Annotated in this window: 105 protein-coding genes, 6 tRNA genes and 5 pseudogenes (1 of these 116 running past the window's edge); 65 read left to right on the top strand and 51 right to left on the bottom strand. The window is 71.5% G+C overall.

Going from position 1 to position 110070, the window contains the following annotated elements; genetic code table 11:
- Positions 1-619: the beginning of a DHA2 family efflux MFS transporter permease subunit gene (locus ACZ4TR_RS12650; RefSeq protein WP_465287137.1), read on the bottom strand. Its footprint begins 827 nt before the window's first position; the window shows 619 of its 1446 coding nt (coding positions 1-619); it begins with the start codon at positions 617-619; its stop codon lies beyond the left edge, outside the window.
- A 194-nt stretch (positions 620-813) separates the two neighbouring features.
- Between ACZ4TR_RS12650 and ACZ4TR_RS12645 the strand changes: the two genes are divergently transcribed.
- Both ACZ4TR_RS12645 and ACZ4TR_RS12640 read left to right on the top strand, forming a co-directional pair.
- A tRNA-Val gene (locus ACZ4TR_RS12645) sits at positions 814-888 on the top strand.
- A gap of 38 nt (positions 889-926) precedes the next feature.
- Positions 927-998: transfer RNA gene (locus tag ACZ4TR_RS12640), tRNA-Val, on the top strand.
- A 160-nt stretch (positions 999-1158) separates the two neighbouring features.
- On the opposite strand, the gene ACZ4TR_RS12635 is transcribed toward ACZ4TR_RS12640, so the two are convergent.
- Positions 1159-1758 (bottom strand): TetR/AcrR family transcriptional regulator, encoded by a 600-nt coding sequence (locus ACZ4TR_RS12635; protein WP_465287136.1) that lies wholly within the window; start codon positions 1756-1758, stop codon positions 1159-1161.
- Between the two features lie 77 nt (positions 1759-1835).
- Here ACZ4TR_RS12635 and ACZ4TR_RS12630 point away from each other — a divergent pair, with 77 nt between their 5' ends.
- Positions 1836-2618 (top strand): class I SAM-dependent methyltransferase, encoded by a 783-nt coding sequence (locus ACZ4TR_RS12630; RefSeq protein WP_465287135.1) that lies wholly within the window; start codon positions 1836-1838, stop codon positions 2616-2618.
- Between the two features lie 76 nt (positions 2619-2694).
- A complete protein-coding gene (locus ACZ4TR_RS12625) occupies positions 2695-2946 on the top strand; it encodes a DUF4287 domain-containing protein (protein ID WP_465287134.1) in 252 nt (83 codons plus the stop codon).
- 379 nt (positions 2947-3325) lie between these two features.
- Here the strand turns inward: ACZ4TR_RS12625 and ACZ4TR_RS12620 are convergent, their stop codons facing one another.
- Positions 3326-4771, bottom strand: coding sequence for an MFS transporter (locus ACZ4TR_RS12620; protein WP_465287133.1), 1446 nt, complete (start codon positions 4769-4771; stop codon positions 3326-3328).
- Between the two features lie 99 nt (positions 4772-4870).
- Between ACZ4TR_RS12620 and ACZ4TR_RS12615 the strand changes: the two genes are divergently transcribed.
- Positions 4871-6076: a cytochrome P450 gene (locus ACZ4TR_RS12615; protein ID WP_465287132.1), complete on the top strand. Its 1206-nt coding sequence runs from the start codon at positions 4871-4873 to the stop codon at positions 6074-6076.
- Positions 6077-6082: 6 nt separating this feature from the next.
- On the opposite strand, the gene lexA is transcribed toward ACZ4TR_RS12615, so the two are convergent.
- Positions 6083-6736: a transcriptional repressor LexA gene (lexA, locus tag ACZ4TR_RS12610; RefSeq protein WP_465287131.1), complete on the bottom strand. Its 654-nt coding sequence runs from the start codon at positions 6734-6736 to the stop codon at positions 6083-6085.
- A gap of 259 nt (positions 6737-6995) precedes the next feature.
- On the opposite strand from lexA, the gene ACZ4TR_RS12605 reads away from it, so the two are divergent.
- Positions 6996-7508 (top strand): lytic polysaccharide monooxygenase auxiliary activity family 9 protein, encoded by a 513-nt coding sequence (locus ACZ4TR_RS12605; protein WP_465287130.1) that lies wholly within the window; start codon positions 6996-6998, stop codon positions 7506-7508.
- Positions 7509-7550: 42 nt separating this feature from the next.
- On the opposite strand, the gene ACZ4TR_RS12600 is transcribed toward ACZ4TR_RS12605, so the two are convergent.
- The 3 genes from ACZ4TR_RS12600 to ACZ4TR_RS12590 form a co-directional block, all read right to left on the bottom strand.
- Positions 7551-8225 carry a response regulator gene (locus ACZ4TR_RS12600; protein WP_465287129.1) on the bottom strand — a complete coding sequence of 225 codons (675 nt, stop codon included), beginning with the start codon at positions 8223-8225 and terminating at the stop codon, positions 7551-7553.
- On the bottom strand, positions 8222-9367 hold the full coding sequence (locus ACZ4TR_RS12595; RefSeq protein WP_465287128.1) for a sensor histidine kinase: 1146 nt from the start codon (positions 9365-9367) through the stop codon (positions 8222-8224). Before ACZ4TR_RS12595 ends, ACZ4TR_RS12600 begins: the two co-directional genes overlap by 4 nt.
- 197 nt (positions 9368-9564) lie before the next feature.
- Complete coding sequence (locus tag ACZ4TR_RS12590) at positions 9565-11103, bottom strand: alpha/beta fold hydrolase (protein ID WP_465287127.1); 1539 nt, start codon at positions 11101-11103, stop codon at positions 9565-9567.
- Between the two features lie 249 nt (positions 11104-11352).
- Between ACZ4TR_RS12590 and ACZ4TR_RS12585 the strand changes: the two genes are divergently transcribed.
- Together ACZ4TR_RS12585 and ACZ4TR_RS12580 are read left to right on the top strand one after the other, a co-directional pair.
- Entirely contained in the window at positions 11353-14370 is a 3018-nt protein-coding gene (locus tag ACZ4TR_RS12585) for a DEAD/DEAH box helicase (protein ID WP_465287126.1), read from the top strand.
- Complete coding sequence (locus ACZ4TR_RS12580) at positions 14363-15094, top strand: SWIM zinc finger family protein (protein ID WP_465287125.1); 732 nt, start codon at positions 14363-14365, stop codon at positions 15092-15094. The genes ACZ4TR_RS12585 and ACZ4TR_RS12580 overlap by 8 nt, the downstream gene beginning before the upstream one ends.
- A gap of 22 nt (positions 15095-15116) precedes the next feature.
- Here ACZ4TR_RS12580 and ACZ4TR_RS12575 read toward each other — a convergent pair whose 3' ends face one another.
- Positions 15117-16340 carry an MFS transporter gene (locus tag ACZ4TR_RS12575; protein WP_465287124.1) on the bottom strand — a complete coding sequence of 408 codons (1224 nt, stop codon included), beginning with the start codon at positions 16338-16340 and terminating at the stop codon, positions 15117-15119.
- An 85-nt stretch (positions 16341-16425) separates the two neighbouring features.
- Complete coding sequence (locus ACZ4TR_RS12570) at positions 16426-17370, bottom strand: LysR family transcriptional regulator (protein WP_465287123.1); 945 nt, start codon at positions 17368-17370, stop codon at positions 16426-16428.
- Between the two features lie 85 nt (positions 17371-17455).
- On the opposite strand from ACZ4TR_RS12570, the gene ACZ4TR_RS12565 reads away from it, so the two are divergent.
- From ACZ4TR_RS12565 to ACZ4TR_RS12540, 6 genes are all read left to right on the top strand, one after another.
- On the top strand, positions 17456-18415 hold the full coding sequence (locus ACZ4TR_RS12565) for a cyclase family protein (RefSeq protein WP_465287122.1): 960 nt from the start codon (positions 17456-17458) through the stop codon (positions 18413-18415).
- Between the two features lie 8 nt (positions 18416-18423).
- On the top strand, positions 18424-19554 hold the full coding sequence (locus tag ACZ4TR_RS12560) for an FAD-dependent oxidoreductase (RefSeq protein ID WP_465287121.1): 1131 nt from the start codon (positions 18424-18426) through the stop codon (positions 19552-19554).
- An 18-nt stretch (positions 19555-19572) separates the two neighbouring features.
- A complete protein-coding gene (locus ACZ4TR_RS12555) occupies positions 19573-20511 on the top strand; it encodes a VOC family protein (RefSeq protein ID WP_465287120.1) in 939 nt (312 codons plus the stop codon).
- Positions 20511-21440: a fumarylacetoacetate hydrolase family protein gene (locus tag ACZ4TR_RS12550; protein ID WP_465287119.1), complete on the top strand. Its 930-nt coding sequence runs from the start codon at positions 20511-20513 to the stop codon at positions 21438-21440. Before ACZ4TR_RS12555 ends, ACZ4TR_RS12550 begins: the two co-directional genes overlap by 1 nt.
- Positions 21441-21442: 2 nt before the next feature.
- The gene (locus ACZ4TR_RS12545; RefSeq protein WP_465287118.1) at positions 21443-22603 is read left to right on the top strand and encodes an alpha/beta hydrolase family protein; all 1161 of its coding nucleotides are present in this window, start codon (positions 21443-21445) and stop codon (positions 22601-22603) included.
- Positions 22604-22765: 162 nt separating this feature from the next.
- Positions 22766-24913 (top strand): DUF6351 family protein, encoded by a 2148-nt coding sequence (locus ACZ4TR_RS12540; RefSeq protein ID WP_465287117.1) that lies wholly within the window; start codon positions 22766-22768, stop codon positions 24911-24913.
- 362 nt (positions 24914-25275) lie between these two features.
- Here ACZ4TR_RS12540 and ACZ4TR_RS12535 read toward each other — a convergent pair whose 3' ends face one another.
- Both ACZ4TR_RS12535 and ACZ4TR_RS12530 read right to left on the bottom strand, forming a co-directional pair.
- A complete protein-coding gene (locus tag ACZ4TR_RS12535; protein WP_465287116.1) occupies positions 25276-26715 on the bottom strand; it encodes a SpoIIE family protein phosphatase in 1440 nt (479 codons plus the stop codon).
- A gap of 4 nt (positions 26716-26719) precedes the next feature.
- Complete coding sequence (locus ACZ4TR_RS12530; RefSeq protein ID WP_465287115.1) at positions 26720-27433, bottom strand: GAF domain-containing protein; 714 nt, start codon at positions 27431-27433, stop codon at positions 26720-26722.
- Positions 27434-27574: 141 nt separating this feature from the next.
- Between ACZ4TR_RS12530 and ACZ4TR_RS12525 the strand changes: the two genes are divergently transcribed.
- The 3 genes from ACZ4TR_RS12525 (at position 27575) to ACZ4TR_RS12515 (ending at position 29056) form a co-directional block, all read left to right on the top strand.
- On the top strand, positions 27575-28174 hold the full coding sequence (locus ACZ4TR_RS12525; protein WP_465287114.1) for a DUF2231 domain-containing protein: 600 nt from the start codon (positions 27575-27577) through the stop codon (positions 28172-28174).
- The gene (locus tag ACZ4TR_RS12520) at positions 28171-28656 is read left to right on the top strand and encodes a hypothetical protein (protein WP_465287113.1); all 486 of its coding nucleotides are present in this window, start codon (positions 28171-28173) and stop codon (positions 28654-28656) included. Before ACZ4TR_RS12525 ends, ACZ4TR_RS12520 begins: the two co-directional genes overlap by 4 nt.
- A gap of 178 nt (positions 28657-28834) precedes the next feature.
- Positions 28835-29056: a DUF2188 domain-containing protein gene (locus tag ACZ4TR_RS12515; protein ID WP_364517799.1), complete on the top strand. Its 222-nt coding sequence runs from the start codon at positions 28835-28837 to the stop codon at positions 29054-29056.
- Between the two features lie 21 nt (positions 29057-29077).
- Here the strand turns inward: ACZ4TR_RS12515 and ACZ4TR_RS12510 are convergent, their stop codons facing one another.
- A complete protein-coding gene (locus ACZ4TR_RS12510) occupies positions 29078-29371 on the bottom strand; it encodes a hypothetical protein (protein ID WP_465287112.1) in 294 nt (97 codons plus the stop codon).
- 381 nt (positions 29372-29752) lie between these two features.
- On the opposite strand from ACZ4TR_RS12510, the gene ACZ4TR_RS12505 reads away from it, so the two are divergent.
- Together ACZ4TR_RS12505 and ACZ4TR_RS12500 are read left to right on the top strand one after the other, a co-directional pair.
- Positions 29753-30469 (top strand): ANTAR domain-containing protein, encoded by a 717-nt coding sequence (locus tag ACZ4TR_RS12505; RefSeq protein ID WP_465287111.1) that lies wholly within the window; start codon positions 29753-29755, stop codon positions 30467-30469.
- 20 nt (positions 30470-30489) lie between these two features.
- Positions 30490-31236 carry a GAF and ANTAR domain-containing protein gene (locus ACZ4TR_RS12500; RefSeq protein WP_465287110.1) on the top strand — a complete coding sequence of 249 codons (747 nt, stop codon included), beginning with the start codon at positions 30490-30492 and terminating at the stop codon, positions 31234-31236.
- A gap of 856 nt (positions 31237-32092) precedes the next feature.
- Here the strand turns inward: ACZ4TR_RS12500 and ACZ4TR_RS12495 are convergent.
- The 4 genes from ACZ4TR_RS12495 to ACZ4TR_RS12480 all read right to left on the bottom strand — a co-directional run bounded on the left by ACZ4TR_RS12495 (position 32093) and on the right by ACZ4TR_RS12480 (position 36773).
- Positions 32093-32869: a GAF and ANTAR domain-containing protein gene (locus ACZ4TR_RS12495; RefSeq protein WP_465287109.1), complete on the bottom strand. Its 777-nt coding sequence runs from the start codon at positions 32867-32869 to the stop codon at positions 32093-32095.
- A gap of 120 nt (positions 32870-32989) precedes the next feature.
- Positions 32990-33457 (bottom strand): hypothetical protein, encoded by a 468-nt coding sequence (locus ACZ4TR_RS12490; RefSeq protein ID WP_465287108.1) that lies wholly within the window; start codon positions 33455-33457, stop codon positions 32990-32992.
- Positions 33454-35085, bottom strand: a complete 1632-nt coding sequence (gene qcrB / locus ACZ4TR_RS12485; RefSeq protein ID WP_465287107.1) for a cytochrome bc1 complex cytochrome b subunit — start codon at positions 35083-35085, stop codon at positions 33454-33456. Before qcrB ends, ACZ4TR_RS12490 begins: the two co-directional genes overlap by 4 nt.
- A gap of 638 nt (positions 35086-35723) precedes the next feature.
- Positions 35724-36773, bottom strand: coding sequence for a cation diffusion facilitator family transporter (locus ACZ4TR_RS12480; RefSeq protein WP_465287355.1), 1050 nt, complete (start codon positions 36771-36773; stop codon positions 35724-35726).
- 108 nt (positions 36774-36881) lie between these two features.
- Here ACZ4TR_RS12480 and ACZ4TR_RS12475 point away from each other — a divergent pair, with 108 nt between their 5' ends.
- Entirely contained in the window at positions 36882-37271 is a 390-nt protein-coding gene (locus ACZ4TR_RS12475; protein ID WP_465287106.1) for an ArsR/SmtB family transcription factor, read from the top strand.
- 2 nt (positions 37272-37273) lie between these two features.
- A pseudogene (locus ACZ4TR_RS12470) lies at positions 37274-37357 on the top strand (hypothetical protein); the annotation flags it as partial.
- A 238-nt stretch (positions 37358-37595) separates the two neighbouring features.
- Here the strand turns inward: ACZ4TR_RS12470 and ACZ4TR_RS12465 are convergent.
- The 3 genes from ACZ4TR_RS12465 to ACZ4TR_RS12455 form a co-directional block, all read right to left on the bottom strand.
- Positions 37596-38576 (bottom strand): WxL protein peptidoglycan domain-containing protein, encoded by a 981-nt coding sequence (locus tag ACZ4TR_RS12465; protein WP_465287105.1) that lies wholly within the window; start codon positions 38574-38576, stop codon positions 37596-37598.
- 63 nt (positions 38577-38639) lie between these two features.
- Positions 38640-40190, bottom strand: coding sequence for a purple acid phosphatase family protein (locus tag ACZ4TR_RS12460; protein WP_465287104.1), 1551 nt, complete (start codon positions 40188-40190; stop codon positions 38640-38642).
- A gap of 116 nt (positions 40191-40306) precedes the next feature.
- The gene (locus ACZ4TR_RS12455) at positions 40307-41497 is read right to left on the bottom strand and encodes a HupE/UreJ family protein (RefSeq protein ID WP_465287103.1); all 1191 of its coding nucleotides are present in this window, start codon (positions 41495-41497) and stop codon (positions 40307-40309) included.
- A 160-nt stretch (positions 41498-41657) separates the two neighbouring features.
- Between ACZ4TR_RS12455 and ACZ4TR_RS12450 the strand changes: the two genes are divergently transcribed.
- Positions 41658-42311, top strand: a complete 654-nt coding sequence (locus ACZ4TR_RS12450) for a type 1 periplasmic-binding domain-containing protein (protein ID WP_465287102.1) — start codon at positions 41658-41660, stop codon at positions 42309-42311.
- Here ACZ4TR_RS12450 and ACZ4TR_RS12445 read toward each other — a convergent pair.
- Complete coding sequence (locus tag ACZ4TR_RS12445; protein ID WP_465287101.1) at positions 42308-42718, bottom strand: YkvA family protein; 411 nt, start codon at positions 42716-42718, stop codon at positions 42308-42310. The genes ACZ4TR_RS12450 and ACZ4TR_RS12445 overlap by 4 nt on opposite strands.
- Before the next feature lie 142 nt (positions 42719-42860).
- On the opposite strand from ACZ4TR_RS12445, the gene ACZ4TR_RS12440 reads away from it, so the two are divergent.
- The 7 genes from ACZ4TR_RS12440 to ACZ4TR_RS12410 all read left to right on the top strand — a co-directional run bounded on the left by ACZ4TR_RS12440 (position 42861) and on the right by ACZ4TR_RS12410 (position 46818).
- Complete coding sequence (locus tag ACZ4TR_RS12440; RefSeq protein WP_465287100.1) at positions 42861-43130, top strand: hypothetical protein; 270 nt, start codon at positions 42861-42863, stop codon at positions 43128-43130.
- Positions 43127-43657, top strand: a complete 531-nt coding sequence (locus tag ACZ4TR_RS12435; protein ID WP_465287099.1) for a GNAT family N-acetyltransferase — start codon at positions 43127-43129, stop codon at positions 43655-43657. The genes ACZ4TR_RS12440 and ACZ4TR_RS12435 overlap by 4 nt, the downstream gene beginning before the upstream one ends.
- Before the next feature lie 57 nt (positions 43658-43714).
- Positions 43715-43849 (top strand): hypothetical protein, encoded by a 135-nt coding sequence (locus tag ACZ4TR_RS12430; protein ID WP_465287098.1) that lies wholly within the window; start codon positions 43715-43717, stop codon positions 43847-43849.
- A gap of 86 nt (positions 43850-43935) precedes the next feature.
- Entirely contained in the window at positions 43936-44883 is a 948-nt protein-coding gene (locus tag ACZ4TR_RS12425; protein WP_465287097.1) for a hypothetical protein, read from the top strand.
- 4 nt (positions 44884-44887) lie between these two features.
- The gene (locus ACZ4TR_RS12420) at positions 44888-46534 is read left to right on the top strand and encodes a M16 family metallopeptidase (protein ID WP_465287096.1); all 1647 of its coding nucleotides are present in this window, start codon (positions 44888-44890) and stop codon (positions 46532-46534) included.
- Positions 46535-46555: 21 nt separating this feature from the next.
- Positions 46556-46696, top strand: coding sequence for a class I SAM-dependent methyltransferase (locus ACZ4TR_RS12415; protein WP_465287095.1), 141 nt, complete (start codon positions 46556-46558; stop codon positions 46694-46696).
- Positions 46693-46818 (top strand): hypothetical protein, encoded by a 126-nt coding sequence (locus tag ACZ4TR_RS12410; RefSeq protein WP_465287094.1) that lies wholly within the window; start codon positions 46693-46695, stop codon positions 46816-46818. The genes ACZ4TR_RS12415 and ACZ4TR_RS12410 overlap by 4 nt, the downstream gene beginning before the upstream one ends.
- Positions 46819-46821: 3 nt before the next feature.
- Here ACZ4TR_RS12410 and ACZ4TR_RS12405 read toward each other — a convergent pair whose 3' ends face one another.
- Positions 46822-47073 carry a hypothetical protein gene (locus ACZ4TR_RS12405; protein ID WP_465287093.1) on the bottom strand — a complete coding sequence of 84 codons (252 nt, stop codon included), beginning with the start codon at positions 47071-47073 and terminating at the stop codon, positions 46822-46824.
- Positions 47074-47132: 59 nt separating this feature from the next.
- Between ACZ4TR_RS12405 and ACZ4TR_RS12400 the strand changes: the two genes are divergently transcribed.
- A complete protein-coding gene (locus ACZ4TR_RS12400) occupies positions 47133-47972 on the top strand; it encodes a class I SAM-dependent methyltransferase (RefSeq protein ID WP_465287092.1) in 840 nt (279 codons plus the stop codon).
- Positions 47973-48030: 58 nt separating this feature from the next.
- Positions 48031-48252, top strand: coding sequence for a three-helix bundle dimerization domain-containing protein (locus ACZ4TR_RS12395; RefSeq protein ID WP_465287091.1), 222 nt, complete (start codon positions 48031-48033; stop codon positions 48250-48252).
- A gap of 45 nt (positions 48253-48297) precedes the next feature.
- Here the strand turns inward: ACZ4TR_RS12395 and ACZ4TR_RS12390 are convergent.
- Positions 48298-48595 (bottom strand): annotated as a pseudogene (locus tag ACZ4TR_RS12390) (DUF1996 domain-containing protein); the annotation flags it as partial.
- Here ACZ4TR_RS12390 and ACZ4TR_RS12385 point away from each other — a divergent pair.
- A complete protein-coding gene (locus tag ACZ4TR_RS12385; protein WP_465287090.1) occupies positions 48567-48734 on the top strand; it encodes a hypothetical protein in 168 nt (55 codons plus the stop codon). The pseudogene ACZ4TR_RS12390 and the gene ACZ4TR_RS12385 overlap by 29 nt on opposite strands.
- A 254-nt stretch (positions 48735-48988) precedes the next feature.
- Here ACZ4TR_RS12385 and ACZ4TR_RS12380 read toward each other — a convergent pair whose 3' ends face one another.
- The 9 genes and pseudogenes from ACZ4TR_RS12380 to ACZ4TR_RS12340 all read right to left on the bottom strand — a co-directional run bounded on the left by ACZ4TR_RS12380 (position 48989) and on the right by ACZ4TR_RS12340 (position 57493).
- The gene (locus ACZ4TR_RS12380; protein WP_465287089.1) at positions 48989-49447 is read right to left on the bottom strand and encodes an SRPBCC family protein; all 459 of its coding nucleotides are present in this window, start codon (positions 49445-49447) and stop codon (positions 48989-48991) included.
- Positions 49448-49708: 261 nt separating this feature from the next.
- The gene (locus ACZ4TR_RS12375; protein WP_364517766.1) at positions 49709-50140 is read right to left on the bottom strand and encodes an organic hydroperoxide resistance protein; all 432 of its coding nucleotides are present in this window, start codon (positions 50138-50140) and stop codon (positions 49709-49711) included.
- 71 nt (positions 50141-50211) lie between these two features.
- A pseudogene (locus ACZ4TR_RS12370) lies at positions 50212-50719 on the bottom strand (ATP-binding cassette domain-containing protein); the annotation flags it as partial.
- A gap of 320 nt (positions 50720-51039) precedes the next feature.
- Positions 51040-51360: a hypothetical protein gene (locus ACZ4TR_RS12365; RefSeq protein WP_465287087.1), complete on the bottom strand. Its 321-nt coding sequence runs from the start codon at positions 51358-51360 to the stop codon at positions 51040-51042.
- Positions 51361-51364: 4 nt separating this feature from the next.
- Entirely contained in the window at positions 51365-53137 is a 1773-nt protein-coding gene (locus ACZ4TR_RS12360) for a DUF2264 domain-containing protein (protein ID WP_465287354.1), read from the bottom strand.
- A 192-nt stretch (positions 53138-53329) separates the two neighbouring features.
- Positions 53330-54343, bottom strand: a complete 1014-nt coding sequence (locus ACZ4TR_RS12355; RefSeq protein ID WP_465287086.1) for a hydroxyacid dehydrogenase — start codon at positions 54341-54343, stop codon at positions 53330-53332.
- On the bottom strand, positions 54340-55149 hold the full coding sequence (locus ACZ4TR_RS12350; protein ID WP_465287085.1) for a carbohydrate ABC transporter permease: 810 nt from the start codon (positions 55147-55149) through the stop codon (positions 54340-54342). Before ACZ4TR_RS12350 ends, ACZ4TR_RS12355 begins: the two co-directional genes overlap by 4 nt.
- A 104-nt stretch (positions 55150-55253) precedes the next feature.
- Positions 55254-56180, bottom strand: a complete 927-nt coding sequence (locus ACZ4TR_RS12345) for a carbohydrate ABC transporter permease (protein WP_465287084.1) — start codon at positions 56178-56180, stop codon at positions 55254-55256.
- Positions 56180-57493: an ABC transporter substrate-binding protein gene (locus tag ACZ4TR_RS12340; RefSeq protein ID WP_465287083.1), complete on the bottom strand. Its 1314-nt coding sequence runs from the start codon at positions 57491-57493 to the stop codon at positions 56180-56182. Before ACZ4TR_RS12340 ends, ACZ4TR_RS12345 begins: the two co-directional genes overlap by 1 nt.
- Positions 57494-57599: 106 nt before the next feature.
- On the opposite strand from ACZ4TR_RS12340, the gene ACZ4TR_RS12335 reads away from it, so the two are divergent.
- Together ACZ4TR_RS12335 and ACZ4TR_RS12330 are read left to right on the top strand one after the other, a co-directional pair.
- Positions 57600-59426 carry a heparinase gene (locus tag ACZ4TR_RS12335; protein WP_465287082.1) on the top strand — a complete coding sequence of 609 codons (1827 nt, stop codon included), beginning with the start codon at positions 57600-57602 and terminating at the stop codon, positions 59424-59426.
- Complete coding sequence (locus ACZ4TR_RS12330) at positions 59426-60505, top strand: substrate-binding domain-containing protein (RefSeq protein ID WP_465287081.1); 1080 nt, start codon at positions 59426-59428, stop codon at positions 60503-60505. Before ACZ4TR_RS12335 ends, ACZ4TR_RS12330 begins: the two co-directional genes overlap by 1 nt.
- Here the strand turns inward: ACZ4TR_RS12330 and ACZ4TR_RS12325 are convergent.
- Positions 60485-63415, bottom strand: a complete 2931-nt coding sequence (locus ACZ4TR_RS12325) for a beta-galactosidase (protein ID WP_465287080.1) — start codon at positions 63413-63415, stop codon at positions 60485-60487. The genes ACZ4TR_RS12330 and ACZ4TR_RS12325 overlap by 21 nt on opposite strands.
- Before the next feature lie 218 nt (positions 63416-63633).
- Here ACZ4TR_RS12325 and ACZ4TR_RS12320 point away from each other — a divergent pair, with 218 nt between their 5' ends.
- On the top strand, positions 63634-65046 hold the full coding sequence (locus ACZ4TR_RS12320; RefSeq protein WP_465287079.1) for an RICIN domain-containing protein: 1413 nt from the start codon (positions 63634-63636) through the stop codon (positions 65044-65046).
- A gap of 30 nt (positions 65047-65076) precedes the next feature.
- Here ACZ4TR_RS12320 and ACZ4TR_RS12315 read toward each other — a convergent pair whose 3' ends face one another.
- The 5 genes from ACZ4TR_RS12315 to ACZ4TR_RS12295 all read right to left on the bottom strand — a co-directional run bounded on the left by ACZ4TR_RS12315 (position 65077) and on the right by ACZ4TR_RS12295 (position 69333).
- Positions 65077-65838 (bottom strand): sugar phosphate isomerase/epimerase family protein, encoded by a 762-nt coding sequence (locus ACZ4TR_RS12315; RefSeq protein WP_465287078.1) that lies wholly within the window; start codon positions 65836-65838, stop codon positions 65077-65079.
- Between the two features lie 267 nt (positions 65839-66105).
- Positions 66106-66291, bottom strand: coding sequence for a hypothetical protein (locus tag ACZ4TR_RS12310; RefSeq protein WP_465287077.1), 186 nt, complete (start codon positions 66289-66291; stop codon positions 66106-66108).
- Positions 66292-66534: 243 nt separating this feature from the next.
- Entirely contained in the window at positions 66535-68049 is a 1515-nt protein-coding gene (locus tag ACZ4TR_RS12305; protein ID WP_465287076.1) for a hypothetical protein, read from the bottom strand.
- A complete protein-coding gene (locus tag ACZ4TR_RS12300; RefSeq protein WP_465287075.1) occupies positions 68046-68435 on the bottom strand; it encodes a hypothetical protein in 390 nt (129 codons plus the stop codon). Before ACZ4TR_RS12300 ends, ACZ4TR_RS12305 begins: the two co-directional genes overlap by 4 nt.
- A 46-nt stretch (positions 68436-68481) precedes the next feature.
- Positions 68482-69333 (bottom strand): ESX secretion-associated protein EspG, encoded by an 852-nt coding sequence (locus tag ACZ4TR_RS12295; protein ID WP_465287074.1) that lies wholly within the window; start codon positions 69331-69333, stop codon positions 68482-68484.
- Positions 69334-69863: 530 nt separating this feature from the next.
- Between ACZ4TR_RS12295 and ACZ4TR_RS12290 the strand changes: the two genes are divergently transcribed.
- Positions 69864-70049, top strand: a complete 186-nt coding sequence (locus ACZ4TR_RS12290) for a hypothetical protein (RefSeq protein WP_465287073.1) — start codon at positions 69864-69866, stop codon at positions 70047-70049.
- A gap of 352 nt (positions 70050-70401) precedes the next feature.
- On the opposite strand, the gene ACZ4TR_RS12285 is transcribed toward ACZ4TR_RS12290, so the two are convergent.
- The 5 genes and pseudogenes from ACZ4TR_RS12285 to ACZ4TR_RS12265 form a co-directional block, all read right to left on the bottom strand.
- Positions 70402-70638, bottom strand: a complete 237-nt coding sequence (locus tag ACZ4TR_RS12285; protein ID WP_465287353.1) for an AAA family ATPase — start codon at positions 70636-70638, stop codon at positions 70402-70404.
- Positions 70612-70746 (bottom strand): annotated as a pseudogene (locus tag ACZ4TR_RS12280) (ABC transporter ATP-binding protein); the annotation flags it as partial. The pseudogene ACZ4TR_RS12280 and the gene ACZ4TR_RS12285, both read right to left, overlap by 27 nt.
- Before the next feature lie 121 nt (positions 70747-70867).
- Positions 70868-71029, bottom strand: a pseudogene (locus ACZ4TR_RS12275) (ATP-binding cassette domain-containing protein); the annotation flags it as partial.
- A gap of 109 nt (positions 71030-71138) precedes the next feature.
- Positions 71139-75062, bottom strand: coding sequence for a glycoside hydrolase family 2 TIM barrel-domain containing protein (locus tag ACZ4TR_RS12270; protein ID WP_465287072.1), 3924 nt, complete (start codon positions 75060-75062; stop codon positions 71139-71141).
- A 460-nt stretch (positions 75063-75522) separates the two neighbouring features.
- Positions 75523-76395, bottom strand: coding sequence for an SAM-dependent methyltransferase (locus ACZ4TR_RS12265; RefSeq protein ID WP_465287071.1), 873 nt, complete (start codon positions 76393-76395; stop codon positions 75523-75525).
- Between the two features lie 631 nt (positions 76396-77026).
- Here ACZ4TR_RS12265 and ACZ4TR_RS12260 point away from each other — a divergent pair.
- From ACZ4TR_RS12260 to ACZ4TR_RS12250, 3 genes are read left to right on the top strand one after another with little or no spacing between them, the layout of a single operon-like run.
- Positions 77027-78253, top strand: a complete 1227-nt coding sequence (locus ACZ4TR_RS12260; protein ID WP_465287070.1) for a cation:proton antiporter — start codon at positions 77027-77029, stop codon at positions 78251-78253.
- 39 nt (positions 78254-78292) lie between these two features.
- Positions 78293-78739 carry a CBS domain-containing protein gene (locus ACZ4TR_RS12255; protein ID WP_465287069.1) on the top strand — a complete coding sequence of 149 codons (447 nt, stop codon included), beginning with the start codon at positions 78293-78295 and terminating at the stop codon, positions 78737-78739.
- A 31-nt stretch (positions 78740-78770) separates the two neighbouring features.
- Positions 78771-80063 carry an ArsB/NhaD family transporter gene (locus ACZ4TR_RS12250; RefSeq protein WP_465287068.1) on the top strand — a complete coding sequence of 431 codons (1293 nt, stop codon included), beginning with the start codon at positions 78771-78773 and terminating at the stop codon, positions 80061-80063.
- A gap of 161 nt (positions 80064-80224) precedes the next feature.
- Here the strand turns inward: ACZ4TR_RS12250 and ACZ4TR_RS12245 are convergent, their stop codons facing one another.
- Together ACZ4TR_RS12245 and ACZ4TR_RS12240 are read right to left on the bottom strand one after the other, a co-directional pair.
- The gene (locus ACZ4TR_RS12245; protein ID WP_465287067.1) at positions 80225-81289 is read right to left on the bottom strand and encodes an SPFH domain-containing protein; all 1065 of its coding nucleotides are present in this window, start codon (positions 81287-81289) and stop codon (positions 80225-80227) included.
- A 2-nt stretch (positions 81290-81291) separates the two neighbouring features.
- The gene (locus ACZ4TR_RS12240; protein WP_465287066.1) at positions 81292-81723 is read right to left on the bottom strand and encodes an NfeD family protein; all 432 of its coding nucleotides are present in this window, start codon (positions 81721-81723) and stop codon (positions 81292-81294) included.
- 429 nt (positions 81724-82152) lie between these two features.
- Between ACZ4TR_RS12240 and nhaA the strand changes: the two genes are divergently transcribed.
- From nhaA to ACZ4TR_RS12225, 3 genes are all read left to right on the top strand, one after another.
- Positions 82153-83445 (top strand): Na+/H+ antiporter NhaA, encoded by a 1293-nt coding sequence (nhaA, locus tag ACZ4TR_RS12235; protein WP_465287065.1) that lies wholly within the window; start codon positions 82153-82155, stop codon positions 83443-83445.
- A 258-nt stretch (positions 83446-83703) separates the two neighbouring features.
- Complete coding sequence (locus ACZ4TR_RS12230) at positions 83704-84144, top strand: DUF6292 family protein (protein WP_465287064.1); 441 nt, start codon at positions 83704-83706, stop codon at positions 84142-84144.
- Between the two features lie 456 nt (positions 84145-84600).
- On the top strand, positions 84601-85770 hold the full coding sequence (locus ACZ4TR_RS12225; RefSeq protein WP_465287063.1) for a PucR family transcriptional regulator: 1170 nt from the start codon (positions 84601-84603) through the stop codon (positions 85768-85770).
- 381 nt (positions 85771-86151) lie between these two features.
- On the opposite strand, the gene ACZ4TR_RS12220 is transcribed toward ACZ4TR_RS12225, so the two are convergent.
- Positions 86152-86811, bottom strand: coding sequence for a histone-like nucleoid-structuring protein Lsr2 (locus tag ACZ4TR_RS12220; protein WP_465287352.1), 660 nt, complete (start codon positions 86809-86811; stop codon positions 86152-86154).
- Between the two features lie 88 nt (positions 86812-86899).
- Between ACZ4TR_RS12220 and ACZ4TR_RS12215 the strand changes: the two genes are divergently transcribed.
- Positions 86900-87688, top strand: coding sequence for a helix-turn-helix domain-containing protein (locus tag ACZ4TR_RS12215; RefSeq protein WP_465287062.1), 789 nt, complete (start codon positions 86900-86902; stop codon positions 87686-87688).
- Positions 87654-88400 (top strand): integrase, encoded by a 747-nt coding sequence (locus ACZ4TR_RS12210; RefSeq protein ID WP_465287061.1) that lies wholly within the window; start codon positions 87654-87656, stop codon positions 88398-88400. Before ACZ4TR_RS12215 ends, ACZ4TR_RS12210 begins: the two co-directional genes overlap by 35 nt.
- Positions 88401-88449: 49 nt before the next feature.
- Here the strand turns inward: ACZ4TR_RS12210 and ACZ4TR_RS12205 are convergent.
- The 4 genes from ACZ4TR_RS12205 to ACZ4TR_RS12190 all read right to left on the bottom strand — a co-directional run bounded on the left by ACZ4TR_RS12205 (position 88450) and on the right by ACZ4TR_RS12190 (position 89242).
- Positions 88450-88524, bottom strand: a tRNA-Val gene (locus ACZ4TR_RS12205).
- Between the two features lies 1 nt (position 88525).
- A tRNA-Cys gene (locus tag ACZ4TR_RS12200) sits at positions 88526-88596 on the bottom strand.
- Positions 88597-88619: 23 nt separating this feature from the next.
- Positions 88620-88692: transfer RNA gene (locus tag ACZ4TR_RS12195), tRNA-Gly, on the bottom strand.
- 124 nt (positions 88693-88816) lie between these two features.
- A complete protein-coding gene (locus ACZ4TR_RS12190; RefSeq protein WP_033293569.1) occupies positions 88817-89242 on the bottom strand; it encodes an SsgA family sporulation/cell division regulator in 426 nt (141 codons plus the stop codon).
- A 391-nt stretch (positions 89243-89633) separates the two neighbouring features.
- Here ACZ4TR_RS12190 and ACZ4TR_RS12185 point away from each other — a divergent pair.
- The 14 genes from ACZ4TR_RS12185 (at position 89634) to ACZ4TR_RS12120 (ending at position 100886) form a co-directional block, all read left to right on the top strand.
- Positions 89634-89705: transfer RNA gene (locus ACZ4TR_RS12185), tRNA-Val, on the top strand.
- Positions 89706-90481: 776 nt separating this feature from the next.
- Positions 90482-92011 carry a sugar transferase gene (locus ACZ4TR_RS12180; RefSeq protein ID WP_465287060.1) on the top strand — a complete coding sequence of 510 codons (1530 nt, stop codon included), beginning with the start codon at positions 90482-90484 and terminating at the stop codon, positions 92009-92011.
- Between the two features lie 251 nt (positions 92012-92262).
- Complete coding sequence (locus tag ACZ4TR_RS12175; protein WP_465287059.1) at positions 92263-92877, top strand: malonic semialdehyde reductase; 615 nt, start codon at positions 92263-92265, stop codon at positions 92875-92877.
- Between the two features lie 139 nt (positions 92878-93016).
- On the top strand, positions 93017-95053 hold the full coding sequence (gene thrS / locus ACZ4TR_RS12170; protein ID WP_465287058.1) for a threonine--tRNA ligase: 2037 nt from the start codon (positions 93017-93019) through the stop codon (positions 95051-95053).
- The gene (locus ACZ4TR_RS12165; protein WP_364527796.1) at positions 95050-95592 is read left to right on the top strand and encodes an HIT family protein; all 543 of its coding nucleotides are present in this window, start codon (positions 95050-95052) and stop codon (positions 95590-95592) included. Before thrS ends, ACZ4TR_RS12165 begins: the two co-directional genes overlap by 4 nt.
- Positions 95593-95655: 63 nt before the next feature.
- On the top strand, positions 95656-96177 hold the full coding sequence (locus tag ACZ4TR_RS12160; protein ID WP_364527799.1) for a MarR family winged helix-turn-helix transcriptional regulator: 522 nt from the start codon (positions 95656-95658) through the stop codon (positions 96175-96177).
- 89 nt (positions 96178-96266) lie between these two features.
- Positions 96267-96893, top strand: coding sequence for a phosphatidylinositol phosphate synthase (pgsA, locus tag ACZ4TR_RS12155; protein ID WP_465287057.1), 627 nt, complete (start codon positions 96267-96269; stop codon positions 96891-96893).
- Positions 96894-96966: 73 nt separating this feature from the next.
- Entirely contained in the window at positions 96967-97884 is a 918-nt protein-coding gene (locus ACZ4TR_RS12150; protein WP_465287056.1) for a phosphatidylinositol mannoside acyltransferase, read from the top strand.
- A gap of 18 nt (positions 97885-97902) precedes the next feature.
- Positions 97903-99048 (top strand): glycosyltransferase family 4 protein, encoded by a 1146-nt coding sequence (locus tag ACZ4TR_RS12145; protein ID WP_364527833.1) that lies wholly within the window; start codon positions 97903-97905, stop codon positions 99046-99048.
- On the top strand, positions 99045-99527 hold the full coding sequence (locus ACZ4TR_RS12140) for an NUDIX hydrolase (protein ID WP_465287055.1): 483 nt from the start codon (positions 99045-99047) through the stop codon (positions 99525-99527). The genes ACZ4TR_RS12145 and ACZ4TR_RS12140 overlap by 4 nt, the downstream gene beginning before the upstream one ends.
- A gap of 1 nt (position 99528) precedes the next feature.
- Positions 99529-99801, top strand: a complete 273-nt coding sequence (locus ACZ4TR_RS12135) for a hypothetical protein (protein WP_465287054.1) — start codon at positions 99529-99531, stop codon at positions 99799-99801.
- Positions 99802-99804: 3 nt separating this feature from the next.
- Entirely contained in the window at positions 99805-100062 is a 258-nt protein-coding gene (locus ACZ4TR_RS12130; protein ID WP_465287053.1) for a hypothetical protein, read from the top strand.
- Positions 100063-100094: 32 nt separating this feature from the next.
- Positions 100095-100364 (top strand): hypothetical protein, encoded by a 270-nt coding sequence (locus tag ACZ4TR_RS12125; protein ID WP_465287052.1) that lies wholly within the window; start codon positions 100095-100097, stop codon positions 100362-100364.
- A gap of 12 nt (positions 100365-100376) precedes the next feature.
- Positions 100377-100886 carry an XdhC family protein gene (locus ACZ4TR_RS12120; RefSeq protein ID WP_465287051.1) on the top strand — a complete coding sequence of 170 codons (510 nt, stop codon included), beginning with the start codon at positions 100377-100379 and terminating at the stop codon, positions 100884-100886.
- A gap of 42 nt (positions 100887-100928) precedes the next feature.
- On the opposite strand, the gene ACZ4TR_RS12115 is transcribed toward ACZ4TR_RS12120, so the two are convergent.
- Positions 100929-103037, bottom strand: coding sequence for an elongation factor G-like protein EF-G2 (locus ACZ4TR_RS12115; RefSeq protein WP_465287050.1), 2109 nt, complete (start codon positions 103035-103037; stop codon positions 100929-100931).
- Between the two features lie 128 nt (positions 103038-103165).
- Here ACZ4TR_RS12115 and ACZ4TR_RS12110 point away from each other — a divergent pair, with 128 nt between their 5' ends.
- The 3 genes from ACZ4TR_RS12110 (at position 103166) to pdxS (ending at position 106634) form a co-directional block, all read left to right on the top strand.
- Entirely contained in the window at positions 103166-104608 is a 1443-nt protein-coding gene (locus ACZ4TR_RS12110) for an FAD-binding oxidoreductase (protein WP_465287049.1), read from the top strand.
- A gap of 32 nt (positions 104609-104640) precedes the next feature.
- The gene (locus tag ACZ4TR_RS12105; protein ID WP_465287048.1) at positions 104641-105624 is read left to right on the top strand and encodes a DUF5937 family protein; all 984 of its coding nucleotides are present in this window, start codon (positions 104641-104643) and stop codon (positions 105622-105624) included.
- 89 nt (positions 105625-105713) lie between these two features.
- Positions 105714-106634 carry a pyridoxal 5'-phosphate synthase lyase subunit PdxS gene (gene pdxS, locus ACZ4TR_RS12100; RefSeq protein ID WP_465287047.1) on the top strand — a complete coding sequence of 307 codons (921 nt, stop codon included), beginning with the start codon at positions 105714-105716 and terminating at the stop codon, positions 106632-106634.
- Between the two features lie 4 nt (positions 106635-106638).
- Here pdxS and ACZ4TR_RS12095 read toward each other — a convergent pair whose 3' ends face one another.
- Entirely contained in the window at positions 106639-107202 is a 564-nt protein-coding gene (locus ACZ4TR_RS12095) for a helix-turn-helix domain-containing protein (protein WP_364527836.1), read from the bottom strand.
- 69 nt (positions 107203-107271) lie between these two features.
- On the opposite strand from ACZ4TR_RS12095, the gene ACZ4TR_RS12090 reads away from it, so the two are divergent.
- The 4 genes from ACZ4TR_RS12090 (at position 107272) to ACZ4TR_RS12075 (ending at position 109907) form a co-directional block, all read left to right on the top strand.
- The gene (locus ACZ4TR_RS12090) at positions 107272-107964 is read left to right on the top strand and encodes an AzlC family ABC transporter permease (protein WP_465287046.1); all 693 of its coding nucleotides are present in this window, start codon (positions 107272-107274) and stop codon (positions 107962-107964) included.
- Positions 107964-108284: an AzlD domain-containing protein gene (locus ACZ4TR_RS12085; protein WP_285451107.1), complete on the top strand. Its 321-nt coding sequence runs from the start codon at positions 107964-107966 to the stop codon at positions 108282-108284. The genes ACZ4TR_RS12090 and ACZ4TR_RS12085 overlap by 1 nt, the downstream gene beginning before the upstream one ends.
- Positions 108285-108489: 205 nt before the next feature.
- On the top strand, positions 108490-109110 hold the full coding sequence (pdxT, locus tag ACZ4TR_RS12080; RefSeq protein WP_364525873.1) for a pyridoxal 5'-phosphate synthase glutaminase subunit PdxT: 621 nt from the start codon (positions 108490-108492) through the stop codon (positions 109108-109110).
- Positions 109111-109151: 41 nt separating this feature from the next.
- Complete coding sequence (locus ACZ4TR_RS12075; protein WP_465287045.1) at positions 109152-109907, top strand: YebC/PmpR family DNA-binding transcriptional regulator; 756 nt, start codon at positions 109152-109154, stop codon at positions 109905-109907.
- Positions 109908-110070 lie beyond the last annotated feature (163 nt).

Here is a 110070-nt window from a genome sequence, read left to right as displayed (position 1 = left end):
GCGGCACCCGCCGCGTCTCGCTCGTCAGCCGCAGCTGCAGCGCGCCGGTCACCAGCGCCGCGACCGACAGCGGCAGCACGATCCAGAACATCCACCGCCAGCCCAGCGACGACAGCACCGCGCCGCCGATCGTCGGCCCGATCGCGGGCGCCACCGCGATGACGATCGTGATCGTCCCCATCGTCGCGCCACGCCGCTCCGGCGGCACCAGCCGCATCACCGTCGTCATCAGCAACGGCAGCATCACCGCCGTGCCGCACGCCTGCACCACCCGCCCGGCCATCAGCACCCCGAACCCGGGCGCGACCGCGCACAACAGCGTGCCGAGGCTGAACGCCGACAGCGAAAACAGGAAGACCGTCCGCGGCGAGAACCGCTCGAGCAAGAACCCGGTCGTCGGGATGACCACGGCCATCGTCAGCAGGAACCCGCTGGTCAGCCACTGCACGGTCGTCGTCGGCACCCGCAGGTCGACGGTCAGGTCGCGCAACGCGACACTCAGGATCGTCTCGTTGAGGATCATCACGAACGCCGACAGCACCAAGACCCCGATGAGGAGGCCCGGGCGCACCGGAGCGCGGTCGACGTCGGCGGGCGGGGTGGACACGGTGTCGGTCATCGAGGTGAGAGCTCTCCTGGTCGGCGCACGGACCCGGCGACAGCCGGGACGTCAAGCGTGCTGTCTTCCTGCAGTCTGCCCGTTTCGGCACCTTCGTGTCACGGCGGTTTCCGCCGTGCCCCCGGTCACACCCGACCCCCTGCTGACGCTCCGGAACCATCCGATATGCTTCAGCGAGTACGGAGTTCCGCAGCGCGCGATTAGCTCAGCGGGAGAGCGCTTCCCTGACACGGAAGAGGTCACTGGTTCAATCCCAGTATCGCGCACCACGAGCCCACCCCCGGGACCTCGTGGAAGTTCGTACGACGGGCGATTAGCTCAGGGGGAGAGCGCTTCGTTCACACCGAAGAGGTCACTGGTTCGATCCCAGTATCGCCCACGAGATTCGCGGTTGAGCCCTGCTTGCGGAAAACGCAAGCGGGGCTCTTCTCGTTGTGTCCGGTGGGGGTCGAACCCCCACACCCCCGCCGGGGGCACGCCCCCGGACCCCCAGGCTGGTTGCGTCCTGTTTGTGGCCAGGCTTTGTCCACTTCTGACTTTCACAACAGCCTGCGCTGGACTGCGTCCGCTGTGATCGTGTGCACCATCTGGGTCAGCTCGGCCGGGTTCGGGAGCGTGTGGCGGGGGCGGCCCGCGAAGATCAGGTGGCCTGCTCCGATCAGGGATACAGCCAGGGAATCCGTGTTTGCGTCTGCCGCAATGCGGCCCTGGGCGCGCTCTGCTTTCAGGTAGGCCGCGAGCATCTCCCTTGCCTCCGCCAGGAAGGGGAGGCCGCCGTTGGGGTCGCGTAGGCGGGTTCGGAGTTCGTCGCGGAAGAACAGCAAGCTGGTCAGGGCCACCGATACCGGGTCGAACAGCTCGGTCAGTGCGTCGATGATGTTGTCGGCCACACTGCGTGTTCCCGCTGATGCCTCCAGGATTGCCGACTGGTCCGTCAGGCGGGCGATGCGGTCCTTGATCAGCTCCGCCAGGAACTCGTCGAAATCGGTGAAGTGGCGGTGCAACACGCCCTTCGCCACATCGGCTTCCGCTGTTACCGCTCGGCTGGTCAGGGCGTTGGGGCCTTCGCGGAGGAGGACTCGCTCGGCTGCTTGGAACAGCTGCTGGCGTACGTCGCGTAGGTGGACCCCGGTTGGCATGGCTCCATTCTCCGTTACGCCCGGCGCGAACGCTGTCGCGGTTGTTCTAGTGGGCGAGTGCCCACTATGGTGGGCGCATGCCCACTTTGCCTCATGAAGCTCGTTCCTTCGCTGAATCCTTCGGGGTCGACGCCGAACGCTACGACCGCGCTCGGCCGGAGTATCCCGCTGAGCTCGTCGATCGTGTTGTCGCGGCGAGTTCTGGTCGTGACTTCCTCGACGTCGGGTGTGGTACCGGGATCGAGGCTCGGCAGTTCCGGGGCGCCGGGTGCTCCGTGCTCGGGGTCGACCCTGATCCTCGGATGGCCGCCTTTGCTCGCGGTACCGGCGTTGACGTCGAAGTCGCGACGTTCGAGGACTGGGACAGTGCGGGACGGACCTTCGACGCCGTCGTTGCCGGGCAGGCCTGGCATTGGGTCGATCCCGTTGCCGGTGCGGCCAAAGCGGCCGATGTCCTGCGTTCCGATGGCCTGCTTGCCGTGTTCGCGCACGTGTTCCAGCCGCCGGGGCCGGTGGCGGACGCCCTTGCCGCAGGCATTCGCCGGGTGCTGCCGGACTCGCCGTTCGCGGGGGAGTCGAGAAGTCCTGCTGAGCTGTACGACGTCATGTTCGCCAAGTTCGCCGACGGGATCCGGGAATCGGGCCGCTTCGGTGAACCCGAACGGTGGTCGTTCGCCTGGGAACGGACGTACACCCGGGACGAGTGGCTGGATTTCCTGCCCACGACCGGCGGACTGACCCGGCTCGCGCCGGACGCGCTGGCCGACGTGCTCGCCGGCGTCGGCGCGGCCATCGACGCGCTCGGTGGCGGCTTCACGCTCGCGTACACGACGCTGGCGGTGGTCGCGAAGAAGGCTTGACAAGAAAAGTTGTCGGTGAGACCTTGGTGGCAAGTCGCACCGACCGAAAAACCTTCGGCCCCAACCGGGAGTCACCATGTCTTTCCAGGCCTACCTCGACAACGCCGAAAAGCAGACCGGCATCACCCCGCGTGCCTTCCTCGCCCTCGCCGCCGAGAAGAACCTCACGAAGCACGGCGAGATCGTCGCGTGGCTGAAGACCGAACACGGCCTCGGCCACGGCCACGCGACGGCCATCGCACGGCTCGTCACCAAGGGGCCCGAGTTCGTCGCCGCGCAGCACACGGACGGCGTCCTGCACCTCGACGGCGTGGCCGCGCGGGCCTGACCCGGGCGGCCGGGGCCCGGCAAAGCCATGGTTCAGTCGCTTGGCTTCCGTCGCGGCCGCGCAACGGATCGCAGCCCGGTCGCCCGCGATCCGGACGTCGCGAATGACTCATCCGGGTCGCCAGAAGCCCCCAATGACTCATTCAAGACGCCTGCCCAGGGGCACCGCGCCCCTCGACCTGCGGCGGGGCAGCCAGGCCGGGCGACTTCGCCGGAACCCTGACCCCGGCGGCCGCCCGCCGACGGTGCGCCGCACCACGGCGCCGATGAGGTCGTGGCCACCGGGGCATCCCAGCGCTATCCGTCATGTCCGGCTCCTCCGGGTCGGCGCCGCATCAGAGGCTCGGGCGCCGCGCGCGAACCGCCTGGCGGGCCGCCGGTCAGCGACTCGCCGCGGCGGGTTCCGGGCTCGCGAGAGCCGGAACCGAGTGCCTCGGCAAGAAGGCGGCGACGGCCAGCGCGATGAGCGCCGCGGCCGATCCCATCCCCAGTACGAGCCGGAAACCGTTCTGCGAAGGCAGTTCCACCGGTCCGAACCGGACGGTCAGCCGGGCGAGGACCAGGCCGGCGGTCGCACTCGACACCGATGTCCCGATCGAACGCATCAGCGTGTTGAGGCTGTTCGCGGCCGCCGTCTCCGACACCGGCACCGCGCCCATCACGAGCGACGGCATCGCGCCGTACGCGAGCCCGATGCCGGCGCCGATAACGCTCGAGACCAGCACCAGGTGCCAGGTCGCGCTCATCAGGACGATGCCGAGCGCGTACCCGGCGGCGACGACGACCGCGCCCAGCATCAGCGTCGTCTTCGGACCGCGCGTGGCCGTGATGCGCGCCGACACCGGCGCCAGCGCCATCATGACCAGCCCCGACGGCGCCATCACCAGGCCCACCACGAGCATCGACCGGCCCAGGCCGTACCCGGTGGCGGCCGGGAGCTGCAGCAGCTGCGGCAGCACCAGCGACATCGCGAACATCGCGAAACCGAAGACCGCCGACGCGATGTTCGTCAGCAGCACCTGGCGCCGCGCGCTCGTCCTCAGGTCGACCAGCGGCCGCGGGGTGCGCAGCTCCCACCGGCCCCACCACAGCAGAACGAGCACCGCTGCGGCGAACAGGCCGAGCGTGATCGCGCTGCCCCAGCCCCAGTCGGCACCCTTCGAGATCGCCAGCAGCAGGCACACCAGCGCGATCGAGAGCCCGGCCGCGCCGAGGACGTCGAACCGGCCGCCGGTGCGCACCGGCGACTCCGGCACGAGCGCGACGACCAGCGCCGTGACCACCAGGCCGAGCCCGGCCGCGGTCCAGAACAGCACGTGCCAGTCGGCGTTTTCGGCCAGCAGCGCCGCCGCGGGCAGGCCCAGTGCGCCGCCGACACCGAGGGACGCGCTCATCAGCGCCGTGGCCGAGCCGAGCCGTTCGGCGGGCAGCTCGTCGCGCATGATGCTGATCCCGAGCGGGATGACGCCGGCGGCCAGGCCCTGCAGCGTCCGGCCCGCGACCATCGGCACGAGCCTGTCGGAGAGCGCGCCGATCGCCGAGCCCACCACGAGTGCGCCGAGGCTGACCAGCAGCATCCGCCGCTTGCCGTACATGTCGCCGAGGCGGCCCATGGTCGGCGTCGCCACCGCGCCCGCGAGCAGGGTGGCGGTGATCGCCCAGGTGGCGTCGGCGGCGGAGGCGTGCAGCAGCCCGGGCAGCGCCGGGATCAGCGGGATGACCAGCGTCTGCATCAGCGAGACGGTGATGCCCGCGAGGGCGAGGACCGCGACGACGAGGTTCGCGCGGGGCGACGCCTCTGCGGCGGGCTGGGCGGGGTCGAGCACGGGGTGGTCCTCCGGAAGTCCGAATTAAATCAGTCGCTTGACTTAGCGTAGCAGTCTTCGGTTGACTGATCACGAACCGACGGCCACCGCGGAGGACACATGACGAGCACCGCCGAGATCCCCGGGTTCCCGATGACGCGCGCCGCGGGGTGTCCGTTCGACCCGCCGCCCGCGGCCCGGGCACTGCAGGATGAAGCTCCGCTCACACGAGTCCGGCTGTGGGACGGCAGCACGCCGTGGCTGGTCACCCGCTACGCCGAACAGCGGGCGCTGCTCGCCGATCCCCGCGTCAGTGCCGACATCACCCGTCCCGGCTACCCGAGCCCGGCGCCGCTGCCGAAGGGCGGCACCGGCATCAGCTTCATCCTGATGGACAACCCGGAACACGCGCGGCTGCGGAAGATGGTGACCGCGCCCTTCACGATCCGGCGCGTCGCCGCGATGCGCCCGGCGGTGCAGAAGATCGTCGACGACCTCCTCGACGAGCTGCTGGCCGGCCCGAAGCCGGTCGACCTCGTCGAGGCGTTCGCGCTGCCGGTGCCGTCCCTGGTGATCTGCGAGCTGCTCGGCGTCCCGTACGCCGACCACGACTTCTTCCAGGAGAACAGCAAGCTCATCATCCGGCGCGACGCCAAGCCCGAGGAGCGTGCGGCGGGGCACCAGGCGCTCGTCGGGTACCTCGACCGGCTGATGGGGGAGAAGCTCGCGGCGCCCGCCGGTGACCTGCTCTCCGGGCTCGCCCGCCGCGTCGACGCCGGGGAGCTGTCGCGCACGGAGGCGGCGCAGATGGGCGTGCTGCTGCTCATCGCCGGCCACGAGACGACGGCGAACATGATCGCCCTCGGCACCCTGGCCCTCCTGGAGCACCCGGACCAGCTGGCGCTGCTGCGGGAGTCCGACGACCCGGCCCTGGTGGCGTCGGCGGTCGAAGAGTTGTTGCGGTACCTGAACATCACGCACAACGGCCGCCGCCGCCTCGCGCTGGAGGACATCGAGATCGCCGGCGAGACCATCCGGGCGGGCGAGGGCCTGATCATGGCCAACGACCTCGCCAACCGCGACCCGGCGGTGTTCCCCGGTGGCGACCGGCTCGACCTCACCCGCGACGCCCACCGGCACGTCGCCTTCGGCTTCGGCGTCCACCAGTGCCTCGGCCAGCCGCTGGCCCGGCTCGAGCTGCAGGTCGTCTACCGCACGCTGTACCGGCGGATCCCGACGCTGGCACTGGCCGCCGACGTCGGGCGGATCCCGTTCAAGCACGACGGGTCCGTGTACGGCGTGTACGAGCTGCCGGTCACCTGGTGAAGCGGGTCAGACGCTCCGCAGCACGGAGACGACCACGCCCAGGATCGCCGCCCGGTCACCGTCGATGACGTCGTAGGCCGGGTTGCGGGGCTCGAGGAACACGTGGCCGTTGCGGCGGCGGTACACCTTGACCGTCGCCTCCTCGTCGATCATCGCCGCGACGATCTGGCCCGAGTGCGCCTCGCTCTGCTGCTTGACCACGACGATGTCGCCGTCGCAGATCGCGGCGTCGATCATCGAGTCGCCGCGCACGCGCAGGCCGAAGACGGTGCCCCGCCCGGTGAGGTCACGCGGCAGCTTCAGGACGTCGTCGACGTGCTCCACGGCCGAGATCGGCGTACCGGCGGCGATGTCGCCGACGACCGGCACCGGGACGGAGTCGCCGTCTTCCCGCGTCTCGCCGCCCTGCAGGAACGCGCGCACGTCCATCGGGCGCGACACGCCGGCGCCGCGGCGCAGGAAACCCTTGTCCTCCAGGCTCGCCAGGTGCTTCGACACCGACGACGTCGACTGCAGGCCGACCGCCTCGCCGATCTCGCGCGTGCTGGGCGAGTACCCGTGGCGGACCACCCAGTCCCGGATGGCGACCAGGATCTTCTGCTGCCGTTCCGGCAGGGCCGCGGCGTCGAGGTGCTCGAACGTGTCGTCGTAGGTGGTCACCGGCGGAATCCTAGAGGCAGGCGCCGCGCGCGGCGCGCCCTGGGCGCCCCGGCGGGTCCCGCTGACCGGAACACCGGGTGAAGGTTGGCGTCTTACCAACATGAACCTCGACTTTGCCATCTGTTGACCTCGTGTCCGAATCGCCGTATGGTCTAGACCACAATTTTCCTTCGCTCGAACCCCCTTCCCGGCGCGGTGGGCACCCCCTGCCGCGAGTTCGTCGTATCCGGGAAGCGAGCCTGTCCTCGAAGGAGCTGGTATGAACCGCAAACTGGTCGCGGCCGCGGCGGGTGCTCTCCTGGCCCCCGTCCTGGTGGTGGTGAGTCCCGCCGGGATCGCGAGCGCGCACGGCTACGTCAACTCCCCGGCCAGCCGCCAGGCGCAGTGCGCACAGGGCACGGTGTCCTGCGGCAACATCAAGTACGAGCCCCAGAGCGTGGAAGGCCCGAAAGGCCTGAAGTCCTGCAACGGCGGCAATTCCCAGTTCGCCGAGCTGAACGACAACAGCAAGGGCTGGAAGGCCTCGTCGGTCGGCCGCACGGCGACGTTCACGTGGACCTTCACCGCCCGCCACCGCACGGCGAACTACGAGTACTGGATCGGCAACGACAAGGTCGCCGACATCAGCGGCAACAACCAGCAGCCGCCGCAAACCGTGTCGCACCAGGTGAACCTGGGCAACCACACGGGCCGCCAGACGGTGCTGGCGGTGTGGAACATCGCTGACACGACGAACGCGTTCTACAGCTGCATCGATCTGCAGGTGAGCTGAGCCCACCGTCCACCCGGGAGCGCGCGACTCCCGGGTGGCCGGTCAGCCCGCGGCGCTGACGAGCCCCGTCCGGTAGGCCAGTACCACGGCCTGGACCCGGTCCCGCAGGTCGAGCTTGGTGAGGATCCGCGAGACGTACGTCTTCACCGTCTCCACGCTCAGCACCATCTCGGCCGCGATCTCGGCGTTCGACAGGCCGCCGGCGATCAGTTCCAGCACCTCCAGCTCCCGCGGGGCCAGCCGGTCCAGCGGCCCGCCGGTGGGAGCCGCCGGCTGGATGCGGTCGGCGTAGCGGCCGATCAGCGTCCGGGTCACCGCCGGGGAAAGCAGCGACTCACCGCGCGCGACCGTGCGCACGCCTTCCGCGAGCTCGTTCAGGGGCGCGTCCTTGAGCAGGAACCCGCTCGCCCCGGCCCGCAGCGCGTCGTAGACGTACTGGCCGACGTTGAACGTCGTCACGATCAGCACCTTCGCCGGCATCGCCGCGCCGGGGCCGGCCACGCGGCGGGTCACCTCGATCCCGTCCAGGAACGGCATCTGGATGTCCATCACGACGACGTCCGGGCGCAGCCGCCCGACCTCGGCGAGGGCTTCGCGGCCGTTCGCGGCCTGCCCCGCCACCTCGAGGTCCGGCTGGGCGCCGAGCACGGCCACGTACCCCGCGCGGATGAGCTCCTGGTCCTCGCAGATCAGCACCCGGATCGGGCCGTCGGTCATCGGTCGCTCCGTACGGGGACCCCGGCCGTCGGGAACGCGGCGCTGACGCGGAACCCGTCCGCCGACGGTCCGGCGGTGAACCGGCCGCCGAGCGCGTCGACGCGGTCGCGCAGCCCGGTCAGCCCGCGCCCGCCGGAGCCGAGAACGCCGGCGTCGGTCGCCGGGCCCCGGGTGATCACGTCGATCTCGAGGAGGTCCGCGCCGTAGCCGACGCGCACCGTCGCCGGCCGGCCGGCGGCGTACTTGGCCGCGTTGGTCAGCGCTTCCTGCACGATCCGGTACGCGGTGAGCTCGGTTTCCGCCGGCAGTGCCCGGCGTTCGCCCGACTCGACCAGCTCGGCCTCCCGGCCCGGCTGCTCGACGAGGCCGCGCAGCGCGCCCAGGCCCGGGGTGCGCGCGCCGGTCGCTTCGAGGACGCCGAGCAGGAACCGCAGTTCGGTGAGAGCGTCGCGGCCCGAGCCGGTGATGGCGGCGAGCACTTCGGGAAAGTGGCCGGGCGGCAGGTACTGGGCGGCGTCGGCCTGGACCACCATGGCCGTCACGTGGTGGGTGACGACGTCGTGCAGCTCCCGGGCGAGGCGCGCCCGTTCGTCCGCCGCCGCGGCCGCGGCGGTGAGCCGCCGCCGGTCGGCCTCCTGCCGCCGCCGTTGCCGCACCAGGGCGCCCAGCGACCAGAAGAGGATGAGCACCGCGTAGTAGACGACATAGGTCGGCAATTCCGTCGGTGAGCCGCGCAAGGTGACCAGGACCGCGAAGACGACGTACCCGGCCGACACCGCGGCGGGCAGCGCCCGGCGGAACCGCTCCTCGCGCGCTCCGGCCGAATAAAGCGCGAAGTACAGCGCGAGACTGCCGATCGTGGGTGGATACGCGAGCACTTCGTGCGCCGCGAAACAGGGCGCGACGATGGCGAGGGTCAGCGCGGGCCACCGGCTGCGCACCGCGAGCGGGAGCGTCTGACCCAGCACCAGCACGACCGCGAGGACACCGCCGTCGTGCCTCGGCAGGTCGCCGAACTGGGCCCCGATCATGTCGAGTCCCGGCACGAACGCGGCGGCCGTGACGGCCGCGGCGAGCGCCCGGTCCCGGACGTCGGGGGGCACGCCCGCCCATCGGTTCCGGAGACGTCCCAGCGTCGGCATGGGCGGGAGCCTAGCGAGGCCGGCCGCGCCCCGGTCGGCCCGGCGGGAGGAGCGGAAGACACGGCGTGGCTCGATCGTCCACCAGGGCAGGAATCCTGGTCCGGCCGGGCATCCCGGTGCGAATCCGCTGTGTGCGCCGTGTCCTCCGACGCGAGCGGGCGGCCGTCCCCGGGGGAAGGCCGCCCGCTCGCGGGTGGTCAGTGCCGTGCGACGTCGGTGCAGTCGAGGTCCTTGTCCGGCAGCCGGCCGGTGTCGAGGAAGGCGACGGTGGCGTCGTCGGCGCAGGCCGAGCCTTCGTGGTAGACGTAGTGCCCGCCGTTGTCCACCCCGACGAAGGCGGCGCGGTCGCCCAGGGTGCGGCGCAGGCCGATGCCGGAGTCCCACGGCGTGGCGTGGTCGCGGCGGTTCTGCAGGATCAGCGTGTTGCGCGCGCCTTGCCCGGTCACGGCCACCGGCTTCTCGACCGGGTGCGGCCAGAACGCGCACGGCCAGATGTTCGCCGGCATGCCCGCGGTGAGGGGCCAGGCCTTGCGGTCGGCGGCGGTGCGCGCGGCGTAGCTGCCGACGTCGTGGGACCACTCGGCGTCACCGCAGGTGAGGGCCAGGAACATGGTCACCTGGTTGTCCGCGGGAACGCCCGGGGCGGCCGGGGTCTCGGCGAACACCTGCGTGAGCACCTTGCCGTCGGCCTCGGTGAGGTGGCCGTCGGCCAGGTCCGCTGCGGCCTTCCAGACCTGGGCGAGCACCGGCACGGTGTCGTTGTGGATCAGCAGCGCGTAGGTGACACTGCGCAGCAGCGCCCCGTTCACCGACTGCGGCGTGCCCGGCACCGGCGCCGGCTGCCGGTCGAGCCGGTCGGCGAGCGCGAGGTAGGTCCGGGTGACTTCGGCGGGGGTGGCGCCGAGCCCGAGAGCGCCGTTCTGCGCGGCGGCGACGGCGGCGGCGTCGGGGAACCGCTCGGCCATGCCCTTGCCCCAGCTCTCCGCTTCACCGGCCCAGACGTGGGCGGGATCGACGTTGCCCTCCAGGATCACGCGGTCGGCGCGGTCCGGGTAGAGCGCGTTGTAGACGCTCCCGAGGTAGGTGCCGTACGACTGGCCCCAGTACGAGATCTTGGCTTCGCCGAGGGCTTCGCGGACGCGGTCGAGGTCGCGAGCGGTGTTGGCGGTGGTGAAGTAGCGCAGGTTCTCCCCGGCCTTGGCGGCACACTTCGCGGCCGTGGCGCGCGCCGCCTGGACATTGGCTTCGATGGAGCCGTCGGCTGCGGGGTAGGGGAAGAGCGTGGCGACGCCGGCGTTCTCGAGGCCGCAGGTCTGCGGGGTGCTGGTCCCGACGCCGCGCGGGTCGAAGCCGATCAGGTCGTAGCCGTCCAGCACGGACTTCGGCAGCGTCGGTGCCATCGCGCCGGGCGTGTCGAGCCCGGGCAGCGCCGGACCACCGGGGTTCAGCAGCAGGACGCCGTGGCGCTTCGCCGGATCGGTGGCGCCCAGCCGGGAGATCTCGACGTCGATCGTCGTGCCGTCCGGACGACCGTAGTCGAGGGGGACCTTCACCTTCGCGCAGGTGAGCCGCGGATCCCGGGTGGCGCCGGGCGCCGCCGCCGGGCACGGTCCCCACGCGAGCGCCGCGGCTGGGGCGTCTTCGTCGTCCGCGCTGTCGCAGGCGGCCACGCCGAGAACGGTCAGTGTGGTGACCGCCAAGGCGGCGGCGAACCGTAACCCGCGTGTCTTCCTCATGGTGCCAGCCCTCCGATTTCGGCGGCGGCAGGCCTTGGTGGCCCCCGTCCGCTGTGACGGCGACGAAGTTATCGAGAGCGGGACGGCGAAAACGTCACCCCGGAGCGAGCAGACCGGGTAGCTCGCTCGGGGGACAAGCCGGCGGTGTCCTCTGTGGACGGATCGCCGCCGTCGGGGGTATCGCGGCGGCCTTCGCCCCTGGCGTGCGACGATCTGGGGGACCCCGATCGGACGAAGGAGCGTCAGACCTTGCCCTTCGTACACGCTCTGTGGTCTCCGGGCCGCGGTCTGCTGCTCTGGGCGGAGCACGCCCGGCGCCCGGCCGGCACGTCGAGCCGGTCGGCGCACATCGCGCTTCCGCATCCGTTCGCGGTCTCCAGCGCGCAGCTGGCCGCGCTGCATCCCGGCAAACCCACGTCGGTGACGGTGCTGCTGCCGTCGCGGGCGAACCGGCCGCTCGCCTCCTCCGAGGCGGCGGGCGGCCGGCGTGGCCCGGCGCCGTCGTTGCGGCCGTGGTCGGTGCCGGCGCTGATCGTGGACGCGGCCGAGCTGGACGACCTCGACGACTCGGCCACCTACGGCGCTTCGGTCACCTACCTGCGGGCGGTGGCCCGCCTGGCCGCGGATCTGGTGCGGCGTGGGCGGGTGCTGCCGACGCTGGTCCGCCGGGGCGACGCGGCGGAAGCCCGGTGGCGCCCGGTGCTCCAGGGCGTGGACTTCGTCGCGTTCGACGCGCTGGTCGCGGCCATGCCGCCGGTCGGGCGGGCCGAGCAGGTCGCGCCGCTCACCGGGGCCTCGCCGCGCGCGCTCGCCACCGATGCCCTCCACACCCTGGTCGACGCGACGGTCCGGGACCGGCTGGCGCGGGCGGATCCGCCCGTCGACCTGCCCGGGGGCCCGGGCGCGGCCGAGGTGTGGCTGTCCGCTTTGCAGGGCGGCGTTTCCCGCGTCGAACTGCCGCTGGAGGAGCTCGGGGTCCTGGCCGACGCCGTCGCGAAGTGGGACGCAGTCGCCGACACCGACGTCATCGACGGCCGGGCGTGTTTCCGGCTGGCCGAAGTCGGCACCCTGCGGCAGGCGGCCGTGGACGATCCCGACGACCAGACCGGCGACGGCACCAAGTGGCAGCTGCAGTTCCTCCTGCGGGCGACGGCCGATCCGAGCTTGCTGCTGTCCGCGGGCCAGATCTGGTCGGGCGAGGCGAACGGGCTGGTCCGGGACCCGAAGGGGCTGTTCGTCGCCGAACTGGGCCGGGCCGCGCTGGTGGAGCCGATGCTGGCGCCGGCGTTGCGCCGGACCCAGCCGGCCGAGTACGACCTGACCGTCGAGGAAGCCGAACAGTTCCTCACCTCGGGCGCGACCAGCCTGATCGAAGCCGGGTTCGAAGTGCAGCTCCCGGCAGCCTGGGACGGCCGGCGCCGGCTCGGGCTCCGGCTGTCGGTCCGCAGCACGCCGTCGGAGCAGGTCGTCACCCGCAGCCGGGTGGGCCGCGACGAGCTGGCCGGCTTCCGCTGGTCGCTCGCGGTGGGCGACGACGAAATCGGCGAAGAAGAACTGGCCCGGCTCGTCGCGGCGAAGACCCCGCTGGTGCGGCTGCGGGGCCGGTGGATCAGCGTCGACGCCGACCGGCTCCGCGCCGGTCTCGAGTTCCTGCGCCGCGACCCGCACCGGACGACCCAGGGACCCACCGCGGCCGAGCTCCTCGAACTGGTCCACCTCGAGCGGGAGGCGCCGCTCCCGGTCACCGACGTCCGCGCCGGCGGCTGGGTCGGGGACGTCCTGGCCGGGCGGGTCCACGAGGTGCTGCGGCCGGTCGAGCTGCCGCCGTCGTTCCGCGCGACCCTGCGCCCTTACCAGCAGCGGGGGGTCGCCTGGCTGGCTTTCATGTCGGCGCTGGGGCTCGGGGCGTGCCTGGCCGACGACATGGGCCTCGGCAAGACCGTCCAGACGCTGGCGCTCGAGGCCGTCGAGCGGGCCGGCCACGATCGCGAGCCGACGCTGGTGCTGTGCCCGATGTCGCTGGTCGGCATGTGGCAGCGGGAAGCGGCGAACTTCGCCCCCGGCCTGCGGGTCCTCGCCCACCACGGCAGCGCCCGCGCGCACGGGGACGCGCTCGCCGAGCAGGTCGCCGCGGCCGACCTCGTCGTCACGACCTACGCCACTGCCGCTCGTGACGCCGGCGAGCTCGAGAAGTTCGCCTGGCGGCGCCTGGTGCTCGACGAAGCGCACGCCATCAAGAACGCCGACACCGCGACGGCCAAGGCGGTGCGGCGGTTCACGGCCGGGCACCGGCTCGCGCTGACCGGCACCCCGGTGGAAAACCGGCTGGCGGACCTGTGGTCGGTGCTGGATCTGCTCAATCCCGGGCTGCTCGGCAGCAAGTTCGAGTTCCGCCAACGGTTCGCGGCCCCGATCGAGCGCCGGGGCGACACCGCCACGGCCGCCGCGCTGCGCCGGCTCACGCAGCCGTACCTGCTGCGCCGGGTGAAGACGGACCCGGCGATCGTCCCCGAGCTGCCGGAGAAGATCGAGATCACGCAGGAATACCGGCTCACCCGGGAACAGGGCACGCTGTACCGCGCGATCGTCGACGAGATGATGAAGAAGATCGAGAACAGCCAGGGCATCAAGCGCCGTGGGAACATCCTCGCCGCGATCACGAAGCTCAAGCAGGTCTGCAACCACCCCGCGCACCTGCTGCACGACGGCTCCCCGATCGGGCAGCGCTCCGGCAAGGTCATCCGGCTCGAAGAGATCCTGGCGGAAATCCTGGCGTCGGGCGATCGGGTGCTGTGCTTCACGCAGTACACCGAATTCGGCCACATGCTCGTGCCGCACCTGTCGGATCGGCTCGGCGCCGAAGTCGCGTTCTTGCACGGTGGCCTGGCGAAGGGGGCGCGAGACGCGATCGTCGAACGCTTCCAGGCCGCCGACGGGCCGCGGATCCTCCTGCTGTCGCTCAAGGCGGGCGGCTCCGGGCTCACGCTGACCGCCGCCAGCCAGGTCCTGCACCTGGACCGCTGGTGGAACCCGGCCGTGGAGAACCAGGCGACCGACCGGGCGTTCCGGATCGGGCAGGGGCGGACCGTCCAGGTCCGGAAGTTCGTCTGCCCGGGCACGATCGAGGAACGCATCGACACGCTGATCACCAGGAAACGCGCGCTCGCGGGAATGGTCGTCGGTGAAGGCGAAAACTGGCTGACCGAGCTGTCCACGGACGCGCTGCGCGGAGTGCTGGCTCTGGGGGAGGAGGCGATCGATGACTGAGCCGCTCGGGTGGTGGCCGACCCGGTTCGTCCGGGCGTTGACGGCGATCGGCGTCCTCCTGCCCGCTCACGGCCAGGGGCACGTGGTGTCCTTGGCGGTCGGCGCCGGGCGCGTCGACGCCGAGGTGCGGGACGGTCGTTCGCACCAGGTGCGGATCGGGTTGACGGCGTTCGGGAAGACGGACTGGGCGACGATCACGCAGGCGCTCGCCGCGAAAGCGTCGTCCACGGTCCAGCTGCTCCGCGGCGAGCTGCCCCGCGACGTCGAACAGATCTTCACAGCGGTCCGGCTGCCGTTGTTCCCGTCGTCGGCGCGGGAGGTGTCCCTGGACTGCACCTGCCCGGCCGCCGAGGTGCCGTGCGGCCACCTGAACGCGGTGTTCTCCGCGCTCGTGGCGCGGGTCGCCGACGATCCGTTCACCGTTCTCGCGCTGCGCGGCCGTGACCGTGAAGCGTTGCTCGAGGAGCTGAAGAACCGGCTGATCTCCGCCGAGCCGCTCGACCCCGACGACCGGTCCCCGGCCCTGACCGAAGTCATGGAAACGTTCTTCGACTCCGGTCAAGCCCCGGGCTTGGGTGGCACGGCGCCGTTACCAGGGCCGCGAACGCGGTTCGACGCGGTCTTGGACCAGGCCCCGCCGTTCCCGATCCCGGCGGGCGGCGAAGACGTCACCGAGCTGTTCCGGCCGGTGTACCGGGCGATCACCGGAGAGCACGGCACTTAGGTCCGGCGGTGGGGCTTCCCGGTCAGTCAGTCGTGAGGTCGAGCCGCGGGTTGTGCCGCCGAGTGGCCAAAACGCAGATCCCCGCCATCACCGCCGCAGCCAGCCCCAGCACGCCGATCGCCGGCCGCAAGCCGCCGGCACCGGTGCCGATCGCGGCGATCAGCAGCGGGCACAGGAACTCGCCGATGAACAGCGCCGCGGTCCACCCGCCGGTACCGCGGCCGCGCTGCTCGAAGTCCAGGCCGTTCACCGCCCAAGTCAGCAGCGTGGGCAGGAGCATGCCGGTGCCGAAACCGGCGATCGCCGCACCCGCGGAGATCACCGGGATCGAACCGGTCGCGAACACCAGCAGAAAACCGAGCGCGGACAGCCCGAACTCCGCCGGCAGCAGCGTGCGCGGGGTCCGGTGGGACAGCCGGGCGAACACGACGCACCCGGCGGCCGTGGCCACGGACATCAGCGCGCTGATGCCGCCGATCGCCGCTGTCGCCGCGAGTCCGGCTTCGGTGAGCACAAAGGACAGTTCCACGATCAGCGTGTAGAACACGATGCCGCCGATGAACGTGACGAGGCACGGCGTGAGCAACGTTCGCCACGGCAGCGGTGCCGGACGGCGGCCCGGGGTCGCCTGGCCGGCCGGCTGCCAGATGAGCTTCGCGGCCGGTGGGACCAGCACGAGCGCGACCGCGTACACCCAGAACGGCGTCCGCCAGCTGTGCGCCCCGAGCACCCCGCCGAGGGCCAGGAACACCGTCGCGGACAACGACGCGACGAGCGTCTGCAGGCTCAGGTAGCGGCTGCGCCGCGCCCCGGACCAGTAGTCGCCGATCAGCGTCGTCGCGCAGGTCATGATGGCCGCCTCGCACACGCCGACCAGGACGCGGCTGACCAGGATCGCCGGCAGGGACGGCAGATACAGCGGGGCGGTGCCGGTGATCGCGTAGCACACCAAGGCGACCAGCAGCAGCCGCTTGCGGTCGGCCTTGTCGACGATCAGGCCCGCGAACGGCGCGGTCAGCCCGATCAGCAGGGCGGGAACCGTCAGCACCACGGGCGCGAGGACGTCGGCGCCGGGCACTCCGGCGAAAGCGTTCTGCAGCTGGGGCAGCACCGGCGCGATGAGCACGGCGCCGAGCACGGAAAGGCAGCTGGCGGACAGCAGGATCAGCAGCTGAGCCGTTCCCGGCCGGCGGCCGCCCGCCGAAGGGGCGGCGTTCGGACGGGAACTCGCGAGGTGTTCGGACATGGCGCCTCCGGCCCACGTGCGGCCGGTCTCCGGTGATCGGCAGCGCTTGCGCAAAAGTGTCGGGAAAGCGGCGCCGGAGCGGAAATCACTTCTCCCGAAGGCCGGTATCAGCCGGGGTGATGCCGATCATCGCCGCGACCGCCCGCCGGACGACGTCGCGCAGGTACCGGTGCTCGGGATCGTCGTCGTACATCGGGTGCCACCACATCGCCTCCACGAGCGGGGTCGCGTCGAAGGGGCACGGGAGCGCCCGCACGCCGAGCTCGGCCGGGATCCCGTCGGCGAGCCGGCGTTGCACCAGCGCCACGCGGCCGGACCCGGCGACGAGCCCGGGCACGGTCAGGAACGTCTCGGTGACCACCTGGATGCGCGGTTCGATCCCGAGCATGCGCATCTGCCGCGCGGCGGGGGTGGACGCCGTCGGCCCGTGGTAGGTCACGACCCACGGCATGGTCTCCAGCTGCCGGACGGTCAGTGCGCCTTCGACGGCGGCGTTGTCCGCGGCCACCAGGCACACCCATTCGTCGCGGTAGAGGTCCTCGTGCGGCAGGTCGCCGACGAACCCGTGCGGGATCACCAGCAGGTCGGCGTGGACCAGCTCCTGCGCCGCCGCGTCGACCATCCTCGGCGTGTTCGCGGGGAACCGCAGCCGGGTGCCCGGCGCCTCCTCGGCGAGGCGGGCCGCGATCCCGGGGCCGAGCATGGCCACCCCGTAGTCGCTCATGAGCATCGAGAACTCGCGCGCCGACGACGCCGGGTCGAAGTCGGGCTCGGCGGCGAACACCCGCTCGGCTCCGGACAGGGCCACGCGCACGCGTTCCTTGAGCTGCACGGCCAGCGGGGTGAGCCGGTACTGGTTCCCGGAGCGCGTGAGCAGTTCGTCGTGGAAGTGCCGGCGCAGCCGGGCGAGCTGGGCCGACACCGCCGGCTGGCCGAGCCCCATCCGCGCCGCCGCACGCGTCACGCTGCGCTCCTGCAGCAGCGCGTCGAGCGCCACGAGCAGGTTGAGGTCCAGGCGAGCGAGGTTCACAGCGAGCCACGGTATCAACGCTGTCGATACTCCACATCATCGATCTTTTCTTCCCTGATATCCCGTCCGGCCCGACAGTGAGGGGGTGGACCGAACCGATCCCGAGGCCGCGATCGCCGAAGCCGCCCAGCGCTGCTCCAACTGGGGCCGCTGGGGCACCGACGACGTGCTGGGCACGCTGAATTTCCTGGACGACACCCAACGCCGGGAGGGCGCCGCGCTCGTCCGGCGCGGGGTCAGCTTCTCGCTGGCGCAGCGCTTCGACGCGGACGGCCCGCAGAAGGGCTGGCGACGGCGCACCAACCCGGTGCACACGATGCTCGACACCGGCCTGGACGCCGAGCGCGGCCAAGGCTTCCCGCACGGGCTCGGCGGCGCCGACGACGTCGTCTTCATGCCCTTGCAGGCCTCGACGCAGTGGGACGGCCTCGGTCACATCTTCGACCACGGCGTCGCGTGGAACGGCCGGCGCGCCGGCGACGTCGTGACCAGCGAAGGCGACCGGGTCACCGGGATCGAGACCGTGGCAGGCCGGATCGCCGGCCGCGGCGTGCTCCTCGACGTCGGCCGGGTGCTCGGCGAAGACGGCGAACTGCCGGACGGGTTCGCGATCACCACCGGCCACCTCGAGGCCACCATCGCCGCCCACGGCGAGACCGCGCGAGTCGGCCGCGGTGACCTGCTCCTGGTGCGGACCGGCCGGCTCACCCGCGCCCGGCGCGAAGGCTGGGGCGACTACGCGGGCGGCCCGGCCCCGGGCCTGTCGTTCACCACGGCGGACTGGCTGCACGGCAGGGAAATCGCCGCCATCGCCACCGACACCTGGGGCTTCGAGGTCCGGCCCAACGAGTTCGACGACGCCTTCCAGCCGCTGCACCAGGTCGCCATTCCCCACATCGGCCTGTTCCTCGGCGAGATGTGGGACCTGGACGCCCTCGCGGCCGACTGCGCCGCCGACGGAGTCCACGAGTTCTGGCTGACCGCCGACCCCCTGCCCGTGACCGGTGCCGTCGGCGCCCCGGTCGCCCCGATCGCCGTCAAGTGAGGACCGCCATGCCCGCCGTCACCACCGTCCTCGTCGTCGGCAGCGGTCTCGCCGGCACGGCCACCGCGATCCACCTCGCGAAGGCGGGAGTTACCGTCGACCTCGTCGAAACCGAACCCGGCGTCACCGCCATCGGCTCGGGAATCACCTTGCAGGGCAACGCCTTGCGGGAACTGCGCACCCTCGGCGTCTGGGAGGAAGTCCGGGCGAAGGGGTACGGGTTCGACGGCCTGGGCCTGCGCGCGCCCGATGCCGCCGGAACGCTGCTGGCCGAACTGCCGGACGCCCGCACCGGCGGCCCGGACCTGCCCGCCGCGCTGGGCATGCCGCGCCCTGACCTCGCCCGGATCCTGCACGATCGCGCGGCCGCGACCGGCGCGAAGGTCCGGTTCGGCGCCACCGTCACCGAGCTGCGGCAGGACGGCAGCCACGTCGACGTCACCTTCACCGACGGCTCGACCGGCCGCTACGACCTGGTCGTCGGCGCCGACGGAATCCGTTCGACGATCCGGCGGCTCCTGGGCATCGACCTGAAGACCCGCGCCACCGGCATGGGCATCTGGCGCGCCTTCGGCCCCCGCCCGGCGTCGGTCACGCGCACCGACCTCTTCTACGGAGGCCCCTGCTACATCGCGGGCTACTGCCCGACCGGCGAGAACTCGCTCTACGCCTACGTCGTCGAAGACGCGCAGGACCGCAGTTCCCTGAACCCTTCGGAACGGCTCGCCGTCATGCGCGGGCTCGCCTCGGCCTACCACGGACCGTGGGACGACATCCTCGCCACGCTCGACGATCCCTCCCGCGTCAACTACACCTGGTTCGAGACCCACGTGCTCCCCGCGCCGTGGCACCGCGGCCGCGTCGTGCTGATCGGCGACGCCGCCCACGCCTGCCCGCCGACCCTCGCCCAGGGCGGCGCCCAGGCGTTCGAGGACGCCACCGTCCTCAGTGAACTCCTCCTCGGCGCCGAAACCCTCGACGACGCGCTGTGGAGAGCCTTCAGCGAACGGCGTGTCGCCCGGGCGACCGCCGTCGTCGAAGCGTCGAACCAGCTCGGCCAATGGCTCCTCGACCACGAACAAGGCGACGTCCCCGCCCTGATGGGCCGGGTCGCCGCCCTCGTCGCCCAACCCGCCTGAACCTTCCGGAGCAACGCCATGACCGATGGCCTCATCACCCACCTGCGGCACGTCGACCTCGCCGTGCCCGACCTCGCCCGCCAGCAGGACTTCTACACCGGCGCGTGGGGACTGACCACCGAACACACCGACACCGGGATCGCCTTCCTCGCCGCGGAAGGCTCGCCCGAGCACTACATCGTGCGGCTGCGCCAGGCGACGGACAAGCGCATCGACCTGATCGCCTTCGGCGCGGCCACCGCGGCCGACGTCGACACCCTGGCCGCACGCCTGGCGACCGCCGGCGTCACGCTGGTCCACGAGCCCCGCGCCCTGCAGACTCCCGGTGGGGGGTACGGGTTCCGGTTCTTCGACAACGAAGGCCGCACCATCGAGGTCAGCGCCGGCGTCGCGGTCCGCGCCCACCGCAAGATCGAAGCGGGCGAGGCGATCCCGGTCCGCCTGTCCCACGCGGTGATCAACTCCGCCGACCCCGAAGGCACGCGGCGGTTCTACGAACGCCACCTCGGGTTCAAGCTGTCCGACACCCTGACGCACCCGCGCATGGGCGGGATGATGTGGTTCCTGCGCATCAACGCCTGGCACCACAGCCTGGCCATCGCCCGGGGGCCGCACCCGTCGCTGCACCACGCGTCGTTCGAGATGCGCGGGATCGACGAGTACATGCGTGGCACCGGACGGCTGCTGCAGGCCGGCGTGGAGAAGATCTGGGGCCCCGGGCGGCACCTGGCCGGCAACAACACCTTCAGCTACTTCCTCGACCCGCACGGCAACACCGTCGAGTACACCACCGAGCTCGACCTGGTCGACGAGGACACCTGGCACCCGCACCTCTACGACTTCACCCGGCCCGGGGTGTCCGACCAGTGGGGCACGGCCAACGCGATGAACGAGTTCGTCGCCGCCCGCTCGTTCAACGACCCTGACAAGGGTCTGTTCGTCGCCCCGCCTGTCTGATGCGCCTCGCCACCTACGAGCACGGCCGAACCGTGCACGCGGGCGTGGTCTCCGGCGACGCCGTCCACGCCTTCCGGGCCGGGGTCACCGTGCTCGACCTGGTCCGCGGCGGCCTCCCCGCCGCCCTCGAAGCCGGGGCGGCCGCTCTCCGCGGGCCGGCCGTGGCCTTGACGGAGGTGCGGCTGCTGCCGCCGCTCGAGCCACCGAGTGTCCGTGACTTCGTCGCCTTCGAGGAGCACGTCGAAGGCATGGTCGCGCCGGGGTCCGTGCCGCCGGAATGGTACGAGGCGCCGACGTTCTACTTCACCAACCCCGCCGCGCTGGTCGGCGCGCACGACGACGTGCCGGTCCCGCCGGGCTCGCGGTCGTTCGACTTCGAGCTGGAGGTCGCCGCCGTGCTGGGGCCGGACGCGATCTTCGGCTACACGATCCTGAACGACTGGTCGGCGCGCGATCTGCAACGCCGCGAGATGCGGGTCAACCTCGGCCCGGCCAAGGGCAAGGACTCCGCGACCACCCTGGGGCCGTGGCTCGTCACCGCCGACGAGCTGGCGCCGTACCGGGACGCGGACGGCTTCCTCGCGCTGGACATGCGGGTCGCGGTCAACGGCGTCGAGGTGGGTCAGGACCTGTTGTCCAACATGGGCTGGCCGTTCGAGGAACTGGCCGCCTACGCCGGTCGCGGCACCCGGGTGCGGGCCGGGGACGTCCTGGGTTCGGGAACGTGCGGCAACGGCGGCTGCCTGGCCGAGCTGTGGGGCCGGCGCGGCGAACAGCAGCCGCCGCCGCTGAAGCCCGGCGACGTCGTCGAAATGACCGTCGAAGGCATCGGGACGATCCGCAACACCGTCGTTCCCGGCGTCGTGCTGCCGCCGGTGCGTCCGGCGCGGCGGCGGCCCCGGAATCGGCTCCACCCTGAAAGGACCTGACCTTGTTCGAGTACTTCCCCGGAAACTACGTCTGGAACCTGGGCGTGGTCGCCGCGCTCAACTCCGGTGGCCTGATCGACGAGATCGACCGCGCCTGCCGCCCGATCCGCGAGGCCGCCGCGCGGGGCTCCGACGCCGGCACCCCGGACTTCCTGCGCGCGTGGACGGCCTTGACCGACCAGCTCGTCACCCAGGCCGAAGCCGCGGAGAAAGCCGGGCACGAACGCACCGCCGGGCAGCTGTACTTCCGCGCCACCAACTACCTCTGCCAGGCCGAGCGCATGCTCGCGCACTCGAACCCCGACCGGCTGCCGGCCTATCGCCGCGTCCTCGCCCTGGCGCAGAAGGCGTTCGACCTGCGTGACCCGCGCATCTCCCGCGTGGCGATCCCGTACGAGGGCACGACCCTGCCCGCCTACTTCAGCGCGGCGCCGGCCACGAGCGACGGCCCGGCGCCGGTGGTGGTGCTGGTCAACGGCCTGGACTCGACCAAGGAGCACATGTACGGGTCGGCGCACTGGGAGGAACTGGCCGCCCGCGGCATCTCGTGCCTCATGCTCGACCAGCCCGGCACCGGTGAAGCGTTGCGGTTGCAAGGGATCACGGCCCGGATCGACAGCGAGGTGTGGGCCGGCGCCGCCGTGGACTGGCTGGAGCAGCGCGACGACGTCGACCCGGCGCGGATCGGGATCGTGGGCTGGTCGCTCGGCGGCTACTACGCCCCGCGCGCCGCGGCCTTCGAGAAGCGGTTCGCGCTGTGCGTCGCCTGGGGTGCCAACCACAACTGGGGCGCGGTGCAGCGCCGCCGCCTCGAACGCGAGGGCGAGCGGCCGGTGCCGCACTACTGGGAGCACGTCCTGTGGGTGTGGGGCCACGACGACCTCGACACGTTCATCGCCTTCGCCGACGACGTCCACCTCGACGGGGTCGTCGAGAAGATCACCGTGCCGTTCCTCATCGCCCACGGCGAGCGGGACCGGCAGATCCCGCTCGAGTACGCACACCGTTCCTACGAGCAGGCCGTCCACTCGCCCCGCCGCGAACTGCGCGTGTTCACCCCGGAAGAGGGCGCGACCGAGCACATCGGGCTCGACCACCTCCCGCACGTGAGCACGTACATCGCCGACTGGGTGGCCGATACCTTCGCCACCATCGGCGGCTGACGGGCGGGCCGGCGATCCGAACCGGACCTTTCGCCCGCGTTTCGGTTCGTCCGCAACGGATGCGGCCCGGCACCGGATGTTGTTCCGGCCGGGCCGCAGGTGCTATACCGGCACCTGCGCGGTGTCGCGACGACGCGATGCCACAAGCGAGCGGAGTTGCTGGTGGCGAACTGTACTGTGCGCTCATCCCTCGTGGTGGCGACCCTGACCGCGCCCTTCCTGCTGCTGGGGACGGCGACCGCGGTGGCCGCCGCTCCACCCGGGCGGCAGCTGACGATCGAGACGGTGTCGAACCCGCGGCCCGCGCTGGTCAGCGGGGGACAGGTGCTGGTCAAGGTGGTTCCGCCGGAGCGAACCCGGGTCACCGTCGCCACCAACGGCCACGACGTCACCTCGAGCTTCCGCGCCCAGCCGGACGGCAGCCTGCTCGGCCTGGTGAGCGGCCTGCGCGACGGTGTCAACGACCTGAGCGCCCGGGCGAACGGCCACGGCCCGGACCAGCGGGCGAACCTGCGCGTCACCAACCACCCGATCACCGGGCCCGTCTTCTCCGGCGCGCAGCAGCGCCCGTTCTACTGCGAGACCCAGGCGTTCGGCCTGCCCGCGGCGTCGCAGCCGTTCTGCAGCGCGCCGACCCAGGTGACCTACCAGTACAAGACCACCGCCGGGGCTTTCGCGCCGCTGGCGGACCCGGCGGCCCGGCCCGCGGACCTCGCGACGGCCACGGTCGGCGGGCGCGCGGTGCCGTACGTGGTCCGCGTCGAGCGCGGCACGATCGACCGCGCCGTCTACGAGATGGCGGCGCTCTACGACGGCACGCCGTCGCCCGTCGCGCCGGACGCCGGCTGGAACGGGAAGCTGGTCTACACCTTCGGCGGCGGCTGCAACGCGGGCTACCACCAGGGCAACGCGACCGGCGGGGTCGTCAACGACCTGTTCCTGGCGCAGGGCTACGCGGTCGCGTCGTCGACCCTGAACGTGCTCGACAACAACTGCAGCCCGATCATCTCGGCGGAAGCGGCGATGATGGTCAAGGAGCACTTCGTCGAGACCTACGGCCCGGTCGCCCACACCATCGGCTGGGGTGGCTCGGGCGGGGCGATCCAGCAGTACGACATCGCCGAGAACTACCCCGGCATCGTCGACGGCATCATCCCCGGCGTCTCGTTCCCGGACCCGCTGAGCGTGGGCGGCCCGGTGTCGGACTGCCGCCTGCTGAACCGGTACTTCGCCGGGCCGGGCGGATCGTTCACCGCGGCGCAGAAGCAGGCCGTCGCGGGCTTCGCCAGCTACGACACCTGCGTCTCCTGGGAGCAGACGTTCGCCAGCCGCGCCACCGCGACCGGCAGCTGCAACGCGGCCATCCCGGTCGCGGCGCGGTGGGACCCGGTCACCAACCCGCGCGGGGTGAAGTGCAACTCCACCGAGCAGCTGGCCAACCAGATCGGGCGGGACCCGAGGACCGGTTTCGTGCGCAGCCCGCTGGACACCACCGGCGTGCAGTACGGCCTGAACGCGCTGAAGGCCGGGACGATCACCGCGGCACAGTTCGCCGACCTCAACGCCGCGATCGGTGGCCTCGACTACACCGGAAAGCCGGTGCCGCAGCGGATCGCCGCCGACCCGAAGGCACTGAACGCGGCGTACGCCGACGACATCGTGAACTCGGCGTCGCAGGGCCTGCGCGAAACGCCGACCATCGACCAGCGGACCGATCTCGACCTCGCCGGGTTCGGCAACGACATTCACACCACAGAGTGGTCTTACGTGATGCGGCAACGGCTTCTGCGCGCCAACGGCACCGCGGCGAACCAGGTCATCATCGAAAACCACGCCACCGCGGCCGAAGCGGCGGCCGCCGGCGTCTACGAGCTCACCGCGATGGACCGCTGGTTGACCGCGATCGACGCCGACCGTTCCCACCGGAGCCGTCAGCAGAAGGTGCTGGCGAACCGGCCGGCCGATCTCGGCGACGGCTGTTACCTCTCCGCCGCGTCGCGGATCACGGAGAAGCTGACGTACCCGGCGAGCGGCCGGTGCGGCGCGCAGTACCCGGTGGCGGCCAACACCCGGATGGCGGCGGGCGAGAGCCTGGCCCTCGACGTGCTGAAGTGCCGGCTGAAGCCGCTCGACTTCCGCGACTACCCGGTCGCCTTCACCGCCGCGGACCAAAAGCGCCTGCGAGCGGCGTTCCCCGGCGGAGTGTGCGACTACAGCCGTCCGGGCGTCGGGCAGCACGCCCCGATCGGGCCCTGGCTGAGCTACGGCGACGAACGGACCGGTACCACCCCGCCGACGAAACTGCGGTGATCCCACGATCGGGGGCATGGGGACGAAGCACTCCGAAATGTGTTTGTGCGCTGGTCAGCCGGGTAGCCGCCGTTCGTGATGGACTGCCCGGCCGGGCAGTCACCGGGTGTTCGCGTGGGCGACGAACGGAGGCCAGCCATGGACGTCATGCAGATCGAGTCCGTGCCGGAGGGCACACCGCAACCGGTGGGCACGACGGAGACCGTCGCCGAGGCCGAGGACCTCGAACCCACCATCGTCCTGGGACGCGAGTGAGGTAAGCGCCCGTATCCAAGCCGGCGGAGAACCGTCGGCGGCGTCGAGCCGAAGGACCACGGAAGTCCCCTTGTGGACTCGATGCCCGCCCCGGGACCGCCGGCCGGTCAAAACCACCCGGATGACCTCCGGTCGCCGAAGGGGCGCAGCAGCAGAACGCTGGCGTCGTCGGCCAGCCGGCCGTTCGCGTGGTCCAGCACCGCCCGGGTGATCCGCCGGGCTGCTTCGGGCAGCAGCCGGGTGGGCACGTCGTGTTCGAGCACCCGCGCCAGCCCGGAGAACCCGAAGGCGCGGCCGTCGTCGTCGCGAGCGCCGGTGACGCCGTCGGTGTAGAGCACCACGTCGTCGCCGCGTCGCAGCTGCTCTTCGGCGGGGACCCGGTCCGCCCGGCGGCCGAACGGCGGCGCCGGATCGCCGGTTCGGAGCTCGGTCAGCGTGCCGTCCCGCAGCAGCACCGGGCCGGGCCGGCCGGCGGTCACGTGGACGAGCCGCCCGGTGGCGGCGTCGAACCGGCCGATCACCCCGGAGACGCCACCGTGACCGCCCGAGGACCCGATCGCTTCGTCGAGGGCGTGTGCCTGCTCCGGCAGATCGCGCCCGTCGCGGCGGGCGGCGCGGTAGGCCGACAGCGCGACGGCCGCGGCCAGCGCACCCGTGCGATCGCGGGTGCCGGCGTCGAAGATCGCGAACGACACCGAGGTCTCCGACAGGGCGTAGTCGAACACGTCGCTGGTGGTGCCGTAGGCCGGTTCGGTCGCCGCGGCCACGGTCATCGTCTTCGTCGCGGCGGTCAGCGGCGGCAGCGCCGTCCAGAGCAGCTCGGTGACCGGACCGCGGTGTTCGCGGCGCCGGACGCGGTCGAGACCGTCGCCGTACTGCGTGGTGATGGTGACCAGGTGGCCGAACAGGTAGGCCAGCCACCGGCACTGGTCGCGCAGCACGGGGTCGTGCGGATCCGTGCCGTCGGTGGGGTGCGCCTCGAGCACGCCGAGCCGTTCCACCCCGTCCAGCAACGGCGCCCACAGCCGGGGGCCGCCCGGCTCGGCGGTGACCACCACGTCGCCGCGCTGGAACGCTTCGCCGGCCGGGGTGGATTCGATTTCGAGGGGCGCGCCGGCGCCGGGCACGGGCACGAGGGTGCGCTGGGCGTAGTCGGCGAGGTAGACCCCGACCCGCAGGCCGACGGCCCGCCCGGCGGCGTCCATCAGGAACGGCAGCCGCTCCGGGGCCGCGCGGTGGGCTCCTTCGAGCAGCTCGACCAGCGCGGCCAAGGGCCCGCTGACGGGGTGGGACTGGCGGACGGGCCGGCTGTAGGGGACCCGGTCGCGGCCGAGGAGTTCGTCCAGCCGTTCGTTGACCGCGTGGGCCAGCATGTCGCGCTGCACCCCGGGCAGCGGCATGGCTCCGTTGAGGTAGGCGTCGACCTCCAAAAGGTCGACTGAGCCGCCCAGCGCGAAGTAGCGCATCCAGAGCTGTTCCAGGGTGAGGTCAGCGCGCGCGAAACACCGGACAAGCCGCTGTCGCTGTTCGTCTTCGGTGGCGGTCATGGCGTCAGCTGCCCGGGTGGTGCCCGACGAGGGAGGCGGCTGCCTGGGCGACGTCCTGGTGCCGCGCCCGGGCCAAGCTCAGCAACATGCCGAACGCCGCGTCCTCGCCGACGCTTTCCCGTTCCATCAACGCCCCCTTCGCCATGTTGAGCACGTCCCGGCTGCGCAAGGTTTCCTTGAAGGCGTCACTCGCCCGGCGGGTGCCCTCGGCCTGTCGCACGAACCCGAGCAGCACGCCCGCCTGGGCGGCGAACAAGGTGAGCAGCCGTTCGTCCCGGGCGGAGAAGGCGCCGGCCTCGCGGGCGTAGACCTTCACCGCGCCCACAGCGGTGTCCTGGACCAGCAGAGGCGCGCTGAGGGCCGCGAGCATTCCCATTTCCGCGGCCGCCGGGCCCCACCGCGGCCAGCGGGAATCGGTCCGAACGTCGTCGACGCGGTGCGTAGCGCGCTCGGAGAACGCGGACAAACAGGGGCCTTCGCCGAGCGTGTACTGCAGGTCGTCGGCCCTGCGCACCACCTGGTCCGAGGCCACCGCGGTGGTCCGCCGGCCTCCCTCGAACAGGCTCACCCCGGCGCCCACCGACGCCGCGATCGCTTCCCGGGCCGAAGTGGCGATGATCTCCATGGCCGGCTCGACGCTGTCCCACGTCAGCAGCAGGCCGGACATCCGCGCCACGACGACGGCCAGTTCGTCGGCCAGTGGCAGGTCGGCAGGCACTCCTCGCCCCTCCTCTCCGAGGCTCGAAGGGTTCGTGGCGACGGGCTACCCAGGCCGCGGTCTTTTACGCCTGCCCGGCGGCGCGGTCGGCGAACAAAGCCCGCTGGGATTGACCGCGGACCGCGCGGGTAGCCGGGAGCCATGACGGACAACCCGGACAGCAACGTGGACGACGGCGGACCGGCGAACGGCGGCGCGGTGGCCGCACCCCACCGCCTGCTCGCGGCGGTGGAGCGGGCACGGAGCCTGGACGGGCCCGCCGAGGCCGTCGTCAAGCCGCTGCGGCGGCTCTTCGGCGGCCGAGCGGGCCGGTCGCTGCGCGGAGAGGAGCTCGGGCACCCGCTGCACCCACTGGCGGTCACGCTGCCGATCGGGGCGTGGCTGTGCTCGTCACTGCTGGACTTCCTGCCGGGCAACGACTCCGCCGCCCGCCGGCTCGTGGCGGTGGGCTTGCTGGCCACGCCGGTGGCGATGGTGCTGGGCGCCGCGGACTACAGCGAGCTGGACGTCCGCCAGCGCCGCGTCGGCTTGGCCCACGCCGCGGCCAACGCGCTCGCCGCCGCGGTGTTCGCCCAGTCCTACTTCGCTCGGGGCCGGGGCGCGAAGGCGGCGGGAAAGACGCTGAACCTCTTCGGCCTGCTCGTGCTCAGCGCCGGCGGCGCGCTCGGCGGCCACCTGGCCTACGCCCAGGGCGCCGGGGTCTTCCGGTGGCAGTCCGGGAGCGCGGGTGCTCCGCGATGACCGGCTACCTGGCGATCTACCTGCGTGACCAGCTCGCGCTCGGGGTCACCTGGCGGGCCCTCGCCCGCCGCGCCCGCGACCACAACCAAGGCACCGAGCTCGGTGCGGCACTGGCGCAGGTGGCGGACGGGATCGCGGAGGACGTGCGGACGTTCGAGGCGATCATGAAGACCCTCGGAGTCCGGCCCAACCGCGCGAAGGTCGCCTTGGCGGCGGCCGGGGAGCGGTTCGGGCGGCTCAAGCGCAACGGCCGGTGGGTGTCGTACTCGCCGCTGAGCCGTTTCCTGGAGCTGGAGATGCTCGCGATGGGCATCGAGGGCAAGAAGATCCTGTGGCACACGCTCGGCGAGCTGGCCGGGTTGCGGGACCGGTTGCCGGGTACGGACTTCGACGAGCTGCTCGTCCGCGCCGCCCGCCAGCGGCAGACCTTGGAGCCCTTCCGGCGCGAGGCCGGGGCTCGGGCGTTCGCCGCGAAGACGTGATTTCGCCCAGGGGAGTTTAGCGACCACCCTGCGTGGTATGCCGTCGGCGCCCGCTGCTTGTTCTGGCAGCGCGCTCCCGGTCGAAACCGCGGCCGTTTTCGAAGGCGCGCGGTCACGCCGCGCGTGTCGCGGCGGTCACCGGAAGCGGTCCGCCTGGTCAGTGCGGGGAAGGAACACCATGGCCGAGGGCGACGTCCACACCGTGCTCGAAGACGGCGTGTGGAAGAACCGGATCGAGGGTGGCTCTCGGGCGTCGAACACGTCGCCGCGCCGCGTCGATGCGGTGGTCGCGGGCCGGCAGACGGCCAAGAAGCGACGGGTGGCCCACGTGGTCCACACGCCCGACGGCGGCGTCGAAAGCGAGCGCGACTACCGGCCGCGCAGCAGCTCCGCACGCTGAGCCGGCTCGCGGCCCAGGCTCTCACGGCCGTGGTCGCCGGCGCGTCCACGGCCGGCGGTCGCGGTGCTCGCCGGCCGCGGCGGCGCACCGGTGGCACAGTGCCAGCCGTTCGTCCGTGGTGTCGGCGAGCCACCGGGCGTCCGGCCACAGCACGTGCGGGAAGCGCCGCAACCCGGCTTTGCGCAACGGGATGCCGCACAGCGTCTGGTTGGTTCCGATCCGCCAGGCGTGCACCGACCCGCGAGGTGCGCGCACGCCTTCGTCGTCGAGCCACTGGTTCGACGCGGCCACGGCGGGTTCGCGACGTCCGGCCACTCAGCGCCACCCGCGCCGCGGGGTCCGGTGGTGGACGGGCGAGGGCAGGTCGGTCATGCGGTCCTCCGGAACGTCGGCGTCGACCGCGCTTACCCGAGCCGGCCGGCGATACACCCGGTGGTACGGGTTGGTGACGCGCCGGCCCAGCCGGGCCGGGCCGAGGTCTTGAACCGCCGCGAAGCCGAGTCGCCGACCGGAACCGTGGGCCAAGCGACTTCCCGCTGGCGGACCGAAGCCACCGCCGGTAGCCCTCAAGGGTGGCCGGTGCCGCGAAGGTGACGTGCCACCGGTGGCGCCCCGCATGCCCGCCGCGGCGGTGTCTCGTAGGCTGGCGGTTCCGGGTGCCGGCCCGGTGGCGCGCGGCGTGGAGAGGGCGCAACGGTGGATGGACAGCCTCGGGAGCGGTTGTGGCGGGCGATCGCCGCGGCCGCCGAGGTACCGGGTCGCCGCGACAGCTGGGCGCAGGCGGTCTGCCTGGCCTGCGTGGAAACCCTGGAGCACGCCGACGCCGCCATCTTGGCGTTGCGAGGGGGCTCCCGCTCCGAGGAGGTGCTGGGTGCCAGTGACCCGTGGGCGGCGAGACTGGCGGAACTGCAGTACACCGTCGGCGAAGGCCCCGGCGTGGAAGCGTTCGGCACCGGCAGCCCGGTACTGGTTTCCGACCTGAGCGTCGAGCAGGTGCGCTGGCCCGGGTTCGCCGACGCGGCGCTCGCGGTGGGCGCGGCGGCGGTGTTCGCGTTCCCGCTCCGGTTCGGGGCGATCAAGTTCGGCACTCTCGAGCTGGTCCGCCGCCGTCCCGGGGGGCTGCCCAGCGCGCAGCGGCGGGATGCCGCGCTGGCGGCGGACCTGGCCACGGCGGCCCTGCTCCGGCACACCCGCGAGGCGGAGCGGGCGGGCCACGACTTCGCGCCCCGTCCCGTCGCTTCGTTCCAGGACGTCAACATCGCCACCGGCATGCTCGCCGCGCAGCTGCAGATCACCCTCGACGACGCGTTCGCCCGGCTGCGCGCCCACGCGTTCGGCCTGGACCGGTCGGTCCGGGACGTCGCCCGGGACGTGCTGGAGCGGCGCATCTCCCTGGACGAGCTGGCCGAATGATCCCCTCAGCAGGAGGCAACATGAGCAACCGCCTTGACGGGGAGTCCGGCACGGCTCCACCCGACCTGGCCAGTGCGCTGGTCACGATCACTTCGCGCCTGGTGGGCAGTCCGGACAACGCCACCGTGCTGCGCCTGGTCACCGAGGTCGGCACCGGACTGCTGCGCGCGACCGCGACCGGCGTGATGCTGACCGGTGCCGGCGGGCACCTGGAGGTGGTGGCGGCCTCGGACGAGACGGCCCGGTTCGTCGAACTGCTGCAGACCCACATCGAGCAGGGGCCGTGCGTGGACTGCATCGCGGCCGCCGCGGTGATCACCGCATCGGATCTGGCGGCCGAGCGGGAGCGGTGGCCCGAGTTCGTGCCGGCGGCCCTGGAGGCCGGCTACCGGTCGGTGGTCGCGGTTCCGCTGCGGCTGGACGGAACCGCCGTCGGCGGGTTCAACCTGCTCTACGCCACCGCGACGACCGTGCCGCGGTGGCAGCTCGACCTGGCGCAGGTGGTGTCGGACCTCGCGGTGCTCGCCCTGGTCCAGGAACGCGGCGACCGCCGCGCGGACCGGCTGCTCGAAGCCACGGTCACGGCGCTGAACGACCGGGTCCAGCTCGACCACGCCGTCGGCCTGGTCGCCGGCACCCTCGGGATCACCCCGGCGGCGGCCCGCGCTCTCGTGCTCGGCCATGCCACCCATCACGGCCTCGTCCTGCGGGAGGTGACCCGTGCGGTCACCGACGGCACCCTCGCGCCGGCCGACCTGACCGCCTGACCGGGGTCGGCTCCAGCCCCCGCAGTTCCGGTCGGCCGTTCCGTCGGCCCGGGCATCGGCGGCCGCCGTGGCGCCCGCCCCGCCGCGTCGGCCGGGATACGGTGAGCGCAGTCCGTGGGCACCTCGCACGCGGGTGGTCACACCCGCGTCGTTCCCGGACTGTCCAGTTCGGCCGGTGTCAGAGGTCGAGGACGGGAGCGCCGACATGACGTCGGGCCCGCACACGACCACCGTGACTCCTGCAGCCGCCGGAACTCTTTGGCGCAGTCCCCATCACCGAACGCCCGGCCGCGAGGTCGGTCGGTCCGTGGCGTGCCGGCCGGAAGGCGGCGACCGATCACTCTCGAAGGGACCTGCCGATCGCCACACATCGGACTGTTCGTCGCACGACCATCTCCTGCCGGGCAAAGTGAGCTGGTGCATGCCACCGACGCGGTCAGCACCGCCCTGGCGGACGTGCAGTTCGCGCTGGGCGAAGGTCCGGGTTTCGAGGCGTACGCCGGCGGCGACCCGGTGCTCGTGCCGGACTCCGCCGCCGACCTGGCCGGTCGTCGCCGGGCAGCTGACCGGCATCGCCGCGCTCGCGTTGTCGGGCCTGTCGCCGAACGCCGGTCGCCGGCTCGACGGAGACGGGTCCAGGATGTCGGGCGCGGGAATGCGGTACCGGCAGGTCTCCCAGGCCACCGGCATGGTGATGGCCGTGCTCACGCTGCGGGCGGCCCCTGCTCGACGTCGCCGCCGAGATCGTGACCAGGCAGCTCGACCCGGCCGAGGTCGCCGACCCGCAGCCGTGACGAGAGCGCCCCTGGCCGGCCCGCGGGAACGAGACCGGGGGCCTCGTCGGTGAGCAGGCGGGTCAGGCCGAGCCCGCCGCGCCGCCGCGCTGAGCCGGTTCGACGATCGCCGGCTGGGCCACGATGAACGCGGCGATGTCGCGGACCTTGCGGTTCGTCCGCTGGGAGAGCCGGGTGAGCCAGGCGAACGCCTCGTCGGCGGTGAGCTCGCGGCGAGCCATCACGATGCCCTTGGCGGTGGCGATCGTGTCGCGGGTCTCCAGTGCGGTGACCAGCTGCCGGGCTTGGACCTGGGCGTGGGCCCACCGGGCCGCGGTCAGGATGATCCCGGACATGGCGCTGGTGAACAAGGCGACCAGGGCGGCGTCCATCGGGTCGAAGGCGTCCTGCTTCCGGCTCCACACGTTCAGCGCGCCCGACAGGTCGTGGTGGCGGGCCGCTTCCCCGGTCACCGCGTCGTCGACGCCGACGAACAAGGGGCAGGACAGCATCGTTTCGACGCCGGCCCCGGCCGCGGCCTCGCCGAACACGGGCCACCTCCGGCGGGCCGTGGCCGTGTCGGTGCGGACGACCGTCTCGGTGCGCGTCGCCTCGAGGCAGGGGCCGTCGTCGAGGGAGTACTGGGCCTTGTCGAGGACGAGCACGCTCTCCTCGGTGGCCGCGATGGTGCGGGGCACGCCGCCGTCGAACAAGGTCACGCTCGCGGCGTCGGCGCCGGGCAGCAACGCCACCACCCGGGTGGCCATCCGCGCCAGGGTCTCGTCGCGGGACTCGCCGGCCCGCAGTGATTCCGTCAGCTCGAGCAGGGCCGCGGAGACGTCGTGCGTCCGGTGGTCCATCTTCACGCCCTCCTCGATTCCTCCGCGGACCCCCTTGATCCGCGCCTCGTGGATCCAACTTCCCACGTCGCCCGGCGGATCGCCAGGGGAGCGGTTCCACGGCCGGGTCAGGCCGAAGGCTCAGCCGAACGGGATGCTGGCCGCCAGGCAGGCCCGCCGTCCCCTGGCCCGGCCCAGCGCGGCGAGGTCGTCGACGATCAGGTCGTCTTCGCCGGTGCCGGGCCGGGGCGGGAGCAGGATGAACAGCACCTGTCGCTGGCGGTGTGCGGCACAGGTCCACTCCAGTGGCGGGTTCGCCGGTTCGAAACCGACGGTGAGGCTCCGGCCGCCGACGTGCACGGTCACCGCGGGCCGGTCGGTGATCTCGACGTGGCAGCCGGCGGCCCAGGGCCAGAGGCCGCGTTCCCACTCCCACCCGGCCGGGGTGGCGAAGCCGGCCTTGCTCAGCAGGCGGACCAGCTCCCGGTGGTCGTCGGGGCGGCCCGGCTGCAGGAGCAGCACGGGGTACAGGTTCTCGTCCTCGTAGACGAGAACGTCGATCTGCCAGCGGGAGGGCATCGCCGTGCCGCCGGAGCCCGGCGGGGTCATGGCCGGGCCTGCCCGTCTTGCGGTTCGCCGCCGAGGCCGTGGCGCAGCTGTCCGCGGCGGGCCGCCGCTTCCAGAGCCGCGGTCTCCTCCGGTGGGTCGGGGCGCAGCAGGCTGCCCGGCACCGCGTGCCCGGCCGCGCCGAGCTTGTTCGGCTTCTTCGGGACCGACGCGCCTTGATAGGTCAGGGCCTTGCCGTCGAGCGGCTGGTGGATCTCCAGGTAGGTGCCGTCCGGGGTGCGGGTGATGATGCCGGTTTCGATGCCGTGGTCGAGGACTTCGCGGTCGGAGCGTTGCAGGGCGAGGCAGACGCGGTAGGTGATCAGGTAGGCGACGGGTGGGGCGAGCAGCAGGCCGATGCGCCCGGCCCAGGTGGTGGCGTTGAGGGAGATGTCGAACTGCAGGGCGATGATGTCGTTGAACGACGAGAGCGTCAGCACGCCGTAGAACGCCAGCGCCATCATCCCGATGCCGGTGCGGACCGGGACGTCCCGCGGACGCTGGACCAGGTTGTGGTGGGCGGTGTCGCCGGACAAACGGCGTTCGAGCCAGGGGTAGCTGATCAGGGCGCCGAGGAGCAGGGTCATGCCGACGACCCCGGCGAAGAACGGCTGCGGCACCGTGTGGCTGCCGAGGAACAGCTCCCAGGGCGGGTAGACGCGCAGCAGGCCGTCCGCCCAGCCCATGTACCAGTCCGGCTGGGAGCCGGCGGAGACCTTCGACGGGTCGTAGGGGCCGAACTTCCACACCGGGTTGATCTGGAAGAGCCCGGACATCAGCGCGAGGATGCCGGTGACGAGCGCGAAGAAGGCGCCGCCCTTGAGCGCGAACACGGGCAGGATCCGGACGCCGACGACGTTGGTCTCTTTCCGGCGGACGCCGGGGAACTGGGTGTGCTTCTGGTACCAGACCAGCGCCAGGTGGACGCCGACGAGCGCGAGCATGATCCCGGGCAGCAGCAGGATGTGGATCGTGTAGAGCCGGGGGATGATGACGTCGCCGGGGAATTCGCCGCCGAAGAGGGCCCAGTGGATCCAGGTGCCCACCACGGGCAGCGACAGCACGATGCCGGACAGCGTGGCGCGGATGCCGGTGCCCGACAGCAGGTCGTCGGGCAGCGAGTAGCCGAAGAAGCCCTCGAACATACCCAGGATCAGCAGCAGCGCACCGATCACCCAGTTGGCTTCGCGGGGACGGCGGAACGCTCCGGTGAAGAAGATCCGGAACATGTGGATCATCATGGCGGCGACGAAGATCAGCGCGGCCCAGTGGTGCAGCTGGCGCATGAAGAGCCCGCCGCGGACTTCGAACGAGAGGTCGAGGGTGGTCGCGAACGCCCGGGACATCGGCACGCCGCGCAGGTCCGCGTAGGCGCCTTGATAGGTGACTTCCTGCATCGACGGGTCGAAGAAGAGCGTCAGGTACACGCCGCTGAGCAGCAGGACGATGAAGCTGTAGAGGGCCACCTCGCCCAGCAGGAACGACCAGTGCGTCGGGAAGACCTTATTGAACTGCCGCCGCAGGCCCCCGGCCGCGTGCAGCCGCTGGTCGGCACCGCCGGCCGCGGACGCCGCCGCGCGGGTGGCTCGGCCCGGTCCGCGGGTGGGGGCGGGAACGTGGCTGGGACTCATGGTTCCTCCGCGGGATCGGTGACCGTCAGCGGCGCTTACCCGGGCTTTTTGCCAACAACCCTTCGATCACTTGGCGCGTCGCGAACCCCATGGCGTATCCGCGGGCGAATTCTCCTGCGGATACGCCGTGCGGTCCGGGCCAGTGCGCGCAACGGCCCCGATCTCCTCGGGAGAAATCGGGGCCGCGCTCGGAGCGTGCCGCCTCGGCGGGTGACCGGAGCGTCGTGGCAGCACGGGGGCCACCGGCGACATTCCCGTACCGATCCCCGGTAAACCGGCTGGTGCGCAGGCCGCGCCCCGGAAGCGACGGACGTCACCTGCCGGGCGGCCGTGGCCCGGAAACAATCGCGCGGCGGGGACGTTGTAGAGGGTGTCGGTACGGCGGTGTCCCCGGGCCTCACCCCTTGCCTTCACGGAATACCGATCCGGTCGGAGCCGTGTCGTGCCACCCGCCGAGAGGCGACCCCCGTACCGGCCTCAGTCTCCCGTTTCCGCTCGCAGGTCGACCCCCCTCAGACCTCCGCGGGGCGGAAACGGGACCGAATCGTCCGACCGCGTTCGGCAGCTCAAGCGGCGCGACATCGCCGCCTGGCCGCCGACGCCCGGGTCGTGCCGGACCGGAGACTGCCGCAGGGAACTCACGTGGTGCGCGTGCCGGCCGTGCCGGGTTCGGCCCGTCTCCTCTCCCACCCGGCGGCGGGCTCGGTGAGGATGGCCGCGGCGGTGAGCCGTGGTACGGCGTGCCGCAGGCGGGCTTCGACGTCGTGGGTGAGCTGGTGGGCCTGCTTGACCGTGAGGTCGGCGTCCACCCGGACCGCGAGTTCCGCCCTCAGCGCGTGGCCGATCCAGCGCATCCGCAGATCGGTCACGTCCCGGACCCCGGGAATCGCGCGGGCGGTCCGCTCGGCGAGGTCGACGGTCGCCGGGTCGACGGCGTCCATCAGGCGCCGGAAGACTTCCTTCGCCGCGTCGCGCAGGACGAACAGGATCGCGACGGTGATGAGCAGGCCGATGACCGGGTCGGCGGCGGGGAAGCCGAGCCCGACTCCGGCGGCGCCGAGCACGACGGCCAGCGAGGTGAACCCGTCGGTCCGGGCGTGCAGGCCGTCCGCCACGAGCGCGGCCGACCCGATCTGGCGGCCCACCGTGATCCGGTACCGCGCGACCAGCTCGTTGCCGATGAAGCCGACCACGCCGGCCGCCGCGACGACCCACAGGTGCTGGACCGGCTGCGGGGTGATCAGCCGCAGCACCGCTTCGTAGCCGGCGAGCGCCGCGGAAGCGGCGATGAGCAGCACGACGACCACTCCGGCGAGGTCCTCGGCCCGGCCGAGGCCGTAGGTGTAGCGGCGGGTGGCGGCGCGGCGGCCGAGCAGGAACGCGATCCCGAGCGGGAGCGCGGTGAGCGCGTCGGCGAAGTTGTGGATCGTGTCGCCCAGCAGCGCGACCGAGCCGGTGATGAGCACCAGCGCCAGCTGCGCCACCGCCGTGACGAACAACGCGGTGAACGACCAGATGAGCGCCCTGATGCCGCGCTTGCTCGTCTCGAGCGCGGTGTCGACGCGGTCGGCGCTGTCGTGGCTGTGGGGCGTGATCAGGTGCCGCAGCGCGCTCAATCCGCGGCGCCGCCCCTGGCCGTGGCCGTGGGCATGCCCGTGTCCACGGTGGTCGTGGCCCTGCTTCGCCATGGCTGTCTCCGGTTCCGCGGTCGTCGGATCTTCGCTGCCCACGTTAGCAGCGTATATGCGTACACATGCAGGTACGTAGGCAGCTGGATGAGCAGGTAGGCTGGCCGGATGCACGAATCGCTGCCGGACTTCGACATGCCCACCGAGGAGCAGGTTCACCTCGCCGCCGAGTCCCTCCGGCTGCTGGCGGACCCGACGCGGATCAAGGTGCTGTGGGCGCTGCTGCAGGGCGAGTCGTCGGTGGCTTGCCTGGCGGAGCTGGCCGGCGCGGCCCCGACCGCGGTCAGCCAGCACCTGGCGAAGCTGCGGCTGGCCGGGTTGGTCAAGGGCCGCCGCGAGGGCACGTTCGTCTACTACTCGGCCGCGGACGACCACGTCCGCGGCCTGCTCGCGCAGGCACTGCACCACGCCGACCACGTCGACCGCGGCATCACGGAGGGCCAAGGCGGCGACCACGCCCAACCGCACCGGCCGCGCGCGAGGCGAGCCACTCGATAGCCGTGCTGCTCTCGGTGGACCTGCTGTTCGCCGCGGCGAACCTCACCAAGCTCGTCCACGGCGCGTGGCTGCCGCTGCTGATCGCGCTCACCGCGTTCACCGTCATGACGACGGGGCAACGCGGCCGCCGGATCGTCACGGCGAGGCGTCCTACTTCCTGTCCGAGATCGAGCTCCGCCGCGGCGACGAGCCGACCATGGCGGGCCGGCGCAAGCGCCTGTTCATCGCGACGTCGTACCTCGCCGCCGACGCCCGCTCCCTCGCGACCGGACGGTCATCATGGGCTCGCACATCGAGGTGTAGTGCCGGTTGCCCGCGGGTGGATCAGACCGCGACCTCGTCGCGCTCCGGCAGGCGCTCGTCTTCGCCGGGCGTGGCTCGCCGCCGGCGTCGGAGCACGACCAGCACGGCGATCAGCGCGACGACGCAGGCCACCAGCGTCCACGGGACGGCCCACGCGTGTGTCGTCGTCCCGGTGGCGGGCAGGGGAGCGGTCGAGCCAGCCGCGTCGGTGAGCAGCGGGACGACGGTGACGGTCCCGGTCAGGGACAGCGCCGGGGTGACCGCGTGCACCGGCACCGATACCTTCCGGGTCTCGCCGGGCAGCAGCTGCGGCGAGTCGGGAATGGCGCCGGCCTGGACGCGCAGGCTGCCGAAGGGGCCGGAGACCGATGCCGACTGCCGCGCCGCGACGACGGCGTTGCCGGTGTTGCGCAGCGTGTAGGTCAGGGTGGCGTCGCCGGTGCCGAACGGGTTCGCGGTGCCCGCGTAGCCCACTTCCGCGTCCTCGACCGACAGGCCCGGACGCAGGTCGCCGCCGACGCGCAGCCGGATCCGGATGCCGACCCGCCGCTCGACGCCGCCCTGGGTCGTCGACGTGAGGATGCCACCCAGGTGATCACCGGAGGACGCATCGGGCGGAACCGTGACCGTGAAAGGCATTTCGGCGGTCTGTCCCGGTTGGACAGTGAGGTGGTCCTGGCTCGGCCGGACCCACGCGCCGACCCCGGTCGACGGCTTGCCCTTGGCGAGGAGGTCGAGCCGGCCGCTGTCGGTGGTGAACGCGTCCGCGCTGTACACGGCCAGGTCGAGCGGGGCCGGGCCGTGGTTGGCGATCACCAGGCCGTCGTCGATGCGTTCGCCCGCGTCGGCGGTGTAGCTGTAGTTGTCCCGGTCGGTGCCGAGGTCGTTGACCGCCGTCGCCACCGTCCATGGCACGTCGTCCTGGGCACTGGCGACGCCGGGGGTGACCGCGGCGAAGCCGGCCGCGGCCAGCAGGGCCACGACAACGCGGGTGATGTGCATGGGGATCCAAGTCGGGAAAAGTGTGGTGGGGCGGGGTCTCCGCCCCACCACGCGGTCAGCGGGTCAGTTCAGCGCGGTGACGGTGCGCCCGGGGCCGGTGGCCGGCTGCTCGAGCCAGCACGGCTTGCCCGGGGGCGTGTGGTTGTGGCCGCGGTAGGGGTGGATGGTGACCTTGTCGACGACGGAGCCGACCGGCTGGGCCGGGGTGGCGCCGCTGTCCGGGCCGCACCACGAGACCTTGCCGAGCTCGACCGCCGCGTTCGGGGCGGCGCAGGTGCCGCTGCGGAGGTTCTGCACGACGAGCTTGTCGTCCCGCACCCCGACCTTGACGTAGGTGCGGACGTGCTCCTGGTTCTCGACCGAGTTGGCCCAGTGGTGGTCCGGGTTCAGCGGGTCGGGACCGTAGTTCGGGTCCTGGGTGGTGTCCGGGTCGGTCAGGTCGTAGTACTTCGAGCCCGACGCGGAGTTCGCCGTCACGTAGACGACGCCGCCGGGACCCTGGGTCACCTGGGTGGCGCCGGGCTGCTCGCCCGGGTCGGCCTTCTGCCCGTTCTTGATCACGTAGCTGCGGGAGTAGCTGTGGTCGTGGCCCTGCAGGACCAGGTCGACGCCGAGGTTCGAGAACGCGGTCGGGAAGTCCTGACGGCGCTTCTGGTTGTCGGCGTCGTTGGCGTGGTCGGCCGGCGAGTAGATCGAGTGGTGGTAGACCAGCACGGTGTACTTCGCCTTGCGGCCTTCCTTCTTCACGACGTCGGTGACGTACCCGATGTGCGCCTCGTCCGCGCCGGCGGCGTAGGCGTTGCTGTTCAGGTCGATGAACAGCACGTCCTTGTAGCGGAACCAGTAGTCGCCGCCGGACCGGGTGGCCGGGTCGCCGTTGTAGTACGCCGACGAGCGGTCGGTGTTCGGGGTCCAGAAGTGCTGCTCGTAGGCCTTGCCGCCGACGTCGTGGTTGCCGATGGTGGCGGCCCACGGGTACTGCCGCAGCTTGTCGGACGCGAGGAAGGCGTCCCACTGCGTTTCGGTGTTGGCGCTCTCGACCTGGTCGCCGCCCGAGACGAGCAGCTCGGCGTTCGGGTTGGCGCCGAGGGCGACGTTCAGGGTGTCGGCCCAGCCGGCGCCGTCCTCGGCCGTGTTGCCCGACGACCCGATCTGCGGGTCGCCGAAGAACAGGAAGTCGAAGTCGCCGCGGAAGTCCTGCGTCTTGAAGGTGTGGACCGGCGACCAGCTGCCGCCGGAGCCGACGCGGTAGGAGTAGCCGGTGCGCTGGCGCAGGCCGTCGAGCGTGGCGTGCGCGTTGAAGCCGCCGTTGACGCTGTTCGCGGTGACGGTGGCCGGGAAGGTCTGGGCGTTCTTCGGGAACTGGCCGTGCTTGATCCGGTCGCTCGGGGCGACCTGCACGACCTGGGCGGCGCCGGTGGCGGAGTACCAGCTCACGACGCGCTGGTTCTCCTGGGCGCCGACGCCGAGGACGATGCCGGACAGCTTCACCGGCTCGTCGGCGGCGGCCGCGGTGACCGGGCCGGTGCCGAACGCCACGGCCAGGCCCAGCGCCGCCGCGGTGAGGCCGCGGGCGGCGGGCCGTGCGCCCGCGATCGATCTGAGGAACTTCATCGGGGTGGGTCCATTTCGGTCGGAGAGGTTGAGCCGCTCGAAGCGTTTACGCCGCTCATGTGAGCCAGGTGAACAAGGCTCGTCGGCCCGGTTGCGCGGGCCGGAAGAACTGGCGGTCACAGCCCGGAAACGCGCTGCACGAACCAGGTCAGGCCGAGCACCGAAACCGCGGCGGCGATCGCCCCGGTCGTCCAGCGCGGCGCGGCGGGGGACCGGCGGCGCAGCACGGCGAGCAGCGGGAAGACCAGCGCGATGAGCGCCAGCTGCACGGCCTCGATGCCGAGGTTGAACACCAGCAGCGACCACAGCAGCGTCCACGACCACGCGGTGTCGATGCCCAGCGCGGAGGCGAACCCGAGGCCGTGGGCCAGCCCGAAGCAGAACACCACCCCGAGCCGGATCCAGCCGGCCCGGTCGAGGCTGAAGTGCCCGTCGCGCGCGTCGAGATCCGGCAGGCCGCGCAGGAGCCGCCACAGCGGCCAAGCCGCGACGACCGCGATCGAGAGGGCGATGAGGGGCTCGATGATCGCGGCGGGCACCCGCACGAGGCCGAGCGCGGCCAGCACGAAGGTCACCGAGTGGGCGAGGGTGAACGTCGTGGCCGCGAGCACGATCTCCCGCAGCCGCCGCGATCCCGCGATGAGCGCCAGCAGGAACAGGATGTGGTCGAGCCCGGTGAGCAGGTGCTCCGCGCCGAGCCGGAAGAAGTCCCGGAACCGTTCGGTCCAGGCCTGCCGCGTGGAGAACGACGGCTGCTGCGCGTCGAGCGCGGCGCTGCCGGAGGTCAGGTCGAGGGCGTAGGTGAGGATCGTCTTGGTGTCGCGGACGTACTGCTCGGAGTCCGGGAACAGCCCGCTGGACACCTCGTGCGCCTCGGCGTCCGGGCAGCGGTAGTCGAGGACCAGCCGTGTGTAGGGCGCGCCGTCGCGCTGCTCGATCGCGAAGCCGCCGTCTTGCCCGGGAGTGCACGCTCCGCCCTCGGTGGTGACGCGGAAGCGCTCGGTCACGTACTTCACGACCGAAGCGGTGTGGGCCTGGAGCGCGGCGGCCTGCGCGGCCGCGTCCCGGGCGTCGAAGGCCGCGGTGCCTTGCCGGAACAGCGGATCGTCGCGCTCGGCGTCGGCGGCCGAGACGACGAGCAGGTCGTACTCGAGCCCCAGCGCGGCGCGGACGTGTCCCCGCTCGGGTGCGGTGAGGTCGGCGTACACAGTGGACGAAAAGCCGTGGGCGGACGCGGGCGCGGCGCCCAGCACGGCGGCCGTGATCGCGAACGCGGCGACGGCGAAGACGGGGACGAGACGGCGCATGGATCCTCTTTCTGCTGCTGCGCCCCGCAGCCTGCTGGCCGCGGGCGAACGGACGGCGGATCCCAGGCGAACACTCGGCGACCGGAAGCCGACGGACGGCGCGCGACGCCGGCGATCGGGTAGGAAGGGCGTCGAGTGTTTTCGTGAGAGGACGATCAGCTTGCGTTTCCGGTTCGCTGTCGCGCTGGCCGTCGTCGCTGTCCTGACGGCCGGCTGCGGATCACCGGGCGACTGGTCCGCGCCGCACCCGGCGCCCAGCGCCGTCGGCGTGCTCGGTCCCGGGTTCGTCACGACGTCGCCGACGCCCGAAGCGACGATCACACCGAGCCCCGGCTCCTGGGACGGCGTCCGTCCGTCACCGGGCTACCGGGTGGTGCTGCTGAGCGCCGGGGACGACGCGCCGACCCGGACGCTCGTGGCCGCGGTGACGGGCTGGGCGGAGCAGGAACAGGTCAGCCTCAAGACCATCACCGCCGCGGACCCCGGCCGGTACACCGAGAGCATCGGCGAGGCCGTGAAGCTGGCGCCGGACCTGATCATCAGCGCGGGCCGGCACCTCGTCGACCCGCTGGCACTGGTCACGGCCAACCACCTCGATCGCCAGTTCCTGGTGCTCGGAGCCGAGCTGGCCGAGCCGACGGCGAACGTGACGGCGGCCAACTGGCCGGGCGCGTCCTTCCGCGGCGAGGGTCTCGGCACGTCGACGGGCTACGACCCGGCGTCGTTCACTCCCGCCCGCGCGTCGGCGGCGGTCCGGGCCGGCGTCGCGAGTGTCCTCAACGGACTGACGGGCATCGTGATCCGGCTCGGCTAGCGAATCCCGGTCAGGCGGGTGAGGGCGGCGAAGCCGTCGTCGCTGCCCGGCCAGTGGGCGCGGACGGCGTCGAGCCCGGCGTGGCGGACGACGCCGCGCAGGACGGCGGTGACGATGATGGCGTCGTCGGCGTAGCCGAGGATGGGGATGAAGTCGGGGATCACGTCGATCGGGAGCGCGAGGTAAGCGAGAAGCAGGCCCAGCCGGATCCGGACGCCACGGGGAAGCGTCTTGTCGGCGGCGAGGCGCCGGATCAGCCGGAGTACGTCGGGCAGGAGCCGGAGCGCCTCGCGCAGCAGGCCGCCCCGCGGCCGGACGATCACCAGCGCGACGACGAGCGCCAGCCAGGCCAGCAGCAGCGCGGCGGCGACGCCGATCAGCAGATCCCACCAGAACGAGCCGGTCATTGCTGCTCCTCTCGTCACATCGCGAAGTTACCTCCGCAACAGGGGTCACGGCCTGGCCGAAGACCTGCTCGCAGCGGGCACATGCGCTGGTCGGGTCGCCGGTCTGCTCGCTAGTATGAGGTGATCATCGGGGGGTGATCACGTGTTCGAGCGCTATCTGGCCGACTACCGTTGCTTCGCGTTGTTCGAAGACGGCCGCGGCATGTCCGATGTCGGCAACGCCATGGGCCTCTACCGCAGCCTCGGCGTTCGCGACGAGCAGAAGTACGTCGGCCACGGCGGGTGGGCGCCCGGCGATGGCGAAACGCTGCTCGGGTACACCACGCTCCCGATCTCCGAGGAGGAGTTCCAGCGGCTGGCAGCGCTCCACCCGGGCGGACCGACGACTTCAGAAGCTGAGGCTGCGTCATGACCGATCGCCTGAGACCGGCGGTACGGATCGTGCACCTGACCGGTCCGGTATTCGACGCTCTCGCCCGTGGCGACCTGGCGGCGGCGAACGCGGTCAGCCCGGTCCCTCTCTCCGCTTACTTCGCCGGCCCGGACTGGCGCAGCGTGTGGCAGATGCGCAGCAGGCAAGTGGAAGAAGACCCGGCCGGCGCGGCCTGGGTCACCGGCGTCATCTGGGACGAACCGCGGCAGCTGGCCGTGGGCCGGGCCGGCTACCACGGGCCTCCCGATCCCTCGGGAACGGTGGAAATCGGCTACGCCGTCGAACCGGTACACCGGCGCCGCGGCTACGCTCGCGCGGCGCTGGAAGCCCTGCTGCGCCGAGCCGCCGAGGAGCCACGGGTGCGCACCGTCCGGGTCACCATCAGCCCCGGCAACCTGGCTTCCCACCGGCTGGCATCGCAGTACGGCTTTCTCGAGATCGGCAAGCACTGGGACGACGAGGACGGCCTGGGGATCATTTACGAGGTGGCCGCAGGGCAGTTGTAGACAGTCCCACATTCCGCGTAGAGCTCATGCCCTGCCGAAGAGGGCAGTTTGTGGACCTTGCAGACGTCGATCTTCACCGAAGACCGCGCGAGGCTCGCGCTGCATTACGCCGCCGGCCACCGCACCATCGGCGTCCGCGAACGCGCCGCCCGGCGCGACAGCGTCCGGCCGGAACCGACCACGAGGGCGTAGCCGAGCAGATCGGGCGGGTCCCTCAGTCCGGACGGCGGGGCGAAGTAGGCTGAGGACTCTTTTTCCCTTTTGGTAAAGGAATTCCCATGACCTCCACCGGCTCTGCGCCGGCGCCGGTTTTCGATCCGGCCGCCACCTATCCGGAAGCCGGTGTGCTGCGGTCCGCGGCAGAAGCGGGCGACTGGCCGACCGTTTCGGGCTTTTTCACCCGTTTCACCGACGCGGACGAGCGCAGTTTCGGCGTGAGCACCACGATGGCGGTGCCGTCGGCCGATCCGATGCTGCGCGCGGTGATCGACCGGGAACCGGCGGCGGAGCTGGCTCGGGTGCTGCTGGCCGCCCAGCTCGTCCAGCAGGGGTGGGCGATCCGAACCTCGGCCTCGGCTGCCCGGGTCAGCCGTGAGCAGTTCGCCGCGTTCCACGAGCACCTGCGGCAGGCCGAGCAGCTGCTGATCGACGTCACCGCCCGCGAGCCGGGGAACGCACTGGCTTGGTGGCTGCGGCTGACCACGTGCCGGGGGCTGGGACTCGGCCAGAGCGAAGCCCGGCGCCGTTACGACCGGGTAGCTGCGCGGCACCCGGGTTTCCTGGCCGCGCAGCGCAACCTGCTCCAGCAGCTGTGCCCGAAATGGGGCGGTTCCTGGGAAGCGGCGCACACTTTCCTCGGCGAGTGCCTGGGGGCCGCCGGGCCCGGCGGCCCCCAGGGCGTGCTGGTCGCCGAGCTGCATCTGGAGCAGTGGCTGGAACTCGGCGCCACAGCCGGCGGTGATTACCTTCGACAGCCACGAGTCCGGGAAGAGATCACCGCCGCGGCGGCGGCTTCCGTGCTGCACCCGGCGTACCGCGCGCGGTTCGGTTGGGTCGGCGCGCACAGCACGTTCGCCATGGCGTTCAGCCTGATCGGCGATCTGCCGCGCGCCGCCGTGCACTTCCGTGCGCTCGGCGGGCGAGCCAGCGAAGCCCCCTGGCACTTCTTCCCCGACCCGGCCGCCGCGCTCGCGCAGCACCGCGACCGCGCCCTCGCGAAAGGCTGAAACCATGCTGTCCACCTTCGAGATCGACGGAATCCCCGCCGTGGTGGCGAAGAGATCCGGTCCGCTGGCCGCCGGGCTCGTCTTCCGGGTCGGCCGCGCGGACGAGACCCTCGCGACCGCCGGCATCACGCACCTGGTCGAACACCTCGCACTGCACCGGTTCGGCCTCGGAGAGCACCACTTCAACGGTGCCACGGGGCCCGACCACACGTACTTCGAAATGCAGGGCACGGAGTCCGAAGTCGTCTCGTTCCTGGCCGGCGTCTGCGCGTCGTTGGGCGACCTGCCGTTGGACAGGCTGGAGACCGAGAAGTCGATCCTCCGTACCGAGGAGGCCGGGAGAGGCGGGGCCGGCCTGCTGTTCCGTCACCGGCACGGTGCCCAGGGGTACGGCCTGATGGATTACCTCGAGCTCGGCGTCCCCCGGCTGGGACCCGCCGAGGTCGCGCACTGGGCGCGTACCTGGTTCACGCGTGAGAACGCGGCGTTGTGGGTGGCCGGCGAGGGTGTGCCGGCCGGCCTGCGGCTGCCCCTCCCCGCGGGCGTTCGACGTCCGGTGCCCGCCCGGCCGTCCACGTCGGTGACGGCACCGGCGTACTTCGCCCACGGCGACGGCGCGGTCCGGTTCAGCGCGGTGGTGCGCCAAGGCACCGCCGCCGAACTGTTCTCGAAGGTTCTCGAACGGGAGCTGTTCCGCAGCCTGCGCCAGGAGGGCGGCTACTCGTACCAGGTCACGACGTCCTACCAGCCGTTGGGCGACGGCTCGGCCGAGGTGCTCGGCTTGGCCGACGCCCTACCGGACAAGCAGGCCGCGGTGCTCGGTGCCGTCATCGACGTCCTGGCCCAGTTCAAGGTCGGCCGGATCGAGCCCCGCGACGTCGAGACGGTGCGCACGCAGGCCGAGTCCGCGCTCTACGGCGCCGACGCGGACGTGGCGCGGCTTCCTCACCACGCAGCCGAGCTGCTGGCCGGCCGGCCCGTCCGCGGTCCGGAGGACAGGATCACCGAGCTGCGCGCGGTCGGCGTCGCGGAGGTCCACGCGGTCGCCGTCGAGGCGTGCGCCTCGGTGCTGCTGCGGGTCCCGCACGGCCGTTCCGCGGGCTGGGCGGGATACGCGGAAGTCCCGAAGTTCTCGCCGGCCGCGGTGGCGGGCAACCGGTTCCCCACCCACGGCCAGGCGGGCACGCACCTGGTCGTCGGCGCCGACGGCTGCAGCCTGCAGACGCCCGGCGGGGTGGTGACGGTCCGCTTCGCCGAGTGCGCGGCGATGCTCGCTTGGCCCGATGGCGGCCGCAACCTCATCGGCCCGGACGGCCGGGCGGTCCGGATCGAGCCGACACTGGTCGCCGGGCTCACCCCGGAGGTGGTCGCGGCGATCGACGCGGCGGTGGGTCCACACCGGACACTGCCGCAGCCGCGGCGTACCCCGCAGGAGATCCCGTCCCCGGCGTCAGGACCGCCCACGGCGACGCAGAAGCGCGCGTCGAGAATCCTCTTCGTCACGGCGGCGTTGTTCGGCGCGATCGCGCTGCTGGCCACCGCGGGGATGGCGATGGACCCGCCGGACGCCACGGGCTGGGCCGGTGCGGGCATCTTCTGGCTCATCGGCGGATCGTTCGCGTTCCTGGCGGTGCGACGACGCCGGGCGTGAGAACGAGACGGGCGCCGAACGGTGCGTTCGGCTACTGCGGCCGGCGACGGCGAGTTCGACGTCGCCCTGACCAGTCCGGTGCTGCACCATCTGCCGGACGCCGATCAGCCCGCCGCGCTGACCGAGATGCACCGGGTGCTCCGGACCCGGTCGGGACGGTGAGCGGACCCCGGATGCTCGACGACCCGCACGCACGGCTCGCCGGACTCGCCGAAGGTGCCGGATTCACCGTGGCCGATCGGGGCCGGCTGGGGTTCCTGGCCTACGTGTCCGCCACGAAATGAGACTCAGAACGGGGTGAGGAGCAGGCTGAGCGGGGTCGCCAGCAGGGTCAGCACGGTGACGGTGACGAGCGCCGGCAGTACACGCGGACCGGTCGTCTGCGGACGGCGGAGCCGGTCGATCCGGTACGTCGTGGCCGCTGCCGCGCCGAGGGTGCCGGGCGGTGTGGCGGCCGCACCGTGCGCGCGGAACTTCTCCAGCGCGGTGGCGACAGTGTCGCGGCCGTGCCGGCGGGCGGCCCGGTCGTCGGCCCGCATCTCCAGCAGGAGGTGGATGTCCGCGCTGAGCCGGCGGCAGCGGGGGAACAGCCGGGCCAGTGCGGCAAACGGGGCGAGCGCGAGGGCGTGACGTTCGCGCAGGTGGGCGTGTTCGTGAGTCAGGACGGCGGCCAGTTCGTCGGCGGTCAGCAGGCTGCGGGTGCCGGTGCCAGCAGGAGACCTACGTCCCGCACCGCGAGGAACGCTTCAGCGTCCTGCTCGACGCGCTCGAAGCAGCATGTGCCCGTCCGGATCCCGTGGTGCTCGATCTCGGCTGTGGCCCGGGCTCCCTGGCAGTTCGGGTGCTCGACCGGATCCCGGCGGCGACGGTCGTCGCGGTCGACGCCGATCCGCTGCTGCTCGGCCTAGCGCGGGCTGCTCACCGCGACCGGCCGGGCCTCCGCTTCGTCGAGGCGGACCTCGGCCGCCCTGGATGGGGCGCTGACCTGGCGTTGGGCGAGCACGTTGACGCCGCGGTCAGCACGACGGCCCTGCACTGGCTACCCGAGCCGCAGCTGCACGTCGCCTACCGCGAGCTGGCCGGATTGCTGCGGCCCGGCGGGATACTCCTGAACGGTGACGACCTCAGCGTGGCGGACTCCGCACCCGGGCTCGCGGAACTCGAGCGGCAGTTGCAGCGCCGCGCCGCCGGACCACGTGGGGAAAGCCTCGACGACTGGCGAGGATGGTGGGACGGCGTCACCGAGGATCCTGCCCTTGCCGAACTCGTCGCCCGACGTGGCGCCGGCCCGGCGGCAGGACACCGCGGCGCCGAGTCGGCGCGGCTGTCCGCCCACGAGCGCACGTTGCGAGCCGTCGGGTTTGCCGAAGTGGGAACCCTTTGGCAGCGCGGCGGCAACCGCCTGGTGTGCGCGATCACCGGGGCGCCGATGGTTTGAGCAGGATGATCTCCGGGCAGTTCGTGAACGACATTCGTCAACGCACGGAGGATGTGGCATGTCGCACCACCCCGCCATGGACGAACTGACCACCAAGGGCGAAGACGACAGCTTCGAAGCGCTCGCCTCGCGCCTCATCGACGAGTACGGAACCGGACGGCGTGACGACGTCCAGGCGGCCATCGCGGCGGAACGCCGGCGGTTCGACGACGCCGGGGTCCGCAGCTTCCTGCCGGTCCTGGTCGAACGCGCGGTCCGCGACCGTCTCGAACCGGCATGACCACGGGTGGCCTGCGGTCGTGACGACCGCAGCCCACCCGGCACATCACTGCGAGCAGCGTTTGCCGCCGTTGATGCAGCGGACCACCTGGTTCATCAGGCGCTGGCCCATGACGTTGGCGAAGTCGTCGTGATCCGAGCGCGGGTTGTGCTTTTCCTGCGCGAAGGCGTCCAATGTACTGCCCGTTGACCTGCACGTCGCGAGGGATGTTGCAGGTCACCGTGATCCGCAGCTGCGGGACGTTCTCGAAGCCCTGGGGGCAGCGGCCCTGCTGGTCGGAGAACACGATGTGCGTCCGGTGGTTCGCGCTGTCGATGTTCTCGCCGTCCCAGCAGTTCGGCCTGCTGTTCATCGCGGGCATCGTCCTGCTCGCCGGTGAGCTCCGCCGCGCGGCGAAACCGATCTCGGTGTTCGTGCTCGGGCTGCTGGCCATCGCGGTCATGATCGTCCTCGGCAAGCTCGCCGCCCGTGTGGTGACGTAGTCGCGGACGCACAAGGCCGCGCACGGCGGCCTGGTCGCGGCGGCGGTGCTGAGCGTCGTCGCGGTGACGGCTGAGCCGGCCGACGCGATCAGCAGCTGCTCGGTGCGGCCGCGCACCGAGACCTATCCCGGTGGCGAGGGCGGGCATCCGGCCAGGGACTTCTACGAACCCACCGAAGCGTTCCCGGCGACGGACTTCGGGCACTGCGTTCCCCGGTTTCCACGACCTCGCCGACGCTCGCCCGATCGTCCTGATCACCCAGCCACTACGTCGTCCCCCCGGGCCTCGATGGCCTTGACCGTGTTCTTCAAGGCCTTGCGAAGCACACCTTTGCCGACCGACCCGAGCAGCGTGCCGGTCAGGCGCCCCTTGAGGTTCTTACCCTCCCGCACCACCACGACGTCCAGCGCCGTCGTGCCGTCCGGTTGCCGCGTCAGCGTGTAAGTGTGTCCCGACCGGCCACCCCAGAGGTTCGAGTCGGTCGTTTCCATGACGATCCGGCGGGGATCCGACCAGTCGTACCGCAGCCGCTCCCAGATCCCGCCCGAGCCTTCGGTGACGTCGGCCCAGCCGGGACCTTGGCCGTGGACCTTCAGGTACTCGTCGACACTGTTGCCGAACAGCAGCGCACGACCGGGCCCGAAATCGGTGAGCGCGGCGAGGACCTGCCCGGGTGTCGCGGTGGTCGTCTCGACGAAGTGCAATGTGGACATTTCATTCTCCTGGGTGTCTTGGTGGACTGCTGTGCGACTGCAGAGTGCTCGGAGCTGATCCGCGTCGACCACCGCCTTGGCGAAGTCGCGGGGTGCCTCTCGCGTGATCGCCGGGCCGGGGGATGGGCGGGGTAGCCTGCAGCTGGCTCTCCAGGGCCGGCGTGCCGCGCTCCACCGATCATCGGCTCGGGACGCGCCGGACGCCGGCGCCGGCGGTGACGGCGGTGAGCACGCCCGCCCCGACGTCCAGCGGGCGCTTCATCAGGCGACCGTCGCGTCGAGGGTGACCTCGATGTTGCCGCGCGTCGCCTTCGAGTACGGGCACACCTGGTGGGCGCCCTGGACGAGCTCGTCCGCTGTGGCCTGGTCGATGCCCGTCGCCTCCAGGTGCAGGACCGCGCTCAGCTTGAACTCACTCGCCTCCGTGTCGTGGTGCAGGGTGACTTCGGCGACGACGGCGAGGTCGTTCAGCGGCACCTTCTTCGCACCGGCGACCCGGCGCACCGCGCCGACGAAGCACGACGCCCAGCCCGCCGCGAACAGCTGCTCCGGATTCGTCCCGTCGCCCGCGCCGCCGAAGGCCTTGGGCACGGCGAGCGTGACGTCGAGCGCGCCGTCGTCGGAGGTCGCGCGGCCGCCGTTGCGGCCCTCCGCGGTGGAGGTGGCGACGGCGGTGTAGGTCACTTCGGACATGTTCTTCCTTTCAGCGGGTGACTTCACCACGCTAGGAATCCGGCACGGCCCGCGGCGACCGTCGCCCGACGTCACCCGTGTACGTCACCGTTCTCCGGCCGCAGCCACCGGCCGATCCCGATCGCGTCGAGGAAGCGTTCGTCGTGGCTCACGACGACGAACGCGAGGCCGAGGTTGTTCGTCGGCTCGTCGAGCAGCAGCAGCTGCGGTGCCGGTTCGGCGAACAGGACGCAGGCCAGCGTGGCGCGCAGCCGTTCCCCGCCCGAGAGGACACCGACCGGCAGGTGCAGCGCCGGCGGCACCGCGGGGGCGGCCGCGGCCAGGTTCTCGGCCACCGTGCGCTCGTCGTCGAGGAGGTCGAGCCGCTGGGAGAGGAACCGCGATCCGGCAGTCGGCCCGCGACACCGAACCGGCGTCCGGGGCGAGGTCGCCGTTGATCAGCCGCAGCAGTGTGGACTTCCCGGCGCCGTTGGGGCCGGTGAGCGCGATCCGCTCCGGCCCGCGGATCGCCAGGTCGACGCTGCCGGGGAACAGCCCGCGCGCCCGCAGGCCTTCGTCGTACCGGAACTCGAAGGACTCCTCGTCGTTCCCGGCGACTGCGGGGAGCGAAACGTTCAGTTCCCCTTCCCGAACTGGCCGCGAGCCTGGCCGCGAGCCGACGGGCCTCGCCGGCGGCGATCCCGACACTGGCGGCGAGCCGGTCGACGCTGACGGGGCGACGGCCGGCCCGGGTGAGCCTGAGGGCGGCTCAGGCCGGCCGGGTGCGAAGCGCGGCGAGACCGGGCTGAGCGAGGGCTCGGACCCCCGTGTGGTCGCCGAGACGATCCGGGAGGCGGTCGAGTCCGGACACCCGTTACGCGGTCGGCTGGCTCGCGGACAAGCTCCTGCAGCTCAACCGGTCACTGCCCGACCGCGAGTTCGACGCGCTGGCCACCGGGTCGACCGGGCAGGGGTGACGCCGGCGAGGGTCGTGGTGCCGGCAGCGGCGGGTCGGGAACTCTGCCGGGGAACAGCCGGCGCGGCGTGTTCGGTCCGTGGAGGGTCATCAGCGGGGTCGTCGGCCGGGAAGCGAGGTCTTGGAGCAGGGCGGCGAGGCGTGGCGGCGGCAACATCGGGTCACCGCCGACCGTTGGGTAGGTGTCGTCTCGTTTCCTCGTGAGCTGGTGCCCGGTCAGGTAGCTGACCGGGCACCGCCCGGTCCGGTCGTTCGCGGCGGGCATCAGGTCACCGGCCGGCCGGTGCAGGCAGGGTGACGGTGGTGTCGAGAGCGTCCGGCCAGGTCACCGTGATCCGGTGGCCGCCCTCGTCCGGGGTGACCGCGACCCGCACGGCGGGCGCGGCCGGTCCGCCGCGGTCGAGGACGACCAGCGCGGCGAGCACCTCGCCGGCCGGTACCCCGTCCCCTGTGGACAGCCAGGGCGTCGCGGTCCAGGCGCCGAGCGGCGACGTGCCTTGCTCGACGGCGACGCCCGCGGTGGTGCAGCCGCACAGCCCCCACAGCGCCGAACGCAGTGCCGGCGTGGAGGCGGACGCGCTGACGTCCGGGCCGGTGTCCGCGGCCGGGCGGGAGCCGGCCGCGACCGGCCAGCCGCCGAGCCGGACACTCCGGCCGGACGTGGCCGGCGTGGCGTCGACCCGGGCCAGCCGGACTTCGAACCCGTCGCGCACCACGGAAGCGACCGTGACGACCGGGCCCGGTACGACCGGGCCGCTGCGGCCCGACCCGTGGTCCGGCGAGTGGTCGCCGACGGCGTCGACCCAGCGGACCGGCCCCTGGGACGCGGCGGCGGCGACGCCTCCGGGGAGTTCGATCGCGTAGCAGGTCTCGAAGCCCGCGCGGTGGCTCGCGCGGCCGGACTCGTCGAGTACGACCACGGAGTTGTCGAGCGGATCCGGCACCGAGGCGCCGGTCAATGGCGGGACGGTGGCGGTCGAATAGCCGAGCCGCGCGTAGAGCGGCGAGTCGGTGCGCTGGTCACCGGGTTTCGCGTGGTCGGTACCGTGGTTGAGCACCACGGTGATCCCGTCGCGCCGGCGGGCGGAGACCAGCCAGCCCGGCGCGGCGAGCACGCGGACGACGTCCGCGGTTTCGACCGGCAACGGCTGTTCGACGTCCGTCCACACCGGATGGCCGGCGGGCAGGAGCAGGCCGAGCAGGCCTTTGGCGGCCCAGTACGGAGAACCCGGTCCGGAGTAGGACTGGCGCATCGCGGGCCAGGCGTGGTGCCAGCCGAGCCGCAGCAGTCCGTCCGGTTCGAACGCGTGGTGGTCGGCGAAGTGGCGCACCACGCCGCCGGCCACGCGGCGGGTGAGCCCGGGAGGCAGCCCACTCGCGCCGGTGAGCGCCCCGGCCCAGAACGGCGCGGCGGCGGCGAACCGGTAGACGAGGCTGCGGCCCTGCAGCAGCGGCGACCCGTCGGTGCCGACCAGCCGGACGGCGTCGTCGAGGTAACCCCGGAGGTCCTGCGCCCACGTTTCCCGCAGTCCGGCCGGGCACAAGGTGCCGGTGACGTCGAACAGGTGCGTCCACAGCGCCGGGTACAGGTGCAGGGCCCAGCCGGTGTAGTGGTCGTACGCGCGTTCGGCACCGTCGCTGAGCCAGCCGCCGGGGCGCCGCAGCGACGCGTGCACGGCGAGGTCCTCCTCGATGTCGGCGGCCGACCACGGACCGCCGGCCTCGCGCAGGAACGATTCGACGACGATCCGGAACCACACCCAGTTGATCGGCGGGTAGGGCTGCCCGACCACGGTCGCCAGCCAGCCGACGATCCGGTCGCGGACGGCGTCGTCGAGCCGGTCCCACAGCCACGGACGGGTCAGCTGGAGCGCCAGCGCGATCGACGCGGCCTCTACTTTGGACTGTCCTAGCCGGTCCGGTCGTGGCCACGCCTCGGCGGACCTCGGATCGGTGCCGGCGGCGAGCCCGCGCGCGTAGTGCTCGAGGAGGCCGTCCGGGTCCGCGCCGCCCTCCCCGGCGACGCGGAAGCCGGCGAGCAGGAACGTCCGGGCGAACCCTTCCAGCCCGTCGGAAACGCGGCCGTTGCGGCTGGCCGGGGCCCGGCAGGTCGATCCGGGCCCCGGCCGGGGAGCGGTACCGGCCGGCCGCCGCGAGCAGCCGGTCCGCCAGCGCCGTCCAGTGCCCGCGGGTCCAGCCGGTGTACGGCGAGAGCAGCCGGTCCTCGGCGGGGGTCACGCCTGCACGGCCAGGGTCTGCCGGGTCACCGGGGCCCGGGGCGGGAGTCCCGCGGCGTAGCGCTCGAGTTCCCCGATCGTCTCGGCGCTCATGGTGCGCGTCTCCGACCCCAGCGATCCCGCCACGTGCGGCGTCAGCACCACGTTGGGCAGGTCGTAGAGGGGGGAGCCGGCCGGCAGCGGCTCCGGCTCGGTGACGTCGAGGACGGCGTGCAGCCCGTCGGCGGCGCAGGCTTGTTCGAGGGCGGCGGTGTCGACGAGCGCGCCCCGCGCGGTGTTGACGAGCACCGCGCCGGGCCGCAGGGCGGCCAGCTCCGCGGCACCGATCATGTGTCGGGTCTCCGGCAGCGACGGCGCGTGCAGACTCAGCACGTCCGCCTGCGGAAGCGCCTCGGGCAGGGCGGCGGGCTCGGCACCGGCCGCCCGGATCTCGGCCGGGTCGGCCACCGGGTCGACGACGAGGACCCGGGCCAGCTCCAGCAGCCGCAGCAGCGCGGCGACCCGCCGGCCGACCCGGGAGAAGCCGACCAGCACGACCGTGCGATCCCGGCCGGACAGCTCACCCCTGCCGTCCCGGTAGCGCCAGTCCTCCCGGAACGTCCGGGCGTCGGCGGCCAGGAAGGGCACCTTCTTGAACGCCCACAGGATCGCGCCCAGGGTGTACTGGGCGACCGGTTCGGCGTTGGCCCCGGCGGCGGTGGTGACCAGCAGCCCCCGGTCGAAGACCGCGGCGCCGACGTGGTCGCGGACGCTGCCGGCGGCGTGGAGTACGGCCCGCAGGTTCGGGGCGGCTCGCAGGATCGTGTCGTCGAGCGGGGGGCAGCCCCACGACGTGATCAGCACCTCGACCTCGGCCAGCCGCGCCCGCACCGGCGCCGAGGCCAGTTCGCCCGCGCACACCGGCTCGCCGAGCCGGGCCGTGGCGCGCAGCCGCGCCAGTTCCGCTTCGCCGAACTGCAGGCGCATCGTGCCGGGGGCCATCACCAGCAGGGTTTCCGGGCGACGGGTCATTTGACACTGCCCGCCGCCAGCCCGGACCGCCATTGCCGGTGCAGCAGGACGAACGCGACGACCAGCGGCACCACGGCCAGCAGCGAGCCGGTGACGACGAGCGGGCTGTACTGCGGGAACTGGGGCACGCGCGTGCTCCACTGGTACAGGCCGAGGCTCATCGGGAACAGCTGTGGGTCGGTGAGCATCACGAGCGGCAGGAAGAAGTTGTTCCAGATCCCCACGAACTGGAACAGGAAGATCGTCACGAGCCCCGGTCGTAGCATCGGCAGCGCGATGGTGAAGAACGTCCGCAGTTCGCCGGCGCCGTCGGTCCGGGCGGCCTCGAGCACCTCGCCGGGCACCGCGGCGTCGGCGTAGACCCGCGCGAGGTAGACGCCGAACGGGTTGGTGAGCAGGGGGACGAACACCGCCCAGAACGTCCCCACCACGTGCAGCTGGGAGGCCAGCAGGTACAGCGGCAGGGCCAGCGCCGTGGTGGGCACGAGGACGCCGGCCAGCGTCACCGCGAACAGCGCGCGCCGGCCGGGGAAGTCCAGCTTCGCGATCGCGTACCCGCACGCCGCGCAGATCAGCGTGCCGAGCACCGCGCCGAGCCCGGCGTAGAGCAGCGAGTTGCGGATCCAGGCGAGGAAGACGCCGCCGTCCTGGGTGAACAGCGCGCCGAGGTTGGCGCCGAGGTTCCACCGGCCGAACTCGAACGCGCTGGTGGTGGAGAAGTCGCCGACGGACTTGGTGGCCGAGGTGACGAGCCAGACGAGCGGCAGGACCGCGTACAGCGACGCCAGCACCAGCAGGACGTGCACGACCGTGCGCGACGTCCACCGCGAGCCTGCTTTCCGGGGGTTCCCGGTGGCGGAGCCCCCGGCCCGAGGCGGAGCCTCGGATGTCGCAGCGGCGGGGGAGTGGGTCAACGCGACCTCCGGGCGGACAGGCGCATCACCAGCGCCGAGAGCAGGGCCGAGACGAGGGCGAGCAGCACGGACGCGGCGGCGGCCCGCCCGTAGTCGCCGGCGACGAACGCGGCTTCGTACACGTACAGGCTGGGTGACCACGAGCTCGTGACCGAACTCGTGAAACCGCGCAGCACCAGCGGTTCGGTGAACAGCTGCAGCGAGCCGATGACGGTGAACACCAGCGCGACGAAGATCGTCGGCCGCACCATCGGGACCTTGACCGACCACGCGGTCCGCAGCTGCCCGGCGCCGTCGGCGCGGGCCGCCTCGAGCACGTCCCGCGGCACCGCCTGCAGCGCGGTGTAGAAGATGATCATGTTGTAGCCGACCCACTGCCAGGTCGCGATGTTGACGATCGCGGGCAGGATCCCGTTCCTGCCCAGCGGGTCGAACGGCAGCAGCGCGGACAGGCCGGAGCCCGGGCTGTAGAGGTAGGCCCAGACGAGGCCGGTGATCACCACCGGAACGGCGTAGGGCAGGAAGATCGCCAGCGACCACACCCCCCGCAGCCGCACGACGGCGGAATCGAGCAGCAGGGCCAGGACCAGCGCCAGGCCGAGCATGATCGGGATGTGGACCAGCACGAACAGTGCCACGTTGCCGAGGCCGGTGTGGAACGCGCGGTCGGTGAGGACGTCGAGGTAGTTGCCGAGCGCGACGAACACCTGGTGCGGCCCGGAGAACCCCAGGCCCGACAAGCGGTCGGTGTAGAGGCTCAGGTACAGCGCGTAGAGGATCGGCACGAGCACGGTGCCGGCCAGCAGCAGTGCGAACGGTGCCGCCAGCGCGAGCCCGGCGTGGCCACGGCGGCGCCGCGGCCGTCCGGCGTCCGCGGGGGTCGCAGGGGCGCGCACGGCCCGTTCGGGGGTGAGAACGGTCATCACGCTTTCCCTTCCAGCACGGTCAACCCGCGTGACCGGAGGTTCGCGACGGCGTCCGCCTGCGTCTGCCGGACCGCGGCCGTCAGGGTGGTGCTCCCGGTCTTCACGCCGCCCAGGTGGTCGGCGACGGTGGAGAAGAGGCCCAGCGCGTTCGGCCCCCACGTCCAGTCCGGGACGCGGCGGGCGGCCTCGTCGAGCACGCCGTAGACGGGGTCGCCGAGGAAGTAGCCGCCCTGGTACGCCTTCTCGGCCACGGCCCGGCTCGGCAGGTAGCCGGGGAACGGAGTGGTGAAGGTGGTGCCGATCTTCGCCACGGCGGGATCGGTGCTCAGCCAGCGCAGGAACTTCACCGCCGCGTCCGGCACCTCGCTCCCGGCCGAGACGGCGAAGGCGCTGCCGCCCTGGACGCCGGTCGCGGGCTTGCCGTTCCAGGTGGGCATGGTGGTGACGGCCCAGCGGTTCTTGTCCTGCGGCACGGACTTGCCGAGGGTGCCGACGCTCCAGGTGGCGCCGAGCAGCCCCCACAGCCGGCCCTGGTGCATCGCGCCGATCCAGCCCTGGTCCCCGGTGGGCACGGCGGCGACCAGGTCGTCGGCGATCATCCGCTGCCAGTAGTCCGCGGTGCGCAGGGTGCCTTCACCGTCGACGTTCACGCGCCACGCCCCGCCGTCGACGCGCCACCAGGGATCGCCCGCCTGCCAGCACATCCCGGCGAAGAACGAGCCGTCGTTGAGGGGGAACGTCGTGATGCGCGCCGCCGCGTCGGCCGCGCGGACGGCCTGGGCCGCGGTGCGGAACTCGGCCCAGGTGCGCGGCACCGCGATGCCGTGCCGGTCGAAGAGGTCCTTGCGGTAGTAGAGCACCATCGGCGCGAGGTCCATCGGGACGGCCCAGGTGCGTCCGCCGGGGCGGACGCCCTGCCAGGCCGCGGGGGAGTAGCCGGGCTCGAGGTCGGCGAGGTCCGCGGTGAGGTCGCGGAGCCCGCCGGTGGTGAGCAGCTGCGGCAGGCCCTGGTACTCGGCGTGCAGGATGTCCGGGGCGTTGTGGGCGCGCAGCGCGTTGGTCTGCTGGGCGTACCCGCCCTTCAGGCCGGACGCGATCACGTTCAGCTCGACCGCCACCTCGTGCTGCGCCGCGTTGAACGCGGCGGCGTACTTGTCCATCCCGGTCAGCCAGGACCAGACGCGCACGCGCGTGGCGCCGGACGCCGTCGCCGGCGACGTGCAGCCGCCGAGCAGGCCCGCGGCCGCGACCCCGGCCGACCCGGCCAGGAAACTTCGGCGGGACAAGGCCGCCGGACCCCGAAGCGTCATTGCTCCTCCGTGAGAGTGATGTCGGCCACTCCATCGTGTGGCATAGTTCGAGTCAACAATTAACGACAAGATCGATCAGAAGCGATCAGAACCGCAAGGGAGGCCCATGTCGCTCCGGCGGCGGCTGAGTGCGCTCTTCGACGGTTCCGCAGTGCCGCTGCGGGCGCCGGAATCGGTGCCGGACGTGCGGAACCGGGCCGTCTGGGACGCGGTGGACGGCGACGTCCTGCTCGCCGAAGCCACGGCCGTGCTGGCCCGCCCGATGCCGGTCCTGACGGCCTCGGCGTGGGCGCGGACGTTCCGCGACGGCGTCCGCACCGAGTACGAAGACGCGGCCGGCCAGGTGCGGGAACGCGTGACGCTGCTGGTGCTCGCCGCGGTGCTGGACCAGGGGCTGCCGTTCCTCGACGGCGCCATCGACGGCCTGGTCGCGCTGGCCGAGACGACGACGTGGTGCTGGGCGCCGCACGAGCGGTTCGCCGCCGGGCGCGGCGAGGTACTGGGCGATCCGGACGAGCCGTTCCTCGACCTGGGCGCCGCCGAGGTCGTGGCGCTGTTCGCCTGGGCGGACCACGTCCTCGGCCCGGCTTTCGACGTCCGCGCATCGGGGTTGAGAAAGCGCTTACAGCGCGAGGCCGACCGCCGGGTCCTGACGCCGTTCGAGCGCGTCCGCGACTGGCACTGGCTCGGCCTGGACGGCGACGCGCACAACTGGAACCCGTGGATCCACCACGCCGTCCTCGCCGCCGCGCTCCTGCTCGAACCGGATCCTGAGCGGCGGCTGCGGCTGGTCCGGCTGGTCGTCGAGGGGCTCGACCACTACGTCGCCGTGCTGCCCGACGACGGCGGGATCGACGAAGGAGTCGCCTACTGGTGGCACGGTGCCTGCCGGCTGCTGGAAGCACTCGACCTCCTCGCCGAAGCGAGCGATCTCGACGCCCGGGATTTCCCGGTGCTGGCGCCGTTGATCCGCTTCCCGCACCGGATGCACCTCGGCGGAGCCGCCTACGTCAACGCCGGGGACGGCCCCGCCCGCCTGCCGGCCGCGCAGCCGTGGCACGTGCTCCACCGGTGGGGCGAGCGGCTCGGCGACGCGGGCGTCCGCGCCCACGCGATCTCGCGCGCGCGAGAAAGCGGCCGCCTGGTGTGGCCGCAGGCCGGGCTCGGCCGCGCGCTCGCCGGACTGGCGGATCCGCGCTGGCGCCGGGCCGTCGCGGCGGAGCCGGCCGGAACCTGGCTGGCCCGCGAGGAATGGCTGCCGCGGGTGCAGGTGCTCGTCGCGCGCGAGACGGCCGGGACGCCGGCCGGGCTGACGGTGGCCGTCAAGGCGGGCCACAACGGCGAACGGCACAACCACCTCGACGTCGGCACGTTCTGGGTGGCCGTCGACGGCGTGCCCGTGGTGGCCGACGTCGGCCAGCCGACCTACACCGCGGCCAGCTTCGGCCCGGACCGCTACCGCGCGTGGCCGCTGCGCAGCGAGTGGCACAACGTGCCGGAGCCGGGCGCCCCGCAGAAGCCGGGCCGGGAACACGGCGCGCGGGACGTTCGCGTCGAGTTCACCGCGGCCGCGACGGGGCTGTCCGCCGACCTCGCCGGTGCGTACCCGGAGGGCTCGGTGCGCCGGTGGATCCGGACCGTCCGGCTGGTCCGCGACGAAGCCTGCGTCCTGGTGGACGACGAGGGCGTCACCGGTCTGCTCCGCTACGTGCTCGCCGGGGACGTCGAGGTCGGCGCCGGGTACGCGGTCGTGTCGCACGGCGAATCCCCGGTGCTGCGGCTGACCTGGGATCCCCTGGTCGCCACGCCGGAGTTCGCGTACCGGGCGCTGGACGACCCGCTGCTGCGCGCGTCCTGGGGCGAGCGCCTGGGCCGGCTGACGCTGGTGGTACGGGCCGGCCCGGTCCGCGTCCGGCTGGAGCGCGTCCCGTGATGCTGGCCTCCGAACGGCACGAAATCATCCTGTCGCTGCTGCGCCAGCACGGCACGGTCCGGCTGGCCGACCTCGTGGGCCGGCTCGGCGTCAGTTCCGTGACGGTCCGGCGGGACGTCACCGACCTGGCCGACCGCGGCCTGCTGACGCGCGTCCACGGCGGCGTCACCCTGGTGCGGCCGCGAGCCGCGCAGCCCGAACGCGGTACACCCGGGGCCTTGATCGGCATGGTCGCGCCGTCGGTGGAGTACTACTGGCCGCAGGTGATCCAGGGCGCACAGTCCACGGCGGCCGGTGCGGGCGGCCGGCTGGTGCTGCGGGCGTCGCGGTACGACGCCGCGGAGGACCGCCGCCAGATCGGCAAGCTGCTCGAGCGGGGCGTGCAGACGGTGCTGGCCGCCCCGGACACCGGCGGGCGCGGCGCCCGGGAACTGCTGCGGTGGCTGGGTTCCCTGCCCGTGCCCGTGATCCTCGTGGAACGCCTGCCCCCACCCGAGCTGCCGACCCTCGCGCTGGACGCCGTCACGACTGCGCACGCCCTCGGCGCGGGGCTGGCCGTCCGGCACCTGGTGTCGCTGGGCCACCACCGGGTCGGGCTGGTGACGTCCCGGTCCAGCCCGACCAGCCGCGCGCTGCGCACCGGCTGGCGCGAGACGATCGAGTCGCTCGGCCAGGAACCCGGCGCGGACTTCGACGTCCCGGCGTACGGCTCGCCGGACTGGGCCGGGGTCTACGACGGCGTGCTGGACCGTTGCCGCCGCGAAGACGTCCGCGCCCTGCTGGTGCATTCCGACCGCGAGGCCATCGGCCTGATCGAGCGGGCTCGCGACGGTGGTATCGCGGTACCCGGCGAACTGGCGGTGGTGTCCTACGACGACGAGGTCGCGGCGGTGTCCGATCCGCCGCTCACCGCGGTCCGCCCGCAGAAGCACCGGCTCGGGGCGCTGGCCGCGGAACTCGCCCTGGCCCGCCTCGCCGAGGGCGCCGACCGCCCGGTGCACCGCGTCCAGCTCTGGCCGACGCTCGTGGTGCGCGAATCCTGCGGCGCCGCCGCCGATTCAGCGCCGGTAGCCTGGTGAATCGACCAGGTGGACCGGGACACCGCCGCGGACTGTGGCGAGATTGGTCAAGGCCACGGTTTCCAGGCCGTTGCCGGGGCCGCCGTCGCTCGTCACGGCGAGCGCGAGGGTGTTGGGCCCGTGGGGGTTCAGGATGCCCGTCGGCAGGACGAACGTGTGCTGTGGCCCGACGTCGGCGACGTATTGGCCCAGGTTCCAGCCGTTGAGGAACACCAGCGCCCGGTAGTGCCCGCCGGACCTCGGCACGGCCGGGTCGCCGATGGTCAGGCCCAGCGACGCGTCGTGCCCGCGGGGGACGTCGAGGGTGAAGCCGGTCCGGTACCACGTCGTGCCCGGCGCCGCGGTCGTGGCGGGCACGACGGCCGGGGCCCAGCGGCGGTCGGGGTAGCCGGGCAGGGACCAGCCGGCGCGTTCGCCGTCGAGGCCGCCGTTGTTCAGCGGGCCGCGCACCGGATCGGCGACACCGCCCTGGATCTTCCAGGCGACGCCGGTGAGGGACGCGGAGATGAGCCCGCGGCCCTCCTTGTGGGCGTCGTTGACCCCGCCGTCCTCGTTGCGCCCGTCGCCCCGCACCATGACCGACAGAACGTGGTCGCCGTCCTCGCGCAGGTCTTCCGGCACGGTGAAGGTCGCCGTGCCGGTCGTCGGCGGGGCGGCGAGCGCGCTCGGCAGCACGTGCTGGCCGAGGTACCGGCCGTCGAGCCACGCCTGGAGCATCCCGGCGCCGCCACCGCCGTAGGCGAGGCTGATCCGGTCCGGTATCGCGCCGCGGTAGTGGCCGCGGTACCAGACGTCGCCGGTGTGGAAGCCGTAGTCGTCCGCGGTGAGCACCGGCTGCCCGGCCGGCGGTTTGGTGGTGCTCGCGGTACTGGTGAGGTCCGCGGCGCGCCACGCGGTGTCGTCGTGGCCGACCGCGGCTTCGGGGGAGCCACCGGCCTGCTTCCAGCCGGTCAGCGCCGGCAGCCGCACCGCGTCCGGGCCGGGCAGCTGCGCCGTCGCGAGCAGGCTCGACGACGTCGTGCGGCGAGCCGGGACGAGCCGTCCGTTCCAGCTGAGCACCGCACCGGGACCCCACACCTCGAGGTCACTGGCCTGCGCGGTGTCGCCGGTGAGCTCGAGGAGACCGCCGGCCGACCGCGCGGTGCGCAGCAGCGCGGGCCCGCGCACGAGCACCGGCCCGGCCGCGGTGTCCTGGCGCCAGAACGTGTCGGCGGTGGCGTCGTCGGCGAGCAGCAGCGTGACCGGCGGCCGGCCGCCACCCGAGATCCGCACCCTGGCCAGTCCATTGTGGACGTAGTTCAAGCGGAGATCGCCGGCGTTCCAGGTGGCGGTGACGGTCCCGGCCAGCACTTCGACCTTCGGTTCCCGGGTGTAGCGCAGCGTCGTCTCGCCGTCTTCGCCCGGACGCCCGTGCAGCAGCACGGTCCCGCCGACCGCGGTCATGAGTTCCGACGTCGAGTACACCAGGTGCTGGCCCGCGAGGTCGTGGTTCGCCACCAGCTGCTTGGCGTCCTGGCCGTTCAACCGCAGGGTCCCGGCCTGCGGCACGGTGTACGAACCGTCCGGTGTGGACACCGGGAAGGTGAAGGTGTCGTTCGTCGTGGCGTTCGAAGGGGTGTGCATCGGCACGTAGAAGTGGGTCTTCGTGTCGGGGTTGACGTTGTGGTAGACCTTCACGGCCGCCGACGTCGGCGTGACGGGGTCCGCCTTGTCCTGCTTGGTGATCGGCGGGACGGCCTGGAGGAAGTAGCCCAGCTCCTTCATCGTCGCCGCTTTGGGACGCAGCTGCCGTGCCTCGTCGACGGCCGCGCCGTAGTCGTATGAGGTGTAGACCACCGGCGCGGGCAGCCAGCCCCACGAAGTGCCGCCGAAGGTCATGTAGAAGTTTTGGATGCTCAGGCCGTTCGCGATGTTGGTGCCGTAGAAGACGCGTTCGTAGCTCGGGCCCTCGCGCACCGCGGTGCAGGGGTAGGTGCCGTTGCTGCCCCAGTAGTCGAACCAGCCGCCGCCGAACTCGGCGGTGAACCCGGGCGTGTTCGGTGAAGCGCTGGCGCCACCCTTCGCCCCGCCGGGTCCGTAGAGTCCCCAGTCGGGTGCGGCGCTCGGGCTGCCCGGGGTGCCGTCGGTGTGGCAGGTGCCGCCGGGATAGGTGTCCCAGGCGTACAGGTCGACCTTGCCGGGCACGGTGCCCGGCACACCCGAACCCGGTGGCACCCAGATCCCGTTGCGCCCCTTGTCGTTGTGGAAGATCGGCACGCCGATGCCGTCCGCGCGCACCTTGTCGTAGAGGTGGGCGACGTAGTTCCGCTGGGACACGCCGGTGACGGCCAGCTCGTTCTCGATCTGGTACAGGACCACCGGCCCGCGGCCGTCGACGTGCTGGTGCCGCGCGATGATCCGGTCGACGGCGGTCAGCCACTCGTCGGCCGCGGCCAGGTAGTCCGGGGCGTCGCTGCGCGCCTTGCCGGCCTGGGTGGACAGCCAGCCCGGGAAGCCGCCGCCGGAGACCTCCGCGTTGATGTAGGGGCCGGGCCGCGCGATCACGTACAAGCCCGATTCCTGCGCGAGGTCGAGCAGCCGGTCCATGTCGCGCACGCCGGTGAAGTCGTAGACGCCGGGAGCGGGGGAGTGGTAGTCCCAGTCGAAGTAGATCGACACCGCGGTGTACCCGCTCGCCTTCAGCTTCTGCAGCACGTCCCGCCACAGGTCCGGGCTCGGCAGCCGGAACGGGTGGAACTCCCCGGACCAGACGAACTGCCGCCGCCCGTCCAGCAGCAGCGAATACTGGTCGAAGGTGATCTCGTGACGGGGCCGCTCCGGCGGCCGGGGCGCCGCGGAAGCCGCTGGTGCGAAGGACATCCCGGCCAGTGTGGCCACGGCGAGCGCGAGGGCGGACAGGCGACGGCGCATGAGGGCGAGTGTCGCCCGCCGCACTGACGCCGTCAAGCTGGGCGGTGACCGACCGGCGGATGTTCTTCCCTGACCGATTCTGAACGTTTCGCTTCGCTGTTCTGGCTCACCGCCGGTGCCTCTGTTACGAGTACCAAGCAGGGGGTGCAAATGGTGGCCGGGAAAGGGACGAGCCGATGAAATCGTCGAATCACGCCGCGGCGCGGAGAACGCTTTCCGTGACTGTGCGGCTGCTGGTGCTGCTGGTGCTCGCCGGCGGGATGCTGACGGCCGGCCCGGAGCCGGCCCGGGCGTCCACCGCCGGGTTCCGGGGCGTCAACTGGGCCGACCAGCGGGACAACTTCGTCAACGGCGTGCTCTACGTGTCCGGGCTCGGAGCCGGGGACACGTACTCCTCGGCCGCCGCGACCGCCGAGCAGGTGATCGGCCAGATGTACGCGGTCACCGGGGCCAACACCGTCCGGTTGCCGATCAACGAACCGACCGTCTCGGGCTACTGGGGCACCTACACCGGCGCCATCGACAAGGCACTGGAGAAGGGCCGGGTGATCCTGGCCTACTGGGCCTACAGCGGCGGCAAGCCCGCGAGCGTGGCCGGATTCCAGCAGATGTGGGACAAGGTGGTCGCGAAGTACGGCACCAATCCGAACGCCTACTTCGAGGTCATCAACGAGCCGTACGCCTACAGCGCCGGCGATCTGACCGATTTCTACCGCGACTGGCTGGCCCGGTACCCGGGCGTGCCGCGCGCCCGCGTGATCCTCGACGGCACCGGCTACGCCCAGAACGTCCCCGCGGTCGGCGGCGACAGCCGGCTCGGCGGCACGCTCCTCGCGGTGCACGACTACTCGTTCTTCGCCGGCTACGAGAGCGAAACCGAGTGGGCCAACCACATCGCGAGCTCCATCGGTGCGTACGCCGACCGCACGGTCGCGACCGAATGGGGCGCCCCGATGGGCCCCGGCACCAAGAACGGCGTCCACTACAACGCGATCGACTACAGCATCCCGAGCGGGTCGTTCTTCGCCGACTACGTCCGCGGGGTCAGCGAAAAGCTGCGCAGCCTCGGCATGGGCAGCGTCTATTGGCCGGGCCTGCGCGACGGCGACTGGTACAGCATGACGACCAGGACCGGAACCGGCGCCGGGACCAAGCTGTCGCTGGTGAACCCGTCCGGGCTGACGCGGCTGCGGTACGCGTGGGGCATCGGGAACGGCGGCGGCACCTACGTGAAGATCGTCAACGCCGCCACCGGTTTGTCCATCGACGGCCTCGGGCGCACGGCCGGCGGGTCGTCGGCAGGCCAGTCGAGCGGCAACGGCGGTGACGGGCAGCAGTGGGTGGTCGAGAACTCGGGGAACGCGGTGCGCATCAAGAACCGCGCCACCGGCCTCTACCTCGACGGCGCCGGCCGTGCCACCGATGGCGCGGCGGTCGCCCAGTACGCGGACAGCGGCAGCGCCAACCAGAAGTGGACGGTGGTGACCGACGCCGACAACGTCCGCATCAGGAACATCGGCACCGGCGAGTACCTCGACAGCATGGGCCGCACCGCCGACGGCGCCGACCTCGGCCAGTACAGCGGCAGCACCAGCCCGAACCAGCGCTGGCGGATCGTCGCGGCGGGCTGATCCACGGCGGCTCGAGCCGGCCCGCGGGCCTCAGGCCAGCCAGCGGAGCAGGGTCGCGGACTCCCGCGGCAGCACGGCCGGGTCGTCGCCCGGGACGAATTCGAGGAGGAGGTCCACCGGCGCGGCCCGGGCCGCGAGTTCGAGGGCCGGGCGCCAGAGCCGCTCGCGCTCGTGCAGGGGTAGCCGGGTCTGTCCCGGCCACCACGAGAAGACGTGGATCGCGCTGACACGGTCGAGCATCAGGCGGAGGCCGTCGAGGGCGCGGTCGTCAGGTTCGCCGACCGGGGGCTGCCAGTAGGTGGAGAGCGTGTCGCCGACGTCGTCCAGCAGCCGCACCGCTTCCGGCGCGGTGTCGGCGAGCGTTCCCGAATGGAACTCCAGCGCAACCGACAGCCCGCGACCAGCGGCGATGGCGGCCGCGTCGCGCAGTGCGCCGGTGACGCGGGAGCGCAGTGCGCCGGAAGCGTCCGCGGACCCTTCGGCGCCGGCCCACACCCGGATCCGCGTGGTCCCGAGCGCGGCCGCCGCCTCGGTCAGGACCTCGAACGACTCGGCGTCGTCGACGCCCGCACGCCAGTACGAGCCGTAGGAACACGTCGTCAACCTGCTCGCGGCGGTCTGCTCACGCACTTGGTGCAGGACGCCGGGCGAGTGCGGGGGAGCGTGGACGTCCGCGCCCCACTCCACGACACGCAGGCCGGCCGCGGCGGCCTCGTGGGCCACCCGGCGGGCGGCCAACGCCCGGAACGTGACGGAACACAGGCCGATCCGGTCTCGCAGGTCGGTGGTCATGGCAGGAATGGTAAGCGCTTTCTCCCTGTGTTTCGGCGCGGGCCCGCGCCCGGAGCGAGCCCGGACGCGGATCTCCTCCGCCGTTGAGGTCGCTCATGATGGCGTCGATGATGTTCTGGTGGGTCACCGCGTTGGATCGCCGGTCGTACTTGGCTGCTCGTCCAGAAGTCTTTCTGACCCAGGTCGACTTCTTCGCCGGACGGGTCGCCGCCCGGCCGCATCCCGTGATGGTGCCGCTTTCGTCCCCGGCGAAGTCCCAGGGGCTGTTCAGTGCACGGAGATCTTGCTCCGTTGTGCGCCGGCGGGGATGGCGGGGGAGCGGTACCGGTCGGTCGGGAGCACGAGGCCGTAGTCGCCCGTGGTGTAGTCGATGTTCGTGTCGCAGCCGGCGAGCAGCCAGCCTCGGATGGCACGCCGGACGCTGAACTTCACCCAGGTTCGGATCCTCGACATGGAACGGAGGACAAGGAGGACGTCACCCGGGCCGTGGACGACCCGGCCGGCGAGTACGGGGTCAAGCCGACGCCCGAGCCGCCGCCGGCCACCCCGCCCGCGCTCCGGTGCCCGCAGGCGCTGGCCCGCGATGACGACGGCGTTCGCCCCGACGCTGGGGATCGATCACCTCCGGTCCCGGTCATGTCAGCTCGTTCAACCGCCGGATCAGCCTCGCGCACGCGAGGATGTCGAACCGGCGGGTCAGCGACCAGGATGTCTTTCGTCCTCCCGTACTCCGATCGTCGGTGGTGCGGTCTTTTCTTCCGTCTGGAAAACCCCCGGCGTGTCGAGGTCCTTGAAATGCCTTCCGCGTCGCTCTTCGTCCGGCTTGCGGCGGGTCGCTCCAGGTTGGGGCGTGGCGCCTGGACGTGGACCGGTCTGCTCCCGCCCGGTCACGCCGGGCTTGGCGGCGGCGCCGGGGCGGGTCGTGCCTCCCGGAGGTGCCGCGCCGGTCTGGCGGCCGCCGGGAACTCCGGTTGTCGGCGGCGCTGTCCCGGGACCCGCTCCCGGTCCGAACGGGCCTGGGAACGGTCCTTGCCTGAGCCGGTCGCCGTCGCCTGCCGGTGGGGCTGCGGGCGAGGCGGGAAATCCGGAACCGACGTCGAGTCCGGTCCTACCGGGCGATCCCGGCGGCGTAACGGCGGACGCGGCGACGACCGTGTCGTCGTGCACTGCGGGGATCGGCTCGACGGGAGCGGGCGCAGGCAAGGCGGGCAGCGGGGCCTCCGACGGCGCGCTGGGCGGGGTGGACCCAACCGGGTGATCGCTGGCCGACCCGGTCGGGTGATTGCCGGTGGAGGCCGGCCCGGACGCCGCCGGTGGGACGCTGCGACGACGTGCAGACGCCGCGATGTCCTGCGAAGGGGCAGGCGGGGGAGCCGGCGGGTTGGTCAGCGGCGGTGGCGGGAAGGCGGGAGCCTGGCCGATCGACGCGAGCGTCCGGTCGAAGTGCGTCATCAAGTCGGCGGCCCGGGCCTGGGCCTCGGCCTGGCGGCTCTGCTGGATCTGGTCGGCGGCGAGCTGGTGGTGGATGGCGACGGGGTCGGTGATCCGGTTCAGCTGTTCGTTCGCGGCGCGGGCGTCGAACTCGACCGGGGGCACCGCGGCCATCTGCCGCTGCGTCTCCTCGAGCACCGTGGCGCGCTCACCTTGTTGCCGCGAGACCGTACTGGCGAGGTCGGCGATCTGGGTGACCCATTGGCTGATGCGGGCGAACTGGGCGGCCGCGCTCATGCTGGCCGGGCCCTGCCAGTGTGCTGTTCCGGAAATCAGGCTCATCACCAGCTCGTTGGCGAGGTCGGGGAGGGGATCGACCCCGGCCGCCCAGGCGACGGCTTGGTGGGTGACGGCGGTGGCGTCGGCGTTGGTGGTGATCGCCCTCATCATCGTGGGGTGGTCGATCGCGTGCCACCAGGTGCTCGGCGGGCCGTCGCCGAAGCCGAGCGTCCAGCCGCCCGGTGCCTGCCCGTCCGCGTCTGCGGCGTTTCCGAAGCGTTCGGCCGTGGCGCGGCTTTCCGTGTCGGACGCCCGGCCGATCGACCTGATCGTGTCCTTGAACCGGACGTGGCACCACGGTGCGGTCGGCGGGACGGCGGACGAGCCTTCCTGGGTGAAGTACGGCGAGGTCGGGTCCGCGGTCGGCAGGTACGCTCGGTGGGCGGGGTCGTAGTCCGCGTGGCCGGGATCCGATACCCGCGCCGTGACGTCGTCGGTCATGCGAAGTGCCCGTTCTGCTTGTTGAGCACCTGCGCGTAAGAGTCCTCGGAATCGGCGTAGCGGCGCCGGGCGAGGTCCAGAGCCTTGATGACCTTCTCCAGCATTTCGGTTCGCGCGCGGTCCACCGTGGGGAGCATGCCCTGCTCGCCGACGGCGCTCTGCTGGATCCGCTCGGAGATCCACTGCGCGGCCGGTGAATCACTCAGCTGGGCGCGAGCGCCGAGGGCATCGGACATCGCGATCCGCCCCAACGCGTCCTGCAACCGCCTCAGCTGCTCGATCAGTGGCTTCGCGAAGTCGTCGCTGACGGTGAATCCCCCGCCGCTGGCGTCGGCGAAGAAGGCGTCCAGCGTGCTGGCGTACTGCTGGGGGGCATCGTCGGGCATCGGGTTTGGGGCTCCCGGGAATCGAGGGTGGAAGGAGTGGGTGCCGTCAGTAGACGGCGCCGACGGCGTCGCGGATCGCGGCCGCGAGAGCGCTGGTTCCGCCGGGACGCACTCGAATGGTGATCCTCGCGTCGTCCGTGGCCGAGCACAGCAGGTAACGGCCGAAGGTCGTGTCGAACCACGCGATCGGCCCGGTGGTGGCGGGGCGGGCGCGCCGCCGTCCGTGCCCGCTCACGGTCACGCGCCCGGAGCCCAGCCGCTCGCGGGAGAGCACCGCGGTCGCGGCGTCGTGGTCGGTGCGGGTCCGGCCGTGGAACGGCCTGCTCGGCGCCCGGACCATCGACATGACCGGTTCCTGTTCGTAGCTACGGGTCTCGCGCTCGTCGGCGGCCGCGTCGTCGGCTCGCCGCGCCGCGAACGCCGAGCGCGGGGTCGCCATGGCGACGTCATCCTCGACGACCAGTTCGCGACCGGGACCGGCCGCCATCTTCGGCGCGGTGGCCGCCAGCTCGTCTATCCAGTCGTCGTCGGACAGGAGGCGGAAGCCGACCTCGTCGTCGGTGTCGACCTGGCTGACGACGAGAGCCTGCCTGCCGTCACTGAGGCCGAGGGCGCGAAACTGCGCCCCGTCTTCGTCGACTCCGGTCAGCGCGGCTTCGACCCGGCAGCTGCCGAACAAGGAGAACGCGGTCTGCACGTGCGGGTTGATGGCGCCCCTGCGGAACAGGCGCTGCTCGCGCAGCAGGTCTAGGGCCACGGTGAGCGCGTGGTGGCGCCGATTCTGGTCCGGGTCGACCCGCGGCAGCACCAGCGGACATCGGTTGACCGGCGCCTGCAGCGCGTATCCGAGCAGCGCCGTCTGCGGACGGTCGAGGGCAAAGCTGAACTGGATCGCCACTGACGCTCCCCACGCCTAGGCCGAACGAACGGAAACCGAGCGTAATGGCTCGCCCGGGAAATCGGAAGCGGGGTCACGGTAGCGAAGCACGTCGTGGCGGTAGCAATACCGTCGCCGGGTTTCACTACGGAAAGTTATTCATGTTTGTTGATCTGTGTCGGATTGGAGTAATAAGACCAACGTCGCAGGTGAATCGCGGGCACCCTTCGTCATCCGGGCCACCGACGCCGCGCCGAGCGATGGAGCGGTGAAGTATCCCCGCGGCAGCAGGGAATCCGTCGCGATTGGCGCGCCGGCTTCCTGCCGGAGATCGAAATCTTGGCGTCCAACGGAGCGGTCACTCGTTGCTTGCCGGAGACGCTGATGGACTGGGACTTTTCCACTTCGTAGCCCACGGCTTCGAGGATCGCCGCTTTCAGCTCGGCAGGAGTCCGGATCTCAATGCATGCGACGACTGCGTGGGCACGATCTTCGATGTTCCACTTCCGCAAGCACGTCTTGCCTTGCTTTGAGGAGCCGGGGATCACTATGTGGTGGTTCTGACGTTGAAGGACCAAGCCGCCGCCGGGGTGCTGCCGCATCACCGGTCCGGCGAGCACTACCGGTTCACGCACGCCGATGTCGTCGAGATCGTGCGGCTCAACGCTGCGCCGGTGAAGCCACCGAGGTGGCGGGTGTCCATCGCAGATGTCGCCCAGGATTTCCGTGCCGCGTGATGCGGGCGGGGTAACAGAGGAGAAGAGGAGCGAAGGATGGGCTTATGGCCAGGAAAGCCCCGGTACGGGTGAGTGGCGTGCCCGGTACAGGCGTCCGGATGGGACGTGGGGAGCAAGTCAGGGTTCCCCACCGAGAAGGCGGCTCAGGATTGGGGGTTGGAGCAGGAGGCGCTGGTCCGGCGGAACCTGTGGCTTGATCCGCGTGATGGCGAGACCCAGTTCGACGACTTCGCCGAGGAGTGGCTCGGTGCGGTGGCTCCGCGGCTGGAGCTGAACACGGGCGCGAAGTATCGGTCGTTCCTCGACTGCCAACTGCTTCCCCGGTGGAAGGCGTGGACGCTGATCGCGATGTTCAACGGGTACGTCGAGATCGAGCGGTGGCTCTCGCGAGGCGGGCGACCTCGGTCAGGATGTGGCTGGACAAGAGCACGGTCACGCCGTCGCGGTGAGCGAGGTCGTGCAGCAGCCGGCGGATCTCGGCGACGCCGACGGGGTCGAGGCCGTTGGCCGGTTCGTCGAGGACCAGCAAGCCGGGTCGGTGGACGAGGGCTTTCGCGAGGCCGAGGCGCTGCTTGTTGCCGAGCGACAGCGTCCGGACGCGGTGCCGGGCGCGGTGGTCGAGGCCCAGCCGCGAGATCACCTCGCTGACGGCTTTCCCGCTGCGCAGGCCGTGGAGCCGGGCCGCCATCCGGACGTTCTCTTCGACGGTGAGGTCCGGGTACGCCGACGGTGTCTCGACGAGATACCCGACCCTGGACCAGACGGTGCGCGCGCCGGGGGTGGACGGGCGAGCCCAGCAGCGAAACCCGGCCTCGGGTGGGGCGCACCATGCCGAGCAGCATCTGGATGGTGGTCGTCTTGCCGGCGCCGTTGAGGCCGAGCAGCGCGTGGATTTCGCCGGGTGCCACGTGCAGGTCGAGCTCGTCCACCGCGACCACGTCGCGGTACGCCTTGGTCAGACCGACTGCATCGACAGCCATGGGAAGCCTCGTTTCGCGCGCGTTCCGTCACGACGCCGACCAGGCTTCCCGGCGCTCCGTTGGCCGGCCTACGGCATCTCCACCGGCAGCGGACCGAGCTCGCCTCGCTTTACGGGGAGGTCGCGGTGGGCCGCCGGCTGAGCGCCAGTGCCTGATCCCGCCGGGGGAGCGGGCGCAGCCGGTAGGCGTAGCTGTAGTCCCGGTCGGCGAACAGCTTGTACTGGTCGTGCGTGTGCGCGCCCCAGCTGTTGTCGCCGCCGACGCCCATCTGCTTGTGGTTCAGGCGCAGCACCACCTCTCGGCGAGGGGTGAGCTGGTAGTCGTGCCGCGCGCCGGCCGACAGGTCCTCGGGCGTGAAGTGCGAGGCGTTGACCTCGAGCAGCGGTTCGCCGCTCGCGAGGAGCCCGACGCCGCGCTTGTCGGTCAGCGCGACCCACCGCACGTCGGTCTTGTTGCCGTTTTCCTGGGGACGGATGTACCCGGTCCACTGCCCGGCCACCGTCGAGGAGTACCGGCCCACGTCGGAGCCCGTGTTGCGGTCCCAGTGGTTCTCCTCAGGCCCCCGGCCGTAGTAGTCGAGGGTGTCGAACTCCCCGGGCAGCAGGAGGATCGTGCCGATTTCGGGGATGTACGGCAGGTTCGGCGAGCCGGGGTGCAGCGTGTTGTCCACTTTGATCTCGGCGTTGCCGAAGATCGTGTAGGTGGTGGTGTACGCCGAGGTGACCGACGTCGGCAGGGTGCCGCTGACGGTCACGACGGCGGCTTTGCCGGCGAGGGTCCGGACGGTGACGCCGGTGACGTGGCGGTTGGTGCCCGCGTGGCGCCAGGTCGCGTTGCGGCTCGGCTGCCCGTTCCCGATGTCGTTGTCGGTGGGCGCACGCCAGAAGTTCGGGGTGGGCCCCGCCGCCAGGAGCCGCACGCCGTGCACCTCGTAGGAGGTGATGAGGCCGGTGTCCTTGGCGATGACCACGGTGAACCCGTCGCCGCTGACCGTGACGGTCTTGTCGGTGTCCTCGACGACGACGGCCGGTACCCGCGTGAGCGGTACCGGCTGGACCGCGGGGCTGCCGAAGTCGACCGGCAGCTGGTCTGCGGCCACTTCGTGACCGGGGCCGGCCCAGGCCGTGCGCGTCCGGGTGGTGAAGGACAAGCGGAGGAAGTATTCGGATCCCGGCTCGAGGCGGACCGGCCGGCGGAACGGCACGATGATCGCGTGGCTCGACCGCGGTGGCACGTCGAGTTGCGCGCGCGTGAGCCGCCCGTGCTGCACGACCTCGCCGTCCGCCACGAGCTCCCAGCCACCGTCGTAGGAGTTGACGTTGGTGAAGAGGTTCTCGTTCGTGATCGTCACCCGGCCCGTGGCGACGTCGGCGCCCGCGGAGACGGTGATCGACTGGTAGACGTGCTTGACCTCGGCGGCTTTCCCGCCTGCCCGGCGTTCGGCGGTGACGATGCCGTTGGCGCAGAAGTTCCCGTCGTTGGGGTTGTCACCCCAGTCGCCGCCGTAGGCGAGGAAGGTCCGCTCGGCGGGTTGCCGCTCGGTGTAGGTCGCGGAGGCCGCGTCGAACCAGAACCGGACGGCCGGGTCGTGCGGGTCGCGGGCCGCGGCTGCGAGTTCTGCGGCGCTGAGCCCTCGCGCGTAGACCCGGGCGGCGCGGATGAAGCCACCGAACACGCGCTCGGGGTTCTCGGCATCCGTGCCGAGCGCGAGCTGGACCGCGGTGCTGTCCGGCGTGCGGTCGGTGGCGGTGGTGGCCACGGCCGTGCCGTCGAGGTAGAGGGTGAGGGTGTTCGCCGCGTCGTCGAAGACGCCGGCCACGTGGTGTTCCTTCCCCGTCCAGTCCGCGGGCAGGGCAGTGGTGGCCGCGATCCACCCGCCGGCGTATATGAAGAACTCGAGACTGTTTTCGGAGAGCTTGAGCGAGTACTGGTGGTCGCCCTTGGTGACGATCGGCTGGTGCCCGCCGACCGCGGCGGGGGTGACCCAGGCCTCCAGCGTCAGTGAGCCGGTCAGCTCCAGGCTTGCCGCGGAGGCGAACACCGCGCCGCCCGAGACGCCGTGCGCGCGGTCGAACTTCGCGGCGGGCGCGAGCTCGGCGGTCAGGGCTTCGGGCCCGGTCTCGGCGAGCAGCTTGCGCGGCGGGGTCGGCCAGTGCAGCCCCTGGTCCACGAAGTCCCAGATGAACCCGCCCTGCAGGATCGGGTACGTGCGGATGATGTCCCAGTACTCCTTGAGGTTCCCGTTCGAGTTCCCCATCGCGTGGGCGTACTCGATCATGATGTACGGCCTGGGGTCGGACGTGTCGAGGGCGCGTTCCTCGATCCGGGAGGGGGTTTCGTACATCTGGGAGCGGATGTCGCTGACCTCGGGCCGGTTGTCGCCTTCGTACTGGACCACGCGTGTCGTGTCGTAGGAGCGGATCCAGTCGCGCATGGCGACGAAGTTGCTGCCCGCGCCGGCTTCGTTGCCCAGCGACCAGATGACCACGGACGGATGGTTCTTGTCGCGGTGCACCATCCGCTGGGCGCGGGCGACGACCGCGGTGGTCCAGTCCGGGTTCGAGCCGGGGTAGCGGTCCCGGACGCCGTGCGTCTCGAGGTTGGTTTCGTCCAGGACGTACAGGCCGTACTCGTCGGCCAGCTCGTACCAGGTGGGGTTGTTGGGGTAGTGGGAGGTGCGGGTGGCGTTGATGTTGAGGCGCTTCATCAGGCCGATGTCCTCGACGAGGTCGGCGCGGGTGAGGGCGGCGCCGTGGCCGGGGTGCATCTCGTGGCGGTTGGTGCCGCGCAGCGTCACCGGCTGCCCGTTGATGCGCATCAGCCCGTCGACGAGCCGGAATTCGCGGAAGCCGACCCGTGCGGAGAGGGTCTCGACGACCTTCCCGGCCGGGTCGCGCAGCACGAGCACGGCCGTGTAGAGGTCGGGCCGCTCCGCCGACCAGAGTTTCGGCGCGCGCACGCCCTGGGCCATGCTGACCGTGACGTCCTGCCCGGCGGCCGCCGAGCCGAGGTTCACCTGCTGCCGCAGCGGACGCGGCCAGACCGGCCGCCGGTCCGCGTCGAAGAGCTGGGTCTCCACCGAGTAGGTGCGCTTGTCCGTTCCGCCGTAGTCCCGGACGTGAGCGGTGACGGCGAGGTCGGCGTTCGTGTAACCGTCGCGCAGCCGCGTCTCGAGGCGGAAGTCGCGCAGGTGCACCACCGGCGTCGAGAACAGGTATACGGACCGGAAGATGCCGGCGAGCCGGATCATGTCCTGGTCTTCCATCCAGTCGCCGTCGGGGAAGCGGTAGACCTCGACGGCGATCCGGTTGGTTCCCGGCCGGAGGTGTTCGGTGATGTCGAACTCGCTGGGCGTGTACGAGTCTTCGCGGTAGCCGATCAGCTTGCCGTTGATCCACACGTAGAACGCCGACTTGACGCCCTCGAAGTGCAGGAACGTCCGCCGCCCCGACCACCCGGCCGGGACCTGGAAGGTCCGCCGGTACTGGCCGACCGGGTTGAACCGCGTCGGGGCGAAGGGCGGCTGGGCGTTTTCGTTCTGCCCGTTGGCGCCCCACCAGGGGTAGGTGATGTTGACGTAGATCGGGAAGTCGTAGCCGTGCAGCTGCCAGTTCGCCGGCACGGGCATCGTGGCCCACGAGCTGTCGTCGACGTCCTCGCGGTGGAACTCGGGATCACGCGCGTCGGGGCGGTCGGCGTGCTGGAACTTCCAGTCGCCGTCGAGGTCGAACCGGTAGGGCGACCGGGTACGGTCGCCGGCCAGCGCCTCGCCCAAGTCGGCGTAGGGCATGAGCGTGGCGTGCGGTGGCTCGGTGCCGATCTCGAAGATCCCGATGTTGTTGTTCCACTCGGGGAAGCCGTTGGGCGGAGCGGCCAGGCGGTCGAGCGCGGCCGCCGCCGCGGCCGGGCAGGCCAGCGGCGCCATCGTGGCGGGCAGGGCGAGCGTCCCCAGGAGTGCGGCGCTTCCCTCCAGGAATCTGCGACGGCTGAGCCCCGCGCGGCGTGCGGCCGGGTCTGGCGAGACCTGAGACATCGTGAACCACCCCGTTCCTCGACGACCTATAGCGTTGCGTTTTCACCCCGATGAAGTCAACACCGTTGATCAGAAACCAACGGAAGTATGTTGATTTATGTTTGAGGTGGCTCGGCGAAGCGGAGAAGGAGCTGAAAGCGACCGGGGCGTGGCTCTTCAGCGCCCGGTTGAGCGAACCGGGCGCCGCGCGAGTGGTGCGGGAGTCCGGCGGCGACGTGCAGAACACCGACGGACCGTTCGCGGAAGGTGCCGATCGAGGTGCGCCCGCTTGCCGGGGTCGAGGCTTAGCGGTCCGAGGCGAGAGCAGCGCGCAAGACAGTCCGGGCTCCTCATCAGGGGAGGCCCATGGCTGAGCGAGTGTGGAATGAGAAGGACCATCGAGGGGCGAACGGCTTTGCCCCGGAAGCGGCCGAGCGGGGCGTGCACGAAGCGGTGCGGCAGTCGACGCGGTAAGCCGGGGTCAGCTGCCGTGCCGGACGGCGTGGACGGAGCGTTCGATCTCCGACACCGGCAGCCGGCGACCGGCCGGTTCGAGATACCGGGCGGTGAACTCGGACGGTCCGAGCTGCTCGTGCTCGGTCCAGCCGTACTCGGCCAGCAGGTCCGCGACCCGCTCGGAATCCAACCCGAATCGCCATAGCCGCCGCTTCACCACAAAATCCTGATAGGCGACGTCCGCGCCGAAAGTCGTCATGCCGTCCAGGAAATCCTTGCGGAGGTAAGTGAACGCGAGGCGGCTGCCGGGTCCGGTGTCTGCCAGATGCTCCAGTGTCCGGCGGACGCCGGCCTCGGTGAGGTACTGCGTCACCGCTTCCCACGCGACGAACGTGCGAGATCCCGGTCGGTACCCGTGCCGGGCCAGCTCCTGCTGCAGGTCCTGGGTTTCGAAGTCGATCGGCACCAGCGTCACGCCGTCCGGCACCCGGCCGAAACACCGCCGCAGTGCTGCCGCTTTGCGTCCGATGTTCGCCGGGAGGTCCAGCTCCCAGACCGGAATCCCGTCCAGGCCGGGCACCCGGTACGCACGGGTGTCGAAGCCGGCCCCGAGGATCACCACCGCGTCGATGCCGTCCTGGACCGCGTCGCGCAGCTTGTCGTCGATGTAGCGTTTGCGGCACAGCATGCTCGCCCACAGCCCGGGCAGCTTCTTCTCGGTCGCCTGGACCGTCGACCGCCGCGCCGGGGGCCATTTCGCGAGCTTGACGGCCAGGCGGCCGCTCAACGGCAGCAGTTTCGCCGCCCACGGGTCGTGGATCAAAGGCGAAGGTTCGAACTGCTCCACGGCGACGATCACCATCGGACCCACGGCGGTCCGGTCCGCTCCGGCTGGCATGGCGTGCTCCTCGGTCGTCGGAAACGTCGCCGACCAGTCTTCCCGGCACACCGGGCCCGACTATAGCAACGGTCTGGGGCTCGTGGGCGTCATCGCGCTGGGCATCGCCCGTCGCATCGCGAAAGGACGGTCTTCCGGCTCGGCCGCCGGTTGAGCGCGCGAACGTGCTTGATCAGCGCAGCGAACGCAGGCCGTCCTGCGGGCACGCCGTTATGTAGCGACGGTATGCCGGTGCTCGAGGACGCCGGGATCGCCGCCGCGCCGGGGAACCCGGAAGATCAGCTGGGATCTGGTCGGGCCGGCTGCGTGACGTTGGCGATGCTCTATCACGCGACGTTCATGAGCGTGTATGTCCACCGGAGCCGGTGTCCGGCGGTTCGTTGGTGAGGGCGGATCGCGCGGCTGCTCCCGCCGTTCCCTGGCGCGCTGCTGCTGATCTTCGCCGGACTGCGGCTGCCGGCACCGGAGACGGTCAGGCAGCCGTGACCGCCGCCACAGCGAGATCGGTGGGTTCCGGTTTGCCCCGGGGCTGTCTTTGCGGCATCTTTACGCGAGGAGAGCCGGGAAGTCTGGTCGGCCTGCCCGCGCCCGGCCTGGGCGGCGGGCGGTAGGACCGACCCGTGGGAGTCCGATGGCGCTCATCTTGGCGTTCGGTGTCGTGCTGCTGATCAGCGTGTCGCTGTCCGGGGTCGCCGCCCGCACGATCCTCTCGACCGCGCTGTTGTTCCTGCTGGCCGGCGCGCTGATCGGGCAGGGCGGGTTCGGGCTGGTCGAGATCCATCCCCGTGATCCGCTGGTGACCGCGCTGGCGGACATCGCGCTGTTCACCGTGTTGTTCACCGACGGCCAGCGTGCGAGCCTGCCCGCGCTGCGGGAGGGCTGGCGGCTCTCGGGCCGGGCGCTCGGGCTGGGGATGCCGCTGACCATGATCGGCGTCGCCGTGCCCGCGCACTTCCTGGTCGGGCTCGACTGGCCGACCGCGCTGCTGGTCGGGGCGATCCTGTCGCCGACCGACCCGGTGTTCGCCGCGGCGATCGTCGGCCGCGACGACGTCCCGCTGCGGCTGCGGCGGCTGCTCAACGTCGAGTCCGGCCTCAACGACGGCCTGGCGCTGCCGTTCGTGCTGATCTTCCTGGCCACCGCCGCCCACACCGAATCCGACCTGGGCACCGTCGCCATCGAACTGGTCCTCGGCCTGGTGCTCGGCGTCGCCGTGCCCGCGCTGGTGTGCCTGGCGTGGCGGCTGAAGATCCTCACCGCCGAGCCGCGGCTGCAGGCGCTAGGCCCGCTCGCGATCGCCGTGATGCTCTACGCGGGCTGCCATCTGACGCACGCGAACCCCTATCTGGCCGCGTTCGCCGCCGGCTCGACCCTTGCCACGATGGACAAGGTCGCCGCCGAGCACTTCGAACCTCTGGGCGACCTGCTCTCGGAGATCACGAAGTTCGCCGCGCTGCTGGTGTTCGGCGCCCTGATCACGCCGGACCGCCTGTCACATCTGAGCGTCGGCGCGTGGATCGTCGCCGTGCTGGCGATCGTGCTGGTCCGCCCGGCCGCGGTGCTGCTGTCGCTGCTGCGCACCCCGATGTCCGGGCGGGAACGCTCGACCGCGGCGTGGTTCGGACCGAAGGGGTTCGCGTCGGTGGTGTACGGGCTGCTGGCGCTGCAGTCCGGCATCCCGGACAGCGAGCTGGTGTTCGACCTGGTCGCCGTGACGATCGCCCTGTCGATCGTGCTGCACTCCTCGACCGATGTCCCCATCGCGAAGGCGCTGCGGGTCGAGCCACCGGACAACCTGCCCACCGGCCACGCCACCCGCGACGAGGACCGTCAAGAAACCGACAGGAGGAGTCCATGAATCCCGGCGACCCGGGCTGGATCGTCGTAGGCTGGGCGTATGCACGCTGCGGAGATGGCCGAGGAATACCCGGTCGTGGAGCTGGATTCCGACGCCCTGGCGGCCGCGCGGATGTTGGCCGAGCAGCGGCTGCCCGGCCTGGTGGTGACCGACAAGACGGGCTGCCCGCAGTCGGTGCTGCCCGCGTCGCAGGTGGTTCAGTTCCTGGTACCCGGCTATGTCCGCGACGATCCGTCGCTGGCCGGGGTGCTCAACGAGTCGATGGCCGACCGGGTGTGCGACAAACTGGGTGGGAAGACGGTGCGGTCACTACTGCCCGAGGAGGCCACGGAGCTGCCCCGGGTGAACGCCGACGACACGATCATCGAGGTCGCGGCGATGATGGCGCGGTTGCGGTGCCCGCTGGTCGCGGTCATGGAGGACCGGACCTTGATCGGTGTCATTTCCGCGTCCCGCCTGCTGGAGCTGGCGCTGACCCCACGCTGATCACTGCGCTCTCCGAGAGGGGGGAGCGGTGATGGGAACCGCGATCGCGGTCACGGTGTTCGTGATCGCCTACGTCTTCATCGCGACCGAGAAGATCCCGAAGATGGTCGCCGCATTGGCCGGTGCCGGGGTGGTGCTGGTCCTCGGGATCAGCGGGGCGGACGACGCGTTCTTCTCCGAAGACACCGGGATCGACTGGAACGTCATCTTCCTGCTGCTCGGCATGATGATCATCGTCGGGATCCTGCGGCGGACCGGCGTCTTCGAATACGTGGCGATCTGGGCGGCCAAACGCGCCAAGGGGTCGCCGCTGCGGGTGATGATCCTGCTGGCGCTGATCACCGCGGTGGCATCGGCGTTCCTGGACAACGTGACCACGGTGTTGCTGATCGCGCCGGTCACGCTGCTGGTGTGCGACCGTCTCGACATCAAACCGGTCCCGTTCCTGATCGCCGAGGTGCTCGCGTCCAACATCGGTGGCACGGCGACGTTGATCGGCGACCCGCCGAACATCATCATCGGCAGCCGTGCGGGCCTGGCGTTCAATGATTTTCTGGTCAACCTGGCCCCGATCGTGGCGATCGAGCTGGTCGTGTTCACCCTCGTGCTGCCCCGGCTGTTCCGGGGCTCCTTCACCGTCGACCCGGCCCGGGTCGCGGACGTCATGGCGCTGAACGAGCGCGAGGCGATCCAGAAGCCGAGGCTGCTGCTCAAATGCGGGATCGTGCTGCTGGCGGTGTTCGCCGGGTTCGTGCTGCACTCGGTGATCCACATCGAGCCCTCGGTCGTCGCCCTGCTGGGCGCCGGCGTGCTGGTGCTGATTTCGGGAACCGAGCCGAAGCAGTACCTCGCCGGCGTCGAGTGGGAGACGCTGCTGTTCTTCGCCGGGTTGTTCATCATGATCGGCGCCCTCGTGAAGACCGGCGTGATCGGGACGCTCGCCCGGCTGGCCGCCGACGCCACGGGCGGCAACGCACTGCTCGCGGTCATGCTGATCCTGGTCGTCTCGGCGCTGTTGTCCGGAGTGATCGACAATATTCCGTACGTGGCCACGATGAGTCCGCTGGTTTTGGCGCTCACCAACGACATCCCGGACCCGGCGCACTCCGAGGCGTTGTGGTGGTCGCTGGCGATCGGCGCCGACTTCGGCGGCAACATGACCGCGGTCGGCGCCAGCGCCAACGTCGTGATGCTCGGTATCGCGGCGCGGTCGGGCTCACCCATTTCGTTCTGGGAGTTCACCAAGAAGGGTGCGGTCGTCACCGTGATCACCGTGCTGGTTGCTGCGCCCTACCTGTGGCTGCGTTACTTCGTTCTGGCCTGAACGCGGTATAACAGTGAAATGGACGAGCTCGTCACCGCAGCAACCCTGATCGCGGGGTTCCTGGCCGCCGTGCTGGCGCTGCGCCTGGCTCGGCAGCGACAAAAGCCGTACCGACGTCAGTGAAGCAGGACCGGTTGAGGCGACGGTTCCGCTCATCCGGATCAGGTGCCGGTGTGGCCAGGGGCCTGTCCGGTGTGGTTGGCAGTGGTGGCCGGTTGCAGGCCGGCGCCGGCATCTGTCGCCTCGGCGACGGCCTGCGCGGCGGCTTCCGCGGCGCGTGCGGCGTCGTCGGTCGCGTGTTCGGCGAGGTCGTCGGCTTGTGCCGAGTCGCGGGTGACGGGTGATTTGGGCAGCGCTTCGGTGAAGGCGGTTGACACGCTTTGCAGGGCGGAGGTGACTTCGCTCGGAATTACCCAGAACGTGTTGCCTGGGCCCTTCGCGAGTTCCGGCAGCATCTGCAAGTACTGGTAAGCGAGCAGCTTGGGGTCGGGGTCGTTGCGGTGGACGGCCTGGAAGACCTGGTCGATGGCGCGTGACTGGCCTTCGGCCTTGAGGATCTCCGCGGCGCGGTTGCCTTCGGCGCGCAGGACGGCGGCCTGCTTGTCGCCTTCCGCGGTGAGGATCTGGGACTGGCGTTGCCCTTCGGCACTCAGGATGGCGGCGCGCTTGTCCCGCTCGGCGCGCATCTGCTTTTCCATCGCTTCCTTGATGGTGTTCGGCGGGTCGATGGCCTTGATCTCGACGCGGTTGACCCGCAGCCCCCACTTCCCGGTGGCGTCGTCCAGCACACCACGCAGCTGGCTGTTGATCGTGTCGCGGGACGTGAGCGTCCGCTCGAGATCCATGGACCCGACGACGTTGCGCAGCGTGGTGACGGTGAGCTGTTCGACCGCCTGCAGGAAGCTGGCGATCTCGTAGGCGGCGGCGCGGGGGTCGGTGACCTGGAAGTAGAGCACGGTGTCGATCTCGACGACCAGGTTGTCTTCGGTGATGACCGGTTGGGGGCGGAACGAGACGACTTGTTCGCGCAGGTCGATGGCGGGGTAGACGCGGTCGACGTAGGGGATGACGAAGCTGAGGCCCGGTTTCAGGGTGCGGTTGTAGCGGCCGAGCCGCTCGACGTTGCGCGCCCGTGCCTGCGGCACGATGCGAACGGCCTTGAGCACGGTGATGACGGCGAGCAGGGCGATGATGATGCCGACGATCAGGAGGGCGGAGATTTCCATGGCTACTCCCGGGGGTAGACGAGTGCGGTGCTGCCGCGGACTTCCATGACGTCGACGACGGTGCCCTTCGGGATCACCTGAGTTTCGTCGTAGGCGCGGGCGCTCCATTCCTCACCGCCGAGGCGGACCAGGCCGTCCAGGGCGGTCACTTCGCGCAGGACGTAGGCCGGTTTGCCGATGAGGGCGTCCACGCCGAAGCGCTCGAGCTGTGGCCGGTGCATGTGCCGGTGGACGACCGGACGGAGCAGTACCAGGCCGAGGGTGGCGGTCGCGGCGAAAACCAGCAGCTGCAGGGGCGGGGGCAGGCCGACGCTGGCAGCGCCCGCGGTGATCAGCGCGGCACCGCCGAGCAGCCCGAGCGCCGCGGTGAGGGTGAAGATCTCGGCGACGCCGAGTGCGGCGGCGAGGATCAGCCAGATCTGCCAGTCGATCATGAGATACCCTCCCCGGCCCTTCCGGATGACGGCCACGACATCGTCTACTCATCGTGTTCGGCCGCGGAGCCGTCAACAAGGCCCGCACCCGGCCATGTTCGGCTTCGAATACCTGCCGGGTCCCGGCAAGTAGTACGAGCTGCTCGACTGGCGTGCTCCGAGAGCCAGGCGGTTGCAGCGCGGAGCCACGGCTGCCGACCGCTGGCAATCGCGGGGCAGCGGCTGAACGAATCTGTGATAACGGAGAGTGATCGCAGGAGGCTGGACGTGACTGCGGTCGCCGAGCAGAGCGGCGATCGGTAGGGTGTCCCCGTCGGGGCGTTGCCTCGTGGGGTGCCGGGAAGCCTGGTCGGCGAATCGAGCCGAACCACATCCGGAGGACCCCATGATCATCTTCATCGCCGTGACGGCACATCCCTTGGCGTCACCGTGAAAAACGGCAATGCGCGTCCCGTCCGGCTCCTGGCTCGAGGGTCCTGGCCCGAGACCCAGCGCGTCGCGGAAATCCTCCGCAAGGAGACCGTCGGCGGAGTCCTGCTCCTCGCCGGCGCCGTCCTGGCGCTGGTGTGGGCCAACCTGCCCTGGTCCGGCTCGTACGAGGCGCTGCGCGAGGTCCGGATCGGGCCCGCTGCGTGGCACCTGGATCTCACCCTGTCGTCCTGGGCCGAGGACGGATTGCTCGCGATCTTCTTCTTCGTCGCCGGCCTGGAGGTCAAGCGCGAGTTCGTCGCGGGAGATCTGCGCGACCCGCGTCGCGCGGCCGTTCCGGTCGCCGCCGCTGTCGGCGGGGTCGTCGTCCCTGCTCTGGTCTACACGGTGGTCAACCTCGGAAACTCCGCCGCGCTCGGGGGCTGGGCGATCCCGACCGCCACCGACATCGCGTTCGCGCTGGCCGTACTGGCCGTGATCGGTCATCACCTGCCCGCCGCGCTGCGGACCTTCCTGCTCACCCTGGCGGTGGTGGACGATCTCCTCGCCATTGTGATCATCGCGGTCTTCTACACCCATGAACTGTCGGTGGGGCCGCTGTTGCTCGCGCTGCTGCCCTTGAGCGCATTCACGCTCTTGGTGCAGCGCCGGGTGCGGTCGTGGTGGCTGCTGCTGCCCTTGGCCGCAGCAACGTGGGCGCTGGTGCACGCATCCGGGATCCATGCCACCGTGGCGGGAGTCCTCTTGGGATTCGCGGTGCCGGTAATCCGCAAGCAGGGCAACGGCCCCGGGCTGGCGGAGCACTTCGAGCATCGGGTTCGGCCGATTTCCGCAGCGGTGGCGGTGCCGGTCTTCGCGTTCTTCGCCGCCGGTGTCACGATCGGCGGGCCGAGTGATCTGGCCACCTCGCTCGCCGATCCCGTCGCCCTGGGGATCGTGCTGGCCCTCGTGCTCGGCAAGACCGTCGGCATCGCGGGCGCGACCTACCTCGTCGCCCGGTTCACCCACGGCGAGCTCCACGGCGACCTCACCTGGACCGACGTGATCGGACTGGCCGTGCTGGGGGGCATCGGGTTCACCGTCTCGTTGCTGATCGGTGACCTCGCATTCGGCGCGGGCACCGAAAGCGACAAGCACGCCAAGATCGCGATCCTGGTCGGTTCCCTGATCGCCGGCCTGATCGCCACCGTCATCCTCGGCGCCCGCAACCGGGTCCACCGGCGGATCTGCGCCGAAGAAGCGGTCGACTCCGACCAGGACGGCATTCCGGACGTGCACCAGCGCAACGACTGACCCCCGCTGCGACGGGCGACGTGCGTCCTCCCGGCGCCGGCCGAAATCGCAAGGTATTCGTCAGGTTCGGCTCCCTGGTGGTCCGGCATGCTGGGGCGGCGACCCGACTGGTCGGCGAACGCGGTCTGCGACGACCGGGAGCGAGCGGGGAAGCAGCGGCCCGCACCCGGCGGTCGGGGGCATGGGGCCGGGCGGCGGCGGTGCACAGTGCCGTGATCGTCGTCGTTCGTCCCGGTTCGTTCGAGAGAGAGGGAGCAGGTGCTGCAGCACGGACCTCGGTCCTGGGAGGTCGGCTTGGCCGGTTACCTGCGGGCGGTTTCCACGGCTGTCGGCGTGCTCCCGGGAGGTGTCGGCCGGGACTTCGACCCGCCGGCCGCCTACTTGGCGTTGAGCCGGCATTGCGCTCGGGTCCCCGAACGTGACCTCTTGCTCGTCTGGTCGGGGAACTCTGGCTGGGAACTGGTGCTCGAAGACCCGGATTTGCGGCCGGGAGAGGTGCTGGGCCGGTTCGGAGACCCGCTCGTCCCCGAACCCGGCGAGGTGGCGCGCTTCGTCGACGAGGTCTTGGCCGGACGGCGCGGAGGCGGGGAACCGGCACGTGGCGCCGTGTCCGGTCTGGCCGAGCTGCTGCAGCCTTACACGGCCCTCGCCTTGCCACCGCGGCGAGTTCGGCTGCCGGGTCCGGACTACGTCGAGTGAAGTGCTGGGGTCGGTTCACCTGCGCTGTGCGCAACAGTTGTTTGCGCCAAGATTCGGGCGATCGACCGTGCGGCAGCTGAGCACGCCCGCTCTCCACGCGGCGGGTGGATGGCTCGTCGGTCCCCTCGGCTGCTGACGCAGCCGTCCGGCGAGCCATCCTTCCCCCGGTGGGCCGGACGACCGTCATCCCTCAGCGGTCGCTCTGGTTCGCCCGGCGTGGTCCGCGTGCCTCTTGATCCCCCAGTGAGTGAAACGTTGCGCACCAATCGTGACGGTGGGACAGGACGTGAACAAGGCCGGTCGTCGGCCGTGTTCGGCAACTCTTCGTTGCCGGACGTCGGCAGCCGTTCGGATCAGCGCTCGACGGTCGTTGGGCTGTCCACAGGCTTACGCGTACCTTCGGGTGGTCTGGGGTGCAAGCTCCCGGCAACCTGAGAACGGGGGGACCGTGCTGTGGTGACCGATCGTGCTCGTCCGGGGTGGGACACCGCCGCCGTCACGCAGCGCGCTGCCCGGGACGCCGGTGGCGTCTCGGTAGCCTTCCTGGCCGGGTACCCCGAGATGCTCGACGGGGTGAGCCGAACCGGCCGCCGGCTGACGAAGGAGGAACTCGACTCCCGCCGCGCGCTGGGAGCCGAGGCTGCCGAACAGAGCGTCCCGCTGCGGGCCCTGGCCGATCTCTACCTCAGTGCGCAGTGGCTCTCCTGGCGCGAACTCCCGGCGGTCGCGTCGGCGACGAGCAAGGACGAGGTCTGCGCGATCGCCGAAGCGGTCATGCGTGCCGCCGACGACGCGATCGTCGCGCTCGCCGACGGGTACGACCGGGCCCAGCGGCTGGTGCTGTGGCAGGAGGGTGCCGAGCGCCGGGAGTTCATCGACGACCTGCTCCACGGCCGCAGCGACCTCGGGCGGCTGGCCGAACGCGCCGACCGGTTCGGTCTCCGCCTGGCCGCCAGCTACCTCGTGGCCGTGGCCCGCGCCGCCCAGCCGTTCACCGACGGCGATGCCCGGATGCGGCACGTCGAGACGAACCTGTTGTCCCGCTTCGACTCCCGCGACGTTCTCGTCACGACCAAAGATGGACTGCTCGTCTGCGTCGCGCCCGGGGCCATCGCAGACGTGCCGGGCGAGTTCGCTCGCGAGCTCGGACTGGTGGTGCCGGCCGGCGGCGGGCAGGTCGGCATCGGTCGGACGCACCCCGGGCCGGCCGGCATCCTCCGCTCCTATGAGGAAGCCCGTGGCGCCCTCGAGCTGGCCGCGTCACTCGGCCTGACCACGCCCGTGCTGAGGGCGGAGGAGCTGCTCGTCTACCAGGTGCTGTTCCGTGATCGCGCCGCGATCATCGAACTGGTCGGCTCCGTGCTCAGCCCGCTCCTCATCTCTCGAGGCGGTGCCCAACCGGTCCTCGACACGCTGGTCGCCTACTTCTCCACCGGTGAGAACACCACCGAGACCGCCCGGAAGCTGTTCCTCAGCGTCCGGGCCGTCACCTACCGGCTCGACCGCGTCAAGCGACTCACCGGCTACGACCCACGGGACCCGGCTCACCGGTTCACCCTCGAAGCCGCGGTACTGGGCGCCCGTCTGCTCGGCTGGCCCGCCCGTTCCCTGCAGACGTCCGGTTGACGATCCGGAGCACGTGGTCGTTGCCTTCGCTCGGCCGCGTTCAGCGACCCTCCTCCGTGTTTCCGGCCCGCCGCGCCGGGCGTCAGCAGCGTGGCGACGACAATCACTGGTTTCCGACGTCGTTCGCGGCAGTTCACCGGTCGCCCCGTATCCATTGCCGCTCCGCCCACGCGGTCGCGGTGACGCTCCCGGCCGTCAGTAGCCCGGCTGTGCAGATGGCTACCTTCTTCCAGGTATTCAACGCAGCTCCTTATGTCGGCCGAGAGTCCTGTTGGGTGGTGTTGAGTCGGACTTCGACCAGCCAGCCTGAAGTGGTCTGCCGGTGGCACGACCTTGCTGGTGCCGGTCCTGTGATACGTCGGGAACGAGAAGACGATCGAGTTACTTCGCCAGTTCGTCGACGACCCCCGGCCCTCGTGCCCACCGCAGTCGCGTCGATCCGCGAACTTGCTGGCGCCCCGTTCTGAACCGGTGCGTCAGCATCTGAGCGCTCCTCTGGCCACGCGGGTGACGGCGATGTGCAGGGTCCGATCGTCGATCCGGTCCTGCGGCAGGCCGGCTGCTAGCTTGGCGACCTCGGTGAGGCGAACACCCACGACCGGCCGTCCGCGGCCTCTGCGCTGATCGACTGACCGTCCCGGCGGCGCCGGCCACCCCTTTGTCTCCAGGAGGGCCAAACCTCGTTCCGGCTCGCGAGTTTGAGGTCGTATTCGTGTTACCGCCTCGGCGAGATGAGTGGTAAGCCTGGATGACCGACCTCGAAATTCGTCCGTGGTCGGCTACCACATATCCATTTCGCTGAGCCCATTCGCGGATGTCGTGAGCCGCCGTGTAGTTCGTGCCCGCCTCTGCCGATTGCTTCGTCCTGTCACTCGACTGGCCTGCGGCGACCTTGATGCGGCGACCTCCTGTGCGGCGGGCTGCTGCTACGTAAGGCTTGATGGTTGCGCGCAATGTGCCAGAGTTCGCGTCGGATAGGTCGATCTCGTAGGACACGCCGACGGTCTGGTCGGCGCGGCTGCCGTCCGTGTCGTCGGATATCTCGATGGAGATTCCTTTGAGTCGTTGGCACGGTCGCTAGATCGCGGTTGACAGCTCTTGCCGGTGTCGGCATGGATGGCTGTGTGCGGTGGCCAAGGCGGTGCGGGAGGCGGCGCCGGAGCCGCTAGCTGACCCGGATGCGCTGCTGACCGCAGAGCAGGTGGGTGAGTTGCTGCAACTGTCGCCGAGGACCTTGAAAGACCAGGCCGCTGCCGGTGCGTTGCCGCATCACCGGTTCGGCAAGCACTACCGGTGCACCCGCGGGGATGTCGCCGAAATCGTGCAGCTCAGCGCCGAGACGGTGAAGCCTCGGCGGCGGCGGGTGCCGGGACCGGCGAATGGCGAGCCCGTTACAAACGTCCTGAAGGGACGTGGGGAAGCAAGTCGGGATTCCCGACGGAGAAGGCAGCCGAGAACTGGGGGTCGAGCAGGAGGCGCTGATCCGACGGAACCTGTGGCTGGATCCGCGCGATGGCGAGACCCGGTCGAAGACTTTGCCGAGGAGTGGCCAGCGGCCCTGGAGCCGCGGCTGGAGCTGAACACGATCGCGAAGTACCGATCGTTCCTCGACAACCAGCTGCTGCCGCAGTGGAAGGCGTGGCCGCTGGTCGCGATCTTCAATGGCTACGTCGAGATCGAACGCTGGCTCTCCGAACTGCACGAGGACTGTGCCGAGTCGTCGGTATCGTCGTACTTCGCGCTGTTCTCGACAATCCCGGACGGCGAGGTCGTGCAGCACGGGCGGCTCACGCGCGCGCAACTCGACGTGCCACCGCGGTCGAGCCACGCGATCACCGTGCCGTTCCGCCGGCCGGTCCGCCTCGAGCCGGGATCCGAATACTGTGCTGGACGTCTACACCGGCGCCCGATGGGGTGAACTCGTCGAGCAGCAGCGGCACGAGTACGACTCCGAGAAGCGCGGCATCGAGATCCGGACGCCGTTGAAGGAGGTTGGCGGAAGGGTCTACAAAGGAGGCAGGAAGAGTGATGATCATCACTCGGATGGCCGCCAGCGTCCGCCGACGACGCGGGGAAACTCTCGGCCGAAGAAGGGCAGGACCAAAACCCCTGCGGGCACTCGGTTCGTGACACTGCCGCCGGGTATCGCGGTCCTGTACGAAGAGCTGATGGACAGTCATCGGGCGCCGTTCGTGCTGTGCACGCCGGAGGGGCATCCGTGGCGGCGGTCGAACTTCCGGATCCGGTTCTGGCGGCCGGCATGGGACGGCATCGATCTGGACCAGTCGGGGGCGGGGGAGCGGCCTCCGCCGATCCTGCCTACGTTCACGTTCCACGAAGGACGGCACACGCACGCCACCTGGCTGACCGAGGACGGCGTCCCGGAGGTCGCGCGTCGTGCGCGGCTGGGGCAGAAGATGAAGGGCATCGCGCGGGTCTATGACCACGTGACGCCGGCGATGGTGAATCAGATCCTGGACGTCCTGGAAGAACGGTGGCAGCGGTCGCTGGCCGCGTTGTATCCGGGGGAGCGGGCAAAGCTGGTGTCCTGGTTCCCGCACCTGCGGTCCAGGCGGGGCCTGGAACCCGGTCGGGGGGCCATCGCCATTTCATCGCCATCTGACGACTGAAGCCCTGCCCCTCCGGGGAGGGACAGGGCTTCTGACCTGCTAAAACACATGGTGCGCGATACTGGGATTGAACCAGTGACCTCTTCCGTGTCAGGGAAGCGCTCTCCCGCTGAGCTAATCGCGCGAGGTGGAGACGGGATTCGAACCCGTGTACACGGCTTTGCAGGCCGTTGCCTCGCCTCTCGGCCACTCCACCGTGACAGGCTCGAGAGCCTACCGAGCGGATGACGGGATTCGAACCCGCGACCCTCACCTTGGCAAGGTGATGCGCTACCAGCTGCGCTACATCCGCATTCCACCATCCGGCGGGCCGCTCCGGAAGGCCGGGAACCCGTCGCCGTGGTGTGAGAAAACCATATCGGACCCCGAAAACGGCGGCGACACCGGGGTGTCACTCCGCCGTTGCAAGCCTGTCATCAGGCCAGATCGTGGGGGATGAGGTGAGTGAGGGCGTCGTCGACGTCGACCCACAGGTGCTCGTTGCCCGGCAGCACCACGTCGTAGGTGCGGTCGAGGAAGTCGGCCAGCTCCTGGGCGGACGCCTCGAACATGGCGTGCCCGGACGGCGAGTTCAGCTCGATCAGCACGGACTCGGGGTCCTCCACCGACGGGCGGATGCGGACGTCACCGTCACCCGCGTCGGCCAGCAGGCCGTCCGCGAGGAGGTCACGCGCGTACACCCATTCGACCCAGCCGGCCCGGCCCGTGCGGAAGGCGGCGACGACCGCATACGGGTCGCGTGTGTCGTAGCGCAGTTCCACCTTCACCGGAACCGCGGGCGTCCGCGGCGCCAGCAGGTCGAAGACCGCCGTCGAGCGGAGCGTCACGTGATCGTTGCGCATCGTCCTACCCTTCGTCTCCCTTCCCGGCCCGGTCGGCCGAGGGCGTCACCACTGGGACGCATCGGGAGGCCGATTCCGTCGCAGGTGCGCCGCATATCACCCGGACAGGCCCATGGACCCCGTTCGCGCCCGTGGATCACCCCACGACGCGCGGATGACCGGCGCGCCCCGTGTGGGCCCACACCTTCATACTGCGCGGTTTGGTCGCCGGGCGATAGCACCGTCGCACGGATGTCGAACGTGGCGTCGCGCGGCCCCCACCTGCCACAACCCCGGCTAGCTCGGGGTTGTTCGTTCCGTACTCGCCGGTAAGCGGAGTGTGGTCGCCCGAGACCACCCGTTTGCAGGCCCCCGGAAGTCGTACGCTAGTGTTCAGGACAACACCGCGAGCGGGCGATTAGCTCAGCGGGAGAGCGCTTCGTTCACACCGAAGAGGTCACTGGTTCGATCCCAGTATCGCCCACGCGAGAGCTGGATGAGCCCTGTCTGCGGAATGCGCAGACGGGGCTCTCGCTTTTGTGTCCTGTGGGGGTCGAACCCCCACGCCCCCGCCGGGGGCACGCCCCCGGACCCCCGCGAGTGGTCGCGTTGTGATGTTGGCCACCCTTAAGCGGAGTGAACGATCCGCTCGGACCGTCCGTATCTGCTGTCAGGCGCCTTCTTGGGTTGTGCTGTCGACACCTTCGGGTCGCGCCTCTGAAGCTTGGCTTTGCGGCAGCCTTTTGTCGGATGAGCCTTGCCGGAGGCGTGCCTGTGGACGCGGTGGGAGAACTTGTGACGGAAACCTGCTTTTGTGACGATTCGGCGACGAACGTCACGATCTGATCGCCGGGCCGGCGGGTCGTCGTGTACGGGAGCCGTCGTGGTCCACTGTGGACCCGTGGTGGCTGCAGTGTCCACAGTAGAGCCGTGGGTCCCGTTCGGCCGTTCGGAAGAGCGTGGGTCCACCCGGGTGCGGGCATTGCTCCATTGGCTACATTCCGTAGTTTTTGCGGGGATACACCCTCTCACGCATCGTCATGCTCCCGTTATCTTGCGGCCATTTTCTGGCGGGAAAGACGCGCTGCATGTGGCTGGAAATCCTTGTAACGATGCTGAGAGAGTCGCCGATACCTTGCCGTGTGAAGCCCTCCGCGGGCACAGCGCGAGGTTCGAGCCGTGGTGACTGTAAGAAATCACTACCGGTGACGCAGCGTGCTCGCGGACCCCGTTCGATCCCTGGTCCCGGGAGGTCATCAGATGGAAGAGTCGGTGCGGCCGTCGTACACGGTGAGCCAGCCGCCGCCGCACATCGACCTCCAGGCCATACCCCGCCCCACGCGGCAGGACGGCAAGTCGGCCGACGTGGTGACCGGGACCCCGTCCCCCAAGGCGCTGCCCGCGGACTGGGAGGCGAGATACAGAGCCTGGGTCATCGGCAGCGACGTCTTCATCACGCTGCTGGTGATCGCGATCAGCGCGTTCGTCATCGATCGCGTTGCCCCGCACGACATGCACGCCTTCGGCACGATCCTCGCCGTCTTCGTCTCGCTGCCGGTCAGCCGGGCGTGGAGCTCCCGGGTGCTCGGCGAAGGCGCGGAGGAGTACCGCACCCTGGGCCGCGGCTTCATCACCGCGGCCGTCCTGGTCGCCCTGGGCGGCCTGCTGTTCGGCGCGCTCGAGGTCCAGGTGTGGGTGTTCGTCGTCGTCCCGGCGATCGCGCTCGTCGCCTTCCCGCAGCGGTACCTGCTGCGCCAGGTGCTGCACCGCAAGCGCGCCAAGGGACTCTGCCTGCTGCCGGTGATGGCCGCGGGCAGTCCGGAGACCGTCGCCGACCTGATCGCGCGCACCCGGTCCGAGGTGCACGTCGGCTGGCGCGTCGAGGCGGCGTGCACGTTCACCGGGCACGGCGCCGACCGCGACAGCGGCGAGATCGACGGCGTCCCGGTGGTCGGCAGGCTGGAAGAACTGTCGCGGTACGTGCGGCGCGGCGGGTACCGGGTCGTGGCGATCACCGCGGACCAGTACTGGACGCCGAAGCGGCTGCAGCGGCTGGCCTGGGACATGGAAGGCACCGGCGCCGAGATGGTCGTGGCGCCCGTGCTGATGGAGGTCGCCGGCCCGCGGCTCAACGTCACCGGCGTGCTGGGGATGCCGCTGCTGCGCGTCACGGCGCCGATGTTCACCGGCGGCCGACGCGTGGTGAAGGAGATCGTGGACCGGGCGGGCTCGGCGCTCCTGCTGACGCTGCTCTCCCCGCTGCTGCTGGTGATCGCGCTGGCGATCAAGCTGAGCGACCGCGGCCCGGTGATCTACCGCCAGCGCCGCGTCGGCCGCGACGGCGCGACGTTCACCATGCTGAAGTTCCGCACGATGGTCACCAACGCCGACGAGATCAAGCAGGCCCTCGCCGCGGACAACGAGGGGGCGGGGCCGCTGTTCAAGATGAAGCGCGATCCGCGGATCACCCGCGTGGGTGGTTTTCTGCGCCGGTATTCGCTCGACGAGGTGCCCCAGCTGCTCAACGTCGTGTCCGGGAAGATGTCGCTCGTCGGCCCGCGGCCGCCGTTGCCGGAAGAAACCGCGCAGTACGCGCCGGACGCCCGCCGCCGGCTGCTGGTGAAGCCGGGCCTGACCGGGCTCTGGCAGGTGAGCGGCCGCAGCGACCTCACGTGGGCGGAGAGCATCCGACTCGACCTGCGCTACGTCGAGGACTGGTCGCTGGCACTCGACCTGGTGATCCTCTGGAAGACCTTTCGCGCGGTGATGGGCGGTCACGGCGCCTACTGACTCCTTCCGACGACCCGCGCGCGCACCAACGGCCGCCGATCCCCGCCGAGGGGATCGGCGGCCGCGCCGGTTTCACGCCGGGGGAGCCCGCCTGGAGGGTCGGCTCACGTACCTGGACGGTCGGTTCGGGGTGGGTACCCGGTCGGGTGAGGGCGCTTCCCGGTGTGATCCACACAACTGGTTGAGCGCGAAATAGTTCAACGCTCAACCTGGTTGGACGGGGTACTGACCAACGGAAGGAAGCCAGCCCCATGACCACCTTTGCCGAGCAGACCGAAGGCCTCCAGGTCCCCGCGGACGTCCAGAACCTCCTCTTCCGCGAGGCCCGCACGGCCAACAGTTTCAGCTCCGAGCCGGTGACCGAGGAGCAGGTCCGCGCGATCTACGACCTCGTCAAGTGGGCCCCGACCTCGATGAACACCCAGCCGCTGCGGGCGCTGGTGCTCCGGACCGCCGAGGCGAAGGCCCGCCTGCTGCCGCACCTGGCCCCGGGCAACCGGGACAAGACCGAAGCCGCGCCGCTGACCGTCGTGCTCGCCGCGGACGTCGACTTCCACGAGAACATCCCGCAGGTCTTCCCGCACGCCCCGCAGGTGAAGGACAACTTCTCCGACGAGCAGGGCCGCGTCGAGTTCGCCAAGCTGAACTCGCTGCTGCAGGTCGGCTACTTCATCATCGGCGTCCGCGCCGCCGGCCTGGCCGCCGGCCCGATGACCGGCTTCGACGCCCAGGGCGTCGACGACGAGTTCTTCGCGGACAAGAAGTGGCGCTCGCTGGTCGTCGTGAACGTCGGCAAGCCTGGCGAGAACCCCTGGTTCGACCGCCTGCCGCGGCTGGACTTCGACCAGGTCGTCGAAACCCTCTGACCCCCTCCGCCCGATCGGGCAGGCCGCTTCCGGACCCGGAGGCGGCCTGTTCGGCGTTCGCGGACGCGCGTGAGGCGCGCGCGGACCGGCGACTAGCATCGTCGGGGTCATCTCCGTCACTCCAGTCCGAGGAGCCATCGTGTCGCAGTCGCCCCCCGTTTCCCCCGTGGCCACCTCCCGCGTGGTGGTACCGGCGGGCACTACGGCGGGCGCGGCGGTCCGCGAGGCCGGCCTGCCGACCAAGGGCCCGGACACGGTCGTCGTCGTGCGCGACGCCGAGGGCAAGCTGCGCGACCTGGCCTGGGCGCCGGAGTCCGACGCCGAGGTCGAGCCGGTCGCCGCGAACACCGAGGACGGGCGCAGCGTCATCCGCCATTCGGCGGCCCACGTGCTGGCGCAGGCCGTGCAGCAGCAGTTCCCGGCCGCCAAGCTGGGCATCGGCCCGCCGGTGAAGGACGGCTTCTACTACGACTTCGCCGTCGACACCCCGTTCACCCCCGAGGACCTGCAGGCGCTCGAAAAGCGCATGAAGCAGATCGTGAAGGGTGCTCAGCAGTTCTCGCGGCGCGTTTTCGACTCCGTCGACGAGGCCAAGAAGGAATTGGCGGACGAGCCGTTCAAGCTCGAGCTCGTCGACCTCAAGTCCGAAAAGGACACAGTGGACACCTCCGAGGTCATGGAGGTCGGTGAGGGCGAGCTCACCATCTACGACAATCTCGACCCGCGCACCAAGGAACGTGTCTGGAGTGACCTCTGCCGCGGTCCGCACGTGCCGACCACGAAGTTCATCCCCGCCTTCAAGCTGACCCGCGTCGCCGCCGCGTACTGGCGGGGGAGCGAGAAGAACCCGCAGCTGCAGCGGATCTACGGCACCGCCTGGGAGTCGGCCGAGGCGCAGGACGCCTACCTCGAGCGCGTCGCCGAGGCCGAGCGCCGCGACCACCGCAAGCTGGGCGCCGAGCTGGACCTGTTCTCCTTCCCCGAGGAGATCGGCTCCGGCCTGCCCGTGTTCCACCCCAAGGGCGGCATCATCCGCCGGGAGCTGGAGAACTACTCGCGCCGCCGCCACGAGGAGGCCGGCTACGAGTTCGTGAACACCCCGCACATCAGCAAGGGCGAGCTGTTCCACACCTCCGGCCACCTGCCCTACTACGCGGACACGATGTTCCCGCCGGTGCAGTTCGACGAGGAGAACTACTACCTCAAGGCCATGAACTGCCCGATGCACAACCTGATCTTCCGCTCGCGCGGGCGGTCCTACCGCGAGCTGCCGCTGCGGCTGTTCGAGTTCGGCACGGTGTACCGCTACGAGAAGTCGGGCGTGGTGCACGGCCTCACCCGCGTGCGCGGCCTGACAATGGACGACTCGCACATCTACTGCACCAAGGAGCAGATGCCGGGCGAGCTCCGGTCGCTGCTGAAGTTCGTGCTCGACCTGCTGGCCGACTACGGCCTTTCCGACTTCTACCTCGAGCTGTCCACCCGCGGGGACTCCGACAAGTTCATCGGCGAGGACTGGGAGTGGGAGGAGGCCACCGAGACGCTGCGGCAGGCCGCCGTCGACTCCGGCCTCGAGCTGGTCCCGGACCCGGGCGGCGCGGCCTTCTACGGGCCGAAGATCTCGGTGCAGGCCAAGGACGCCATCGGCCGCACCTGGCAGATGTCGACCATCCAGCTGGACTTCAACCAGAACAAGCGGTTCGAGCTCGAGTACACCGCGCCGGACGGCTCGCGCCAGCGGCCGGTGATGATCCACCGCGCGCTGTTCGGCTCGATCGAGCGCTTCTTCGGTGTGCTGACCGAGCACTACGCGGGCGCGTTCCCGGCGTGGCTCGCGCCGGTGCAGGTGGTCGGCATCCCGATCACCGCCGACCAGGTCGGGCACCTGCAGGACATCGAGAAGGCGTTGCGCGCCAAGGGCATCCGTGCGGAGGTCGACGCGAGCGACGACCGCATGCAGAAGAAGATCCGCACGCACACCACGCAGAAGGTGCCCTTCATGCTGCTGGCCGGCGCGAAGGACGTCGAGGCGGGCGCGGTGTCGTTCCGCTTCCGCGACGGCGGCCAGATCAACGGCGTGCCGGTCGACGCGGCGGTGAACGCGATCGCGGACTGGGTCGAGCGCCGCGAGAACGCGTCGCCGTCGGCCGAGGCGCTGGAGACGGTCGTTCGGTGAGTGAGGGTCCCGAACTCGTCGAGCAGCAGGGCGTCGGGGTCCAGGACGCGTTCCAGCGCCTCTGGACCCCGCACCGGATGGCCTACATCAAGGGCCAGGACAAGCCGGAGAACGACGAGGACACCGGCTGCCCGTTCTGCCGCATCCCGTCCCTGGACGACAAGACGGGCCTGATCGTCGCGCGCGGCGAAGCGGTGTACGCGGTGCTGAACCTGTACCCGTACAACCCCGGGCACCTGATGGTGGTGCCGTACCGGCACGTCGCGGACTACACCGAGCTGACGGTGGAAGAGACGCGCGAGGTCGCGGAGTTCACCCAGCACGCGATGAAGGTGATCCGCGCGGTGTCCGGCGCGCACGGGTTCAACATCGGCCTGAACCAGGGCGTGATCGCGGGCGCGGGAATCGCGGCGCACCTGCACCAGCACCTGGTGCCACGGTGGGGCGGGGACGCGAACTTCATGCCGATCATCGGCCAGACGAAGGTGCTGCCGCAATTGCTGGGCGAAACGCGGGACCTGCTGGCCGACGCTTGGTGAAACGCTCGAATGCCGTAATCGGCAAACCCTAATTGAGTGTTCAACCGAGAGTATGATGGGGGTATGTCCGAAACCCGATGGCTCAGCGACGACGAGCAACGCGTCTGGCGTGAGTTCAACGCGGCCACCCGCATGCTCAGCGCACACCTCGAGGGTCAGCTGCAGCACGACTCGGGCATGCCGCACACCTATTACGAAGTCCTCGTGGCGCTCTCGGAAGCCCCCGGCCGCCGGCTGCGGATGAGCGAGCTCGCCGACGCGCGCCAGGCGTCGCGAAGCCGGCTCTCGCACGCCGTCGCGCGGCTGGAAGCCAACGGCTGGGTGCGCCGCGAAGCCTGCCCGACCGACAAGCGCGGTGCCTGGGCCGTGCTGACGGACGCGGGCTTCGCCGCGCTCGAGGCGGCCGCGCCCGGGCACGTCGAGGCCGTCCGCGAGAGCCTCTTCGACCCGCTGACCCCGGAGCAGGTCGCCGCGCTCGGGGAGATCAGCGCCGCGATCCGGCAGCGGCTCTCGCCGAAGTGCGCCGCCGCGCAGGCCGCCGAAGAGGCGCGGGAACACGAGGGCGAGCTCACGAAATCGCGCTGAGCCGGGGCGGCGCGTCGGGTTCGCCCGGCCGGGTCGATAGGCTGCCCTCGCCCACCCGATCCTCGTAGCCAGGTGCCTCAGACGAACCGATGCTCAATATCTTCGCGCGTGCCTCCGTTTCCCGCGTCACCGATCCGATCGGTCAGGCGCTGGTCCGCGCCGGGCTGACCCCGAACGCGATGACCGTGCTCGGCACCGCCGGCGCCGTCGTCTGCGCCCTGGCCTTCTTCCCGAACGGCTACCTGCTCTGGGGCACCTTCACGGTGTGGGGCTTCGCCATGCTCGACCTCCTCGACGGCGCCATGGCCCGCGCCCGCGGCTACGGCACCCCGTTCGGCGCGGTGCTCGACGCCACCTGCGACAGGCTGGTCGACGGCGCGCTGTTCGCCGCGATCGCCTGGTGGTGCTTCGTCGTCGACGACAACCACCCGGCCGCCGCCGCGGCGCTGCTGTGCCTGGTGCTCGCCCAGGTCATCTCGTACGTCAAGGCGCGCGCCGACGCGTCCGGCCTGCCGGTCGACGGCGGGCTCGTCGAACGCGCCGAGCGGCTGATCATCGCCCTGGTCGGCACCGGCCTGCACGGCTTCGGCATCCCGTACACCGTGGACGTGACGCTCTGGCTGCTGGCCGTGCTGTCGGTCATCACCCTGCTGCAGCGCTTCGCCGCCGTGGCGAAGGCGGCCCGCGAAGCCGCCGCCGGGGAGCAACCGGCATGAGCGAGCCTGCGAGCGAATCATCCAACACTGCGCCTTCGGCTCAGGCCGCGCCGAGCGTCAGCGAGGCGTGCGCATGAGCAAGCTGACCGAGCGGTTGAGCGCCTTCGGCTACTCCGCCGGGTGGCGGCTGGCCGGCTGGCTGCCCGCCGGGTTCGGCCGCACGGTGTTCTCGCTCGGCGCGGACCTCGCCGTCCGGCGTGACGGGGGCGGTGTGCGGCAGCTGCGCACCAACCTCGCCCGGGTCGTGCCCCAGGCCGACCCCGTCGAGCTGGACGAGCTGACCCGGCGTGCGATGCGTTCGTACGCCCGGTACTGGCACGAGACGTTCCGGCTGCCGTCGATGGACCAGAAGGAGGTCAGCGGCAAGGTCGCGGCCTCCATCACCGGCGTCGAGAACCTCGACGCGGCCCTCGCCGAGGGCAACGGCGCGGTGATGGCGCTGCCGCACAGCGGGAACTGGGACATCGCCGGCGTCTGGCTGGCCGACTACCTCGGCGGGTTCACCACCGTCGCCGAGCGCCTGAAGCCCGAGTCGCTCTACCGCCGGTTCGTCGAGTACCGCGAGTCGCTCGGCTTCGAGATCGTGCCGTTGACCGGCGACAGCTCGGCGATGCGCGTGCTGCTGAAGCGGCTGCGGGAGAACAAGGCGGTCTGCCTGGTCGGCGACCGCGACCTCACCACCAGCGGCATCCCGGTGAAGTTCTTCGGCGAGCAGGCCCGCTTCCCCGGTGGCCCGGCGCGGCTGGCCGCCACGACCGGCGCCGCGCTGATCCCGGCCGGCTGCTGGTTCACCGAGGACGGCTGGCAGATCCGCCTGCACCCGCGCATCCGCGTCACCGCGCGCGCCGAGGTCGCGGCGGCGACCCAGGCATTGGCGGACATCTTCGCCGGCGACATCGCCGCGCACCCGGCCGACTGGCACATGGTGCAGAAGTTCTGGCCGGCCGACCTGGACGCCGGCGAGCAGGTCAGCCTGGAAGAGGCGAGCTGAGGCGTGGCCACGCGTCCGATGCGGGTCGGGATCGTCTGCCCCTACTCCTTCGACGTCCCCGGCGGGGTCCAGGGGCACGTGATCGACCTGACGAAGGCGCTGCTCGCGCGCGGGCACCAGGTGTCCGTGCTCGCGCCCGCCGACGACGACGCCGACCTGCCGGAGTTCGTGCACCCGGCCGGCAAGGCACTCGGCATCCGCTACAACGGCTCGGTCGCACGGCTGCAGTTCGGCCCGGTGTCCTATGCCCGCGTGCGCCGCTGGATCCGTGACGGCGACTTCGACGTCCTGCACCTGCACGAGCCCGCGGCGCCGAGCCTTTCGCTGCTTGCCCTGCTCATCGCGGACGGCCCGATCGTCGCGACGTTCCACACCGCGACCACGCGTTCGCGCACGCTGTCGGCGTTCCAGCCGGTGCTCCGGCCGCTGCTGGAGAAGATCACCGCGCGGATCGCGGTGTCCGCGCTGGCCCGCCGGGTGCAGGTGGAGCACGCGGGCGGCGACGCCGTGGAGATCCCCAACGGCGTCGACGTCGGCTTCTTCTCCTCGGCGACACCGCTGCCCGGCTACCCGCGGGCCGGCGGCACGGTCGGGTTCGTCGGCCGGTTCGGCGAGCCGCGCAAGGGCATGGGGGTGCTCCTGGAGGCGCTGCGGCGGATCCTGCCGGAGTTCGAGGACCTGCGGCTCGTGGTGGTCGGCCGCGGCGACGAAGACCAGCTGCGCCGGGACGCCGGCCCCGCACTGGCACCGCACCTGGAGCTGCTCGGGCAGGCCGGCGACGACGTCAAGGCCCAGGCGCTGCGCAGCGTCGACGTCTACTGCGCGCCCAACACCGGCGGCGAGAGCTTCGGGATGATCCTCACCGAAGCGATGGCGGCCGGGACCCCGGTGCTGGCCAGCGACCTCGACTCGTTCCGGCGGGTGCTCGACGACGGCCACGCCGGGATGCTCGTCGAGACCGGTGACCCGGCGGCGCTCGCGGACGGGCTGCGCGAGCTGCTCGGCGACCCGGCGCGGCGGGCGTCGCTGGCCGCGGCGGCGGGGGAGCGGGTGACGATGTTCGACTGGTCGGTGGTGGCCACGCAGGTGCTGCGCGTCTACGAGACGGCCGTCGCCGCCGACCCGCGGCGCGTCGCGGCGCCGGAGCGGGAGCCGGCCCGGTGAGCGTGCTCGGCTGGCTGCTGCCGGTCCTGGCGCTGGTCGTCGTGCTGGGCGGGCTCTTCCTGGTGGCGACGGCGAACCGGCTCGACCGGCTGCACGTCCGGATGGACGCGGGCTGGGCCGCGCTCGACGCGGCGTTGGCGCGCCGCGCGGTGGTGGCCCGCGCGGTCGCGGTGGTACTGGGCGACACGGACCTGCGGACGCTGGCCGAGCGCGCCGAGGCGGCCCCGCGGGCCGATCGCGAGGGCGAAGAGAACGAGCTGACGCTGCGGCTGAGCCGCGTCGACCGGACGCGCCTGCCGGCCGAACTGGCCGAGGAGCTGACCGACGCGGAGCACCGGGTGGTGATCGCCCGCCGCGTTCACAACGACGCCGTCCGCGACACGCTGCGGCTGCGCCGGCGGCGGAAGGTGCGGTACTTCCGGCTCGCGGGCACCGCGCCGCTGCCGGAGTACTTCGAGTTCGCCGAACCGGAGGTCTGACGTGTGGTGGGTGGTCGTCGAGGAGCAACGGGGCGCGGGTGATGCGCGCGCCTGGAACGTCACCAAGACGAAGCCGGCGGGCGGCGATCGGGCCCGCGCCGACGAAGTGGCCCGGCAGCTCGCGTTCGAGCACCGGCCGGTGCACCCGTCGTCGGTCAAGGAACGGAAGGTGCTGCGGGTCGGCGACGGCTACCTCGTGATCGCGACCGGCCGCACCGCGGCGTACCACTTCCGCGTGACGCTCGGCGAGACCATCACCGAACCGGCGGGCTGAGGCATGGGCTGGTGGGTGGTCGTCGAGGAGCAACGGGGCACTGGGGACGGCCGGAGCTGGTCGCTGTCGGAGACGTTCCCCTACGGCGACCAGGCGACCGCCGAGGCCGAGGCGCTGCGGCTCGCGCGGGAGTACCAGCCGGCCTACCCGTGGTCGCCGAGGTCGCGGAAGGTGCTGCGCGGCCCCGGCGGGTACCTGGTGGTCGTCGAGGGCCGGACGTCGACGTTCCACTTCCGGTTGAGCGTGCTCGAGGAAATCTGAAACCTCCGGCCGCCCGGCCGCGTCGGAGAGGCATGGGTTCGACGTGGTGGGTGGTCATCGAAGAGCAGGGCGGCACCGGCGACACCCGGGGCTGGTCGGTCGCGGACGCGGTGGGGTACGCCGACCGCGAGACCGCCGCGACGGAAGCGTTCATGCTGGCCAAGCAGCACCGGCCGGTGCGGCCCTTCTCGCCGCAGAAGCGCGTCGTCCTGGAGGTCACCGACGGGTACCTGGTGCTCGTGAAGGGCAAGACCGACCTCTGGCAGTTCCGCGTGACGGTGGGCGAGCAAGCCGGCGGCTGACAGACTGGGCGCATGAGTGAGACCTGCGACGTCGCCCACGGCACGGCGGCGGCCGACCCGGACGTGCGGACCCTGGTGGCGGTGTTCGCGTCGCCGGTTTCGCGGTTCCTGCTGAAGTTCGCGCGGGACCTCGGCTACCACGTGGCGCTGTTCGAGCCGGACGCCGCGCGGGTCACCGACGTGCCCGACGGCTTCGAGGCCGCGACCACGCTGCCGCCTCTGGACGCTTCGGCGGACGTCGTCGTCACCGACCACCACCGGCCCGAGCTCGGCGAGGTGCTGAAGGCCGCGCTCGGCCAGGAGCCCCGGTGGATCGGCGTGCTCGGCAACCCACGGCACCCGGGCCCGCACGTGTCCGCGCTGCAGGGACTCGGCGTGGCGGAGGCCGACATCGCCCGGGTGCACCGGCCGGTCGGGCTCAACATCGGCTCGCGGACGCCGCCGGAGATCGCGCTGGCCACGCTCGCCGGCCTGCTGGCCGACCGCAACGACCGCCCGGGCGGCTTCGACTTCGGCTCATGACCGCCGATGTCCCGTGGTGCTTCGTTTCCTGCCCCGCGCGAGCTAGTGGACCGCCATCCCTTCCGGCATCGGCTCGAACCTCGCGTGCCGGCGGGTGAAGGTCGCCGTGCCCGAGGTCATCGAACGCAGGTCGATCAGGTACCGGAGCAGCTCCGTCGCCGGGACCTCGGCCCGGATCACCGTCCGCCCGCCGTCGCCGGCTTCGGTGCCCAGCACCCGGCCGCGCCGGGACGACAGGTCGCCGAGCACCGTGCCGAGGTGCTCGTCCGGCAGCCGGATCGCCACCTCCTCCAGGGGCTCCAGCATCGTGATGTGCCCGCTCGCCGCGGCCTCCCGCACCGCGAGCGCGCCCGCGGTCTGGAACGCCGCGTCCGACGAGTCGACGCTGTGCGCCTTGCCGTCGACCAGCGTCACCTTCACGTCGACCACCGGGTGCCCGTCGGCGAGTCCCCGCTGCAGCTGGGCTCGCACGCCCTTCTCCACGCTCGGGATGAACTGGTGCGGCACCGACCCGCCCACGACCTTGTCGACGAACTGGAACCCGCCGCCGCGAGGCAGCGGCTCGATCTCGATGTCGCAGACGGCGAACTGGCCGTGCCCGCCGGACTGCTTCACGTGCCGTCCGTGGCCCTTGGCCGGTTTGGCGAAGGTCGCGCGCAGGCTGACCTTCACCGGTTCGGTGTCGACGTCCGCGCCGCCCGCCCGCAGCCGCGAGAGGACGACGTCCGCGTGGGCCTCGCCCATGCACCACAGCACCAGCTGGTTCGTCTCGGCGTTGCGGTCGAGCCGCAGCGTCGGGTCGCCGGCGACCAGGCGGGAAAGGTTGCGGGCCAACGTGTCCTCGTCGCTGCGGGTCTTCGCGACCACGGCGACCGGCAGCAGCGGCTCCGGCATCGCCCACGGCTCCATCAGCAGCGGCTCTTCCGGCGAAGAGACGGTGTCGCCGGTCTCCGCCGAGCCGACCTTCGTCAGCGCGCAGAGGTCGCCCGCGACGCAGTAGGGCACTTCCCGCAGGTTCGCGCCGAGCGGGGAGTAGAGGTGCGCGACGCGCTCGTCGGCGTCGTGGTCCTCGTGCCCGCGTTCGGCGAGGCCGTGCCCGGACACGTGCACCGGCCGCTCCGGCCGCAGCGTCCCGGAAAAGACCCGGACGAGGGACACCCGGCCGACGTAGGAGTCGACGGCCGTCCGGACGACCTCCGCGGCGAGGGGGCCCGCGGGGTCGGCGGTGAGGGCGGTGTGCGCCGCGCCGTCCGGCGTGGTGACGTCGGGTGGCTCGTGCTCGAGGGGGGAGGGGAACGCCCGGACGATCCCGTCGAGCACCTCGGCCAGGCCGATCCCGCTGGTCGCGCAGACCGGGATGACCGGGTGGAACGACCCGCGCGCGACGGCGGTCTCGAGGTCGGAGATGAGGGTGTCCTCGGCGATGTCCTCGCCGGCGAGGTAGCGGTCCATCAGGGACTCGTCCTCGCTCTCGGCGATGATCCCTTCGATCAGCTCGTTGCGGGCCTCGGCCATCCGCTCGAGGTCGGCCGGGTCGGGTTCGCCGATCCGGGGCGGGTGCCCGCCCGAATAGTCGAAGTACCGCTGGGTGATCAGCCCGACCAGGCCGTCGCCCGCGGGCAGGTACAGCGGCAGCACGCCGTCGCCGAACGCGGCCCGGCAGGCGGCGATCTCGGCCATCGCGTCGGCCCGGTGGTGATCCAGCCGCGAGACGACGACCGCGCGCGGCATGCCGACGGCGGCGCACTCCTCCCACACCGCGACCGTCGCCGCGTCGACGCCTTCGGCGGCGCAGACGACGAACAGCGCGGCGTCGGCCGCGCGCAGCCCCGCCCGCAGCTCCCCGACGAAATCGGCGTACCCGGGCGTGTCGATCAGGTTGATCTTGTGGCCCTGGTGCAGCACCGGCGCCACCGAGAGGCCGACCGAACGCTGCTGGCGGACGGCCGCGGGGTCGTGGTCGCACACCGTCGTCCCGTCGACCACCGAACCCGCGCGCGGGACGGTGCCGGACGCCGCGAGGAGGGCCTCCGTGAGGGTCGTCTTCCCGGAGCCGGAAGGGCCGACGAGCACCACGTTGCGGACCTTCGCGGGGTCGTCCACAGCGACGGCGGCCCCGGTGCCGGCGTTCTTGGCCTGTTTGTCTACCATGACGACTCCTCGGCGAACGGCTCGGGTACGGGATGTGTCCTCGATCACACACCCGCTACCCTGGTCACGGCAAGGCGGGGCTTCCGGGACCAGCCGAATGCCCGGGGGAGCGTAGGCGGGGGAGCGGCATGGACAGGCGTACTTTCTTGCGGATCTCCGGAGCGGTGCCGGCGGCGGGCCTGGCGGGGTGGCCGCCGCCGGACGACTGGGAGCGGCTGCGACGGCGGCTTACCGGGCCGCTGTTCCGGCCGGGCGACCCGGGCTACTCCGAGGCCAAGCAGGGCTTCTTCACCATGTACGACGACCGGGCGCCGGCGGCCGTGGTCGGCGCGGCGCGCGTCGAGGACGTCCAGGCGGCCGTGGGCTTCGCGGCCCGGCACCGGCTGCCGGTCGCCGCGCGCGGCGGCGGGCACAGCTACCCCGGCTACTCCACAGTGGATGGTGGGATCGTCGTGGACCTGAGCCGGTTTTCGGGGATCGAAGCGGGTTCCGCCGGCCGGGCGGTGATCGGCGCCGGCGCCCGGCTGGGCCCGATCGCGACGACGCTCGCGGCGGCGGGCCGGGTGCTGCCGGCGGGCAGCTGCGGCACGGTCGGCATCGCCGGGCTCGCCCTCGGCGGCGGGGTCGGCGTACTCGACCGGAAGTACGGGCTGACGTGTGACCACCTCGAGGCGGCGCGGATCGTCACGGCCGACGGCCGGGTCCGCACGGTGTCGGCGACCGCGGAGCCCGACCTCTTCTGGGCGCTGCGCGGCGGGGGCGGCGGCAACTTCGGGATCGTCACCGGCTTCACCTTCCGGACGGTGCCGATCGCGGACGTCGCCACCTTCGCCCTCGAGTTCCCGCCGGCCGCCGGGGCCGCACTGCTGGCCGCGTGGCAGGAGTGGCAGCCGGCGGCGCCGGACGAGCTGTGGTCGGGCATGGGGCTGGCCTGGAACGAGGCCACGCTCGGCGGCACGTTCCTCGGGCCCCGGGCCCGGATGCACGCCCTGCTCGAGGACCTCGTCCGCCGGGTCGGCACCGCGCCGACGAAGTGGACCGAGGACGTCCAGGACCACCTGAAGGCCATGCGGTCGTTCGACGACCAGGAGTCGCGGGCGTCGGCGGCCGCGGACCGGGGCACGTACATCGGCACGTCGCGGATGCTGACCCGGCCGCTCGCCGACCCGGGCGCGGTGGTCGAAGTGCTCACCCGGGACCCGGGCGTCCGCACGATCGTGGACTCGGGCGGCGGCGCCATCGCGCGGGTCGGCGCCCGCGAGACCGCGTTCCCGTACCGGACGGCGCTCGCCAGCTTCCAGTTCCTGCACGGCGCGGCGCCCGCGGACGGCGGCGAGGCGGGCGCACGGCGCTCGCTCGCCGCCGTGCGCGACGGCCTCGGGCCGGAGTTCGGCACGACCGGCTACGTCAACTACCTCGACCCGGAGATGCCGGACTGGGCCGAGGCATATTACGGAGTGAACCTGCCCCGGCTGCGCACTGTCGCCCGAAAGTATGACCCGCGAGGAATTTTCGCTTTCCCGCAAGGGCTTTCGGCGCCCCGCTCGACTGTCCACATCGGAGAGACCTAGACTGCGCCGAACCGAGGGCAGAGGGGCAGCGCGTGCTCGACCTGGCATTCTCCACGGAGGACCTGGCGCACACCCGGTTCGCGTTCTCCCCGGCGTGGGAGATCGTGGCGAGCGTCCGCGTCCTGAACCGGCCGGGGGAGCACGCCCTGCACCTGCCGTGGGTCAAGCGCGCCACCGCGGCGCTCGAGGAGGCCGGCCTCGACATCGGGCTGCTGCGCGACCTCGTCCCGCTGCGGCACCTGCCCGGCTTCCTGGCCGGCACGCCGTCGACACCGGTGCCCGACCTCGCCGACGAGCTCGCCGACCTGCGTGACGTGCCCGCCCGCGTCGTCCGGCGCGAGCTGGACGGGATGGCCGGGCCGCGCACGCCGGCCCTCAACCGTTTTCACCGGGACCCGGAGGCCGGTCTCGAGCGGCTCGCGGCGCTGATGGAGGAGTACTGGGCCCTGGTGCTCGCCCCGGACTGGCCGCGGATCCGCGCGCTGCTCGAGGCCGACGTGCTGCACCGGTCGCGGCTGCTGGCCCAGGGCGGGGCGGCCGAGCTGTTCAACGACCTCACCCCGCTGGTCCGCTGGCAGGCCGGCACGCTCACGGTCGCGCACCGCCACCTGCACGCGGCCGTGCCGCTCGACGGGCGGGGCCTGGTGCTGGTGCCCTCGGCGTTCGTCTGGCCGCGGGTGTTCTCCAAGACCGACCCGCGGTGGCAGCCGGTGCTGCGCTACCCGCCGCGCGGGATCGCGACGCTGTGGGAGACCGGCACCGCCGTCGCGCCCGGGGCGCTGGCCGCCGTGGTGGGCCGCGGCCGGGCCATGCTGCTGGCCGAGCTGACCGCACCGGCGTCCACTTCCGAGCTCGCCCGCCGGACCCGGCTCAGCGCCGGGGCGGTGTCGCAGCACCTCGGCGTCCTCAAGGCCGCGGGCCTGGTCAGCGGGCACCGTGCCGGACGTCACGTCCTCTACGCGCGCACGCGGGCCGCGGAAGTCCTGGTCGAGGGCGTACCGGAAGTGGACTGCTGAGATAGCCGTGTACTGGCCTGCTTGAAGGGTCCACCGCCGACCTACGCTCGGATTCGTCACCCCCGTTCTCCCTGTGGAAAGGCCCCGTCGTGTCCGAGCAGCAGACCACCGCCAGTGGCACCGTCCAGTCCGTCACCGGAACCGCCAAGGTGAAGCGCGGCATGGCCGAGATGCTCAAGGGCGGCGTGATCATGGACGTGGTCACCGCCGAGCAGGCCAAGATCGCCGAAGACGCCGGCGCGGTCGCGGTGATGGCGCTCGAGCGAGTGCCCGCCGACATCCGCGCGCAGGGCGGCGTCGCGCGGATGAGCGACCCCGACCTGATCGACGGCATCATCGAAGCCGTCTCGATCCCGGTGATGGCCAAGGCCCGCATCGGCCACTTCGTCGAGGCGCAGGTGCTGCAGTCCCTCGGCGTGGACTACGTCGACGAGTCCGAGGTGCTCACCCCGGCCGACTACGCCAACCACATCGACAAGTGGGCGTTCACCGTCCCCTTCGTCTGCGGCGCGACCAATCTGGGCGAGGCGCTGCGCCGGATCACCGAGGGCGCGGCGATGATCCGCTCCAAGGGCGAGGCCGGTACCGGTGACGTCTCCAACGCCACCACGCACATGCGGCAGATCCGCGGCGAGATCCGCAAGCTGACTTCGCTGCCCGAGGACGAGCTGTTCGTCGCGGCCAAGGAGCTGCAGGCGCCGTACGAGCTGGTCCGCGAGGTGGCGCGGGCCGGGAAGCTGCCGGTGGTGCTGTTCACCGCGGGCGGCATCGCCACCCCGGCCGACGCGGCGATGATGATGCAGCTCGGCGCCGAGGGCGTGTTCGTCGGCTCCGGCATCTTCAAGTCCGGCAACCCGGCCCAGCGCGCCGCGGCGATCGTCAAGGCGACGACCTTCCACGACGACCCGGACGTCCTCGCGAAGGTCTCGCGCGGCCTGGGCGAGGCCATGGTCGGCATCAACGTCGAGGACGTGCCGGAGCCGCACCGCCTGGCCGAGCGCGGCTGGTGACTTCCTAGATGTATTCGGAGATCTCGACGCCGTAGGTTCCCGGCTCGAGGGCTTCGAAGATGTGCGGGACGTCGCCCGGGTAGGAGATGTAGTCGCCGGGGTTCAGCTCCTCCGGCGCCTCCACCAAGCCCACCCGGGCGCGTCCCGCGCACAGCACGATGTGCTCCATCACGCCGGTCATGTGCGGGTCGGACCGCCGCGGCGTACCGGGTTCCGCGCGGATGAGGTACATGTCCCGCCGCGCGGACGGGGGGCAGGCCGACAGCAGCGTGCACGCGTAGTCGGCGTGCTCGGCGAAGACCGTCGGGCCCTTCCCTGCGCGGATGACGCGGACCTTCGGCCGCTCCGGCTCGACGAGCCGGGAGAACGGCACGTCGAGGGCGACGCCGAGCGCCCACAGCGTCTCGACGCTGGGGTTGCCGGTGCCGGACTCGAGCTGGGAGAGCGTCGACTTGGCCAGGCCGGCGCGGCGCGCGACCTCGGTCAGGGACAAGCCCGCGCGGGTGCGTTCCCGGCGCAGGGACGCCGCGATGATCTCGAGGGGCGCGCCCGTCGTTTCCTGCGACATTGCTGTTCGCTCCATCGGTCGTTCCGTTCGCCTTGACGAACACGGGGCCTTGCGTTCACCATAGAACACATGCGTTCGATCTGGCGAACACTCGATCGGGGCCTCGCCCGCGACATCGGCCTGGTCTGCCTGGCCGATTGTCTCGTGGGCGTGTCCTACGGGGCCATCGCGGTGAGTTCCGGTTTCCCGTTCTGGCTGCCGATGCTGATGTCGGTGCTGGTCTTCGCCGGCGCGTCCCAGTTCATGTTCGTCGGGATCGTGGCCGCGGGCGGCAACCCGTTCGCGGCGGTGCTGGCCGGGCTGCTGGCCAACGCGCGGCACCTGCCGTTCGGTTTCGCGATCGGCGACGTGCTGGGCAAGCGGTGGTCCGCCCGGCTGGCCGGCAGCCACCTGATGATCGACGAGTCGGTCGCGTTCGCCCTGGCCCAGCGCGAGGCCGACCGCCGCCGCGCGGCGTACTGGGCGTGCGGGATCGGGCTGTTCGCCTGCTGGAACCTCGGCGTGGTCGCCGGTGCGTTCGCCGGGTCCGTCATCAGCGACACCGACGTGTTCGGCCTGGATGCGGCCTTCCCGGCGGTGCTGCTGGCGCTGGTCCTGCCGTCCTTGCGCGACCGCGCGTCACGGCTGCCGGTGCTGGTGGGAGTGGTGGTCGCGCTGGCCGCGACGCCGTTCCTGCCGGCCGGGCTGCCGGTGCTGCTGGCCCTGGCCGGTGTCGTGACCGGGGTCGCGGCGAAGGAGCCGCAACTGCAGGAGGCCGGCTGATGGACGGGGTGGAGCTGCTGGTCGGCACGGTGGTGCTGGCGCTGGGGACGTTCGCGTTCCGGTTCGCCGGGCCGGTGCTGCGCAGCCGGGTGAAGCTGTCTCCGCGCGCGGAGAGGCTGATGGCCCTGGCGGCGGTGGTCCTGCTGGCGGCGCTGGTGGCAGTGAGCGCGTTGACGGAGGGCCACGGGTTCGCGGGCTTCGCCCGGCCGGCGGGGGTGCTGGTCGCGGGGGTGCTGGCGTGGCGGAAGGCCCCGTTCGTGCTGGTGGTGGTGGCCGCCGCGGCGACGGCGGCGCTGCTCAGGCTCGCCGGAGTCCCCTGAGGCTCCCGCGGTTGCCCGGCGCCCCAATGTGGCGTTGGTTGCGTCGGACGCACCCAATGTGGCGTTCGGTGCGTGAGACGCACCGAACGCCACATTGGGGCGCTTGGGGCGCTTGGAGCGCTGAGGTCCGGCGACCGAGCTGACCTGCCGGGTAGGCGGGTAAGGAGGGCGTCTAGGCTGGTGGGAAGGTCTTTCGGGAGGTCGGGTGTCGTCGGAGCCGGTCATCGGTGTGCTTGCCATGCAGGGTGCTGTGCGCGAGCACGTCGCCATGCTGGAAGACGCCGGCGCGCGGGCCAAGCCGGTGCGCCGGGCCGCTGAACTGTCCGAAGTGGATGGTCTGGTGCTGCCCGGTGGCGAGTCGACCACCATGTCGCGGCTGCTCGAAACTTTCGAGCTGCTGGAACCACTGCGGGCGCGGATCGCCGACGGACTGCCCGCCTTCGGGTCGTGCGCCGGGATGATCCTGCTCGCGCGGCAGACCCTCGACGGGCGGCCGGACCAGCAGCAGCTCGGCGGGCTCGACGTCGTCGTCCGGCGCAACGCCTTCGGCAGGCAGGTCGACTCCTTCGAAGCCGACCTCGACTTCGCCGAGGTGGACGAGGGGCCGGTGCACGCGGTGTTCATCCGGGCCCCGTGGGTCGAGAAGGCCGGTGACGGCGTCGAGGTGCTGGCCACGGTCAGCGGCGTGCCCGGCGTGGGAGACGAGACCGCTAGGATCGTCGCGGTCCGGCAGGGGGCGGTGCTGGCGACCGCGTTCCACCCGGAGCTGACGCCCGACGTGCGGGTGCACCGGCTGTTCGTCGACCTCGTGCGGAAGGCTTCCTGAGACGCGGTGCCCGGCCGGGGTACGGAACAGATGGAGGAGAGATGAGCGGCCACTCCAAGTGGGCCACCACGAAGCACAAGAAGGCCAACCTCGACGCGAAGCGCGGCAAGCTCTTCGCGCGGTTGATCAAGAACATCGAGGTGGCCGCGCGGACCGGCACCGGGGGTGGCGACCCGGATGGCAACCCCACGCTCTACGACGCCATCCAGAAGGCGAAGAAGAACTCGGTCCCGCAGGGCAACATCGAGCGCGCCCGCAAGCGCGGCGCCGGTGAAGAGGCCGGGGGCGCCGACTGGCAGAACATCACGTACGAGGGCTACGGCCCCAACGGCGTGGCGGTGCTGATCGAGTGCCTCACCGACAACAAGAACCGCGCCGCGATGGAGGTCCGCACCGCGCTCACGCGCAACAACGGCTCCCTCGCCGACCCGGGCTCGGTCGCCTACATGTTCACCCGCAAGGGCGTCGTGATCATGCCGAAGGGCGACGCGTCGGAGGACGACGTCCTCATGGCGGTCCTCGACGCGGGCGCCGAAGAGGTCAACGACCTCGACGAGAGCTTCGAGATCGTCTCGGAGGGCGGCGACCTGGTCCCGGTGCGCAAGGCACTGCAGGAGGCCGGCTTCGAGTACGAGTCGGCCGAGCTGACGTTCCTCCCGTCGGTCAGCGTCCCCCTGGACGCGGACGGCGCGAAGAAGGTGTTCAAGCTGATCGACGCCCTCGAAGACTGCGACGACGTCCAGAACGTCTACGCGAACTTCGATGTGTCCGACGAGGTGCTCGCCGAAGTCGGCTGACGTCGAGGCCGGGAGTCGCGCCGAAGGCCGCCAGGGGGCAGGGTCCTCGTGGCGGCCTTCGCGCTGTCCTGTGGCGGAGGTGGGTGCGTGCATGCCGGAGTCGGGTACTTCGGCGGTGAAGAACGTCTACGCACTGCGTAACCGTCCATGTGTCGGACGAGGT

Source organism: Amycolatopsis sp. NPDC028719 (genome assembly GCF_055565395.1).
The sequence above is the reverse complement of the archived record's forward strand: the minus strand, read 5'-3'. Positions and strand labels throughout refer to the sequence as shown.

Bases quoted from the DNA above. Each gene is read 5' to 3' on its own strand.
- ACZ4TR_RS12635 (WP_465287136.1), bottom strand. From the start codon at position 1,758: ATGCCAACCGGGGTCCACCTACGCGACGTACGCCAGCAGCTGTTCCAA.
- ACZ4TR_RS12630 (WP_465287135.1), top strand. From the start codon at position 1,836: ATGCCCACTTTGCCTCATGAAGCTCGTTCCTTCGCTGAATCCTTCGGG.
- ACZ4TR_RS12625 (WP_465287134.1), top strand. From the start codon at position 2,695: ATGTCTTTCCAGGCCTACCTCGACAACGCCGAAAAGCAGACCGGCATC.
- ACZ4TR_RS12615 (WP_465287132.1), top strand. From the start codon at position 4,871: ATGACGAGCACCGCCGAGATCCCCGGGTTCCCGATGACGCGCGCCGCG.
- ACZ4TR_RS12605 (WP_465287130.1), top strand. From the start codon at position 6,996: ATGAACCGCAAACTGGTCGCGGCCGCGGCGGGTGCTCTCCTGGCCCCC.
- ACZ4TR_RS12600 (WP_465287129.1), bottom strand. From the start codon at position 8,225: ATGACCGACGGCCCGATCCGGGTGCTGATCTGCGAGGACCAGGAGCTC.
- ACZ4TR_RS12595 (WP_465287128.1), bottom strand. From the start codon at position 9,367: ATGCCGACGCTGGGACGTCTCCGGAACCGATGGGCGGGCGTGCCCCCC.
- ACZ4TR_RS12590 (WP_465287127.1), bottom strand. From the start codon at position 11,103: ATGAGGAAGACACGCGGGTTACGGTTCGCCGCCGCCTTGGCGGTCACC.
- ACZ4TR_RS12580 (WP_465287125.1), top strand. From the start codon at position 14,363: ATGACTGAGCCGCTCGGGTGGTGGCCGACCCGGTTCGTCCGGGCGTTG.
- ACZ4TR_RS12575 (WP_465287124.1), bottom strand. From the start codon at position 16,340: ATGTCCGAACACCTCGCGAGTTCCCGTCCGAACGCCGCCCCTTCGGCG.
- ACZ4TR_RS12560 (WP_465287121.1), top strand. From the start codon at position 18,424: ATGCCCGCCGTCACCACCGTCCTCGTCGTCGGCAGCGGTCTCGCCGGC.
- ACZ4TR_RS12555 (WP_465287120.1), top strand. From the start codon at position 19,573: ATGACCGATGGCCTCATCACCCACCTGCGGCACGTCGACCTCGCCGTG.
- ACZ4TR_RS12550 (WP_465287119.1), top strand. From the start codon at position 20,511: ATGCGCCTCGCCACCTACGAGCACGGCCGAACCGTGCACGCGGGCGTG.
- ACZ4TR_RS12535 (WP_465287116.1), bottom strand. From the start codon at position 26,715: ATGACCGCCACCGAAGACGAACAGCGACAGCGGCTTGTCCGGTGTTTC.
- ACZ4TR_RS12525 (WP_465287114.1), top strand. From the start codon at position 27,575: ATGACGGACAACCCGGACAGCAACGTGGACGACGGCGGACCGGCGAAC.
- ACZ4TR_RS12520 (WP_465287113.1), top strand. From the start codon at position 28,171: ATGACCGGCTACCTGGCGATCTACCTGCGTGACCAGCTCGCGCTCGGG.
- ACZ4TR_RS12515 (WP_364517799.1), top strand. From the start codon at position 28,835: ATGGCCGAGGGCGACGTCCACACCGTGCTCGAAGACGGCGTGTGGAAG.
- ACZ4TR_RS12500 (WP_465287110.1), top strand. From the start codon at position 30,490: ATGAGCAACCGCCTTGACGGGGAGTCCGGCACGGCTCCACCCGACCTG.
- ACZ4TR_RS12495 (WP_465287109.1), bottom strand. From the start codon at position 32,869: ATGGACCACCGGACGCACGACGTCTCCGCGGCCCTGCTCGAGCTGACG.
- ACZ4TR_RS12490 (WP_465287108.1), bottom strand. From the start codon at position 33,457: ATGACCCCGCCGGGCTCCGGCGGCACGGCGATGCCCTCCCGCTGGCAG.
- qcrB (WP_465287107.1), bottom strand. From the start codon at position 35,085: ATGAGTCCCAGCCACGTTCCCGCCCCCACCCGCGGACCGGGCCGAGCC.
- ACZ4TR_RS12480 (WP_465287355.1), bottom strand. From the start codon at position 36,773: ATGGCGAAGCAGGGCCACGACCACCGTGGACACGGGCATGCCCACGGC.
- ACZ4TR_RS12475 (WP_465287106.1), top strand. From the start codon at position 36,882: ATGCACGAATCGCTGCCGGACTTCGACATGCCCACCGAGGAGCAGGTT.
- ACZ4TR_RS12465 (WP_465287105.1), bottom strand. From the start codon at position 38,576: ATGCACATCACCCGCGTTGTCGTGGCCCTGCTGGCCGCGGCCGGCTTC.
- ACZ4TR_RS12460 (WP_465287104.1), bottom strand. From the start codon at position 40,190: ATGAAGTTCCTCAGATCGATCGCGGGCGCACGGCCCGCCGCCCGCGGC.
- ACZ4TR_RS12455 (WP_465287103.1), bottom strand. From the start codon at position 41,497: ATGCGCCGTCTCGTCCCCGTCTTCGCCGTCGCCGCGTTCGCGATCACG.
- ACZ4TR_RS12445 (WP_465287101.1), bottom strand. From the start codon at position 42,718: ATGACCGGCTCGTTCTGGTGGGATCTGCTGATCGGCGTCGCCGCCGCG.
- ACZ4TR_RS12435 (WP_465287099.1), top strand. From the start codon at position 43,127: ATGACCGATCGCCTGAGACCGGCGGTACGGATCGTGCACCTGACCGGT.
- ACZ4TR_RS12425 (WP_465287097.1), top strand. From the start codon at position 43,936: ATGACCTCCACCGGCTCTGCGCCGGCGCCGGTTTTCGATCCGGCCGCC.
- ACZ4TR_RS12420 (WP_465287096.1), top strand. From the start codon at position 44,888: ATGCTGTCCACCTTCGAGATCGACGGAATCCCCGCCGTGGTGGCGAAG.
- ACZ4TR_RS12405 (WP_465287093.1), bottom strand. From the start codon at position 47,073: ATGCGGGCCGACGACCGGGCCGCCCGCCGGCACGGCCGCGACACTGTC.
- ACZ4TR_RS12395 (WP_465287091.1), top strand. From the start codon at position 48,031: ATGTCGCACCACCCCGCCATGGACGAACTGACCACCAAGGGCGAAGAC.
- ACZ4TR_RS12385 (WP_465287090.1), top strand. From the start codon at position 48,567: ATGTTCTCGCCGTCCCAGCAGTTCGGCCTGCTGTTCATCGCGGGCATC.
- ACZ4TR_RS12380 (WP_465287089.1), bottom strand. From the start codon at position 49,447: ATGTCCACATTGCACTTCGTCGAGACGACCACCGCGACACCCGGGCAG.
- ACZ4TR_RS12375 (WP_364517766.1), bottom strand. From the start codon at position 50,140: ATGTCCGAAGTGACCTACACCGCCGTCGCCACCTCCACCGCGGAGGGC.
- ACZ4TR_RS12365 (WP_465287087.1), bottom strand. From the start codon at position 51,360: ATGCCCGCCGCGAACGACCGGACCGGGCGGTGCCCGGTCAGCTACCTG.
- ACZ4TR_RS12355 (WP_465287086.1), bottom strand. From the start codon at position 54,343: ATGACCCGTCGCCCGGAAACCCTGCTGGTGATGGCCCCCGGCACGATG.
- ACZ4TR_RS12345 (WP_465287084.1), bottom strand. From the start codon at position 56,180: ATGACCGTTCTCACCCCCGAACGGGCCGTGCGCGCCCCTGCGACCCCC.
- ACZ4TR_RS12340 (WP_465287083.1), bottom strand. From the start codon at position 57,493: ATGACGCTTCGGGGTCCGGCGGCCTTGTCCCGCCGAAGTTTCCTGGCC.
- ACZ4TR_RS12335 (WP_465287082.1), top strand. From the start codon at position 57,600: ATGTCGCTCCGGCGGCGGCTGAGTGCGCTCTTCGACGGTTCCGCAGTG.
- ACZ4TR_RS12330 (WP_465287081.1), top strand. From the start codon at position 59,426: ATGCTGGCCTCCGAACGGCACGAAATCATCCTGTCGCTGCTGCGCCAG.
- ACZ4TR_RS12325 (WP_465287080.1), bottom strand. From the start codon at position 63,415: ATGCGCCGTCGCCTGTCCGCCCTCGCGCTCGCCGTGGCCACACTGGCC.
- ACZ4TR_RS12315 (WP_465287078.1), bottom strand. From the start codon at position 65,838: ATGACCACCGACCTGCGAGACCGGATCGGCCTGTGTTCCGTCACGTTC.
- ACZ4TR_RS12310 (WP_465287077.1), bottom strand. From the start codon at position 66,291: ATGTCGAGGATCCGAACCTGGGTGAAGTTCAGCGTCCGGCGTGCCATC.
- ACZ4TR_RS12305 (WP_465287076.1), bottom strand. From the start codon at position 68,049: ATGACCGACGACGTCACGGCGCGGGTATCGGATCCCGGCCACGCGGAC.
- ACZ4TR_RS12300 (WP_465287075.1), bottom strand. From the start codon at position 68,435: ATGCCCGACGATGCCCCCCAGCAGTACGCCAGCACGCTGGACGCCTTC.
- ACZ4TR_RS12270 (WP_465287072.1), bottom strand. From the start codon at position 75,062: ATGTCTCAGGTCTCGCCAGACCCGGCCGCACGCCGCGCGGGGCTCAGC.
- ACZ4TR_RS12265 (WP_465287071.1), bottom strand. From the start codon at position 76,395: ATGCCAGCCGGAGCGGACCGGACCGCCGTGGGTCCGATGGTGATCGTC.
- ACZ4TR_RS12260 (WP_465287070.1), top strand. From the start codon at position 77,027: ATGGCGCTCATCTTGGCGTTCGGTGTCGTGCTGCTGATCAGCGTGTCG.
- ACZ4TR_RS12255 (WP_465287069.1), top strand. From the start codon at position 78,293: ATGCACGCTGCGGAGATGGCCGAGGAATACCCGGTCGTGGAGCTGGAT.
- ACZ4TR_RS12250 (WP_465287068.1), top strand. From the start codon at position 78,771: ATGGGAACCGCGATCGCGGTCACGGTGTTCGTGATCGCCTACGTCTTC.
- ACZ4TR_RS12245 (WP_465287067.1), bottom strand. From the start codon at position 81,289: ATGGAAATCTCCGCCCTCCTGATCGTCGGCATCATCATCGCCCTGCTC.
- ACZ4TR_RS12240 (WP_465287066.1), bottom strand. From the start codon at position 81,723: ATGATCGACTGGCAGATCTGGCTGATCCTCGCCGCCGCACTCGGCGTC.
- ACZ4TR_RS12190 (WP_033293569.1), bottom strand. From the start codon at position 89,242: ATGCGCAACGATCACGTGACGCTCCGCTCGACGGCGGTCTTCGACCTG.
- ACZ4TR_RS12180 (WP_465287060.1), top strand. From the start codon at position 90,482: ATGGAAGAGTCGGTGCGGCCGTCGTACACGGTGAGCCAGCCGCCGCCG.
- ACZ4TR_RS12175 (WP_465287059.1), top strand. From the start codon at position 92,263: ATGACCACCTTTGCCGAGCAGACCGAAGGCCTCCAGGTCCCCGCGGAC.
- ACZ4TR_RS12160 (WP_364527799.1), top strand. From the start codon at position 95,656: ATGTCCGAAACCCGATGGCTCAGCGACGACGAGCAACGCGTCTGGCGT.
- pgsA (WP_465287057.1), top strand. From the start codon at position 96,267: ATGCTCAATATCTTCGCGCGTGCCTCCGTTTCCCGCGTCACCGATCCG.
- ACZ4TR_RS12150 (WP_465287056.1), top strand. From the start codon at position 96,967: ATGAGCAAGCTGACCGAGCGGTTGAGCGCCTTCGGCTACTCCGCCGGG.
- ACZ4TR_RS12145 (WP_364527833.1), top strand. From the start codon at position 97,903: ATGCGGGTCGGGATCGTCTGCCCCTACTCCTTCGACGTCCCCGGCGGG.
- ACZ4TR_RS12130 (WP_465287053.1), top strand. From the start codon at position 99,805: ATGGGCTGGTGGGTGGTCGTCGAGGAGCAACGGGGCACTGGGGACGGC.
- ACZ4TR_RS12125 (WP_465287052.1), top strand. From the start codon at position 100,095: ATGGGTTCGACGTGGTGGGTGGTCATCGAAGAGCAGGGCGGCACCGGC.
- ACZ4TR_RS12120 (WP_465287051.1), top strand. From the start codon at position 100,377: ATGAGTGAGACCTGCGACGTCGCCCACGGCACGGCGGCGGCCGACCCG.
- ACZ4TR_RS12115 (WP_465287050.1), bottom strand. From the start codon at position 103,037: ATGGTAGACAAACAGGCCAAGAACGCCGGCACCGGGGCCGCCGTCGCT.
- ACZ4TR_RS12110 (WP_465287049.1), top strand. From the start codon at position 103,166: ATGGACAGGCGTACTTTCTTGCGGATCTCCGGAGCGGTGCCGGCGGCG.
- ACZ4TR_RS12095 (WP_364527836.1), bottom strand. From the start codon at position 107,202: ATGTCGCAGGAAACGACGGGCGCGCCCCTCGAGATCATCGCGGCGTCC.
- ACZ4TR_RS12090 (WP_465287046.1), top strand. From the start codon at position 107,272: ATGCGTTCGATCTGGCGAACACTCGATCGGGGCCTCGCCCGCGACATC.
- ACZ4TR_RS12085 (WP_285451107.1), top strand. From the start codon at position 107,964: ATGGACGGGGTGGAGCTGCTGGTCGGCACGGTGGTGCTGGCGCTGGGG.
- ACZ4TR_RS12075 (WP_465287045.1), top strand. From the start codon at position 109,152: ATGAGCGGCCACTCCAAGTGGGCCACCACGAAGCACAAGAAGGCCAAC.